At 29.4% G+C, this 115,343-nt stretch carries 95 protein-coding genes and 1 pseudogene (2 of these 96 cut by a window edge); 80 read left to right on the top strand and 16 right to left on the bottom strand.

The genetic code is table 11. From position 1 onward, the window contains the following. From F3K33_RS14235 to F3K33_RS14130, 22 genes are all read left to right on the top strand, one after another. Positions 1 to 513: the final stretch of a DEAD/DEAH box helicase gene (locus tag F3K33_RS14235; protein ID WP_039768656.1), read on the top strand. 2,652 nt of this gene lie to the left of the window's left edge; only the last 513 of its 3,165 coding nucleotides appear in the window; its start codon lies off the left edge, out of view; it ends in the stop codon at positions 511 to 513. A 252-nt stretch (positions 514 to 765) separates the two neighbouring features. Further along, entirely contained in the window at positions 766 to 1,254 is a 489-nt protein-coding gene (locus tag F3K33_RS14230; protein ID WP_039768654.1) for an ATP-binding protein, read from the top strand. Then, entirely contained in the window at positions 1,233 to 1,787 is a 555-nt protein-coding gene (locus F3K33_RS14225) for a hypothetical protein (protein ID WP_039768652.1), read from the top strand. Before F3K33_RS14230 ends, F3K33_RS14225 begins: the two co-directional genes overlap by 22 nt. Before the next feature lie 117 nt (positions 1,788 to 1,904). Continuing rightward, positions 1,905 to 2,222, top strand: a complete 318-nt coding sequence (locus tag F3K33_RS14220; protein ID WP_039768650.1) for a nucleotide pyrophosphohydrolase — start codon at positions 1,905 to 1,907, stop codon at positions 2,220 to 2,222. A 139-nt stretch (positions 2,223 to 2,361) separates the two neighbouring features. After that, positions 2,362 to 4,305 (top strand): DUF2075 domain-containing protein, encoded by a 1,944-nt coding sequence (locus F3K33_RS14215; protein ID WP_023976516.1) that lies wholly within the window; start codon positions 2,362 to 2,364, stop codon positions 4,303 to 4,305. A 203-nt stretch (positions 4,306 to 4,508) separates the two neighbouring features. Beyond that, positions 4,509 to 5,252 carry a hypothetical protein gene (locus tag F3K33_RS14210; protein WP_023976514.1) on the top strand — a complete coding sequence of 248 codons (744 nt, stop codon included), beginning with the start codon at positions 4,509 to 4,511 and terminating at the stop codon, positions 5,250 to 5,252. An 83-nt stretch (positions 5,253 to 5,335) separates the two neighbouring features. After that, positions 5,336 to 5,512: a DUF4351 domain-containing protein gene (locus F3K33_RS14205; protein WP_023976513.1), complete on the top strand. Its 177-nt coding sequence runs from the start codon at positions 5,336 to 5,338 to the stop codon at positions 5,510 to 5,512. Positions 5,513 to 5,684: 172 nt separating this feature from the next. Continuing rightward, a complete protein-coding gene (locus F3K33_RS14200) occupies positions 5,685 to 6,932 on the top strand; it encodes a PDDEXK-like family protein (RefSeq protein ID WP_039768647.1) in 1,248 nt (415 codons plus the stop codon). Between the two features lie 170 nt (positions 6,933 to 7,102). Next, positions 7,103 to 7,897, top strand: coding sequence for an Rpn family recombination-promoting nuclease/putative transposase (locus tag F3K33_RS14195; protein WP_039768645.1), 795 nt, complete (start codon positions 7,103 to 7,105; stop codon positions 7,895 to 7,897). A gap of 45 nt (positions 7,898 to 7,942) precedes the next feature. Next, a complete protein-coding gene (locus tag F3K33_RS26405) occupies positions 7,943 to 8,104 on the top strand; it encodes a hypothetical protein (protein WP_023976877.1) in 162 nt (53 codons plus the stop codon). 336 nt (positions 8,105 to 8,440) lie between these two features. After that, the gene (locus F3K33_RS14190) at positions 8,441 to 8,680 is read left to right on the top strand and encodes a hypothetical protein (protein WP_023976876.1); all 240 of its coding nucleotides are present in this window, start codon (positions 8,441 to 8,443) and stop codon (positions 8,678 to 8,680) included. A 440-nt stretch (positions 8,681 to 9,120) separates the two neighbouring features. Next, entirely contained in the window at positions 9,121 to 10,800 is a 1,680-nt protein-coding gene (locus F3K33_RS14185) for a hypothetical protein (RefSeq protein WP_051144762.1), read from the top strand. Positions 10,801 to 10,813: 13 nt separating this feature from the next. Beyond that, complete coding sequence (locus F3K33_RS26400; RefSeq protein WP_051144761.1) at positions 10,814 to 12,370, top strand: hypothetical protein; 1,557 nt, start codon at positions 10,814 to 10,816, stop codon at positions 12,368 to 12,370. 127 nt (positions 12,371 to 12,497) lie between these two features. Next, positions 12,498 to 13,349 carry an Rpn family recombination-promoting nuclease/putative transposase gene (locus F3K33_RS14175; RefSeq protein ID WP_236891959.1) on the top strand — a complete coding sequence of 284 codons (852 nt, stop codon included), beginning with the start codon at positions 12,498 to 12,500 and terminating at the stop codon, positions 13,347 to 13,349. A 197-nt stretch (positions 13,350 to 13,546) separates the two neighbouring features. Further along, complete coding sequence (locus tag F3K33_RS14170) at positions 13,547 to 14,938, top strand: Wadjet anti-phage system protein JetA family protein (RefSeq protein ID WP_039768642.1); 1,392 nt, start codon at positions 13,547 to 13,549, stop codon at positions 14,936 to 14,938. A 2-nt stretch (positions 14,939 to 14,940) separates the two neighbouring features. Next, entirely contained in the window at positions 14,941 to 15,546 is a 606-nt protein-coding gene (locus tag F3K33_RS14165) for a DUF4194 domain-containing protein (RefSeq protein ID WP_039768640.1), read from the top strand. Then, complete coding sequence (locus F3K33_RS14160) at positions 15,521 to 18,775, top strand: ATP-binding protein (protein ID WP_039768638.1); 3,255 nt, start codon at positions 15,521 to 15,523, stop codon at positions 18,773 to 18,775. The genes F3K33_RS14165 and F3K33_RS14160 overlap by 26 nt, the downstream gene beginning before the upstream one ends. Beyond that, positions 18,762 to 19,943, top strand: a complete 1,182-nt coding sequence (locus F3K33_RS14155; protein ID WP_039768636.1) for a Wadjet anti-phage system protein JetD domain-containing protein — start codon at positions 18,762 to 18,764, stop codon at positions 19,941 to 19,943. The genes F3K33_RS14160 and F3K33_RS14155 overlap by 14 nt, the downstream gene beginning before the upstream one ends. A 365-nt stretch (positions 19,944 to 20,308) precedes the next feature. Next, positions 20,309 to 20,938, top strand: a complete 630-nt coding sequence (locus tag F3K33_RS14150; protein WP_023977005.1) for a histidine phosphatase family protein — start codon at positions 20,309 to 20,311, stop codon at positions 20,936 to 20,938. A gap of 249 nt (positions 20,939 to 21,187) precedes the next feature. After that, positions 21,188 to 21,844 carry a leucine-rich repeat domain-containing protein gene (locus F3K33_RS14145; RefSeq protein WP_012059002.1) on the top strand — a complete coding sequence of 219 codons (657 nt, stop codon included), beginning with the start codon at positions 21,188 to 21,190 and terminating at the stop codon, positions 21,842 to 21,844. 532 nt (positions 21,845 to 22,376) lie between these two features. After that, on the top strand, positions 22,377 to 22,859 hold the full coding sequence (locus F3K33_RS14140; protein WP_039768634.1) for a DNA-deoxyinosine glycosylase: 483 nt from the start codon (positions 22,377 to 22,379) through the stop codon (positions 22,857 to 22,859). A 290-nt stretch (positions 22,860 to 23,149) separates the two neighbouring features. Further along, entirely contained in the window at positions 23,150 to 24,691 is a 1,542-nt protein-coding gene (locus tag F3K33_RS14130; protein ID WP_039768632.1) for a GxxExxY protein, read from the top strand. Positions 24,692 to 24,946: 255 nt separating this feature from the next. Here F3K33_RS14130 and F3K33_RS14125 read toward each other — a convergent pair whose 3' ends face one another. After that, positions 24,947 to 26,716, bottom strand: a complete 1,770-nt coding sequence (locus F3K33_RS14125) for an ABC transporter ATP-binding protein (RefSeq protein WP_039768630.1) — start codon at positions 26,714 to 26,716, stop codon at positions 24,947 to 24,949. A gap of 1 nt (position 26,717) precedes the next feature. After that, entirely contained in the window at positions 26,718 to 28,451 is a 1,734-nt protein-coding gene (locus tag F3K33_RS14120; RefSeq protein ID WP_039768628.1) for an ABC transporter ATP-binding protein, read from the bottom strand. A 641-nt stretch (positions 28,452 to 29,092) separates the two neighbouring features. Here F3K33_RS14120 and F3K33_RS14115 point away from each other — a divergent pair. Continuing rightward, the gene (locus tag F3K33_RS14115) at positions 29,093 to 29,410 is read left to right on the top strand and encodes a nucleotide pyrophosphohydrolase (protein ID WP_039768626.1); all 318 of its coding nucleotides are present in this window, start codon (positions 29,093 to 29,095) and stop codon (positions 29,408 to 29,410) included. 101 nt (positions 29,411 to 29,511) lie between these two features. Here F3K33_RS14115 and F3K33_RS14110 read toward each other — a convergent pair whose 3' ends face one another. Next, positions 29,512 to 29,658, bottom strand: a complete 147-nt coding sequence (locus F3K33_RS14110; RefSeq protein WP_077723666.1) for an AraC family transcriptional regulator — start codon at positions 29,656 to 29,658, stop codon at positions 29,512 to 29,514. Between the two features lie 69 nt (positions 29,659 to 29,727). Here F3K33_RS14110 and F3K33_RS14105 point away from each other — a divergent pair, with 69 nt between their 5' ends. From F3K33_RS14105 to F3K33_RS14085, 5 genes are all read left to right on the top strand, one after another. Then, positions 29,728 to 30,576 carry a polysaccharide deacetylase family protein gene (locus F3K33_RS14105; RefSeq protein ID WP_051144760.1) on the top strand — a complete coding sequence of 283 codons (849 nt, stop codon included), beginning with the start codon at positions 29,728 to 29,730 and terminating at the stop codon, positions 30,574 to 30,576. A 20-nt stretch (positions 30,577 to 30,596) separates the two neighbouring features. Next, positions 30,597 to 30,743 (top strand): hypothetical protein, encoded by a 147-nt coding sequence (locus tag F3K33_RS26610; RefSeq protein WP_023976499.1) that lies wholly within the window; start codon positions 30,597 to 30,599, stop codon positions 30,741 to 30,743. A gap of 225 nt (positions 30,744 to 30,968) precedes the next feature. Then, positions 30,969 to 31,670, top strand: a complete 702-nt coding sequence (locus tag F3K33_RS14095) for a lysoplasmalogenase family protein (RefSeq protein ID WP_039768625.1) — start codon at positions 30,969 to 30,971, stop codon at positions 31,668 to 31,670. Between the two features lie 176 nt (positions 31,671 to 31,846). Further along, positions 31,847 to 32,866, top strand: a complete 1,020-nt coding sequence (locus F3K33_RS14090; protein ID WP_023976496.1) for an ABC transporter substrate-binding protein — start codon at positions 31,847 to 31,849, stop codon at positions 32,864 to 32,866. A gap of 94 nt (positions 32,867 to 32,960) precedes the next feature. Continuing rightward, positions 32,961 to 33,914, top strand: a complete 954-nt coding sequence (locus F3K33_RS14085; protein ID WP_023976495.1) for an L-lactate dehydrogenase — start codon at positions 32,961 to 32,963, stop codon at positions 33,912 to 33,914. A gap of 161 nt (positions 33,915 to 34,075) precedes the next feature. Here F3K33_RS14085 and F3K33_RS14080 read toward each other — a convergent pair whose 3' ends face one another. After that, a complete protein-coding gene (locus F3K33_RS14080; RefSeq protein ID WP_023976494.1) occupies positions 34,076 to 34,285 on the bottom strand; it encodes a cold-shock protein in 210 nt (69 codons plus the stop codon). Positions 34,286 to 34,602: 317 nt separating this feature from the next. Here F3K33_RS14080 and F3K33_RS14075 point away from each other — a divergent pair, with 317 nt between their 5' ends. From F3K33_RS14075 to F3K33_RS14050, 6 genes and pseudogenes are all read left to right on the top strand, one after another. Then, complete coding sequence (locus F3K33_RS14075; RefSeq protein ID WP_084670492.1) at positions 34,603 to 36,324, top strand: methyl-accepting chemotaxis protein; 1,722 nt, start codon at positions 34,603 to 34,605, stop codon at positions 36,322 to 36,324. 342 nt (positions 36,325 to 36,666) lie between these two features. Further along, positions 36,667 to 38,238, top strand: a complete 1,572-nt coding sequence (locus tag F3K33_RS14070; RefSeq protein WP_023976492.1) for a PAS domain-containing sensor histidine kinase — start codon at positions 36,667 to 36,669, stop codon at positions 38,236 to 38,238. Between the two features lie 889 nt (positions 38,239 to 39,127). Then, positions 39,128 to 39,439, top strand: coding sequence for a pepsin/retropepsin-like aspartic protease family protein (locus tag F3K33_RS14065; protein ID WP_023976491.1), 312 nt, complete (start codon positions 39,128 to 39,130; stop codon positions 39,437 to 39,439). Between the two features lie 406 nt (positions 39,440 to 39,845). Further along, on the top strand, positions 39,846 to 41,192 hold the full coding sequence (locus tag F3K33_RS14060) for an MATE family efflux transporter (protein ID WP_238949045.1): 1,347 nt from the start codon (positions 39,846 to 39,848) through the stop codon (positions 41,190 to 41,192). Between the two features lie 54 nt (positions 41,193 to 41,246). Further along, a pseudogene (locus F3K33_RS14055) lies at positions 41,247 to 41,929 on the top strand (HAD family hydrolase). Positions 41,930 to 42,155: 226 nt separating this feature from the next. Continuing rightward, positions 42,156 to 43,601 carry a DEAD/DEAH box helicase gene (locus F3K33_RS14050; RefSeq protein ID WP_039768619.1) on the top strand — a complete coding sequence of 482 codons (1,446 nt, stop codon included), beginning with the start codon at positions 42,156 to 42,158 and terminating at the stop codon, positions 43,599 to 43,601. A gap of 220 nt (positions 43,602 to 43,821) precedes the next feature. On the opposite strand, the gene F3K33_RS14045 is transcribed toward F3K33_RS14050, so the two are convergent. The 3 genes from F3K33_RS14045 to F3K33_RS14035 form a co-directional block, all read right to left on the bottom strand. Continuing rightward, the gene (locus tag F3K33_RS14045) at positions 43,822 to 44,001 is read right to left on the bottom strand and encodes a hypothetical protein (RefSeq protein ID WP_017210666.1); all 180 of its coding nucleotides are present in this window, start codon (positions 43,999 to 44,001) and stop codon (positions 43,822 to 43,824) included. A gap of 429 nt (positions 44,002 to 44,430) precedes the next feature. Then, the gene (locus F3K33_RS14040; protein ID WP_039768615.1) at positions 44,431 to 45,174 is read right to left on the bottom strand and encodes an NADPH-dependent oxidoreductase; all 744 of its coding nucleotides are present in this window, start codon (positions 45,172 to 45,174) and stop codon (positions 44,431 to 44,433) included. A 30-nt stretch (positions 45,175 to 45,204) separates the two neighbouring features. Beyond that, positions 45,205 to 45,954, bottom strand: coding sequence for an MBL fold metallo-hydrolase (locus tag F3K33_RS14035; RefSeq protein WP_039768613.1), 750 nt, complete (start codon positions 45,952 to 45,954; stop codon positions 45,205 to 45,207). 349 nt (positions 45,955 to 46,303) lie between these two features. On the opposite strand from F3K33_RS14035, the gene F3K33_RS14030 reads away from it, so the two are divergent. Then, the gene (locus F3K33_RS14030; protein WP_039768611.1) at positions 46,304 to 47,239 is read left to right on the top strand and encodes an Rpn family recombination-promoting nuclease/putative transposase; all 936 of its coding nucleotides are present in this window, start codon (positions 46,304 to 46,306) and stop codon (positions 47,237 to 47,239) included. Positions 47,240 to 47,542: 303 nt separating this feature from the next. After that, a complete protein-coding gene (locus F3K33_RS14025) occupies positions 47,543 to 48,217 on the top strand; it encodes a ferredoxin-like domain-containing protein (RefSeq protein ID WP_012058982.1) in 675 nt (224 codons plus the stop codon). A gap of 104 nt (positions 48,218 to 48,321) precedes the next feature. Here the strand turns inward: F3K33_RS14025 and F3K33_RS14020 are convergent, their stop codons facing one another. Then, positions 48,322 to 48,726 carry a (deoxy)nucleoside triphosphate pyrophosphohydrolase gene (locus F3K33_RS14020; RefSeq protein WP_039768609.1) on the bottom strand — a complete coding sequence of 135 codons (405 nt, stop codon included), beginning with the start codon at positions 48,724 to 48,726 and terminating at the stop codon, positions 48,322 to 48,324. A gap of 182 nt (positions 48,727 to 48,908) precedes the next feature. Here F3K33_RS14020 and F3K33_RS14015 point away from each other — a divergent pair, with 182 nt between their 5' ends. Next, a complete protein-coding gene (locus F3K33_RS14015) occupies positions 48,909 to 49,997 on the top strand; it encodes a leucine-rich repeat domain-containing protein (RefSeq protein ID WP_039768607.1) in 1,089 nt (362 codons plus the stop codon). A 206-nt stretch (positions 49,998 to 50,203) separates the two neighbouring features. Here F3K33_RS14015 and F3K33_RS14010 read toward each other — a convergent pair whose 3' ends face one another. Then, positions 50,204 to 51,133, bottom strand: coding sequence for a metallophosphoesterase (locus F3K33_RS14010; RefSeq protein WP_039768605.1), 930 nt, complete (start codon positions 51,131 to 51,133; stop codon positions 50,204 to 50,206). A gap of 103 nt (positions 51,134 to 51,236) precedes the next feature. Then, complete coding sequence (locus F3K33_RS14005) at positions 51,237 to 52,976, bottom strand: ABC-F family ATP-binding cassette domain-containing protein (protein ID WP_039768603.1); 1,740 nt, start codon at positions 52,974 to 52,976, stop codon at positions 51,237 to 51,239. Between the two features lie 442 nt (positions 52,977 to 53,418). On the opposite strand from F3K33_RS14005, the gene F3K33_RS14000 reads away from it, so the two are divergent. Further along, complete coding sequence (locus F3K33_RS14000; protein WP_039768601.1) at positions 53,419 to 54,576, top strand: AAA family ATPase; 1,158 nt, start codon at positions 53,419 to 53,421, stop codon at positions 54,574 to 54,576. Next, positions 54,563 to 54,946, top strand: coding sequence for a retron system putative HNH endonuclease (locus F3K33_RS13995; protein ID WP_167514415.1), 384 nt, complete (start codon positions 54,563 to 54,565; stop codon positions 54,944 to 54,946). The genes F3K33_RS14000 and F3K33_RS13995 overlap by 14 nt, the downstream gene beginning before the upstream one ends. Before the next feature lie 364 nt (positions 54,947 to 55,310). Here the strand turns inward: F3K33_RS13995 and F3K33_RS13990 are convergent, their stop codons facing one another. Continuing rightward, the gene (locus F3K33_RS13990) at positions 55,311 to 56,294 is read right to left on the bottom strand and encodes a methyl-accepting chemotaxis protein (RefSeq protein ID WP_039768599.1); all 984 of its coding nucleotides are present in this window, start codon (positions 56,292 to 56,294) and stop codon (positions 55,311 to 55,313) included. 16 nt (positions 56,295 to 56,310) lie between these two features. Further along, positions 56,311 to 57,411 (bottom strand): FIST signal transduction protein, encoded by a 1,101-nt coding sequence (locus F3K33_RS13985; RefSeq protein ID WP_039768597.1) that lies wholly within the window; start codon positions 57,409 to 57,411, stop codon positions 56,311 to 56,313. Positions 57,412 to 58,066: 655 nt separating this feature from the next. On the opposite strand from F3K33_RS13985, the gene F3K33_RS13980 reads away from it, so the two are divergent. The 16 genes from F3K33_RS13980 to accC all read left to right on the top strand — a co-directional run bounded on the left by F3K33_RS13980 (position 58,067) and on the right by accC (position 72,569). Next, a complete protein-coding gene (locus F3K33_RS13980; RefSeq protein ID WP_039768595.1) occupies positions 58,067 to 59,248 on the top strand; it encodes an ABC transporter substrate-binding protein in 1,182 nt (393 codons plus the stop codon). A gap of 103 nt (positions 59,249 to 59,351) precedes the next feature. Next, positions 59,352 to 60,236, top strand: a complete 885-nt coding sequence (locus F3K33_RS13975) for a branched-chain amino acid ABC transporter permease (protein WP_012058974.1) — start codon at positions 59,352 to 59,354, stop codon at positions 60,234 to 60,236. Positions 60,237 to 60,245: 9 nt separating this feature from the next. Beyond that, entirely contained in the window at positions 60,246 to 61,292 is a 1,047-nt protein-coding gene (locus tag F3K33_RS13970; RefSeq protein WP_038458402.1) for a branched-chain amino acid ABC transporter permease, read from the top strand. Position 61,293: 1 nt separating this feature from the next. Continuing rightward, positions 61,294 to 62,064: an ABC transporter ATP-binding protein gene (locus tag F3K33_RS13965; protein ID WP_012058972.1), complete on the top strand. Its 771-nt coding sequence runs from the start codon at positions 61,294 to 61,296 to the stop codon at positions 62,062 to 62,064. A gap of 1 nt (position 62,065) precedes the next feature. Then, positions 62,066 to 62,770, top strand: coding sequence for an ABC transporter ATP-binding protein (locus F3K33_RS13960; protein ID WP_012058971.1), 705 nt, complete (start codon positions 62,066 to 62,068; stop codon positions 62,768 to 62,770). An 87-nt stretch (positions 62,771 to 62,857) separates the two neighbouring features. Next, positions 62,858 to 63,481, top strand: coding sequence for a cytidylate kinase-like family protein (locus F3K33_RS13955; RefSeq protein WP_039768592.1), 624 nt, complete (start codon positions 62,858 to 62,860; stop codon positions 63,479 to 63,481). Positions 63,482 to 63,495: 14 nt separating this feature from the next. Continuing rightward, positions 63,496 to 63,951, top strand: coding sequence for an Lrp/AsnC family transcriptional regulator (locus F3K33_RS13950; RefSeq protein WP_023975451.1), 456 nt, complete (start codon positions 63,496 to 63,498; stop codon positions 63,949 to 63,951). Between the two features lie 253 nt (positions 63,952 to 64,204). Continuing rightward, positions 64,205 to 65,053 carry a D-amino acid aminotransferase gene (locus F3K33_RS13945; protein WP_012058968.1) on the top strand — a complete coding sequence of 283 codons (849 nt, stop codon included), beginning with the start codon at positions 64,205 to 64,207 and terminating at the stop codon, positions 65,051 to 65,053. Between the two features lie 10 nt (positions 65,054 to 65,063). Next, on the top strand, positions 65,064 to 66,137 hold the full coding sequence (locus tag F3K33_RS13940) for a DUF4392 domain-containing protein (RefSeq protein WP_039768590.1): 1,074 nt from the start codon (positions 65,064 to 65,066) through the stop codon (positions 66,135 to 66,137). 65 nt (positions 66,138 to 66,202) lie between these two features. Further along, complete coding sequence (locus F3K33_RS13935; protein ID WP_039768588.1) at positions 66,203 to 66,991, top strand: putative hydro-lyase; 789 nt, start codon at positions 66,203 to 66,205, stop codon at positions 66,989 to 66,991. Between the two features lie 36 nt (positions 66,992 to 67,027). Continuing rightward, positions 67,028 to 67,795 (top strand): LamB/YcsF family protein, encoded by a 768-nt coding sequence (locus F3K33_RS13930; RefSeq protein WP_012058965.1) that lies wholly within the window; start codon positions 67,028 to 67,030, stop codon positions 67,793 to 67,795. 22 nt (positions 67,796 to 67,817) lie between these two features. Further along, a complete protein-coding gene (gene alr / locus F3K33_RS13925; RefSeq protein ID WP_039768586.1) occupies positions 67,818 to 68,948 on the top strand; it encodes an alanine racemase in 1,131 nt (376 codons plus the stop codon). 67 nt (positions 68,949 to 69,015) lie between these two features. Further along, positions 69,016 to 69,726: a 5-oxoprolinase subunit PxpB gene (gene pxpB / locus F3K33_RS13920; protein ID WP_031275989.1), complete on the top strand. Its 711-nt coding sequence runs from the start codon at positions 69,016 to 69,018 to the stop codon at positions 69,724 to 69,726. Continuing rightward, the gene (locus tag F3K33_RS13915) at positions 69,726 to 70,727 is read left to right on the top strand and encodes a 5-oxoprolinase subunit C family protein (protein ID WP_023975447.1); all 1,002 of its coding nucleotides are present in this window, start codon (positions 69,726 to 69,728) and stop codon (positions 70,725 to 70,727) included. Before pxpB ends, F3K33_RS13915 begins: the two co-directional genes overlap by 1 nt. A 14-nt stretch (positions 70,728 to 70,741) precedes the next feature. After that, the gene (locus F3K33_RS13910) at positions 70,742 to 71,203 is read left to right on the top strand and encodes an acetyl-CoA carboxylase biotin carboxyl carrier protein (RefSeq protein WP_012058961.1); all 462 of its coding nucleotides are present in this window, start codon (positions 70,742 to 70,744) and stop codon (positions 71,201 to 71,203) included. A gap of 22 nt (positions 71,204 to 71,225) precedes the next feature. Then, positions 71,226 to 72,569, top strand: a complete 1,344-nt coding sequence (accC, locus tag F3K33_RS13905) for an acetyl-CoA carboxylase biotin carboxylase subunit (RefSeq protein ID WP_023975445.1) — start codon at positions 71,226 to 71,228, stop codon at positions 72,567 to 72,569. A 401-nt stretch (positions 72,570 to 72,970) separates the two neighbouring features. Here accC and F3K33_RS13900 read toward each other — a convergent pair whose 3' ends face one another. Then, a complete protein-coding gene (locus F3K33_RS13900; protein ID WP_023975444.1) occupies positions 72,971 to 74,062 on the bottom strand; it encodes a glycerol dehydrogenase in 1,092 nt (363 codons plus the stop codon). A gap of 456 nt (positions 74,063 to 74,518) precedes the next feature. Here F3K33_RS13900 and F3K33_RS13895 point away from each other — a divergent pair, with 456 nt between their 5' ends. The 9 genes from F3K33_RS13895 to F3K33_RS13855 all read left to right on the top strand — a co-directional run bounded on the left by F3K33_RS13895 (position 74,519) and on the right by F3K33_RS13855 (position 89,814). Beyond that, on the top strand, positions 74,519 to 77,914 hold the full coding sequence (locus F3K33_RS13895; RefSeq protein ID WP_039768583.1) for a DUF4132 domain-containing protein: 3,396 nt from the start codon (positions 74,519 to 74,521) through the stop codon (positions 77,912 to 77,914). A 34-nt stretch (positions 77,915 to 77,948) separates the two neighbouring features. Further along, the gene (locus F3K33_RS13890; RefSeq protein ID WP_241395450.1) at positions 77,949 to 78,191 is read left to right on the top strand and encodes a hypothetical protein; all 243 of its coding nucleotides are present in this window, start codon (positions 77,949 to 77,951) and stop codon (positions 78,189 to 78,191) included. A 318-nt stretch (positions 78,192 to 78,509) separates the two neighbouring features. Next, positions 78,510 to 82,016, top strand: a complete 3,507-nt coding sequence (locus F3K33_RS13885; RefSeq protein ID WP_039768581.1) for a DUF4132 domain-containing protein — start codon at positions 78,510 to 78,512, stop codon at positions 82,014 to 82,016. Positions 82,017 to 82,026: 10 nt separating this feature from the next. Continuing rightward, positions 82,027 to 82,830 (top strand): DUF2262 domain-containing protein, encoded by an 804-nt coding sequence (locus F3K33_RS13880; RefSeq protein ID WP_039768804.1) that lies wholly within the window; start codon positions 82,027 to 82,029, stop codon positions 82,828 to 82,830. Between the two features lie 24 nt (positions 82,831 to 82,854). Beyond that, entirely contained in the window at positions 82,855 to 83,970 is a 1,116-nt protein-coding gene (locus F3K33_RS13875; RefSeq protein ID WP_039768579.1) for an ATP-binding protein, read from the top strand. Beyond that, entirely contained in the window at positions 83,945 to 86,392 is a 2,448-nt protein-coding gene (locus tag F3K33_RS13870; RefSeq protein WP_051144758.1) for a DUF5682 family protein, read from the top strand. The genes F3K33_RS13875 and F3K33_RS13870 overlap by 26 nt, the downstream gene beginning before the upstream one ends. A gap of 137 nt (positions 86,393 to 86,529) precedes the next feature. Next, positions 86,530 to 87,660, top strand: a complete 1,131-nt coding sequence (locus F3K33_RS13865) for a VWA domain-containing protein (protein ID WP_039768577.1) — start codon at positions 86,530 to 86,532, stop codon at positions 87,658 to 87,660. Beyond that, positions 87,636 to 89,402 carry an SWIM zinc finger family protein gene (locus tag F3K33_RS13860; RefSeq protein ID WP_039768576.1) on the top strand — a complete coding sequence of 589 codons (1,767 nt, stop codon included), beginning with the start codon at positions 87,636 to 87,638 and terminating at the stop codon, positions 89,400 to 89,402. Before F3K33_RS13865 ends, F3K33_RS13860 begins: the two co-directional genes overlap by 25 nt. 115 nt (positions 89,403 to 89,517) lie before the next feature. Then, positions 89,518 to 89,814, top strand: coding sequence for a hypothetical protein (locus F3K33_RS13855; RefSeq protein WP_023975435.1), 297 nt, complete (start codon positions 89,518 to 89,520; stop codon positions 89,812 to 89,814). A 404-nt stretch (positions 89,815 to 90,218) separates the two neighbouring features. On the opposite strand, the gene F3K33_RS13850 is transcribed toward F3K33_RS13855, so the two are convergent. After that, a complete protein-coding gene (locus F3K33_RS13850) occupies positions 90,219 to 90,548 on the bottom strand; it encodes a DUF3784 domain-containing protein (RefSeq protein ID WP_023975434.1) in 330 nt (109 codons plus the stop codon). A 141-nt stretch (positions 90,549 to 90,689) separates the two neighbouring features. After that, positions 90,690 to 91,178, bottom strand: coding sequence for a GNAT family N-acetyltransferase (locus tag F3K33_RS13845; protein ID WP_023975433.1), 489 nt, complete (start codon positions 91,176 to 91,178; stop codon positions 90,690 to 90,692). 254 nt (positions 91,179 to 91,432) lie between these two features. On the opposite strand from F3K33_RS13845, the gene F3K33_RS13840 reads away from it, so the two are divergent. From F3K33_RS13840 to F3K33_RS13810, 7 genes are all read left to right on the top strand, one after another. After that, complete coding sequence (locus tag F3K33_RS13840; protein WP_039768573.1) at positions 91,433 to 92,149, top strand: transaldolase; 717 nt, start codon at positions 91,433 to 91,435, stop codon at positions 92,147 to 92,149. 22 nt (positions 92,150 to 92,171) lie between these two features. After that, on the top strand, positions 92,172 to 92,621 hold the full coding sequence (locus F3K33_RS13835) for a PTS sugar transporter subunit IIA (RefSeq protein WP_039768570.1): 450 nt from the start codon (positions 92,172 to 92,174) through the stop codon (positions 92,619 to 92,621). A gap of 45 nt (positions 92,622 to 92,666) precedes the next feature. Beyond that, the gene (locus F3K33_RS13830; protein WP_039768568.1) at positions 92,667 to 92,951 is read left to right on the top strand and encodes a PTS sugar transporter subunit IIB; all 285 of its coding nucleotides are present in this window, start codon (positions 92,667 to 92,669) and stop codon (positions 92,949 to 92,951) included. A gap of 11 nt (positions 92,952 to 92,962) precedes the next feature. After that, the gene (locus F3K33_RS13825; RefSeq protein WP_039768566.1) at positions 92,963 to 94,321 is read left to right on the top strand and encodes a PTS ascorbate transporter subunit IIC; all 1,359 of its coding nucleotides are present in this window, start codon (positions 92,963 to 92,965) and stop codon (positions 94,319 to 94,321) included. Between the two features lie 228 nt (positions 94,322 to 94,549). Next, complete coding sequence (locus tag F3K33_RS13820) at positions 94,550 to 96,694, top strand: BglG family transcription antiterminator (RefSeq protein WP_039768564.1); 2,145 nt, start codon at positions 94,550 to 94,552, stop codon at positions 96,692 to 96,694. Positions 96,695 to 97,333: 639 nt separating this feature from the next. Further along, positions 97,334 to 98,803, top strand: a complete 1,470-nt coding sequence (locus F3K33_RS13815; protein WP_023975427.1) for a leucyl aminopeptidase — start codon at positions 97,334 to 97,336, stop codon at positions 98,801 to 98,803. 509 nt (positions 98,804 to 99,312) lie between these two features. After that, positions 99,313 to 101,346: a Na+/H+ antiporter gene (locus F3K33_RS13810; RefSeq protein WP_023975426.1), complete on the top strand. Its 2,034-nt coding sequence runs from the start codon at positions 99,313 to 99,315 to the stop codon at positions 101,344 to 101,346. A gap of 121 nt (positions 101,347 to 101,467) precedes the next feature. On the opposite strand, the gene F3K33_RS13805 is transcribed toward F3K33_RS13810, so the two are convergent. Then, positions 101,468 to 102,718, bottom strand: coding sequence for a hypothetical protein (locus F3K33_RS13805; RefSeq protein ID WP_039768562.1), 1,251 nt, complete (start codon positions 102,716 to 102,718; stop codon positions 101,468 to 101,470). A 1,107-nt stretch (positions 102,719 to 103,825) separates the two neighbouring features. On the opposite strand from F3K33_RS13805, the gene F3K33_RS13800 reads away from it, so the two are divergent. The 9 genes from F3K33_RS13800 to F3K33_RS13760 all read left to right on the top strand — a co-directional run. Beyond that, complete coding sequence (locus F3K33_RS13800; RefSeq protein WP_039768559.1) at positions 103,826 to 105,265, top strand: ATP-binding protein; 1,440 nt, start codon at positions 103,826 to 103,828, stop codon at positions 105,263 to 105,265. A gap of 125 nt (positions 105,266 to 105,390) precedes the next feature. Then, positions 105,391 to 107,334, top strand: coding sequence for an NAD(P)/FAD-dependent oxidoreductase (locus F3K33_RS13795; RefSeq protein ID WP_023975422.1), 1,944 nt, complete (start codon positions 105,391 to 105,393; stop codon positions 107,332 to 107,334). A gap of 119 nt (positions 107,335 to 107,453) precedes the next feature. Continuing rightward, a complete protein-coding gene (locus F3K33_RS13790) occupies positions 107,454 to 109,085 on the top strand; it encodes a thiamine pyrophosphate-binding protein (protein ID WP_023975421.1) in 1,632 nt (543 codons plus the stop codon). 4 nt (positions 109,086 to 109,089) lie between these two features. Beyond that, positions 109,090 to 109,458 carry a carboxymuconolactone decarboxylase family protein gene (locus F3K33_RS13785; RefSeq protein ID WP_012058935.1) on the top strand — a complete coding sequence of 123 codons (369 nt, stop codon included), beginning with the start codon at positions 109,090 to 109,092 and terminating at the stop codon, positions 109,456 to 109,458. Between the two features lie 555 nt (positions 109,459 to 110,013). Continuing rightward, entirely contained in the window at positions 110,014 to 111,315 is a 1,302-nt protein-coding gene (locus tag F3K33_RS13780; protein WP_023975420.1) for a PAS domain-containing sensor histidine kinase, read from the top strand. Beyond that, complete coding sequence (locus tag F3K33_RS13775) at positions 111,308 to 112,483, top strand: HDOD domain-containing protein (RefSeq protein ID WP_039768554.1); 1,176 nt, start codon at positions 111,308 to 111,310, stop codon at positions 112,481 to 112,483. The genes F3K33_RS13780 and F3K33_RS13775 overlap by 8 nt, the downstream gene beginning before the upstream one ends. A gap of 1 nt (position 112,484) precedes the next feature. After that, entirely contained in the window at positions 112,485 to 113,510 is a 1,026-nt protein-coding gene (locus F3K33_RS13770) for a response regulator (protein WP_039768551.1), read from the top strand. A 12-nt stretch (positions 113,511 to 113,522) separates the two neighbouring features. Continuing rightward, positions 113,523 to 114,794 (top strand): sensor histidine kinase, encoded by a 1,272-nt coding sequence (locus tag F3K33_RS13765; protein ID WP_023975417.1) that lies wholly within the window; start codon positions 113,523 to 113,525, stop codon positions 114,792 to 114,794. A gap of 35 nt (positions 114,795 to 114,829) precedes the next feature. Further along, positions 114,830 to 115,343, top strand: partial view of a PAS domain S-box protein gene (locus F3K33_RS13760; RefSeq protein WP_051144757.1) — the beginning only. Its footprint extends 2,126 nt past the window's final position; the window shows 514 of its 2,640 coding nt (coding positions 1-514); its start codon is at positions 114,830 to 114,832; the stop codon falls past the right edge of the window.

Below are 115,343 nucleotides of genomic sequence, written 5' to 3'. Positions count from 1 at the left end.
ATCGATTTTATTGATGAGACGGTAGATCTTGGTTTTCCTTGTCCTTTAGATTTACATTGTGAATATTCAAGAGATCAAGTTATGGCAGCACTTGGATATTTTAATGAAAATAAGAAGCCAGCTTTTAGAGAAGGTGTAAAATATTTTGAAGATAAAGCTTTAGATATATTCTTTATTACCTTAAATAAAAGCGATAAAGATTTTTCTCCATCAACACTCTATGAAGATTATGCTATTAACGAAAACTTATTTCATTGGCAAAGTCAAAGTACAACCTCTGTAGAAAGTGCTACTGGAAAGAGATATATAAATCATAAAACACTAAATAGTAAAGTGGCTTTGTTTGTTAGAGAAGGTAAAGAAAGAGATGGAATAACTGCGACCTTTACTTATTTGGGTTTATGTGAGTATATTAGCCACACTGGAAATAAACCAATAAGTTTTGTATGGAAGCTTGATAAAGAAATACCAGCTAAAATTATAAATAAGGCTAATAAGAGTATTGTGATTTAGTGACTAGTAGTATATTTCTATCAAACAATTATAAGTCCATCATAATAGCGAATAGGTGAAGTTATTTAAAAGATAAAGGTATTATTTTATAAGAAGTACCATATCTTTTGTCCTATGCATTGGAGATTTTTATAACAGATGTTATTTACTTACCATTTTATGAACCTTTGAAGAAAAGATACTATAGTAGTATATGCATCACTGAAAGTACATATTATTTAGAGTATATAATTATTAAATTAGGTGAAGGCTTTGAAAATAGATGGAGGCTTTACAAAAGATTTTGCAATAATTGCGATGAGGAAAGATATAACAATAAGATTAGCAATTTTTGATTTGATTGATAATTCAATCGAAGCAGCGAGTACGTTAGGTAATATACGAGGACACAAAATAATAATTAATACAGAAGATAATAAATTTCTTGTTAAAGATTATTGTGGTGGATTTAATCCTAAATTAATAAATGAAATATTCAAGATAGGTGGACGTGGAGATAAGACCAATGGTTTTGGTGTAGGTATGAAAAGAGCAATTATAAAGTTAGGAAATAAAGCTGATATTTTTTCATATAACAATGCTGAATCGTATCATATACCATTTGATGTGGAGAAATGGGGAATTAATGCTGATTGGAGTTTAGAAATCAAAAAGCTGAATAAGACCCGAAAACGAACATTTGGTGTAGAAATATATATGGACAAACTCGAAGATATAGAATGTTTTTGGATGCAGGTATAGAAATCATACTTAATGGAAAAAAGATTGAACCATATAGAATAAAAGATCAACCAGATAAGATTTCGCCTAAATATGTTATTGAAAATAACATAAATGTTCAAGTAAGATTATATTCGACAATTGGCATAAATGAAGAAAATGGATGGGATATTTTTATTAATAAAAGGTGTATATGTGAAACGAATAAGAGTAAAGATGTCCAATGGAGCAAGACTAAGCAAGAAAGAGGTTATAGCTATAGAAATTTCAGAGGAGAAGTATTGATAGAAATATCAGACACAATAGACTTGCCATTAAATTCGACTAAAGAAAAATTAGATTTTAATTCTGAGCTTATGAATAAAATCATAAGGGTAATGTATAATTATCTATTTAATAATAAGGATATGTTTAAAAAGAAAGATGTAATAATAGAATTTGAAAGGGAGATATCAGAGGTCGATATATTAAAAGATTATTTTGAAGAGAAAACTGCAAAGGCAGTAGGAGAAAGAGCGTTTGATAGAATGCTTGGAATCGCTAAAAAGAGTTAGAGCATAAAAAATTAAGGCTGATATTTTATTTTGTTTAAAATATTAGCCTTAATTTTTTATCGAAATTTATGCTATAATTAATATAAAAAATGGCAAAACATAGAAAGAGTGAATCATATGAAAGAAACAATAAATAGAATAAGAAAATTTAATGATGATAGAGATTGGAATAAGTTCCATAGTCCAGCTAATTTATCAAAAGCTATATCTATTGAAGCTGGAGAGCTTTTAGAAGAGTTTTTATGGGATTCGGAAAATTATAATAAAGAGAATGTTTTAGAAGAACTTGCGGATGTTATGCTTTATTGCATTCAAATGGCCGATGTTTTAGATGTAGATATCGAAGAAATTATAAATAAAAAGATGGATAAAAATGAAAAGAAATATCCAGTTGAAAAAGCTAAAGGAAACAGTAAAAAGTATACACAATTATAAAAAGCAGCTATGCTTCAATTATGATCATTTTACTGTTATAAGAGAGCACAAGTACATATTTGAAAAGTATACAGAGCACAATTTTGGGCTTATAAAGTACATTAACATAATTCCATAACGAAAAAGGGGTACATAAAAGGTGATTGTATATCAAGCTAGTAAAAAAGATTTTATGAAACATGTTACTAATGATGAAATCAGTATTTTAATTGATAGAGAATATAAGAATAAGATAGGAAGATCTAGAGAAAGAGAGTTTGAAGCTTGGGATAATTCTATGCTTTATATGTTTAAGGCACTTAGTACAGATAAAATCCCAGATGAATGCGGAGTTGCCATTGAATATAGGATTCCTGCAACATCTAAGAGAGTTGATTTCATTTTAACTGGTCTTGATGATGAGGACAAGGAAAATGTAATAATTGTTGAGCTTAAGCAATGGAGTGAGTTAGAAGAAGTAGAGGATGAGGATGCAATTGTTAGGACGATTTTAAATAGAAGTAAAACAAAAACTGCTCATCCATCTTATCAAGCTTGGTCTTATGCAAGTCTCATTGAAGATTATAATGATTCTGTAGAGAAGAACAACATTAAATTACATCCTTGTGCCTATTTACATAACTACATTAAAAAGGAAGAAAATGAACCTCTTTTAAATGAGGTTTATAATGAGTGGCTACATAAAGCGCCTGCTTATACAAAAGGTGATGTAATAAAGCTTAGAGAATTTATTTGTAAATATGTTAAAAGGCCTGATCAAGGTAAAGGTATTTATTACATTGAAGGAGGGAAAATTAGACCATCAAAATCTCTTCAAGATACTCTTAAGGTCATGATCGATGGAAACGAAGAATTTATTATGATTGACGATCAAAAGGTTGCTTTCGAGAGTATAATGAGAACAGTTCGTAATTGTATTAAAAGTGAGACTAAGAAAACAATAATTGTTGAAGGTGGCCCTGGGACAGGCAAGTCTGTTCTTGCAATAAATCTTCTGGTAAAAATTTGTAACATGAATCTTAATTGTCAGTATGTAACTAAAAATGCTGCACCAAGAAATGTATATTGTGAAAAGCTTAAAGGTAATTATACACAAAAATATATTAATAATTTATTCAAAGGATCTGGCGTATATACTGATACAAGCAAAAATGAAATTGATGTTTTAATAGTTGATGAAGCTCATAGATTAAATGCTAAATCAGGTATGTTTAAAAATATTGGAGAAAATCAAATTAAGGAAATAATAAATACTGCTAAAGTATCTATATTCTTTGTTGATAATAATCAAAGAGTTACTATGGATGACATAGGTAGCATTGAAGAAATAGAACATCATGCAAAAATCTTAAAGGTTAAAACTAGAAAATTAAAACTTACATCTCAATTTCGATGCAACGGTTCAGATGGGTATGTATCATGGCTTGATGACGTGCTAGAGATAAGTGAAACAGGCAACTTTGATGGTTTTGAATTTGATTTTGATTTTAAGGTATTTGATGATCCAAATGAAATGAGAAAAGCCATAGAAGAAAAAAATGCAATAAACAATAAATCAAGATTAGTTGCAGGTTATTGCTATGAATGGATAACTAAAAAGAAAGAAAACTATAATAATTATGATATAGAATTTCCAGACTATGATTTTACAATGAAGTGGAATTTAAGTAATAGTTCTACTTGGGCAATTGATAAGGAATCAGTAAAGGAATGTGGCTGCATACACACCTGCCAAGGTCTAGAATTTGATTACGTCGGAGTAATAATTGGACAAGACTTGCGATTTGAAAATGGAAAGATAGTAACTGACTTCTTTGAAAGAGCAAAAACAGATAAGAGCCTAAACGGGGTTAAAAAATTATATAAAGAAGATAAAGAAAAAGCTTTAAAAATAAGTGATGAACTTATTAAAAATACATATAGAATCCTTATGACAAGAGGACTTAAAGGTTGTTATGTATGGTGTGAGGATAAGGCGCTTTCTAATTATTTTAAGGAGAGATTAAATTCCTTTAGCAGGCAGATTGGGATTAAAGAAATTGAGGGAAATGAAGTTGCAGTTTTGGAAAAAGAGTATGTGTAAAAGGGTATAAAATTAATGAGGGAATGTAGTTTGGAAAAATATAAGGAAATATCAATAGAACAACTTAATTTATTTAATGATTCAATTATACTTTCATATACTTTAACACAAAAGGAATTATGATGAATTTAAGTAATAGATAGAGTTTAGTGTTTTGGTAGCTATTATAAAAATATTAAAAATTAATATACAAGGAGCGAGAAATGAAAACTATAGATAGTTATTTTAAGGATGAGTTAATAAAACCGAGTATAAAGTATGGTGCAGATATATCAGAATTAGCTATAGATGAGATATTACCAAATGAATTATTGAAAAAAGTTCCGGTAGTTAAAACTATAATACAAATGGTGGAAATAGGAAATTATTTTCAAAAAAGAAAATTAATTAAAAATATAAGCTTGTTTTTATGTGAATATAATAGCGAAAAGATAAATCAAGAAAAGAAAAAAAACTTTATAAATAAATTACAAGAAAAGAAATATTCGGGAGAAGTCATTGATCTTTTACTTGATTATTTTCAAAAGACTAGAAAAGATATAAATACAATTATGATGAGCAAAGTATTTATTAGGTACATTGAGGAAGAAATAACATTTAATCAGATGGAGGTAATTTTCTATGCCATTGAGCATTTATCAGAAAAAGACATGTTAACTCTTATAAATTTTTATAAGAATAATTCTGCGGGAATGGGATATATTGATACAGATGATATTGATAGCTACTCTATTTGCTTTGGTTTTAATAATTTAAGAAATTATCATCTGATGGTCATAAGCCAAGATATAGATACTAATCGAAGTAAAATTGAAGCCAAATATGACGAGGGGTACTCAAGAGCACCATATGCATATGAGCCTAAAATAGTTGTGGATATAAGAGAAATAGGTAGTTTGATGGAGGAAGGAAAAATTCTTGCACAAATAGCGATTGATATACTATAAGTTATTTTGTTTAAATAGCATAATTGACAGCGAAGTTTAGTATTGAAAATTAAATTAAAGAAAGTTGTGGAGAATCAATTACTTTGAAAATTGAAGAAGTAAAAATGGAACTTTTAATCAGGCAATTAATAAAAAAGTTTAAAATAATACCTGATGAATATAAATATAAATTAAAATCTTTATCAGAGAAAAATATAGAGTTAATAGCTATAGAAATATTTGACATGAATTCTATCAAAGATTTAAAAAAATATTTCTAGTTGGAGCTTAATTCAATAAATCTAACTTAGAATAATTTCTAAGCTAGATTTATTTTTTTCTAAGTTTTTAAATGCAAAATTACAAAAGATGGAGGATGAGGGGGTAATTATGCTATAATTTTATATAGATTATTAAATAAAATCCTATGTTTTAAAAGGGAGTCAAAGAGTTATGCATAAAGATAATTTACTTAGAGAGGTTACCCTAATAAAAGAGGCAGATAAAGTAATAAAAGCAAATAAGATAGCCCAAAAACAATATGATGTTGGCTTTAATATTTTTACGGCATTAAATATTGAGAGAGATGAAGTGTTTACTCATTCTAATATGATTTATGCTTTATTAAATCCTAGAGAAAAGCATGGAAAGGGTGATACATATCTTAAACTGCTCTTAAAAGAAATTGGTGTTTCTAAAACCTTTTTAAATTATTCCTGGGCTGTTGAAAGAGAATGGGTATTTGAAAACGGTAGAATTGATTTTTTTCTTAAATGTGAAAAAATGTGTGTAGCAATTGAAATGAAAATTGATGCAGGTGATCAAGATAAACAGCTATTTAGATATGAGGAATATTCAAAAGGTGTGAATTCTAATTATTTAATATATTATTTAACTTTAGATGGGAAATATCCTTCTGAACAAAGTGCAGATGGCATGGATAAGAGATATTTAAAATGTATAAGCTTTAAAGAGCATATATTAAATTGGTTAAAAGCCTGTTTAGGAGCAACTAATGAAGATATGATTCCTCACAGTTTGATAAAACAATATTTGTATCTTATTGAAAAGTTGGTAGGTGAAGAAAAAATGGCAGAAGCTATGAAAAGCCTTATTAAAAATGCAGATGATTTAATGGCTGCTATCACTATAGCTAATAGTTTAAATGAAATAAAAACTGAAGTACTTGTTAATTTTATGGACGAGCTAAATGAGCAATTCATTAAGAAGAAAGTAAATCCTATTGAATATAATAGAGGAGAAGCTGAAGCATATTATCAAGGAAGTTATGAGCCTGGTTTAGTATTTAAAATTAAAGAATACATGTTAGCTGGCGGTAAAAAAGTAAATTTTTCAATATGTATTGCAGTTGAATATAATCTATATTATTATTTCGCTTTTATGGAAAAGCATGAAGATGGATTTTATTATTGTATAAATAGGGAAGCGTTTCGAAAGGAACATAGTAAAGTATTTAATGAATGTAATGATGCAATAGTAAATATTTTAGGAGAAATAAAACGTAAAGGATCAGGTAGTCTTTTATGGGAATACGTTCTAGATAATAATGGTCGTAATTATGATTTTAAGCATTTTTCAGATAACTGTGTGGAACTTAAAGATAACTATGTAGAAGAGGCAACAAGGATTGCAGATATTATAATTAATTTAAAGAAGGCTGTAGATAATCAATTACTTTAATATGATGGTTATTAAATTTTTATAGATAAATTCCATTATGTTAGCTAGTTTTATTGCCAAGATATCTATAATTTTTTAAAGCTAGGCACATATTGAAAACCTATGATTAATCAGCTATAATGTTGTTAATAATCAGAACAAAAGATAAAAGATAAGGTAAGGTTACTAAGATGAATAAAACTTTAAAAGAGTTAAACCTTGAAGATGATTTTCTATTTGCAAAAGTTATGAGTGATAAAGAAATCTGTAAGGAATTATTAGAGAAGATTTTAGAGATTGAAATAGAAAAAGTAGAAATGGTTGAGGAACAGAAAACTATAGATTTGTTACTTGAAAGCAAAGGTATTAGACTTGATGTCTATGTTAAAGATGAAAATAATACAATTTACAATGTTGAAATGCAACGCGGAAAGCATAAAAATTTACCTAAAAGACTACGATATTATCAAGGAAGCATCGACTTAGACCTAATAAGTAAAGGTGAAGATTATAGAAAACTAGCTAAAAGTTATATTATTTTTATTTGTACATTTGATTTGTTTGATAAAGGTCGCCATAAATATACATTTCAAAATGTATGCCTAGAAGATAATAGTATAATGTTAAACGATGAAGCTCAGAAAATAATATTAAATTCCAAAGGAATTATGAATGATTTAAGTGATGAGCTATTAGAATTCCTTGCTTATGTAGAAGATTCAACAGATGATAAGGTAAAGCATGTTAAAGGAAATCTTGTTAAGAATATACATAGAAGAGTGAAGGAAGTTAAAAGTGATATTTCAGTGGAGGTGGAATTTATGACTTTATTGGAAAGAGATAGAGAGAAAATTGAAGAGGGAAGAGAAGAAGGGATCCTTTTAACAAAAAAAGTTTTAAAGCTTTCAAATTCGGGATGTACAATAAGCCAAATAGCAAAAGAATGTAATATATCTGAAGAGGAAGTAAGAAGAATACTAGAATAATAGGATGAAGAAAGCTAAGAGTTATTAACTGCAAGGGTGGGGGATATGCAATTCCTAAAAGAGTACGAAGCACAATTTGGAATTTATAAACAATTGGAAAGAGATATAGAGAAAATTGAAGAAGGAAAAATAGAAGGATTAAAAGAAATTATTCGGGATAATTTGAGGGAACTTGGAAATGTGAATAAAAGTGGATCTGTTTTTTGAAGATAGTTTGCACCCAGAAAAAAACAATATCTTAAATCCTATAGGGATTTATTATAAAGATTCATGAAATGGAAACTAACATAAAGAACCAATTAAAGTATGATCAACGCACTTTATTTGGTTCTTTTATTATTACAATAAATAAAAAAATGAAGATTATAGTAATTGAGTGAACCTTTATTTCATCTCCCTATGATATTCTAAGTATCAAAGGGGGGATTTACAAATGAACTTTTGAAGAAATAGGTAATTGCATGAATTAGCAAATGTTTTAATCATCTAAATATGGAATACGTTTATTTTGATAAAGTTAATTACTAATGGGAAGATGGATTAGTGGATGAAGTTAGAAGAACATATCCTAATACTTTTGTGAAGATTCAAATATTAGATTCGCATTTAGAAGGAAATAATAAAATTATAGATGATATGGCAATTATTAAAGCTATAGATGATAATAAAAGTGCAACAAAAGAACTTATGAATTGCAGTGAAGGTACAGTAGTGTACCATACAGCTAATGAAAATATAATTATTGAAGTGAAGAATATTAGAGCTTATAGAGGTAGAATATAAAGATGGACTCTTATTTGCAAATATAGAAATTAATTATAATTTAAAGATATGGTTAAAAACTTAGAAGATAAACTTATACCATTGATTTATAATGTGGGATTTTTAAATTAATGCCTATATTAAATTTTTGATATATTAAAAATTATAGCATTAGAATTTAGCAAGTTGATAGATATATAAATAATAATAATTGGACATTGAATTAGATAAGCTGAGATTTTCTTGAATTTAGAGAATCTCAGCTTTTTTCGATAACTATAAATAATTAAACATTACATATGATAGAGAATTAGAGTGGATTATGCTATAATTTGTTTACAATAAATTCTAATATAGGAATTATTATTAAGGGAAATTACAGAGTTGCAGCTGTAGATCATAATTAAGCTTTTATTTTAGATATGCTAGAAAAAGAATTTGAAAAAGGGTAGGGTGGAATAATGTCAGTAGAGAAGTATATTAAAGAAAATGTTAAAATCCTTGGAGATAAGGTTTTTATAGCGCCAGATATACCGGAAAAGAAAATAAATGGTGCGATTTCTGGTATGGCACAAGGATTGAATCCAGATTATGTTTTAGCTATTGTAGACACAACAATATTTGGCAGCGCTAAAGAGGGATGTTTATTTACAGGAGAATATTTATATACAAATGCATTAGGAGCTGGCACTGATAAAATTCAGTTAAGTACAATTTCTAAAGCAGAATATATATGTACTGAAGTAAAAAAAGATAATGGAAAAATCGAAGAAAAGAAGGAAGTTATTTTTCATTTTAAAAATGGAGAAAGCAAGAACATTACTGATAATATTAGAGGTATTTCATATGAAAAGTTTACAGAATTAATTAATGGAATAGTTGAACAAGCACAAGATGAGAGTGACTTTGTTAGTACATCTCAAACTTGCCCTTTGTCAATGATGGATATAGGTATAAAGAAAGCTTACATAAAATTAGTTTGTAACTTTACTTTTTCAGATGATAATGAGATAGATGCTGAGGAATACGCAGAAATTATATCACTTATTGTAAGAATTGAAATGGATGCAGATGACCGATTAGAAATAAGAGGATATATGACTGATCATACTAATGTTGAAAGCAATGAAGAGTTATTATCTTATTTATCAGAAAATGTAGAAGAAGTAAGTTATGACGTAGTTAAAAAATCTTTATTAAAGGATATTATCTATATTTTTAGAAAAAAGAATAAGGAACTAAGTTGGAAGGAAAATCAATTTATTGTTAAGTTACATAATGATCTAGAAATTGACGAGGAACAAGTTGAGTATATAGTGGCAGCAATAAAAAATGATGAAGAGATATTGGCTCAAAGAAAAAATGATACAGAAATTACAAAATCTATGAAGGATTTAGCATCTAAAGCAACTGCTGTTGGCGTTCCATTAGCTGCTGTTTATTTGTCAGGGTCAGTAATGGGGGTTAGCGCTGCGGGAATCACTTCAGGACTGGCATCACTAGGTATGGGAGGCATACTTGGATTTTCAAGTATGTTTACTGGAATAGGTGTTGCTGTATTACTTGGTGTTGGAACATATAAAGGTGTAAAGAGAATTACTGGATTAAGTGATTTAGAAAATAATAAACAAAGAGAAATGATGCTTCAGGCTATTATAAGAAATTCACAAAGGTCATTAAATTATTTAATTGAAGATGTTAATGAAATTACTAGAAGATTACAAATAGAAATAGAAAAAGGATTAGAATCAGAAGTTAAAATTAAAAAGATTTCTGCAATGATAAGCATGTTAACTAAAGGTGCACAAGTTACTTCAGATAGAATCCAATATGCAGAAACTGAAAAGATCATTAGTAAATTACCTGAAAAATTGAATCTTACACGTGTAACTGAATTAACAGAAGGAGCAACTAAGGAAAAGATACGTGATTTAATTTTATCTTGTTATCTTGAGAAAGAAATAACAAATGAAGAGGGGATTACTTCAGATTATATGGTATTAGATGATACAATTCCATGTAATAAATTACAAGAATTACATGATGCTTTTGAAGGAATTGGCTACTTTAATGTTGGGGATGCAGCAATGGCATCAGTAAAGGGCGCAGCAAAAAGCTTTATGAAAAGTATAATGGGATAATGCTGGAGGATTTATGTCAGATAATATATATAATCAGATGGTGAATGAGGCAGGAAAATCACTATTAGCTCAAAGAAATCAAATGGAAAATGCAGAAAGGCAATTAGTTAAAGCTTCTCAGGAAATTTCAAACTTAGAAGTATTAAATGATGAAAATTTATCAGAGCTTGATAAATTGCTACTGCAGGCAGAAATGCTTTGCTCTACGCAAGGTATAGATACATCTCAAGTATCTGAAAAACATATTGAAGAGGGCGAAAAGTTAGTTGCACTAACTGAGGAAGAAAAGGTAGATATTAAAGTGCCAGCATTTGAAGAATTAGTTACAATTGCAATTGATGATACAATAAGTTGGGACGAGTATCTTTCTAATATTAATAAGTTTGCACTTGAAAATAATATAGACTTAAAAGTTGATCCTTTTGAAAATTTGTTATCACAGGCTCAAAAAGCAGAAATAGCTGAGAGAATACGTTCAGATTATACACTGAAAAAAGCTAATTGTGATAAGTATGATTATATGATTGCAGCCTTTTGCGGAGTTGTAGCTGGATTAATTGATAGCTTTTTTGTTGGAATGCCCGATCATAGTAAATTAGGTAAGTGGACAAATGATCAAACAGATGAGTTTGTTAAAAAAATTGCCAAGTTAAAGGGATGGAGCCCACCTGAAGGAGATAGAAATACTATTATTGCATCTGCTATAAAATTTTTAGAGGAAAACCATAAAGTAAACTATGATCAAGCAACTGGTAAAGCGGCAGGTGATTTACTAGGGATGAGCATGTCAAATCATCATATTAAATCATTAGGGCATGCTCCAGATTTAGTAGGATTAATTTTTGCAATTGTAGACCAATTTACTTCTACATCACATTTTGTGGATAATGGAAGGCTAATTGTATTTGATACAGAAACATCAAGATTACAAGGAAAAACATTTGTAGCAAAATTATTCTGCGGTTTTTCTAATTGGCTTGGACATTTGATTTCTGATGTTGCAGGAAGCTCGTCTGGAAGAAGAAGTAATCCTGATGGGTATGGTAGCGGAATACCTATGCCATTTTTTGAACTATTTCAGTTATGCAATAAAGGCAATTTTAAGATTTATCCGGGTAATGACAAAAGCAATAAACCAACAGAAGTATCACTGGCTGATTTGTCAGTAAAAATATTTGAAAATCATTATGACGCTAGATTTGGTATGGCACAAGCTATTCCAGTTGTTATTAACGAAATGTCAATTAGATTGCTATGGGCTATAAAAAGTAGATTTTATTCTAATAAGAGTTGGAAGGAATGTATTCCAATTGGAAGTCATCCAGAATTAAGAAGAATGCTGTTAACAGGCTATGGAGTATTATGTTTAGTAGATGCTTTAGATGCTATAGCTCGTTCCAAAGGACAGATTTTATTATTTGCACTGCATCTTAATTTTGTGGCGTGGAAGAGACTCGCATTTTCTGGATTGATGGAAATTAGAGCATTATATAAAGAAAATGCTATTGATATAGCAGCATTAGATGAAGATTTATGGAATGAATGGAATAGTTTATATCAACAAAATTAGAAGCCAAAAGCCAGTGCGTTCTCATGGATAAATATGATAACTACAGCAAATTTAAATTAGAAAACGTAATGGTAGGCAACGTAAAAGACAATATGCATTTAAAGATCTATAATGGTACTTCTTATTTTTGGATTATGAAGAAAATGAAGCAGATATTGTATATAAGGCAAATATTGATGATGAAGAAGTTATTTTATATACACTTTTAGAGTTTCAATCAACTATTGATTATAGAATGCCTTTAAGATTGTTCTTCTATATTAATGAAATACTTAGAGAATACACAAAAAACTTAACAGAAGAAACCAAGAAAAATAAAAAAGGATTTAAAGTTCCAGCAGTGGTTCCAATAGTATTATATAATGCTACAAGAAAGTGGAATGTACCGATTTATTTTAAAGATATAGTAAATAAAAATGAATTATTTGGTGAGAATATAGTAAACTTTAAATATTCCCTTATTGATGTAAATCATCAATATACTAAAGAGGAATTAATAGAAAATAATAATATTACTTCAGCCATATTTTTATTAGACCAAAAGGTAGATCCGTTAGAGTTTTTTGAGAGATTGAAGGCTGTAGCATCAAAATTTAATAAATTAACAAATAGAGAAAAAGAAATATTAAAGCATTGGCTTAGAAATACTGTTGATGAGATTATAAGAGAAAATGTAGTTGAAATATTAGAAGCTAATAGAGAAGGAGTGGAAAATATGGTGGCTAATAATGCATTTATGATTAAAGAGATGAAAGAAAAAGTGGAGAAAGAAGGAATAGAAAAGGGCATAGAAAAAGAAAGAGAAAGTTCTAGATTAAAGGATATAAGAAGAGTTAAAAATTTACTTATTAAAAAATTTGGAGATTTAAATAGTGATTATAATGAAAAAATAGAAAATTTAGATAGTGATAAATTGAATTTAATTATTGAAGATATTTTAGATATTGAAAGTATAAAAGATGTAGAAAAGTATTTTTAAAATAATAGAAATAGAGAGAATGTATTAAAATATTTTAATACATTCTTATTTTTACTAGTGTGCCCATGCTGGGCACACTAGCATAAGCTGAGATTTTCATATATTTAGAAAGTCTCAGCTTTAATTATATTACTGAATATAATTCTAATAAGAAATATGGTAATATATAAGTAAAATAGAGAATTTAAGGAGAAATAATGAAGGAAATTAATATATTTGAAATAGTTCCAGAGAATTTTTTTGTTCCACTTTCCAGCCAAGGAAAGACTCTATATATTAAAATTATTTCTTTAATATATAAATTGGTTCAAAACGGTTTGTCTTATGGTATTGATAAAGACATATTAGTTGATGAAATTGAAGAGTATTTAGTATTAATTAATTATGATATTGAAAATGAAGAAGATGAACAGTTGAACAATAATAGGGAAAAAGCAAATTATTTGATTAGAAAGCTAATTAATTATGGATGGATTTATCCAGAACAGACTAATGACTATAAACAAATTATAAATTTTCATGATTATGCAATTGTCATTTTAGAAGCTTTCTTAAAAATAGTAAATAAAGAATCTTTAGAGTATCAAGGAAATATAATAAGTATTTATTCTATGCTGTATTCAAATGAAAAGGCAGGAGTTGTTATTAAACAGGTTTTTGAAAATACTAAAGGAATTATAAGTGGATTGAAAAACTTGAATTCAAATATAAAAAAGTATATGGATAGATTAACTAAACAGAAAACACCTGAAGAGATAATGCAAGAGTTCTTTGGAAACTATACTAAAGAAGTAATTGATAAAGCATATCATAGATTAAAAACTTCAGAAAATGTCTCGAAATATAGGCCTAAAATTATTGAAAAGCTTAATGAAAGTTTAAATAGTAGTGAATTTTTAAGTGAAGCTGGAGAGTTTTACAGAGAAGATGAAGAATTGGGCTCTTTGGATGAGGGAATAGAAAAAGTTAAGGATATAGTTCATAACATAATAAATGCATTTAATGAATTAGACGATATTATGCATGATATTGATAGTAAGAATGCTAAATACATAAGAGCAGCTGTAACTAGGGCTAAGTTTTTACTTAACAATTCTAAAGATATGACAGGTACCGTAAAAGGAATTTTAGAGTACATAAGTAATGAATATAAAGAACTTGAATTAAGTTTATCATCAGACTATCTGGAGGAAGTTACAGATTTATTCACTTTATATTCTTATGGTTATATAGATGAAACATCTCTATATATTGCAAATGAAGGAAAAAAATCCTTTAAGCCAGGTAAGATTTTAAGCGATACACTATCAAAGGAAGAACGTCAAAGAAAGATTGATGAATTTAAGAAAAAGCAGGAAAAACAGTATTCTCCTAAGAAGGTAAATGAAATAGTTGATGAACTTTTAGGAGATAAAAAGATGGTTCTTGCAAGTGAAATTGAGATAAATAGTGTAGATGATTTTATTAAGATCATTTATATAAGGTTATATGGTAATCATGTTTTAGCTAAATATTCTATTAACAGAAAAGATATTATTGCTTCGAATAATGGATTTACTTTTAAAAACTTTGAGATATGGAGGAAGTAATTTTGATATATGATTCACTGTCCATTAAAGAGAAAGATGAATTTAAAAAGGTTTGTAATAAACTATTAAGCTATTGTTTAATTTGTAAGCAAAAGGAAGACACAAAAAAGGATTATTATTTTGCAGAAGGACATAAAGATGCAATTAATGAATATTTTGAACCACTAGGATTTGAACTTGAAATTAATAAATCTATAAAGGCGGCTCAGCTTATTAATAAGTTTGGTAATAATAAGATTTCATTAAAACTTATAGATAGTATTACTCTTTTAATACTAAGGATTTTATACCAGGAAAAAATGCAGGAATTATCCTTATCTCAAGTTGTGATTGTGGAAATAGAAGAAATACAAAGTAGGTTTATGGCTCTTGGATTTAAAGATAGATTAATGGATAAAACATTACTTAGGCAGGCGTTAAGAACTTTAAAGAAATTTAATATCATCGAAACATTGGATAGAGATATTACTTTGAGTGATGCGAGAATCATAGTTTATCCAACAATTCAAATGATAGTAAGAAGCGAAAATTTAACTAGTATTTATGAAAAATTAGAAACTTATAAAAGAAAGGGGGTAAAAGATGATGAAGAGGTTAACGGGGATTAGGCTAGTTAATTGGCATGCATTTAAGGATGAAACAATTGAAATTAAAAACTCAACTCTTTTATCAGGAGAAAATGGAGCAGGAAAGTCCACAATTTTAGATGCTATTCAATTTGTCTTAACTTGTTCTAAAAATAATTTTAATAAGGCAGCTAATGAAAATTCCAAAAGAAGCTTATCTGGATATGTAAGATTTAAAACAGGAAGAGAAGACAATGAATTTGAAAGAAGCGGAGATATTTCAGCTCACGTAGCCTTGGAATTTTATGAGGAAAGTAAGAAAAATCATTTTATAATTGGGGCAGTGATTGATTCAGCTTCTGAAACTTCAGAAAAGGTTCTTTGGTATAGAGCAGAAAAATGCAGATTTGAAGATGTAACTTTCATAGTTAATAATGAACCTACTGATATATCTAATTTTAGAACATATGGAAAAGAAGTAAATATGCCATTTTCATCAACAAGGATAGTAGATGCTAAAAAAGATTTTTCTCACAGACTTGGACGGTTAAATGAAAAATTTTTCGAATTGCTTCCAAAGGCTTTAGCATTCAAACCAATTTCTAATGTTAAAGAGTTTGTATATACTTACATACTAGAAGAGAAATCAGTTAATATTGATGAACTTAGAGAAAATATACGAACTTTTAAAGAATTTGAAGACGTCTTAAATGAAGTGAAAGTAAAAATTAAAAAGCTTGAAGAAATAAAGGCTAAGTATTCCTTATATGAAAGTATTTCAAGGACAATAAGTCTGCATGAATACATAGTATTAAAAGCAGAAGAAGAGCTTTTAAAAGAAGAAATTGAACAAAAAATAAAAGAAATTACTGCTTTGAATGTTAATATTGATACTTTAATTAACAAGAATAATGTTATTTATGATGAAATAAATGACAAAACAAAGATTGCTAATAACATCCGAGCTGATTTATATTCGAATTCTGAATACAAGGCATTAGAGACTATGAAGAATTCTTTAGAACAAGCTGAAAAAGATTATAGACATGAAAAAGAAAATAAAGATCGATTTTTAAAACAATTTAGTGAACAAAAATCTTATATTAAAGAATTAAGCAGACTTCTATTGGATACGGATACTATAGGTGACTTTTACAATAAAATGATTTCACTAGATGAAAATAATATAGAAGAATATAAAACAACATCAATAAATACTGAAAATGTAATTGATAAAACTAAACAGAATAAGGAAAAGTATAGAGCTGAAAAAGAATATGAATTAAAACAGAAAGAAGATAATAGAAAGGATATAGAGAAACAAATTTCTGAACTTGAAAAGAGAAATCTTCAATATCCCAGGGAAGTTATGCTTTTAAAAGAGGAGATCATAAAGGAAACAAGAAAATTAGGAAGAGAAATTGTTCCAAAAATATTGTGCGAATTATTAGAAGTTACAGATCCAGTTTGGAAAAATGCTGTTGAAGGGTATTTAAATACTCAGAGATTTTATCTTATTGTAGATGAAGAAGATTTTGACTCAGTACTTAAAATTTATGAGAGATTAAGTAAAGCACAAGGGTTACATTCAGTTGGAGTAATAAACACTAAGGGGCTTGAAAAATATGATAATCCTTTAGAGAATTCCTTAGCAGAGGTAGTAGTGTCTAAAAGCCTTGATGCTAAAAGATATATTAATATGATATTAGGAAATGTAATAAGATGCACTCATGTTTCAGAATTGAAAGAACATAAAACATCCATAACTCCTACATGTATGATGTATAAAAATAATGTTGCAAGAGCTATAAATCCAAAGACATACAAAACTCCTTACATAGGTGAAGATGCTTATAAATATCAACTAGAGCAGGCAAAAGATAATCTTAGCATATTATTATCTGAAATTAATGTTTTAAAAGAAGATATTAATATAGTTACAAATATAATTAAAACAATTAATAAGCTTAGGCTTGAAAACTTAAGGGAAAAGTGTGATGTTTTAAAAAGAATAGTAGATATAAGTAATAAGGTTTCAATACTTAAGGAAGAGATTCTTGAGTTGGAAAAGAATAACAGCTATATGGCCCTTCAAATAAAACTTAATGAAGTTCAAGAGGAAATTAAAAGTTTGAATTTAAGTAAGAAGAAGATAGAAAATGAGTTGATAAATAAAAAAGGAAACTTATCTTCGATTAATAATATTATTGATGACAAAAGAAGAATTCTTTCTATAAAAAAAGTGCAGGTAGAGGAAAATAAAAGTAAAATTGGCTCTTTAGCCAAAGAGGCAGAAGACAGATTTATTAAAGAAACTGAAAGTAAATCTTTTGAAGTCATTAAAAATAATTTTAATGTGAGTAAGGAAGGAAATAAAACTAAATTATCAAAAACTGAAGAAGATTTAAAGAATCTTCAAGGATCATATAATATTACTTATGATTTCGGAGCAGAAGTTGGGATAAATGGTATTAATACTTTTTTAGATGAACTTGATAATCTTGTGAAAAGTAAAGTTATCGAATACGAAGAGCAAGTTAAAACTTCAAGGAAAAATGCAGAAGAAGAGTTTAAGGAACACTTTTTATCTAAAATTCAAGAAAATATTAATACTGCGAAATCCGAATTTAAGGGATTAAATAAGGGCCTTAAAGATGTCAAATTTGGAAATGAAGAATACGAGTTTAAAATTGGAAAAAGTAAAGAAAACAAAGAATATTATGATATGATAATGGATAATGAAAATATAGGTGAAGGTTTCACTTTATTTAGTACATCTTATGAAAATAAGCATAAGGAACTCCTAAATGAATTATTTGATAAGTTAACTTTAGATAATGAAAGTAATGAAGCAGAACTTATTAAATTAACTGATTATAGAAATTATATGAGCTATGATATAGAGATTAAATATAATGATAATACTACATCATTATTTTCTAAAGTATGCAGGGAGAAGAGTGGAGGAGAAACTCAAACTCCATTTTATGTTGCAATGGCAGCATCATTTCTGCAGCTTTACAAAGGGGTATCTTCATCTTCAGAATCTATAGGAATTATATTATTTGATGAAGCCTTTGATAAAATGGATGATGCAAGAATTATGTCTATGATGGAATTTTATGATAAATTTAATTCTCAGCTGCAATTATTAATAGGAGCACCACCACAAAAAATTGAGCCTATAACTCCTTACGTAAATACAGTGCTTCTTGCAATAAAAGCAGATAAATTCAGTATTATAGAGGATATGATAAATGAAAAATTATAAAAAAATACTATTAAATAAGTTAATTGATTCTTATGAAAGCAGTGTCATTTATAAGGGGGATGCGTTAAGAGATACACAGATATATTTGAAATTTAATTTGAAAAGTATAAAGGAATATTTTGATGAACTAAATTACAAATATAAAGAAGAAATTGATGTAGCTTGTAATCAGCTAGAAATTGAAAAATTTATAAAAGTATATAAAGGAAAAGGATACAAAAGCCATATTATAGAAAAGATTCAATTAAACCTTGAGAATATAGAAGCAGCATATTTATATCTCAATAGGAAAGAAAAAAAGCAAAAAGAAGATGAACTTTCCATATTATTGGAAAGTTATAAAGAACGGGAAGATGCTCTTGGGAACTTTGCAACATATATTACAGATAAACTTAAGAGTAATGGATCTGTAAAAAAATATTTAGATATTGATAATGTATCGGAATGTAAGGATATATTAAAAGGTATAGATGAAGTGCTAAAGCAAGATGAAGAAATTTTTAGAAGAAATTTTTCCGTCAAAGTTTATGGGGATTCCAAAAGGTATGAAGCTATAGAGGGCAAAATAATTAAGATTATAAAAGACTTTTCTAGTGATGAAGTTCTTAATGATTATAACATTTTGAAGAATTATACCTATGTTTATTTTAAAGGAGATATAAGCTTGAGGCTTAAAGAAAGTAAAATAAATGCAAATGATTTTCTTGGAGGTATAGCTGTAAGTTCAAAGGATATAGAAAATATTAAAGAAATTAAAGTTTCAGGAAGTAAACTAGTAACAATTGAAAATTTAACATCATTTAATAATTATACTGGAGATGGAGGTGTAATTTATTTAGGTGGGTATCATAATAGTGTTAGACAAAATTTATTAATTAAAATTTATTCTGAAAATCCTAATATAAATTATTATCATTCCGGTGATATTGATGCAGGAGGCTTTAAAATTTTAGTTCATTTAATAAAAAAGACAAAAATACCATTTAAAACTTTAAATATGGATAGTGAAACTTTATGTGAAAATATTAATTATGCTAAGGATCTTACAGCTAATGATGTAAATGAGATTAATAGATTATCAGAAATTGAAGAATATAAGGATTATATAAATGTCCTATCTATGATGATTAGACTGAATAAAAAATTAGAGCAGGAAATAATTTTTTGACAATTGAATTATTAAAATGAATTAAGAAATTGGATCGAAAATAGGCATAAAATCCCTGAATATATTGAAGTGGATCTTATTAACCACATTCAAATGAAAAATTTAAAGTTAATTATAGTTTAAAAAGAAGCTCCAAAATAGTATCACAAAAGCCATATAATTTAAATTAAACGAGGTATAATATGGGCAAATTTAAAGAAATATCAATAGAGTAAGATAATCACTTAAATATGAGAGATTACAATTAAGAAAGCTAGATATAGATTTAGATAAAACTTATATAGAGAATGAAAATGAAAAAATATCTCTAAAAGAATTATTTAAATGATAACTATATAATTAATTATATGAGGAGAAAACAACTAATGAATACTGTAGTATATCTAACAAGGCATGGACAAACAGAATGGAATATTGAAAGAAGATTACAGGGGAGAGGAAACTCGCCTTTAACACAGGCTGGAATTGCTAGAGCTATGGAGCTTCGGGACAGGATTAAAGATATAGATATTGATGTTATATATTCAAGTCCAATAGAAAGAGCATTAGTTACTGCTAACATAATTAAAGGGGAAAAGAAAATAGAAGTTATAACAAATGATGGATTAATGGAAATGTGCTTTGGTGATTATGAAGGTAGAAGAACAGATGAAGTTATGAAAGAAAATCCAGAATGGAATATTGATTTAATTATGAATGGTGATGTTAATTTATGTGCTCCAAATGGTGAAACATTAGGATGTGTTAGAACTAGAATAAGTGAAACTATGGATAAGTTGATAGAGAAAAACAGAGGAAAAACTATTTTTGTAGTAGCTCATGGAATAACACTAAAGGCTTTAATGTACTATTTTAAAGATGAAGAAGTAAATATAGAAGTTATGGGCCAAGCAACTTTAACAAAGATAACTGTAGACAAGAATAATAATTTTAATATAGAATTTAAAAACGATGATAGTCATTTTACAGTAAAAGGGCAAAAATTAGGATGGTAAATAAAGAGGAATTTTTAAAAAGACCAGTTAAATGTATTAAGGCGCTTTTAAGAAGATAAGATTTAATGCCTAGAAGTACTATTGATAAGGAATTAGCAGAGGATTCAGTGAAAATATTAGAAGCCGGAAGGAAGATATAAAAAATAGATAAAGTGACTGTTTTGTGATACTGGTGAATATTATTGGTAATTATGTTAAAATATAATAAAACATTAATTTAAAATGAAGTGGTAAAAAGTGGGGGAGAATATGAAAAAGTTAAAATTGACAAAAGTAATAGCTAGTGTATTAATAGTAGCTTCAGTATTATTATTAAATCCAATAGGTGCAAGTGCAGAATGGCAACAAAATTCTAATGGCTGGTGGTATTCAGAAGGCGATTCATGGGCTAAAGGTTGGAGATATATTTCTGGAAACTGGTATTATTTCGGTACTTTTGGATATATGGAAAAGAATCAAGATGTAGATGGCTGGTATTTAGATGATAATGGAATTGGGATAGAATGTATTAAAGCTGGGGAGTTTGATATTCTTAAGTCAACTAGCGGAATTGTAAAATTTAATAGAAATGTCCCTTGGGGTCCGGGAAAAACTGGTATTCCACTAGTTATACCAGGAAAAATAGGAGATATTGAGATAAAAAGCATAGGAAATAGAGGATTTTATAATTGTGAGTTTTTAACAGATGTAACAATTCCAGATAGTGTAACTAGTATTGGAGATAGTGCATTTGAAAGGTGTGTTAGTTTAAAGAGGATAATAATTCCAGATAGTGTGGAAAGTATAGGACGTGATGCATTTGACGAGTGTGATGAGGCTGTATTTTATGTTAATAGTGAAAAAACAAAACAATATTTAATCAAGTATGGTATATCCCCAAGTAAAATTATATTAAATACTAAATGATGCTCATTAACTAAATTTATATTGGAAGGAATTGCTGATTTTAAGCAATTCCTTTTAAAATTTAAACAAAAGATAAAAAAGGTAAAGGTAATAAGATGAATAAAACTTTAAACTAAAAGGTTTCAATATTATCAAGGAAACATTGATTTAGACCTAATAAGTAAAGGTGACGATTATAAAATATTCAAAACTCAGTAAAGAAGAAATATTAAAAATTAAAATTTAAAGTATAATAATGTATACTATAATAGCATATGATTTTAGGCGGTAAATTAGTAAAAACTTGATTTACTGCTTTTTCATATGTACCAATATGATATAATTTTACATAAGTACAATATCAGATAATTACAGAATTCTGTTAAGAGGCAAAAACTTGTATGATCCTAAATGGAGTTAAAAAGTTATATAGAGAAAAAGCTTTTAAAATAAGGGAGAATTTAATAAAAAGACTTATAGGATACTTAAATTCGCAGATATAAAGGGAAAAAGATAAATAGTAACTCTTTTAAGTAGGAAAGGAAGGAATAGTATGTCACAAGTAAAGCAGATGCTTGAACCTATTTATGATGAAAAATCAAGGATATTAATACTTGGTACATTTCCATCAGTTCAATCAAGAGAAGCTCAATTTTATTATGCCAATGCCAGAAATAGATTTTGGAAAGTAATAGCAGGAATTTTTGATTGTAATGAAGCTAATACAACTTTTGGCAAGAAAGATATGCTTTTAAATAATGGAATTGCGCTTTGGGACGTAATAGAAAGCTGCGAAATCACAGGATCAAGTGACAGTAGTATTAAGAATGTAGTACCAGCAGATCTATCTATTGTATTGAATAATGCTAGCATTGAAAAGATATATGCAAATGGTGACAAGGCTTTCAAACTTTACATGAAATATACATATCCAATAATAAAAAGAGATATTATAAAGTTACCTTCAACTAGTCCCGCCAACGCTAAATTTACATTAGATACTCTTATAGATTATTGGAAATGCATAAAAGAGTAAAGGCAGTTAAAAATGATATTTCAGTGGAAGTACCCACAGTGCTTTTGTTAAAAACATAGATGAGATAAAAGTTGATAGTATAGGAATCAGTAATATAGATCAATTAAATATTCTTTTAAAGGAATATGGGTTTGAATAAAAACTTTTTACAATTTAACAATGAAAAAAGTTAAGAAGATTAGAATGAAAAAAATTTTAGTTTCTTAATATATGGTATAATAATTACTATATAAGTGGTTCGGGTATCAATGTAAAAGATAGAATACAACTACGGAAAAGAGGTGTTGATTTTGAACAGAAGATTTAATACAACAGGTGTTTGCATTCCTCATTTGCATTATATGGTTGATATAACAAATAAGCTAACTCAAATAAAAAATATGGTTTATAGAGGAGATTATTTTGTTATAAATAGACCAAGGCAATATGGAAAAACTACTACAATGTATATGCTAGAACAAGAATTGAAAGACGAATATTTAGTTTTAAGTATTAGTTTTGAAGGTTTAGGAGATTTAATATTTGAGGAAGAAAAAACTTTTTCTAAAACAATATTAAAAATCTTCGGAGATAGCATCCAGTTTAATTACCAAGAATATTCATCTAAACTTTATGAAATGTCTGAAGATATTAATGATTTAAATGCTGTGTCAAAAGCTATTACAAATTTCTGTAGAATTGTTGACAAAGAGATTGTACTGTTTATTGATGAAGTTGATAAGAGCTCTAATAATCAGTTATTTATGAGCTTTTTAGGAATGCTTAGAAATAAATTTTTATTAAGGCAACAGGGTAAAGATAAAACCTTTTATTCAGTAATTCTTGCTGGGGTGTATGATATTAAGAATTTGAAGCTTAAAATCAGACAAGATGACGAAAAAAAATATAATAGTCCTTGGAATATAGCAGTAAATTTCAATGTAGATATGAGTTTTAATTCAGATGAGATAAGCACCATGTTAAAAGAATATTCAGAAGATAAAAATGTGACAATTAGTATTAAAGAAATTTCAGAAATAATTTATTTTTATACAAGTGGTTACCCTTTCTTAGTAAGCAGACTTTGTCAGATAATTGATGAAAATCAATTATTATGGAATGAAGAAAATATTAATAGATCAGTAAAGGAATTGCTACAAGAAAATAATACACTTTTTGATGATTTAGTAAAAAATATTGAAAATAATAATGAATTTAAAGATTATATATTTGATTTAATAATTAATGGTACGGAAAAGACTTTTAATATTCATAATCCACTTATTAATTTAGGAGTTATATATGGATATTTAAAAAATATCGATGGAACAGTAAAAATGTCTAACAGAATATTTGAGCAAATGCTTTATAATTATTTCTCTTCCAAGCTTGAAAATAAAACAGATATGTCAACTTATAATTTTAAAGAAAATTTCATAATTGAAAATGGATTAGATTTTGAAAGGATACTTTTAAGATTTCAGCAGTTTATTAAAGAACAATACAGTTCCATTGACTCAAAATTTATAGAACGTGAGGGTAGATTACTATTTTTAGCATTTATAAAACCAATAATAAATGGTGTAGGGTTTGATTTCAAAGAAGTACAGATTTCTGAAGAAAAGAGACTTGATATAGTAGTTAGCTATCTTTCAAGTAAGTACGTAATTGAACTTAAAATATGGAGAGGTGCTGAATACCATAAAAAAGGATTAAATCAGCTTAAAGACTATCTTGATATTCAAGGGTTAGATAAGGGATATCTTGTTGTTTACAATTTTAATAAAGATAAAGAGTATAAAAAAGAAATAATACACTATGAAGGAAAGGAAATATTTGTAGTGTTTGTTTAGATAGTGAATAGTTATTAGTAATTTTTGCAGAGCAGCATAGCATACTATTTAAAGATGAAGAGTGAAGCTATGACAAAAAGGTTTAATACAACAGGCGTATGTGTACCTAAAAAGTATTATATGATAGATATATCAGGAGGAATTGAAAAAAGAGCTTAATTTAATATGTTTTTAACTTAGCTAACTCCTAAATGAGTTAGCTAAGTTATTTATTTTGTTATCTTTTTTAGTTACTCTTTAAATAGCTTGAACTTTTTAAGCATCCTGCTTTAGGAAGCTGTATTGAGCTGAATACAGTTTATAATAATAGCCATGATTTTTAAGGAGTTCATCATGAGTACCTGACTCAACTATTCTGCCTTTAGAAAGAACAAAAATTTTATCACAATCTCTTATTGTAGAAAGTCTATGAGCTATTACTATTGAGGTCCTTCCTTCCATAAGCTTTTTTATACCTTCTTGAACTAATAATTCAGTTTCAGTATCTATATTTGCAGTTGCTTCATCTAGTATTAGTATTCTTGGATCTGCAATTAAGGCTCTTGCAAAAGCTATTAATTGTCTCTGACCAAGGGATAGTCTTGAGCCTCTTTCATTTACATCAGTATCATATCCCTTTTCTAGTTTTTCGATAAACCCATGAGCATTAACAGCCTTTGCAGCTTGTATTACCTCTTCATCTGTAGCGTTTAATTTACCATAGCGTATATTTTCTTTAATTGAGGTTGAAAATAAAAATGAATCTTGAAGCATTATACCCATTTGGCTTCTTAAGCTTTCAACAGTGACGTCTTTTATATCTACACCATCAATTTTTACACAGCCAAATGTAGGGTCATAAAATCTGCTAATTAAATTAGTTATAGTTGTTTTTCCTGCACCAGTTTCACCAACTAAAGCTATTTTTTCACCAGCTTTTAATTTAAAAGAAGTATTCTTAAGGGCTGGAATATCAGCGTTAGTATAGGAAAAAGTAACATGATCAAATTCGATATCTCCTTTAATTTGAGGGAGAGACCTAATTGATGCTTCATCTACAATATCACTTTTGGTATCTAAAATATCAAAAATTCTTTCGCCAGCAGACATACTAGTGACAAAGGCATTATAAAATGATGAGAGATTTATTATAGGTCTCCAAAGCATTTCAATGTACATAAAAAATGCCATTAAGGTACCTAAGCTTAAATTTCCTTGTTTGCTTAACAAATATCCAGAGCCGAGTAGAATTACCATACTTAAACCACGGAAGGAAGTCAAAAATGGCCAAAAGAAATCTTGAGTAAATACAGCAGTCATAAAACCTTTTGCATGATTTCCAATATGGCTGTCAAATTTATCTTTAGCGTAATATTTTCTGCTAAAACCTTGAATTACCTTCATACCTGATAAAGATTCATGAGTGTATCCAATTAAAGAAGAACGATGTTCTCTAAAAATTTTCCATTTATTATCTGCCTTAATTTGAATGTAGAACATTGCAAATAATAATAAAGGCATTGTAATTAAGCAGATACCAGCTAGCATTGGATTCAATATAAGCATTAGGCAAATTACAAGGATAATAGTAAAAACATTAGGAATTAAATTTACAATACTATTATTTAATAAATTTTGAAGAGCATTTACATCTCCAACAACTCTTGAAATAATCTTTCCAACGGGTCTATTATCAAAAAAGTTAAAGCTTAAAGTTTGTATATGAGTATATAAGCTATGTCTAATATCCACTAAGATTTGATTGGTAATCTTAGACATGGCGATAGTTCTGATTCCAGATAAAATCATTGAAAATATATTCATAAGTATTAATCCACATCCAAGAAGAAATAAAGCCTTAACATTTTTATCTGCAACAAAAGTATCTATAGATATTTTCATTAAATAAGGGGTAACTGAATTACAAGCCATTACAATAAGTAAAAGTAAAATTACAAGAGTAACTTTCAGCTTATAAGGTTTAACATAGGTTAATAGTCTTTTTACTATTTGAATCTTTGATGATTCATGTAAAATATCATTCATATTAATTCGCCTCCAATGTAAGTGCTTCAAAATCCTGAAATTGGTGAGAATATACACTATGATAGTAACCTTTAGCCTTGACTAAACTTGAATGATCACCTTTTTCAACAATTCTACCATCTTTCATAAATAGAATGATATCAGCGTCTTTTACACCAGATATCCTATGGGCAATTATAAAAGTAGTTGCTTTTTTCTTATCATTTTTTAGATTTTGAAGAACTTTAAATTCAGTTTCCATATCAAGGGCAGAAGTTGAATCATCCAAAATTAAGATAGGTGATTTTCTTAATATTGCTCTTGATATAGCAAGTCTTTGTTTTTGTCCTCCTGATAGGCCAAGACCTCTTTCGCCAATAATGGTATCAAAACCTTCTGGCATTTCTTTAATAAAGGAGTAAGCAGCACTATCTTTAACAGCTTTAATTAAAGCACTTTCAGATTTATCACTTCCAAAGTCTATATTGTTTTTTATTGTATCAGAAAATAAGAAAGTATCTTGAAATACAACAGACATATTAGCTCTTAAAGTTTCTAAGTTCCAGTTCTTAACATTAACATTATCAACTAAAATTTCTCCTTTAGTTACATCGTAATACCTGCCTATTAGAGAAAGTAATGTACTTTTACCACATCCAGTGGTACCCATTATTGCAACAGCACTTCCGTGAGGAATATTTAAATTTATATCATGAAGTACTTCAACATTGTTATAGGAAAAGCTTACATTTTTAAATATAATATCTCCTTTAACTTCAGTAGGGTTATAACCATTTTCCTTGGAAGTAATTTCAGAATTTCTATCTAAAATATCAGTTATCTTACCCATAGAAGCTTTATTTTGTGAAAGTAAGTTAATAAAAAAGCCTAAATTCTTTACACACCAAGAAAGATTAAAAATATAACTAGTAAATGCTACTAAACTACCAAAACTTAAATTTCCTTGAATACATAAATAACCACCATAAACAATCATTAAAATTGGTGCAGCGTTTGTTAAAAGTTCAATTATAGGACCATAAGTCCCAACTATTTTTGCTTGCTCAACATTTAAATCAAAGAATTTTTTGTTTACTTTCAAAAATTTTGATATTTCATATTTTTCACGAGCAAAAGCTTTTACAAGTCTGATACCAGAAACATCTTGCTGAACTATAGAGTTTATTTCTGCTGTTTGGTCACTAATTTGTGAATATACAGTCCAGAACTTCTTGTCCATAATTGTTCCAATATAAGCAACGGGTAATAAAACAAGTAAGCAGATAATAGTTAAAGTTTTATTTATATTAAACATTATAAAGGCAGAAACTGAAAAAAGTATTATTGCTTCCAATAGCAATCTCAGTCCAAAGGATAGAGTGTCCCATACTACATCTACATCTTCAATAATTCTCGAAAGTAATTCACCAGTGTTATTATTATCGAAAAAAGAGAATTCAAAAGATTGAAATTTAGAGTATAAATCTTGTCTCAATTTTTTACACACTATAAGAGCGAATTTATCAAACAAATACTCATTTAAGTAAGAAAATAAACCATGAGTTAGCGCAACTGAAGCAACAACTATTAAAAATATAATTAAATAATTATCCATATGACCAAGAATTATATTATCAATAAATATCTTTTGAAAGTAAGGATAAGAGCTATCTGCACAGATGGAAACTATCATAGCAAACATAGGCAAAAGTAGTAATTTCCATTGTTTTGCAATGTAATTTTTAAATAAGGTCATAAAATTTCCTCCTTTTTGGCATATGATTTAAATAATCTGATAGTTTGATATGCCTAGATATTGCATGATGTTTAAAATTTTAAATTTATAAAGTTTTTAATTAGGTGCATGAAGATAAATAATAAGTTTTGAATATGCCCTAAGTTAAACAAAGCAACTTTATAAACCTTTAAACGCAAAAAAGACACAGCTATTCAGAGCTGTGTTCAACGCAAAATAATATAAAAGTTAAATGCTAAAAGTTAGTGATAGATATCACATAGCAGTTCTTTCGCGAGGTTTCACAGATGAATAAGTACATGTATTTAATTTTATAAATGTAATAAATAATATAATTGTATTCATAGTTCAACCTCCTTAAAAAATTATTTTTTAAACATCATGTTGCAAATATACTACAAATTAACAAAAAAGGCAAGAGAATAATTTAATTAAAATTAAAATGTATAATACAAGTAAATGCGCATAATGATGCAAAATGGATGTTTATAGATGATATAGACAGCCTTAACTGGGTGCCAGCAGATATACTAGTAATTAAAAAGCTTAAAACACGTGAAGAAAATTATATTTAATCATTTTATCCAAATCTATGCTATAATAAACATAAAAATTGGAAAACCCTAGAAAGAGTGATTTTAATGAAAGATACAATAAATAGAATAAGAAAATTCAGAAATGACAGAGATTGGAATCAATTTCACACCCCAGCCAATCTATCTAAAGCTATATCCATAGAAGCAGGAGAGCTTCTAGAAGAATTTTTATGGGATGAAGAAAACTATAATAAAGAACATGTTTTAGAAGAGCTGGCTGATGTTATGGTTTATTGTATACATATGGCTGATTCATTAGGAGTAGATTTAGAGAAAATCATAAATAGCAAAATGGATAAAAACGAAGAGAAATATCCAGTAGAAAAAGCTAAAGGTAACAGCAAGAAGTACACAGAATTATAAAATCATAAGTACAATTAAATTCAGGAGATAATCCTACTGACCCTAAAGTTGTATATATGCTAAAATTAATAGGCAGTTTATCTTTTTAAGTGATAGACTGCCTATTTTGCAGACTTTCGATAAAGTTCTGGGGTAATACCATAGTGATTTTTAAAGGCCTTTTGAAAGTGGCTTTGGCTGGAATAGTAAAGAAAACTACTTATTTTGCCGATGATTATATTATGGAAAGGATATGCTATAATAAACATAAATAAACCGAAAAATATTCAAACTAAGTAAGGAAAAATATTAAATATGATGGTATAAAGGTGGAGATTATGTTTAGAAAATTATGCATTGGATTAATAATTATAGGAACAATTGCAATAACTGTCTCATGTAGTGGAAAGACAAATGATTTATCAAAGGAAGCTATGGCAAATAACAATGTTTCCTCTGAAAGTTCTAAAATAGAAAATAATAAGACAAATGGAGATGTAGCTCAAAAGGCCAATAAGTCATCGTACCAAAGTTCATATAAAATAATAAGCGAAACTTATGATGATAATCAAGGGACTAAGATAAGCTATCCTCAAATAACAGATTTTAATGATGCTGAAAAACAAAAAAAATTGAATGAGACTATCAAAAATGAAGCATTAAAGGGTAATAATTATTATAAAGATGTGGACGGTAAGGTAACCATTGATATAAAATATGAAATTGTTTGCCAGGAGCCAGAGCTTCTTAGCATAATTTACTCTGGGGTAGGGAACGTTTCAGGAGCTGCACATCCAAGCAATCTTTTTTATACCACTAATCTTGATATTATAAATAATAAGAAATTAAGATTAAATGATATTGTAGATGTTAATGATGATTTTGTTAATATGCTTATTACTGGAAAATTTAAGGCAGTAAATAGCGATTACGAAGCTCAATATAAATCTGATATTAATACATCTTCTCTTGATGATTGGAAAAAAAGACTTTTAGCTGCAGATCCATCAGATAATATGGGAAGTGAATTTAGTTATATGACTAAAGATTCCTTAGGTCTTAGCGTAGGTGTTATTCATGCACTTGGTGATCATGCAGAATTTGAAATCAAGTATAAGGATATATGGAAATATATTAAGCTTAAGGATGATGCACATTTTCAAGATTTTTTTAAAACTGCTGATTAAAGAAAGATGGGCTATTTTTTGTGAACTTTCTCACTATAAAAGACCATCGATTTGGCACAGGCATAGCTCTTGGTGAAAATCAATATGAGCAGATGGATGAAGAGGTTACAGTAAAGCTATCCACTATGGATGGCTTTTTTCAATATAAAAACAAAATTACTGCCTAGATTTAATGTACTATAAGTTGGGCATATTTGGAACGCAATGGTTAATTAGTTGTAATATTGTTAATAATAAAAACAACGGATAAAAAGTAACGAGTTCTTCTAATTTTAAAATATGAACCTAAAATTAGAGGAGAGAATTTTGTTATATAGATGATTGACGTTTTAAATTATGAATAAATTATAAGTACTAAAAACAATGAAATATAAATATAGGAAGGAATTTAAATGAATAATGCACAAAGAATTTTAATGGCAATTTATTTTCCAATAACTATTTTGATCTTAATTTTTGATAATATTTATCCTAAAGAAAATATGGTTTTATATCTTAAATATGTTATCATGGTTACTCTTTTTTTATCAGCAATAACAATAAAGAAGAAATTTTTAGAGCAAAAACTAATGGCTTTATCCTTCTTTTTCCTTGTTATTGCTGATTTCTTTTTAGTATTTGCATATACGATGCAAATAAATATAGACTTATCTCTATTTGGAGTTTTTGGATTTCTGTGTGCTTATCTTTGTTTAATTGTAGCTTATCAAAAAAATTTTAAATTAAGAAAGGCAGAAATATCAATTGCAATACTTTTTGTAATTATTTTTATTGCAGTGTTTTGCATTTTGATGCCATACATTAATAATTTAGTAATGAAAGCAGGGATCTTAATATTTGGTGCTGTTTTATCTTATATGACTTGGACATCCGTCTGTACTATTTTTAGAAATTATTTTACTAAAAAGGCTTCATGTATAATAGCTGTTTCTAGTTCTTTAATGTTTGTCTGTGATGTTGGCGTAGCATTTTCAGTATTTTATCCTCCTTTTGTGCAGCAGACTACATGGCTTACTAATATTATATGGATAGCATATATTCCAGGATGGACACTTTTAGCTGTATTAATTTGTGAGAAAGATTTACTCTATTAGCCAAACGCCTCCTTAACTTTACAACAATTATAAATTATGATATTATAACAAAAAGATTGGTAAAATGTTATCAAATCATTATGAAAATATGAAATAAATTATCATAATGATATTAAAATTAGTAGTACAGTAGGAATGTGTTAATTATGAAAGTGAAAAATTAGGAGGACAGTAATATGGTAGGAAAAAGAAAATTGGCAATGTTATTATGTACAGTTTTAGTAGGTGGAGTGCTTTCGGGATGTGGACAAGATACAACAGGTTCTAGTAAAGAGAAAACTACTTCATCAGAAGTAAAAAATATTGGAATTATACAATTAGTACAACATGACGCATTAGATTTAACTAATAAAGGTTTTATTGATGGACTGAAAGAAAAAGGATATGAAGAAGGAAAAAACATAAAAATTGAGCAGCAAAATGCTCAAGGTGATCAATCAAATGCACAAACCATATCTAAACAATTTACAGATAGTAAGAAGGATTTAATCTTTGCAATTGCAACACCAGCAGTTCAAGCGGCGTACAATTCTACTAAAGATATACCAATAGTATGTTCTGCAGTAGTAGATCCAGTAAAAGCAGGAGTTGCAAAGGATTGGAAGAGTTCAGGTACTAATGTTACAGGTACATCAAATAAGACTCCAGTAGATAAACAAATGGAATTATTAGTAAAGTTAATTCCAAATGCTAAAACTGTAGGGGTAATTTATAATTCATCAGAAACTAATGCTGTAATTCAAGTTAATGAATTTAAGGCTGAAGCAGAAAAACATGGAATTACAGTAAAGGAAATAGCAGTCACTAATACAAATGAAATAAATCAAAACTTATCAAGTGCTCTTGGTGAAATTGATGCACTATACACACCAACAGATAATACAGTAGCTTCAAGCTATACATTAGTAGGTAAGCTTTGTTTAGAAAAAAATATTCCTGTAATTGGTGCAGAAGACGCTGCGATTAGTAAGGGCGCTCTTGCAACATTAGGTATAGATTACTATGAATTAGGAAAAGAAGCAGGCTTTGAAGCTGCAGAAATATTTGAGGGAAAGAAGCCTTCAGAAATTGAAATAACAAAATTAAGTGAAATAAAAGTAGTTATAAATACAGATGTTGCAAAGAAATTGAATATTAAGATTCCATCAGATATAGAAGCTAATGCTGAAAAAGCAACAGGTGGTATTGTTGAATAGTAGTGACTAATTTACTAATGCACAATCAAAAAAATTGAACTTGTTATTTTATTTCATGTCCCTAATTATTAATGGAAGTAGATGGTGATTAAAAATGAGTATAAAAACTAGGAAAATAGTAATAGTTGGAAGTGGAAATGTAGGTTCACATTGTGCATTTTCTCTAGCAATACAGGGTATATGTGATGAAATTGTAATGATTGATAAAATAGAAAATAAAGCAAATGCAGAAGCAGTTGATTTAAGTGATACAATTTCATATTTACCTCATTATGTAAAGAGTAAAAAAGGAACTTTTAAAGATTGCGAAGATGCAGATATTGTAGTAGTAAGTCTTGGAGTTCCACCAGAGGATAATAAATCACGTTTAGATTACTTAGAAGATACAATAAACGAAGTAAATACTATAATAGATCCAATACTAGAATCAGGATTTAATGGTATATTTATAGTTATATCAAATCCAGTAGACGTAATAGCTCATTATATATGGAAAAAAACAGGTTTTCCGAAAAACAAAGTGTTTGGAACTGGAACAACGTTAGATTCATCAAGGCTTAGAAGAATATTATCAGATGAAGCAGGCATAGATCAAAAATCTATACAAGCATATTGCATGGGAGAACATGGGGATTCACAAATGGTACCATGGTCACATGTGTATTTTGGTGGAAAACCATTATTTGATTTGATGAAGGAAAAACCAGAAACTTATGGAAATCTTAATTTAGATGAGTTAGCTAGTAGAACAGCAAATGCAGCATATGAGATAATAGCTGGAAAAGGATGTACAGAGTTTGGAATAGGCGTAGGTTTAAGTGAAATAGTTAAAGCAATACTTCATGATGAAAAGAGAATACTTCCTGCATCTACATTATTAGAAGGACAATATGGTGAAGAAAATGTTTTTGCAAGTGTACCTGTTATATTAGGCAAAAATGGAGTAGAAGAAATTGTTGAAATAAACTTGACGGAAAAAGAAAAATCACAATTTAATCATACATGTGGAATTTTAAGAGAATATATAGAGAAAGCCAATACACTTTAAAGTTGAAAGAACCCTAAAACAAGGGTTCTTTTTTTGCAATTAAATTAGATATTTTATATTAATAAATTTAGCTATTTGGACTTAAGAATCACCTTTCTAAGAAAATTGGGTTTTCAAAAGTAGATGATACAATTCATTTAATCCATATATATAATCTTATATTATAATCTTTGAACATTTGTAGCCATAGGGCCCTTTTCGCCACTTTCAATGTCGAAGGTAACACTTTCATCTTCATGCAGATCTTTATCAGGCCCTTTATCTTTAATTTGTGAATGATGTACAAAAACATCATCTCCTTTGTCACAAGATATAAATCCATAGCCTCTTTCTGTATCAAACCATTTAACTACGCCAGTAACTTTAGCCATGAAAAATTCCTCCTTTTGCAATAATTATATTTTATAGTCTTTGTTAAAAGAATGGATTTTAAACATTAAAATAATATAATAAATCAAAAGTTTAAAGTAAAAAATAATCTACTTTAAGCTTTTTTTTGATTTATATTAAATTCTAATATAAAATTAGAAAAAATGTGTTATAATTATAAACAAAAGAATATTATGGGAAAATAGGTTTAAAGTGCGAGTTTATTTGTCGAATTTGGCAATAAAACAGTGCAACAATATTTTTGCAGAGAGTAATGGTATAAAAAAATAGCGAAAATGAATTTGGAGGTGATTTTATTTTGAAATTAAGTAATATCAAAATAAAAAGTAAATTACAATTATTAAGTTCAATACTATTGATTTTTACAGTATTTGTTGGTGTTTTCGGTTACATTGAGCTGAAAATAAGCAATGATAATATGGAATCAATGTATAATAATAAATTAAATTCAATTAATTGGTTAAATGATAATAGAAATCAGGCAAGGGCAATTGAAGCAGATATGTATTACATAATATTATATCCAGATGATAAAGACAAACAAAATGAAAAAATGAAGGACATTAAACAAAGAACGCAAATGTTTGATGATAACTTTCAAAACTATAAAAAGGTAGATTTAGATACGCATGAAAAAGATATGATTCCAATGATAGAAAATGATTTATCAACATATAGACAAGCAATGGATGAGATATTAAAACTTGCTTTAGAGGGAAAGCAAAAGGAAGCATTAGAAAAGAATGAAGATATTAAAGATGTGGCCAACAATTTTCAAGCAAATTTAAAAGAGTTAGCGGTGCATACTGTAAAAGAAGCCGATGAGATTAATGAGTTAAACAATGAGAATTACAAAAAGATAACATTAATCTTTCTTATATCTATAGCTGTTTCTATTATAGTAGGATATTTGATGTCTAAGATTATCACAAAAAATATAGTTAAACCTTTAGATATTTCAGTTAATTATTTGGACATACTATCAAGTGGAGATTTTACGAGTGAAGTACCTGTAGAATTTAAAAAGAGAAAAGATGAAATAGGAACAATGGCGAAAGCTTTAGATAATATAAATGTAAGCTTAAAATCATTAATTAAAAATATTGTAGAAGAATCAGATAAAATAGAAGAGGTTGTTAACATAGTAAATAATGAAGTGAAAATTCTTAATGGGAATATAGAGGATGTTTCAGCAACTACGCAGGAACTTTCAGCAACTATTGAGGAAACCTCAGCTTCAGCAGAAGAAACTTCAGCAACTTCTCAAGAAATAGGTAAGGCAGTACAATCAATAGCTGAAAAATCACAAGAGGGAACGATTCAAGCAGGAGAAATAAATAAAAGAGCACAACAAACTAAAGAAAATATTGAAAATTCTCAAAAGACAGCTCATAATGCATTTGTAAATACAAAAGATGGACTTGAAAAAGCTTTAGAAAAGTCAAAAGTAGTTGAAGAAATTAATGTACTATCTGATTCAATTATGCAGATAACAGAACAGACAAACCTATTGGCATTAAATGCAGCGATAGAAGCAGCAAGAGCTGGGGAAGCAGGGCGTGGATTTTCTGTAGTTGCAGACGAGGTAAGAAAACTTGCAGAACAGTCAAAAGATACTGTATCAGAAATACAGAAAGTAACAAATAAGGTTAGAGAAGCTGTTAACGATCTTTCATATAATTCAAATAATCTTTTAGAATTTGTGTCTAAAGATGTAAAGAGAGACTATAGTAATATGCTTGAAGTAGCAGGAAAATATAGTGAAGATGCAAAATTTGTAGATGACCTTGTTATGGACTTTAGTTCAACATCAGAGGAACTTTTAGCATCAATTAATGATATTTTAAAAACTATAGATGGGGTAGCAGAAGCAACAAGCGAAGGAGCAAGTGGAACGGTAGATATAGCAAATAAAGTTGCAGAAATTAGTCATAAATCTAATGAAGTATTAGAACAGGTTACACAAACAAAAGAAAGTGCAGAAAAGTTAAAGACTGAAATGTCTAAGTTTAAAGTTTAAGTTATATATATGAAGAAAACTCAAATAAGTAATACAATAAATATTAATATTGGGCCTGTAACAAGGCTCTTTTTTTATTCTTTATGAATTTATATTCTCTCGACTACAACCTCTGAGGGCCATAAATTATATACTTAGTAACTGCTAAATGTATTTGTGTAAAAATTTTCATCTGCAATCAAAGTAAAAACAAAAAATTAAGATGTCTTTGTGATTATATGTTATAATTATTTTTTAGTGAGAAATTATGTAAATATATGAAGGGGATCGAATTAAGTCTCTTCAATGTTTAATACTAGCTTTTGAATTTAGTATACATATATTGTTAGGAGAATAGAAAAAATGAACTTAGATATTGATTTAGACAATTTTGAAATAAAGAGAGAGTTACTTATTAAAGTGGATACAAATGGAGTAATTAAATCTATTTCTAAAAACTGTTATAGGATTTTAGGATTTATGCAAAATGAAATTCTAAATACTAATATTGATAAATTTTTAGGTTATAAATTTAATGATTTATTATCACGTGAAAGTTTTGAGACTTTAGTTTTAAAAAAAGATGGTAATCAGTTACTTTTTGAGGTTGTCTCTAAACCTGTTCTTGATGATGGTTCTAAAATAGTTGGAGCATACCTATCTCTTATAGATATAAGCAAATATCTTCACATTGAAGAGAGGTATAATCAGCTAATCAAAACGTGTGAAAAAACTCAGGACATTTTTTTTGCATTTCAAATTTTACCTGAGTTCAAATTTATATATCTTACTTCTTCAATTGAAGAGATTTTAGGATATGATCTAGAAATACATTATACTAATGCCAATTTGCCATTTGAAATTATTCATCCTGATGATCTTCATATACAAAAATCTAAAATAGATAAAAACTCGGATTTTTCCAAAGCTTTTTGTGCAAGATTTAAACATAAAGATGGACATTATGTCTGGATAGAGGATTTTTTAGTTCCTACATATAATGAAAATGGGGATTTGGTATCTGTATCAGGATTTAGCAGGGATATTACAGAAAGAAAAAAATTAGAAAAAATGCTAGAAGAACAAAATAAATTATTGGAAATGGATGTTACTGCTGAAATAAAGGCGAATAAAATCATGGAAAATACATTAAAAAAGCAGGAAGAGTTATTAGTTAATATATCTCACGAACTTAAAACTCCATTAAATGTAATTTCGGCAACAGCTCAGTTATTAGAAATGTATTATATGGATGATTCAATAATAAATAAAAAGGATATATTTATTAAATATTTTAAATCAATAAAGCTAAATACCTATAGGTTATCAAAGCTTATTAACAATATAGTGGACTCATCAAAAATAGAAGCAGGATTTTTTCAACTTAACCTAGTAAATGTGAATATAGTTAATGTCGTAGAAGAAATAGTTATGTCAGTAACAAGTTTTGTTAAAATTAAAGGCTTAAATATTATTTTTGACACGGATACGGAAGAGAAAATTATTGCGTGTGATCCAGAAAAAATCGAGAGAATAATGCTAAACCTTATTTCTAATGCTACAAAATTTTCAAATGATAATGGTGAAATATTTGTAAAGGTTAAGGATATGAATGAATGGGTTGAAATATCAGTAAAGGATAATGGGATTGGTATTGAAGAGAAAAAATTGGATATTATATTTGATAGATTTGAACAAGCGGATAAATCTTTGTCTAGAAATGCGGAAGGTACTGGTATTGGATTGAGTCTAGTGAAATCTATTGCTCTATTGCATGGTGGCAGTATAAATGTTGAAAGTGAATATAGAAAAGGGAGTAAGTTTACTGTGACCCTTCCAGCTGGAGCAGTAGCTAAGGAAAATATGATATATGATAGAAATATTAAAAATAAGGATGAACGTATAAGAATAGAATTTTCAGATGTTTATTTTTAACTTTTAAAATTATGAATTATTAAGAATTCAAAAATATATTTTAGTACATAAAAGAAAATAACAGATCCAAATATGCTGATGAATTAACTTGGTATTTTCTTAATAGTGCCTTAATTGGTACAAACAAGATTAAAAAACCGCACTTAGCATAGATATATACTAAATACGGTTTTTTAAAGAGCATAACAATCTTCACTAGCACAATAATAGATAGCTTATCATCATATTATAATCTTTCGACTATAATACAACAAATCACAACCAATTACCATGTTTCGCTCCACCACACAACATATTTATTCAACTTAATATAACCTCACGGCTGTATTAAATCAATTCAACACATTGAATAATGTTAACTCGACCTTATATAATAAGTTGGAGTACTATTATAATAGATATAATCAACTATAATAAAACTTTTCCCCACCAGATAAAATCTTATCGCCGACTATCATAACAACTATATGTTATAACCATTATAAAATCTTTGTTCGACTTATATACACCCTTATATCAAGAGCATATATAAATCTTTGCTCGACTGTTATGTTCCTTATGATATTAGCATGTGTAGTTTTGTTTTGAATATACATGATACGAAAAATAAATTTAAAAATATTTAATGGAAATTGTATTGCAAAATTGTTTCAAGGATATTAAAAGAGGATTTCTTATAGTTTTTGAGAAAAATAAAGAAGTTGAGAAATGAGGAAAGATAATTGAAATAATTAAAGTCTGCTAGATTAAGGAGTGTCTTAAAGGAGGCTGGTAATTTTTTTATCTACCAAGAACATACGTGCGTATATTTCGCTTGATGATGGAAATAATTGTAATATAGACATATGAGTGATCAAACCTAAATTTATGATATAATGGAGGTAGAAATATGGATAGAAAAAATGACTCATTTATAAACTTATTATATACTATTATTAATCCAGATAGTGTATATGAATTAGGGATTAAAGCGGAAGCAGACGATGAATTTATCACAATGTATGGTGTTGGTGGCGAGCATTATTCTTATAGGAAAAATATTAATTCAGTTAATATAGGAAGAAATTGTCTAGAAGATGTAAATATAGATTTTGGATTAATTGATGAAGAAGGACATATAAATGGTTTACTTGGACTTGATGTATTATTAAAATTAGGTGTAACTATCAACTTAAAAGAATTGAAATTATATAGCAGTTAAGGTACTAGAATCTAGTAAAGAAATATTTGTAAGCTAAGATTTTCTTATATTTGGAAAATCTTGGCTTTCATAATTTTATAAAGTTTATGCTATGTTCTTTAGAACAAGTTATATATTCTTTAGCAACTTCAGCCCTTCCGACTTCAGAAGAACCCCTGGGGGAAACAAGGTTTTCCATATGCAAGCATTGCACTAATTTATATATTTCGTGCAGTGCTTTTTTGCTAAGGACGATATAGAAAAAACAATATGTTTCTAAAAAAAATAAATACCTAAAAAGTATTTTTTGTTCCTAAATTCTCGGATAATATAAGTTTTTATTATATTGTGATATAGTAAAATTAAAAAAGATTTTGATGGAATGTTTAAATTACATAGAAAGCAAGATGGAGAGGAAAAAACTACAATGGAAAAAAATAAAATCACGGATTTAACAACAGGAAATCCTGGTAAACAAATTTTTTATTTTGCATTACCTATATTTCTTGGGAGTGTGTTTCAACAAATGTACAATTTGGCGGACACAGTGATTGTTGGACATACACTAGGAGAAAATGCCTTAGCAGCTATAGGGGCTACAACCCCACTGTTTGGACTTATTGTTGGCATGGCGGTTGGTATAAATAATGGATTTGCTATTGTGATTGCAAGATATTTTGGAGCAAAAGAGATGCATAACATGAGACAGGCTGTGGCGATGACAGTAATTCTTGACCTTATAATATCAATAGTATTTACGGCTGTTGGAGTAGGTACAATAATGTATCTTCTTAAATTTTTAAATACTCCAGAAGAAATAATAAACGATGCATATGGATATATTGTAATTATTTTAATGTTTATGATTGTTACTATAATGTACAATATGATAGCAGGGGTTCTAAGAGCATTGGGCGATAGCCGTAGTCCACTTATATATTTAATTTATGCTTCAATTCTAAATGTAGTGTTGGTTTTTACATTTATTTTAGTATTTAAATGGGGTGTTAGAGGTTCTGCTTATGCAACTGTCATATCACAGATTGTAGCTGTAATCTTAGGATTTAATCATATTATAAAAAAATGTCCGGAGCTAAAATTATCCAAAGGAGATTTTAAATATGATGGTACTATGGTAATGGAATTAATTACTTCAGGATTGTCTATGGGATTTATGCTATCACTTGTTTCAATTGGTTCAGTTGCACTTCAAGGTGCAATAAACAGCTTTGGTAAGGAAATAATAACTGCACATATGGCGGCAAGAAAAGTTAGTGAAATTTACATGATGCCACTTGGAACATTGGCAACAGCATCAGCCACGTTTGTAAGTCAAAATTATGGGGCAAAGAAATATGAACGGATAAATATTGGACTTAAAAAAACAGTTATCATGGGTGCAATATGGTCAACAATAGTTGTTATAACTGCCTTTGCCTTTGGAACATATATAATAAAATTTTTAACTGGATCAAATGATACTTTAATTATAGATACAGCAGTAAAATATTTAAGAATTAATACTCCTTTTTATTATGTATTAGCCACACTTCTTATATATAGAAGTACGCTTCAGGGAATCGGAAAGAAATTTACGCCACTTGTTTCTAGTTCAATTGAACTTTTTGGGAAATTTGCAGTTGTAGGATTTTTAGCTCCATCAATGGGTTATTTAGGAGTATGTATATCAGAACCACTTATTTGGATTACATGTGCAATTTTTGTACTTATAGTTTTTTACTCAGATAAAAATTTTAGAGTTGAAATAAAGTAATATAAAAACTAAAAGCCATGGGATAAAAATTATAGAAAAGGAAGAAGAAGATAAATGATTAAGTTAATAGCAGCAGATATGGATGGAACATTGATTGGGAAAAATCACGATATACCAAAAGAAAATATAGAAGCAATTAAGGCTGCACAAAAAAATGGAATTAAGTTTGCAATTGCTACAGGAAGAGCATATTCTGATGTAGAGCCGTTTATACATAAATATGACTTACAATGTGATTGTGTTGTACTAAATGGAGCAGAATATAGAGATATTAATGGAGATATAGTTGAACATACTTATATCGAAAAAAAACGAGCAATAGAAATTTTAGAGGTAATGAAATGTACAGATCTGGCTATAGAAATATACACAGATGATGGATTTTATACAACAAATACAAAAGAAGAAACTTTAGCTGGAATGGTAAAAAGATGGAAGCATTAGAAGGACTAGCTGTATCAGCAAGTTTTGGAACTAACATTGAAGTAAATCATATGGATGCTGAGAAGGGAAAAATTCTTGCAAAAGTAGCACAAAAATTGGATATAAAAAAAGATGAGGTAGTAGTGCTTGGAGATGGCTTAAATGATTATTCTATGTTTACAGAATTTGAAAATTCATTTGCCATGGGTAATGCAGTTGATGAAATAAAAGAAGTAGCTAAATATATTACAGATATAAATGTAAATTTTGGAGTAGCTAAAGCAATATATCGAATATTAAACGGGGAATTATAAAAATATTAAATTCGACAATTAGAAGGATTAAGTATTGAAGAAGTTGCTAAAATAAGAGTAAAGAAAAGGAAGTTCTTCATTGATTGCAAATGAAATACATGGGTATGATATAATAAAAAGGTTAGTATGGATATTGTTATATGGATTGTAATGATAAAGAGGAAATATTGTATAAAAAGGTATGTTTGTAGCAATAATAGTGAAAATATAGAAAAGAGATGATCAAATGATAAAAGCAAATTTTAATGATTATAAGTTATGCAATGAGTTATTAAAAGCAATTAGTATGCTGAATTTCAAGGAGTTAACAAAAGTTCAAGAACAGGTTATACCGATTGCGTTAGAAGAAAAGGATATAGTAGTAAAGTCTAAAACTGGAAGTGGTAAGACTGCATCATATGCTATTCCTATTTGCCAATTAGTGGATTGGGAAGAAAATAAACCTCAAGCATTAGTGATTACACCAACAAGAGAACTTGCTATCCAAGTCAAAGAAGATTTTTTTAATATAGGTAGATTTAAAAGAATTAAAGCAGCTGCAATTTATGGGAAGTCACCTTTCTATGATCAAGAAAAGGAACTTAAACAAAAAACACATATAGTAGTTGGGACACCTGGTCGTATTATAGATCATATAGAAAAAGGTACATTTGATACATCAAAAATAAAGTATCTTATAATAGATGAAGCCGATGAAATGCTTAATATGGGATTTGTAGAGCAGATAGAAACAATAATAAAAAGCTTATCAAAAGAACGTGTGACTATGTTATTGTCAGCCACAATGCCAAAAGACATAGAGACTTTATGCAATAAATATATGAAAGAGCCTATACATATTGAAATAGAGGAGCAAAATAAATCTGTAGATAATATATGTCAAGAAAGATATAACGTAAATGAATCACATAAAATAGATCTCTTAAGAGATATAACTATATTAGAAAATCCAGATAGTTGTATGATATTCTGCAATACAAAACAAAAGGTAGATGAAGTTTATAAAGAATTGGCAAAGCTCCAGTATGATTGCAGAAAAATACACGGTGGAATGGAACAAAGTGATAGATTAAGAGTAATGAATAATTTTAAGCTGGGTTATTTTAGATATTTAATAGCCACAGATGTTGCAGCTAGAGGGATAGATATAGATAATATCACCCATGTAATTAATTATGATATACCAGAAGACAAGGAAAGTTATGTTCATAGGATAGGAAGAACTGGACGTGCAGGCAAGATGGGTAAGGCAATTACTTTTGTAACACAAAATGAAAGTAAGTTTTTAAATGATATACATGAATATATCGGTAAAGAAATTCTTTTGAAGGAAAGACCTAAAGTGGAAACTGTAAATAGTCTCAAAGAAGAATTTGCTTTAAAGATGAATACAAGACCTGAAATTAAAGAAACAAAGGGTGCGAAGCTAAGTAAAGAGATTATGAAATTACATATTAATGCAGGTAAGAAAACAAAGATGAGAGCGGTAGATATTGTAGGCACGCTTTGTAATATTGAAGGTATGACAAAAGACGATATAGGAATAATCAATATAGTTGATATATCTACCTTTGTAGAAATATTAAATAATAAAGGAGAGTGGGTGTTCCAGCAGTTACAAAAAACACCTATCAAAGGCAGGCTTCGTACCGTAAGTAAAGTTGATATATAAGAATAAACAAGGTGTTCTTATGAATTTGAGAATAATATTTTACCTGATGACGTTTTAATGTTGTGAGAGCGAGTAGTTCTTATGAAGAGGTAATAAAGAAGTCCATTTTTCTATTTCTAAGATAAAAACCCCCGACATCTGTCGGGGGTTTTATGTAGTTTCTATACCTAATATTTTAAATGCAATGGTTTTCATTAATTTGAATTTACTTATACTACAGTTAGATTATATTTTTGGATTTTAACTTATTAATGCTTTGCTTAACTAAATCAATTGCTTCAGACTTACTCTGCCCCTTATGCTTTATCTCATTATCACCTATTTTTGCAATTGCCTTATATGGGTATTGATTTTCATTATTCTGTATTACGATTATTTCATGATCTCCATATTTCTCCATAAAGCATACCACCTCTATATATTTTTATCTTATTATATCATATTCTAAATATTTTGAATATTCCTTCTTTTAAAATTTTTCTGAAAAAATACTCAAAACTAAACATGGAAGAAATATTAAGAATTAAGACTTGAATAACTGGATGATATGGGGGATTAGTTTGAATAATGTAAAAAGTAGACTTAATAAAAATTATTATAGTAAATTATTTTTTAGTGTTAATATAAAGTGAGTCGTATAATTAAGTTATCTTCTAAAAGTTTAAATTTAATTGATGGTAATAATGGGGCTAAATATGATGAATGAGTTAATACTTATGAAAATAGGGGGAAGACTTATTAAGCATTAAGCTACAACAACTTTGAAAATTCAAAGAAAGTACCAATCATAAGGGGAATATGATTGGTACTCTTTATTTATTAGGAAAATTTATTTTGCAGGGGTAAATCCTTGTTTCTTCATTGCATCCTTAACTTTTGGATAATATATATTTTGATAAACACTTGAAGTTAAAGTACTCCAATTTTTTTCTTTGTCATATCTGCCGATGTCTTTTAAGTAAGCTTCCATTTCTTCATCGTAGCTATCAATAGAATTTTCTATAGCTTCTTTGTTATAAGTATCATTGTGTCTAAAGCTTTCAAATGGAATTCTTGGCTTTTGGTGTGATTCATCTGAAGGATATCCAATTGCAAGGCCTACAAGTGGGAATGTATATTTAGGCAAATCTAAGAGTTCTATAACTTCTTCTGGATTTTTTCTTATTCCACCAATTGGAACAGTTCCAAGTCCTAGAGATTCAGCTGCAATTATTGCTGCACCTAAAGTAATTCCACTATCTACAGCACCAACTAGAGCACTTTCAATGTCTTCATGTATTATTTGCTTATAACCAGTTTTTTCGCCAGCTAAATAAGTTCTATAAAAATCCATTACGAAAACTAAGAAAACAGGAGCTTTAGCTACATATTCTTGATTTCCAACAAGTTCTGCAAGTTTTTCTTTTTTTGCCTTATCTCTTATAGCTATGACAGTTGTTTGCTGACCATTTATTGAATTAGGCATAGCTTGAGATGCTTTTATTATTTCATCTATGATTTCATCTGAAATATCCTTATCTAAATATTGTCTAATTGATCTATGATTTTTTATATTTTCTATTGTATTATTCATTTTATTCAATCCTTTCAATTTTACGATTTATTACAATTTCATTATAGTCTTATTTTTAAGGGAAGTTACACCTTCTGGAGTATGAGTTGATAAATAAACTGTATCATTTTCTTTTATAAAAGTTCTGACTTTATTTAATGTTTCAATTGCTTGTACTTTATCTTCAAAGACAACAGATAATTGGTTTTGCCTTAAAGCTTCGTCTGTGTAAGTAACATCACCATGAATCATGTAGTGAATACCGTTATCATAAACAACAATTAATGAATTTCCAGTAGTATGTCCATAAGCTGGCAGCATATAAATATTTTCACTTATAATTTGGCTTTTATCAAAGTTTTTATACTGTCCATCAGTAAAATTAACTTCAACTAAATTGTCGGCTGCAATATTCATAGCCTCAAGCTCTATTTTTGATATATAAATCTTTGCATGATCAAACATTCTAAGTTCACCAGCATGATCTGGATGTTTATGAGTTAAAACTACTTTGCTAACATCTTCTGGAGCATAACCAACATTTTTTAGTGCTTCTTTAAAATTAGAAATTTTTTCACCCATATATAAAGCTTGATCAGGTTTATCTTCAAAATCAGGAGTCTCAACTGGTAAACCTGTGTCTACCAAGATAACCTCTTTTCCAGTATCTATTAAATAATTTTGCAGGCTTGCAGGGTAATCTTTGTTTATATTAATTTTTTCTTTTTCAAGTGATCCTCCAAATGCAAAAGATTCTTTCATTCTTCCATTTTTATAAAATTCCAATGCTAAAATTCTCATAATCCATTCCTCCAAAATAATTAATCTTTATCTAATGTTCAGTATGACTAAATTATATTGAATAAAATTAAATTTGTCAATCGATATTTTGGCTTAAATAAATAGAATTTATTAATTACTTGAAAGATTAGGAGAATCATGAGTGATATTGAAGCTACAAAAGAAAGAAATATAGCTGTATGTAATGTAGTAGGGTATAGCATCTCAGTTAGTTATTACATTTATATACTTCTTATTTTATTTTTTTAGTAGAACATATGTACGTATAATTTGTTAGCGGTTGGAAATAATTATAGTATAGATAAATGAGCGCTTAAATCTAAATTTATGCTATAATTGAGGTAAGTGAATGGATTATAAGAGGGCTACAAATAATGTACATGATAAATCATATAAAGATCTTTATTCAAATAAATTAGTGTTTGTTAATTTAATTAAAGAAATGCTTAATGCATCTTGGGCAAAAGAATTAAATGAAGAAAATTTAATTTTAGTAGATAAGCAGTATATATTAGCAGACTATGAAGAAAATGAAGCGGATATTGTATATAGGGCAAATGTTGGTGGAGAAGAAATCATATTCTATACACTTTTAGAATTTCAATCAACTGTGGATTATAGAATGCCCTTAAGATTATTCTTTTATATTAATGAAATACTTAGAGAATATACTAAAAATTTAACAGAGGAAGATAAGAAAAATAGAAAAGGATTTAGAGTTCCAGCAGTAATTCCAATTGTATTATATAATGCTATAAGAAAGTGGAATGTACCTCTTTATTTTAAAGATATAGTAAATAAAAATAAGTTGTTTGGTGAGAATATAGTAAACTTTAAATATTCACTTATTGATGTAAATCATCAATATACAAAAGAAGAATTAATAAAAAACAATAATATTACATCAGATATATTTTTATTAGATCAAAAGGTAGAACCATTAGAATTTTTTGAGAGGTTAAAGGCTGTAGCACTAAAATTTAATAAATTAACAAGTAGAGAAAAAGAAATATTGAAACACTGGCTTAGGAATACTGTTGATGAAACCGTAAGAGAAAGTGTTGTTAAAATACTAGAAGCTGATAAAGAAGGAGTGGAAAATATGGTAGCAAATAATGCTTTTATGATTAAAGAAATGAAAGAAAAAGTTGAAAAAGAAACTAGAAAGCAAGATAGAATCGAGATTGCTAAAAATGCAATAAAATTGGGTATGAATGATGAAGATATAAGCAAATTAACAGGCTTAAATGTAGATGAGATATCTAAAATAAGATTCAAGAATTAATTTAAGAGATAAGCTGAGATTTTCTAATATTTAGAAGGCCTCAGCTTTAATTATTCTAAACAAAATTATATTATAGTCGATATAAAAGTGCAAAAGCATAGTAAGAACCAATAAGATAAAAGCTACAATAAATAGAGTTCATCAAAAGATATATTATATATTAAAAGCTTTTAAATATTTAGAATATTTCGAATATCATGTTTTCGCTAGAGGTTGGATTATAAATATGATACAATAACTAATAGAAATTATTATATAACATTAATACTTTATTTTGAGAATTAGAATTAGGAGAGATACGCGATGAAAACTGATTTATTAGAAAAAGGGGCAATATTACAAAGGGATAAGGAAACATATGCAATTGCTCCACATTTAACTGCTGGACTTGTAACTCCAGAGATTTTAAGAAATATTGCAGATGTAGCTGAAAAATATAATGCAGCGGCTATTAAAGTTACAGGAGCTCAAAGAATTGCATTAGTTGGATTAAAAGAAGAAGATTTAGATAATGCTTGGGATGATCTAGGGATGGATCCAGGTGCAGCAGTAGGTCTATGTGTAAGAAGTATAAAAGTATGTCCAGGAACTACTTTTTGTAAAAGAGGTCTTCAAAATTCAGTGGCAGTTGGTTCAAAATTGGACAGCTTATATCATGGAAAAGAATTACCTAATAAATTAAAAATGGGAGTAAGTGGTTGCCCTCATAGCTGTGCAGATAGTGCATTTAAAGATATAGGATTAATAGGAAGCGGAAAAGGATGGATGTTCTATGTTGGCGGAAAAGGTGGAGCAAGACCAAGAATAGCAGATAGAATAGCACTTTCTGTATCAGAAGAAAAAGTATATGATTTAATAGAAAAAGTTATTGAAGTATATAGAGAAAATGCAACTAACAGAGAAAGATTAGGAGATTACATAGATAGAGTAGGATTAGATGAGTTCAAAGAACAAATAAATCTTAATAGTTATCTATAAAGTGAAAATTTTAATACAGGGTTTTATCTGAATAGAAAATTTTCAAATTAATGAACAAATCAATTAGTTTCAATTTAATATATCTAATAGTGTAAAAGATCATGCTAAATAATAGCATGATTTTTTATTATTTCAAGCACAGCAGGAATATCTGCAGGAGCCCATTTCAAAGAAAGCAGACTTTCTGGCTTCAGCCATAATAAAGCTGCATGTTCATTAGCTTTAGGATAGCTATTTACTAATTCGCAGTTAGTAGTTATCAAATTTACAATAAAATCATCATATTCATGTCTATTTTCATTATGTATATTAATATATCGCACTTTACAATTTAATTCTTCAAAAATTTCTCTTTCAATAGCTTCTTTTGGAGTTTCGTTAGCTTCTATTTTACCACCTGGAAACTCCCAAAGATTTGGTGATTTCATAATAGGAGAGCGTAAAGCACATAATATTTTTTCGTTCTCATTTTTTATAATTGCAGCTACAACATTAATAGTTTTTTTCATCATAACACCTCAAAAAATATTTTATAGTATATGTATTGTATTTTCAAATAAACTTATAAAATTTAAACCTTCTTTTAAATAAACCTTTTTAACAACAAACAACATTATGGAATATTATTTATAATTATGTTAAAATACAATAAAATGATATTTTGTAATTTTAGGAAAAATAGGGGGATAATATGAAAAAATTGAAATTAACAAAAGTAATTGCTAGTGCTTTGGTAGTAGCTTCTGTATTAATGTTAAATCCAATAGGTGCAAATGCAGAATGGAAGCAAGATAAAAAAGGCTGGTGGTATTCAGAAGGAAATTCATGGGCTACAGGCTGGAGAGTAATTGATGGAAGTTTATATTATTTTGATACAAAAGGCTATATGTTAGGTAGTACGCCAAATGAGTTTGGGGATAATGTCATTAATAGTAGTGGTCAATTTCAAAATGTCACAATAGAAGGAGCATGGGCTTTTTATAAACAAACTGGTGTAATAATGGCTTATTTAGGTAATGACAGCAATGTTGTAATTCCAGATAAAATTGATAATGTTGCAATAAAAAGTATAGGAAATAAAGCATTTTATCTAAATAAGAATATAACAAATATAACTATTCCAAATGGTATAACAGCCTTAAGAAGATCAGCGTTTTTTGGGTGTACGGGTTTAACAAGCATAAACATTCCTGCTAGTGTACAAAGTATAGATGGATATGCATTATCAGGATGCACAAACTTAAAAAATATATCTGTAGATAGCAACAATATAACTTTTAAGAGCGTTGATGGAGTATTGTATAGCAAAAATGGAACTAAATTGTTAAATTATCCTGTTGGGAAAGTTGACGAAAAATACGCAATTCCAGATGGTGTGACAGATATAGGATGGAATGCATTTTCTGGAGGAGTAAATTTAAAAAGCATAGAAATACCTAGCACTGTAACAAGCATAGGAAGTAGTGCCTTTGATGGATGTAAGAATTTAAGCAGTATAACTATTCCTGATGGAGTTATAGATATAGGAATTGGTACTTTTTATGGATGTACAAACTTAAGCAGTATAAAAATTCCTAATACTGTTATAACAATAGAGCATAGTGCATTTCAAAACTGCATAAACTTAACAAACATAGTTCTTCCTGACAGTATAACTAAAATAGAACAAGGAGCATTTAATGGATGTAAAAATACTTTGTTTAATGTAAAAAGTGAGTCAGTGAAACAACTTTTAATTAAAGCTGGTGTAGATTATAATAAAATTGTAGGGAATTCCTAAGATTAAACAGTAAGTAGTAAATTAGTAATTTTATAAGCTGAGATTTTCTTATATATTGCAAAAAAATTCTTAATCATAATTTTAAAAATATTGCAAGAATTTTAGCCGCAATTGTGAAATGTGCATTGTGAATCGCAATATATATATTTAGAAAGTCTCAGCTTTAATAAATAATATTTCTTAGAAGAATTTGCTGATATTATAGCTTATTTCATACTAGTTTTATTATTTCTTAGGTCAAATTTTTCAATTTGCTCTGGACCTCTTAATATTTTTCTTTTTATATGAAGAATACCCTCTGAATCAGTTCTGATTCTCCATTCAATAAGCATAATTTTTCCATCTACTATTTCAATTCCTTGGATTCCACTTGCCCTAACACATGATCCATCATTGAAGTAAGGTAATTCCTTGACTTTTGGAAAGTGGGGCCTATGAGTATGTCCGCAGATGATCATGATTTTATTCATTTTAATCCAATGACTATAAATACGCTCGATTTTATGAATCCTTTCAGAACTCTTTACAGGGCTTGCAGGATTTATGAATCCTATTGAGTGAAGGAATTTCCAAAAATATCTTACTGTAAGCATATTAAAACGCCACAAATTGTCGTTCATCCTGTCTCCTTGATGACCATGAACAGTTAGTATTTCCTGACCTGTGTTTTTATGTTTAAATACCACTGCCTCATATGGTGTGATTCCAGGAAATAACTCTATTTCTTCTTCGTTATATTCATCATAGAATTTATAATAATTCTTTTCTACATAATTGCTATATTTTAAGTGTACATTGTGATTACCATATAACATAATCAATCTATCAGAATCAAAGAACTTTTTTAATAGAGCATATACTTCATCATGTGCAAGTCTTATATGTTTAAAGTTAGAGTGTTCCCAAAGTTCATCTCCATCGCCAACTTCAACATAAGTATACCCATTATTAAGATAGAATTCTAATGCAAATAAAAAAATATTTTGATTTTTTGCAAATTCATCAGAGGGTGTACCATCACCTCTATGGCAATCACTGAAAAATATGTATTTAGAGTTGTTATCAAAATATTCAATTTTAGCATTCTTATAAGCTTCTGTTAATCGCTTTTCTGCGAGCTTTTTTTCCGCTATCATAGTACACCTCTTTTATGATATTTAAAATTAATTTAATTATATGTAGTTAATCTGCCCCTTTAAAGAAGAATATATGTTAGTCAGATACCATTTTTTATCGTGCTTAAAGCAATTTAATCAATGATTCTAACTCTTCAGATAAGGCTTTTGCACGTTCAAAATCAGTATTTCTTAGGGAGATGGCTATTTTAATTTCTAAATCTCTTTTCTTTTGTTCAATTTCTAAATAGTCTTTATCAAAGTATTTCGCATAAATCATCTTTCTAAATTTTCTCATATTCATTTTTCTGATTGTTTTATCTTCAATAAGTAAAACATAATCTACGCAATTAATTATGGAATAGTAATCATGAGATATCATTAAAATAGCACCATTGTATTTTTCTATAGCTTCTTCAAGGGCCATTTGTGAATATATATCTAAATGGCTTGTTGGTTCATCTAAAAGCAGCATATTTGCTTTGCTTGCAGAAATTTTGGCTAATTGAAGTATATTCTTTTCACCACCAGATAAATCTTTTACTTTTTGGTTGATTCTTTCTTCTTCAAAATCATAGTTTGAAATGTAAGTTTCAACATCATCATAAGTTTTAAATCCTGCGTCTAAGAATTCTTCAAGTATTGTATTAGACTCATTTAATATTTCGCCTTGAAGCTGTGATAAATATGCAACTTCAATTTCAGAATCTATTTCAATAGCAGGGTTGTCATTCTTAAAGATATCTCTAAGTAAAGTAGTTTTTCCTGTACCATTTAAACCAACAATAGCTACTTTATCGTTAGATTTAATCTCAAAATTAACATTTTCTAAAAGTATCTCATCAAAGCCAGTACTATAATTATTAACTTTTAGAGCAACTTTTTCTTCAACTTGGTTGTTAGTAGTTAAACGTATATAAGGCTGCTTGATTTCAACAAAAGGTCTTTTTATTCTACGAGCTTCTAATCTTTCTAGGAATTTCATTTTACCTTTTAGATACCTTCCAGCAGCAGTTTCCCCTGTAACTTCAGCTCTATCTCTCAGTCTCTTGATTATGCGTTCGTTTCTCTCAATTTCTTCATCATCAGCAACAGATAGTTCTTGAAGTTCGATTTTAGTTTGAAGTAATGTAAAGTTATAGTCTATATAGCTTCCATCAAACTCTTGGAGCTCATGATTTTCAAGGTGAATAATTTTATTGAAACAATTATTCAATAGATATCTATTGTGAGTAATAACTAACATCATTCCCTTATGAGAATTTATTAGGTTTTTAAGAGAATTAAGATTTTCAAAGTCTAAAAATACATCAGGTTCATCCATAATCATTAAGTCTGGACTATTAAGCATTTCCCTAATTACTTGGATAAGCTTAAACTCTCCACCGCTTAAATCAGATATCTTTGAATCCTTAAGTTTACTTAGGTTTGCAAGATTTAATTTCTTACTAAGAGTGCTTTCAAAATCATCTCCACCAATTACATCAAGAGCATCTAAAGCTTCTTGATATTTTTCTAGTAGGGCATCAATATCAGAAGATGTTTCCATTAAGCTACAAATAGAAGTTATCTCATTTTGCAGTTTAATATAATCTTCACATAGATATTCGAAAACTGTTGTTTCTTTTGTGTTATCTACCTCACAGAACTGACTCACATATCCAATCCTACAATTTGGATCAATCTCTAGAGTACCATCAAACATATAGTTCTCAGGATCCATGAGTATATCTATTAGTGTACTTTTCCCACTACCACTAGAACCTATAAAAGCACAATGCTGATCATTTTCTAAAGTAAATGAAATATTATGATATAGATCCTTATTTGGAAATGAGTACGACAAGTTATCAATTTTTATCATTTTATTACCTCGTTTTTCATATGATTAAATTCTATAATTATTTATATTATGTTATATCGTGTGGAATTTTACACTTGATTGTATCATAGATTGGGAAGTTTATAAACATTTGTGAGAGATATATTGTATGACTTAAGAAGTGGCTTATGTTTAATCTATGTAGCTTTACTCTAATGAAGTAAAACTTCAAAGTTGGGCGAGTATTGAAACACTGTCTTTATTTAGCTATAATATTGTTAGTATCAAAGCAAAATATAAACTAATTTGCATTAAAGAAAATATTTAGTGTTTTTTTAGAATGTTGAGTATGATGAATATAAAAAATAAAATTTGAGGAATTAAATGAAGTTAAATAATTCCAAATAAGTGGGAGACCTAAGGGGAAATGTTAGATAGTAACATCATATGAAAAACAACTTGAAGATAAGAGAGGTGATATAAGATGAAGTTAGAAAAAATAAAATTTAATAATCATGAAATATTTAATGATTTAGAGATAGATTTTAAAGATAATAATGAAAAAATATTAGATACAATTGTTATTATCGGTGAAAATGGTTCGGGAAAGACTACTTTATTAAAGTGCATTTATGATTCATTTGAAATAGATGAATGTGATTATGAAGAAGTGGGAGATAATAAAGTGGAGCTGACTCCTGCATTATATACAGCAACTGTGAAGTTAGAGAAGAATGAAATTGGGATGTTAAGTCCAGAGATTGCTTATGCATTAGGGGATAGGTCTACTGATCCTAAAGTTGTATATATGCCAACAGAAATAAATTTTGAAAAGATTAATAAGGTGGACAATACGCTGAATTTTACACCACATTTTCAAAATATAGTAGATCAAAATATGACTCAAAATGTGCCATCATTTATAGCTACAAGGATTAATAAAGAAATATTTAAAAACAGAAATAAAACTATAGGTCAAGTTATAGATAAAGTTTGTGATGATATAAATAGTATATTTTCTATTATGAATTTAGATATTAAGTTGGTAGGGTTATCTGAAACAAGTGAGACAAAACCTATATTTAGAAATAGCTTAGGCAAAGAATTTGATATTGCTGGTTTGTCATCAGGTGAAAAGCAATTGTTCTTAAGAGCATTGTCGCTTAAGTTTTTAGAAGTAAATAATTCAATAATATTAATTGATGAACCAGAAATATCACTTCATCCAGAATGGCAAAGAAAGATAATCGATGTATATAAGAGCATTGGACATAATAATCAATTAATTATAGCAACTCACTCACCTCATGTAATTGGGAATATAACATCTAATGAGTTAAGAGTAATGGCAAAAGATGAAAAGGGAATTAAGTTAGTTGATAATGATGAATTAAGTGAAACTTATGGAAAAAGCATAGGGGATATCTTAAGTACAACTATGAAATTAGATAGCTTAAGAAATGACGATATCACTGATAAATTAAACAAAATATATGATTTATTAAATAGAAATTTATATGATACAGAAGAATTTAAAAATTTATTTAATTATCTAAGAACGTATTTAGGAGATCTAGATAAAGATATTATGAGAATAAGATTGGATGTATCAGTTAGGAATAAAAAAAATGCTAAAGGTTAATAAAGAACAAGAACCTGACTTTTTATTAGATTATAAGAAAAAACATACTCATAAATCGTGGAAAGATTATAATAAGGACGATATTAGAAATAAAATTAAGGAAAATATATTACTTGTTGAGCAGGAAGAATATTGTCCTTATTGTGAAAAAAGAATATATACAAATGATGACGGTCACATAGAACATATAAAACCAAGAGATTTCTACCCTAAAGAATTTCAGGATTATAATAATATTTTGGTTTCTTGTAATGAAAAGAATAGCTGTGGAATTTATAAAAAGAATAATTATGATGATAAATTTATAAATCCAGTTATAGATAATCCTAATGATTATTTTTATTATAGTATTGCAAGTGGTGAGAGATAATACCTAAAAGTAATGATAAAAATAGTAATGAATATTTAAGAGCTAATTATACAATAGATATTCTAAACTTAAATAGCTATGAACTAAAAGAAGCTAGAAAGGCTTTAATTGATAATTTATAGGAAACATAAGGGGGAGACATATTAAAGTGCTTTGAAGATACAAATAGTATGAAGCTTGATATTGTTAAATCATTTTTATAAAAGCTGAGATTTGTACCATTAGGAAAATCTCAGCTTTTATATATAATATAAGAAATCACTATTTCTTAGGATTAATATATTTATGTTATGTTGAAATATAACATATGGGATAATAGAATTGTTGATGATATAAATTATATTTTAAGTTAAAGCATATTTAATTACTTTCCATTATCATTAATAGAGTCAGCTAGTAAATTTTCAATCTGCTGCATAAAGTTTATAATATCGCAGATAATAGTTGACCTTGTGCTCATTCTTAAATTTAATGTATCTAATTTATTACCCAAAGAATTCACAATCTCAGTGACAGAGTCAACACCAGTTACTGCACCGCTAATCTCAGAGCTTGTACGTTCAATTCCTTTAATTATATGCTGGCTAAACTCTTTGGCTTCAATAGTGCAATCAGTTACTTGTTTGAAATCTTTTTGAACATTTTGAGCATATTCATAGTTATCAGTAATTGTTGTTTTAGAATTTCTGATTTCCTCTCTAAGAGAGTCTATGCTTTCATATAATTCTTTAACACTTTTATCAATTCCACTAACTAATTCTGTTGTTGATAAGGATAATTTTCTAATTTCATCTGCTACAACAGAAAAACCTCTACCTGCTTCACCAGCTCTTGCTGCTTCAATAGATGCATTTAAAGCTAGGAGATTTGTATTGCTAGCTATGCCTGTTATACTATTTGACATATTTTGAATGTTTCTAGAGTTATTTTCTAATTCATGAAAAGCCTCTGTAATTGAATCTAGCTGAGTACATGTTCCATTAATTTTATCTGCCAACGTACCCATTTTATTATCTGCTTGCTTTACTGCACTGTCAGAGCGATTCATAACATCATTAATTTTATTAGCATATTGGCTAAAATCATTAAAATTAGAGTCTATATTGTTAATTACATTTTGTATGGCATTGATTTTTGAATATGTATTGTCGATTTCCTTAATGGATTGAGTCACTCTAACTTCTTCATCCATGAATTCGCCAAATTTTTTTTCCATATGTAAAATACCATAGTTAACATACTTATCGTAATTAGACATTTTTTCTGTGTTTAATTTGTTATTCTGTTCATTTTGAATATTTTCTTCTTCGTTTTGATTTTTATTTTTTTTAAATTTAAACCACTTCATATCGCATTACCTCATTCTATTCAAATACAGCAAGAACCATTGTTTGATTAAAGTGTTGATCTCTAAGCTGTTCTCCATAACCTGCAAAACCTATATAGTTACCTAAAGCATTGCCCATATTTTTAGCAAACTCATTTAAATACCCATCTGCTTCGAAAAGCATTGATCTTGCCAGACAGTTAACCATAATAGCTAATGATGGATTTGGAACTTCTTTTTTCACAGTAGCAATTGTTTCATTAATTACATTTTTATAATCATCAGGCTCTAAGAGAACCATTTTTGAATTATTATATACTTTCGCGTGATACGACATTCCATTATTTTTAGTAACCATTTGGTTCGCTGTAATATACAGGTCACTTCCAATAATTCTACCTAAAGGATAACTATCTAAATATTTAGGAAGATTTTCAACAGTGGTGTTTAATGCTTGTGCCATAACAAGTGCTGCTGGTTTATTATCATATTCATATACTATACGATTTCTTGTATCTACTTTAGTGGCAGTAAAATAATGAGCAGTTTTTTTATAAATATTTTCTCTGTATAATGTGATTTTACCGCTTAAATTTTTGATGATTACAAAAGCACATGTATTTTGGTATACTATGCCGTTAAAAGAAACCATTGTTTTTTCAGCCTTACCTTTGTCACCAGCAGATCCACCAAATAGGGGAATCTTATGTTCATCAAGGACTGAATTTAATGTAGATAAAACTAGTTCTTCACAGCTTATTAAAGCAGTAGAAATTTCAAAGCATATGGTATTAGATTTATCACGAAAATTATTAACACATTTAGTAACTCTGTCTATGTATTTAAGAGGATATTTATCTACCTCTTCTAATATATCGGCATAACATTCAATTCCATCCTCAATGCCCATAACCATCAGTGAATTTTTATAAGCCCCATCCATACAAAAGCCTGCAAATGTGGTGGAGCCAATAATAATACTGCTTTGAAATTTTTCTTTAATTTTCTTAGAATATTCTTCAAAAGGTTCAACATTGGAAAAAAATAAAATTAATTTAGGTGCTTTAAGCCCAAGCGTAGCTTCTGATACTGCTTCATTTAAATCACCTTTTGAACTTTTTCCTACTTTATAATTCATACGTACCACCTTCTATAATAAAGTGCATAACATTACATTCAATAAATTTTTTATTATGCAAAATTACTCAATATATCAATAAATTTGTCTATTTATTGATAATTGTACGTACTGCATAAATAAAAGTCAATGAAAATATTGGATTATTTACATTATTTTAACCCGTAGCGTTGTAAGTACAGCTTCCTATTGTAATGAATCATAAGGAAAAAATTATCTGAACAGTATGGTAAACAAGTATGGTACTAAGGAAGAAGCAGTTGATGATTATACAAAGCGAAAAAAATATTGAATATTAAGAAAAAACTGAAAATATTTTTGAAATTACAATTATTCTCATAATAGTTATTGACAATTGTGTAACATACCGTATAATAGATTTATACACAATGGCTGGTGTTAATAACACCAGCTATTTTTTTTTACAATAATTTTAACGTTAAAAAATTATCTTACAATAATTCTTTGGAATATATTCAAAATAGAAAAGTAAATATTATTATGCATAATATGGTGAAAACAATAAAATAGGATTAAAAATATTAACTATATGACAAAGGCGTCTATAAAATCAAGGAAGATTTTATAGACGCTTTTTTTGTATAAAACAGGACTAGTATTAAATAAAAAAATTGAAAATTTGGAGGAGATATTTATGATTAAAAAGACATTTTTCAAAAGAATATTGGGGGTAGTAACTGTATTAGCAATGACAGCAACAATGTTTATGGGGTGTAGTGAGACAGCTAAAGTAAGTTCAAATGGGGGAAGTGCAGCTAGTGGAGATACAATTAAGATCGGAGGAGTATTTCCATTAACTGGTGATGTTCCAGCTTTGGGTGCAGCAATGGAAAACGGATCTAAACTTGCAATAAAAGAAATAAATGATGCTGGTGGAGTTCTTGGTAAAAAGTTAGAGCTTGTTTCAGAAGACGATCAAAATCAAGCAGCAACAGCGCCAAATGCCATTACAAAGTTAATTACGCAAGATAAAGTTTCGGCAGTAGTCGGAACATATGCAAGTAAATGTTCAATTCCAATGGCAGCAGTTGCAAAAGATTCAAAAGTAGTTATGATTACTCCGGGGTCAACAAATGAGAAAGTTACTACTGAAGGTGGAGATTATGTATTTAGAGCATGTTTTATAGATCCATTACAAGGTCAAGTTGGTGCAAAATTCGCGTCAGAAAATTTAAAAGCTAAAAAAGTAGCAATGCTTTATGATATTGGTAATGATTATTGTGTAGGTATTTCAAAAGAATTTAAGAAAAACTTTGAAGCGGCAGGGGGGACTGTAGCATATGAAAAAACTTACAATGCAGGAGAAAGTGATTTCAAAGCATTTTTAACTGAAATAAAAGAATTAAATGTGGATGTAATTTATCTTCCAGATAACTACTCAACTGTTGGATTAATTGCAAAACAAGCAAGAGAAATTGGTATAAAGGCACCATTCGTAGGTAGTGATTCATGGAGTGATCCAGGTCTTGTAAAAGTTGGAGGAGATGCAATTGAAGGATCTTACTTTACAGATCACTTATCGTTAAAATCAGATAATGCATCAATTAAAAAGTTCGTTGAAAATTACAAAAAAGAATATAATGGTGATCCTAGTGCATTCTCAGTACTTAGTTATGATTCAGTATACATTTTAGCAGAAGCAATTAAAAAAGCAGGCAGCACAGATGAAAATGCTATTAAAGATGCAATGGCTAAGTTAGATGCAGATTGTGGAACCACACATTATAAATTCGATGATAAACATAACCCAATTAAGAGTGTAGTTATTAATAAAGTTGTAAAAGGACAATTTGAATTTGAAACTGAGGTTAAATAATTCTAAAGAAAATTAAATTTTATTGTTTAGCGGCTATATTAATGGGGTAAGCTGTAATTTAAGTAGACCTAGAGATATAGCCTTTTATAAAGGAGAGGTGTACATGAGTACTTTATTACAACAAATTGTAAATGGTATATGCCTAGGTAGTGTATATGCATTAATAGCTATTGGCTACACTATGGTATATGGAATTATTAAATTAATTAATTTTGCTCACTGTGATATTTATATGGTTGGTGCTTTCTTAGGTTACTTTGCAGCAACTGTATTAGGTCTTGGATTTATTCCAAGTTTGATTTTTTCTATGGTTTCATGTGCTGTCTTAGGTATGTTAATTGAAAGAATTGCTTATAAACCACTTAGAAATTCACCTAATGTAACATTGTTAATAACCACAATGGGAATGGAACTTATATTACAAAACTTTGTAAAAGCTGATTTTGTTGCAGGTCCAAATACTAGAAATTTTCCAGAAGTAATTCCTTTAATTTCTTATAAAATTGGAGCAATAACAATAAGTAATCTTCAAATAATAGCACTTGCTATTACTATTATATTATGTGTTGCATTACAATACCTTGTAAATAAAACTAGAACAGGTAGAGCAATGAGAGCAACTTCTTATGATAGAGATGCAGCAGCATTAATGGGAATAAATATTAATAGAGTAATTTCTTTAACTTTTGCTTTAGGTTCAGCGCTAGCTGCCACAGCTGGTGTACTTGTTGGTATGCTATATCCTAGACTTGAGCCTGCTATGGGTGTTATGCCAGGACTTAAATCTTTCGTAGCTGCTGTTCTTGGGGGCATTGGAATTATACCAGGGGCCATGTTTGGTGGACTTGCAATGGGACTTATTGAGACTTTATCAAAGGTATATATTAGTTCAGGATTATCAGATGCAATTGCTTTTTCAATTTTAATTATAATTCTTATTGTAAAACCAACAGGTTTATTTGGTAAGAAAAACAATGTGAAGGTGTAGGTGATGAAAATGATAAATAAGATAAGCAAAAATGAAAATAGTACAAGCTTAAGTCTGGTTAAAACCACATACACTAGATATATGATTACAACAGTTGTCCTTGCATTAATTTATGTGTTTCTAATGTTTCTTGTAAACCAAGGAATAATTGGTGATTATATACTTAGAATTATGAAACAAATTGGTATTTTTTTAATTGCAGCCTTAGGTCTTAATCTTATATTAGGGTTTACTGGTCAATTTACTATGGGACATGCTGCTTTTATGTCAATAGGAGCATATGGATCTGCAATAATGACTAAAAATTTTAATATGCCCTTTCCAATTGCCTTACTTGTAGGAATCATATTAGCTGGAATTTTAGCAGCGCTAATTGGATATCCAATATTAAGACTTAAAGGGGATTATTTAGCTATTTGTACCTTAGGGTTTGGAGAAATAGTAAAGGTAGTAATTCAAAATGTAGATTATGTTGGTGGTGCTAGAGGGATTTCAGGAATACCAGGAAGCACTTCTTTCTTAATAGTATTAATAGGTGTAGCACTTTGTTATGCAATACTAAAAAATTTAATTCATTCTTCAAAAGGTAGAGCAATTATGTCAATTAGAGAAGATGAAATAGCAGCAGAAGCTATGGGAATAAATTCTACTAAATACAAGATGATTGCATTTATTATAGGTAGCAGTATGGCTGGTCTTGCTGGGGGCTTATATGCACACTTTAATTCCTTTATTGATCCAGCAAGCTTTGCATTTTCAAAGTCAATTGAGTTAATAACTTATGTAGTACTTGGTGGAATGGGAAGTTTATCAGGAACTGTAATTGGAACTTCAATTCTTATTTATTTACCTGAATGTCTAAGAGGACTTAGTGAGGTATTTAAGACATATCGTATTTTAATATATGCTGTTATGCTTGTGCTCATGATGATTTTCCGTCCACAAGGTATTCTTGGAACAAGGGAAATTACAGTAGATAATATAATAAAATTTTTTAAGAAATTTGGAAAAAACTCTACAAAAAATATAGTTCAAGACGAAAAGGCTGGTGAGTAGTATGTCTTTACTTTCAGTAGAAAAATTAACAATAAAATTTGGTGGTCTTACTGCCGTTTCTGATGTAAATATGGAAATTGGGGAACATCAATTAATTGGTCTTATAGGTCCAAATGGTGCAGGTAAAACAACTCTTTTTAATATGCTTACTGGTGTATATAAACCAACAGAAGGAAAAATACAATTAAATGGTGAACGTATTGATGGAACTAAACCTTATGATATTACATCAAAGCATATTGCTAGAACATTTCAGAATATTAGACTTTTCACTGAATTAACTGTACTTGAAAATGTTATGATTAGTTTTAACTTTCAAGCAAAATCTAGTTTGTTTACATCTATTATTAAGACTCCAGCTCACATTTATGAGGAACAAAAAATGAAGCAAGAGGCTTTAGAAATATTAAAAATTTTTAAATTAGACGATAGTGCAGATGAGCTTGCGAGTAATCTCCCTTATGGTAAACAAAGAAGATTAGAAATAGCTAGAGCATTAGCAGCTAAGCCTAAGCTTTTACTTCTTGATGAGCCAGCCGCTGGTATGAATCCTCAAGAAACAGTGGAACTTACTGAACTTATTCGCTGGATAAAAAATGAGTTTAAAATATCTATTTTACTTATCGAACATGATATGAAACTTGTAATGAATGTATGTGAATACATTTATGTACTTTCTTTTGGCGAAATTATTGCTAAAGGAATTCCAAAAGAAATTCAAAAAAATCCACAAGTAATTGAAGCGTATTTAGGAAAGGGGGCGGCACAATAATATGTTAAAAGTAGAAAATATTAATATATCTTATGGTGCAATTCATGCGATTCACGATTTGAGTTTAGAAGTAAATAATGGAGAAATTGTAACTTTAATTGGAGCTAATGGTGCTGGGAAAACTAGTACACTCAGAGCAATTAGCGGTTTAAATCCAATTAAATCTGGTGAAATCACTTATGATGGGAAAATGATTAGCAATATTGGAGCACACAAGATAGTATCTTATGGTCTTAGCCAAGTTCCAGAAGGAAGAAGAGTATTTGGTGATCAGACAATAGAAGAAAATCTTTTATTAGGAGCTTATTTAAGAAAGAGTAAATCTGAAATCAAAGTATCAATGGAAGAGGTATTTACATTGTTTCCAAGAGTAAAGGAAAGAAGAAAGCAGCTTGCAGGAACTATGTCAGGTGGTGAGCAGCAAATGCTTGCAATAGGGAGAGCGTTAATGGCAAAACCTAAATTATTATTGCTTGATGAACCATCAATGGGTCTTGCTCCTATTGTAGTTGAAGAAATATTTGAAATAATAAAAAACATCCGTAAAGCTGGAACAACAATTCTTTTAGTAGAGCAAAATGCAAATGCTGCACTTCAAATAGCTGATAGAGGTTATGTTTTAGAAACAGGTAGTGTTGTATTAGAAGGATTAGCACAAGATTTATTACATGACGATTCTGTTAGAAAAGCATACTTAGGAGAATAAAAGGATGGTCATATGAAATGATAGTGTAAAGTAAGTTATGAAAAAATAAAAAAGTAATTTACACTATTAAATAAAGGGGGAGGCAATATGGATAGGTTTGTAATTGCAATCACAAGAACTTGTGGAAGTGGTGGAACAACAATTGGTAAAATGCTTTCAAAGGATCTAGAGATTAATATGTATGATAGAGAATTATTACGTTTAGCATCAGATGATAGTGGGATTAATGAATCACTATTTGCAAATGCAGATGAGCATGTTAAAAGTAGTTTACTATATATGGTGTCAAAGAAGGTATATGAAGGTGAATTGATTCCGCCAGAAAGTAATGATTTTACTTCAAATGATAATTTATTTAATTATCAAGCTAAGATACTGCGGGAATTAGCAGAAAGAGAATCTTATGTTGTAATAGGGCGTTGTGCAGATTATATTTTAAAGGATAATCTAAATGTATTTAAGATTTTTATTCATGCATCTAATGAGTATTGTATTAAACATCAAATGGAAAGTTTGTGTATTTTAGAAAAAGAGGCTGCTAAGCAAATTAGGAAATTGAATAAGTATAGAAGAGGATACTATTATTACCACACGGGAAACAAGTGGGAAAACGTAAAAAATTATGATTTATCTCTTGATACTAGTAAATTAGGAATTGAAAATTGTGTTAGATATATTAAAGAATATATTAAGTTAAGAATGAATTCTTAACTAAGGAGATATTTATGGATAAAATGGATTACAAAATATTAAAATGTTTGAAATCAAATGCCAGAATTAGAGCAGCCTCTATAAGTAATGAAATTCATTTATCAGTTTCAGCAGTTCTTGAACGCATACATAAAATGGAGAAAAATAAGGTGATTCAAAATTATACCATTATAGTAGATCAAAAAAAATTAGATAATGATGTGTGTGCTTTGATGGAAGTTAGTCTTGAACATCCAAAGTTCTATGATAAATTTACTTCAGCTATTAAAGGGAATGATAATATTGTTTCATGTTATTATTTAACTGGAGATTATGATTTTATGCTTAAAATAATTTGTCAATCATCTGATCATCTTGAGAAAATTCATCGTGCAATAAAAAGTATAGAAGGAGTATCAGCAACTAAAACGCATTTTGTTTTAAAAAATATAAAAAATACATTTAGTGTAATACCAGAGGTAGAAGAGTAAATAGGCATATTAAAAATTTGAGGTTTATAATTGAATTTTTTAAAATATAAGAAAAAATTTTGGTAATACAGCAAATAACAATAAAATTAACTGGAATTTTAAAAAATATTGAAAAATATTTCTGTGAGATATACTATATGAATATAGTATTAGTTTCAAAGAAAAACCAGATATACTTTAGACGAAGAAGTCAAATTCAAAGGTCTAAAATATGTCTGGTTTTTTATTTTAAGAATTTTAGGAGGAAAATACAATGGAGAATTTAGGTTATTATAATGGAAAGTTTGGATTATTAGAGGAAATGACAGTACCAATGCTTGATCGTGTTTGCTATTTTGGAGATGGAGTTTATGATGCTACTTATAGCAGAAATCACAAGATTTTTGCATTGGAGGAGCATATTGAAAGATTTTACAACAGCGCTGGTTTATTAGGAATTAAAATTCCTTATTCAAAGGAGCAAGTAAAAGAAATCCTTAAGGAGATGGTATTAAAGGTTGATTCAGGAGAACAATTTGTATATTGGCAAATTACTAGAGGAACTGGAATGAGAAATCATGCTTTTCCTGGAGATGAGGTCCCTGCAAATCTATGGATTATGTTAAAGCCTTTAAATATTAAGGATATGTCACAAAAATTAAAGTTAATCACTTTAGAAGACACTAGATTTTTACACTGTAATATCAAAACCTTAAATTTATTACCAAGTGTAATTGCATCTCAAAAAACTGAAGAGGCAGGATGTCAGGAAGCTGTATTTCATAGAGGGGATAGAGTAACTGAATGTGCACATAGCAATGTATCAATTATTAAGGATGGTATATTAAAAACTGCTCCAACAGACAATTTAATTTTACCAGGTATAGCAAGAGCTCACCTTATTAAAATGTGTAAATCCTTTAATATTCCTGTAGATGAAACAGCATTTACCTTGAAGGAATTAATGGAGGCAGATGAAGTTATAGTTACTAGTTCAGGTCAATTTTGTATGGCAACCAGTGAAATAGATGGAATACCTGTAGGGGGAAAAGCACCAGAGCTTGTAAAGAAATTACAAGATGCATTGTTAAATGAGTTCTTAGAAGAAACAAAAACAGAATAGGAGGTAGAATATGAATCAACAAGAATTAACAATATTTAATTTGGGAGAGAATTTAGATAATTTAATGAATTTAGACCCTAGGGGATATGGTGTATGCCGCATTTTATATTCTGCAGCAAGAGAGTATACAAAAGAGCCTTTAACTACAAATGCAGCAAAAAAATTGGTGAACACCTTAAAAGATGGCGACTTAGTCTATATAATGACTGGTTTTGTACTTCTTCCTTTTAAAAAGGCTGAGATGGATGGAATTGTTAGCTCTATGATATTAGCTAGAGCTTTAGTTAAAGCTTTTAATGTCAAACCTGTAATAATATGTCCTGAAGATAATATGGAGGCTGTAAAAAATTTAGCGCAAGTAATAGGAGTCCACTTATATGATAGCATAGAGGAATTAAAAGAATATCCTATATCTATTGCAGCTATACCATTTACAAAGGATGAAAATGTAGCTGCCAAGCAGGCTGATGAAATCATAGCTAAGGGATTACCAAGCGCTGTTATTAGCATTGAGTGTCCAGGGGCAAATTCAATTGGTGTTTATCATAATGCAGTAGGACTAAATGTAACTGAATTAGAGGCAAAACAAGATATTTTATTTACTAAATTACAGGGCAAGGGTGTTCTTAATATAGCAATAGGAGATCTTGGAAATGAAATTGGTATGGGAACTATTAGTGAACATTTAGAAGAGTATATTCCATATGCAGCTAAAGGAAAATGTAATTGTGGATGTAATGGTGGAATTGCAGTAGCTACAAAGGCAGATAATATTATTACTGCAACAGTTTCTGACTGGGGATGTTATGGATTAATTGCAGCAATAGCTTATTTAAAGAAAGATTTAGAAATACTACATACAAAAGAGTTACAAGAAGAAGCAATGGTTGTAGCTTCAAGAAGTGGAATGATAGATATGTATGGATGGCTTGTACCTGCTATAGATGGATTTGGATTATCAATGAATCTTTCAATAGTTAATTTGATGAGAGAATGTGTATCTTATTCTATTAAATTAGAAGATACCTGTGCTACTTGGTTTGATAAAGTTATTGAATTAGGTTTTTATGAAAATGTTGTGTAGGGGCTGCCCACATTGAATGATTTGCAAGTAGTGATATAGGAATAAGTATTAGGAAGGGGATAATTATGGATTATTCTAAGATGAAACCGAGTGAAGTTCGAAATTTAATACGTGAAGGCAAAATTACAGGACCAACTTCAGGAATGTGTGCTGGATATGCACAAGCTAATTTGGTTATCTTGCCAAAGGAGTTAGCCTATGATTTCTTATTATTTAGTCAAAGAAATCCAAAAGCTTGTCCTATATTAGAAGTTAGTGATGTGGGAAGCAGGAGTTTAAGATATATTGCAGAAGATGCAGATATAGCTAATGATATACCTAAATATAGAGTTTATGAAGATGGAATATTAACTGGTGAATATACGAGTGTTGAGCATTTATGGAGAGACGATTTTGTGAGCTTTTTAATAGGTTGTAGCTTTTCATTTGAATCAGAGCTTTTAGAGGCTGAAGTACCTGTAAGGCATATAGAAGAAAACTGTAACGTGCCAATGTTTATAACCAATATAGAGTGTGAACCAGCGGGGATCTTTAATGGAAAAATGGTTGTAAGCATGAGACCTATTCCCTATGATCAAATTGTTAAATCAGTAATGGTCACTGGAGCAATGCCAAAGGTTCATGGAACACCAATTCATATAGGAGAACCTTCTGTTATTGGAATTTCAGACATTAGCAAGCCCGATTTTGGAGATAGTGTTAATATAAAAGAAGGAGAAGTTCCAGTATTTTGGCCTTGTGGTGTGACACCACAATCTGTGGTTATGAATGTTAAACCTAAAATAGTGATTACACATTCTCCTGGCCATATGCTTATAACGGATACTAAAAATATAGACATTAAATTCAGTTAAGAGGCTTAACTCATAACTGATCAAACGGGGGTAATTATGTATAAAGTAGATTTAAATTGTGATTTAGGAGAAAGCTTTGGAAGCTATAAACTTGGTTTGGATGAAGAAGTGATTTCATATATATCTTCTGCTAACATAGCCTGTGGATTTCATGCAGCAGATCCGCTTGTAATGGACTATACAGTAAAACTAGCTAAGGCAGCTGGCGTTAGCGTTGGTGCTCATCCTGGCTTTCCTGATTTAGTGGGCTTTGGAAGAAGAAATATGAATGTATCTCCAAAAGAAGCTAAAGCTATGGTGCAATATCAAATTGGTGCTTTAGATTCTTTTTGTAGAGCCCAAGGAATTAAAATGCAGCATGTAAAACCACATGGAGCTTTATATAATATGGCGGGAAAGGATTTAAAACTTGCTGAAGCTATTTGTGAAGGTATATATGAAGTGAATCCTGAACTGATTTTACTTGCCTTATCTGGAAGTGAAATGATAAATGCCGCACAAAATATTGGATTAAAAGTAGCAAGAGAGGCCTTTGCTGATCGTGCTTATGAAGAAGATGGATCTTTGGTTGCGAGGACTAAAGAAGGAGCGATGATTACAGATGAAGAAGTTGCTATTAAAAGAGTTATTAAGATGATAAAAGAAAACAAGGTTACATCTATTACAGGTAAAGATATACCAATTAAAGTGGATTCTATATGTGTCCATGGAGATGGAGCTAAGGCATTGGAATTTGTAAAAAAAATTAAGCTTAGCCTTGAAGAAGAAAATATAGAAATCATTCCACTACACAAAATATATTAATATATAATAAAGAAGGCTTTTTATGGGAGAATATTTTAGAACTTATGCAAAAATAGATTTAGAGGCTATTTTGCATAATATAAATGAAGCAAAAAAACGAATAGAAAGAAATGTGAAGATTATGGCAATAATTAAGGCTGATGGATATGGACATGGCGCTGCTGAATTAGGTAATTTTCTTAAAAGTGAAGTGGATTATTATGGTGTAGCTACTTTAGAGGAAGCTCTAGAGTTACGTAAATCTGGAATAGAATTACCTATATTAATTCTCGGATATACCTCACCTAGTCAATATATAGAAGTAGTCAAAAATAATATTACCCAAACTGTGTATAATACTGAAATGGCTAAGGAAATGTCAAAGGCAGGAGCAATATGCAAAAAAGAAGCAAAAGTTCATATTGCTTTAGATACTGGTATGACTAGAATAGGTTTTGATGCAAATGAAGATGGAATAGCAGAAGTTCAGGAGATTTTAACTTTTTCAAATTTAGTAGTTGAAGGTTTGTTTACTCATTTTGCTACAGCAGATGAAGCTGATAAAAGTTATAGTAAATTGCAAATAAGCAAATATGATAAATTTGTAGCTTTACTAGAAGAAAGAGATATAAATATTCCTATTAAGCATATGTGTAATAGTGCTGGAATTATGGAATTTGATCATCATCGCTTTGATATGGTGAGGTGTGGAATAATTACTTATGGATTATATCCATCTGAAGAAGTTAATAAAAATGCTATTACATTAAAACCAGCGCTTCAATGGAAAACTCATGTGATAAATGTAAATATAGTTGATGCAGGTCATGGAGTAAGTTATGGGAAAACTTATATTACAAAAAATGAAACAAAGATAGCAACTCTTTCTGTAGGATATGCTGATGGATATCCTAGAGCTCTTTCTTCAAAGGGAAGAGTATTGATACATGGTAAATATGCACCAATTATAGGAAGGATTTGCATGGATCAAATGATGGTGGATGTTACACATATAGATAATGTGAAGATTGAAGATGAAGTAACTTTAGTTGGGAAAGATGGAGAAAATATTATTTATGTTGAGGAATTAGCTAATATGGCTGGAAGCTTTAATTATGAGTTTGTCTGCGGTATAGGGAAAAGAGTTCAAAGACTTTACAGAGAATTATCTTAAATATTATATAGGGATAATGAAAAATAAATAAAATTAGGAAAAAGGTCTAAAGGGGTGAAACATGGATATGGAAAAAAGCAATTTTAAAGCTAAAATTTCTCAAATAAGTGAAACAGCAGCTTTGGTTGAGTTCGGAAGAAAAATTAGTGAGGATATAAATAAAAAAGTAAGAACCTTTTGTACTTATCTTGATGAGAAACCTTTTTATGGAATGGTGGAGTATGTACCAGCTTTTACAAGTGTTTCTGTCATTTATAATCCATTGGATATGAAGAGTGAATCCCCTTATGAAGTGGTAAAAGTTATTTTGGATAATATAATATCTAAACTTGATTTTTCTTTAGAAGATGAAGAACATATAGTTGAAATTCCAGTGTGCTATGGCGGTGAATTTGGACAAGATATTGAGCAAGTTGCAAAAATAAATAATATTACTGTAGATGAGGTTATAAAAATTCATTCTGAAGGAAAATATCTAGTTTATATGATTGGTTTTGCTCCAGGATTTCCATACTTAGGTGGAATGTCTGAAAAAATTGCGGCTCCAAGGCGTGAATCTCCAAGAATAGCAATACCAGCAGGTTCAGTTGGTATTGCTGGAATGCAGACAGGGGTATATCCTATAGAAACTCCTGGGGGCTGGCAGCTTATAGGAAAGACACCATTAAAATTATTTGATTTAAAGAGAAATTCTAAAAGCCTTTTAAAGGCAGGAGATATAGTTAAGTTTTATCCTATTTCTTATGAAGAATATGTACAGTTAAAGGAGGAAGAATAGTGAGTATATCTGTTTTAAATCCAGGACTGCAGTCAACTATTCAAGATTTGGGAAGACATGGATATCAAAAATATGGGGTTATAGTTAGCGGTGCTATGGATGTTTATGCTATGAAAATTGCAAACATTGCAGTTGGAAATGATGAAAATGAAGGTGTTTTGGAAATTACAATGATTGGTCCCTCATTAGAGTTAGAAAAGGGAGCCTTAATTTCTATAACAGGTGGAAATATTTCACCTACTATTAATGGAAAGAAAATTCCAATGGGAAGACCAGTTTATTTAAAGGAAGACTGTGTATTAAATTTTGGAGCGTGTATAGCTGGATGTCGTTCTTATTTAGCTATAGCAGGCGGCTTTGCCGTTCCAGAAGTTATGGAAAGTAAAAGTACATATTTAAGAGCACAATTTGGAGGCTTTAATGGAAGACCTTTGAAAAAGGGAGATATATTAAATATTGGTACTAAAAGTGTAGCAGCTATTAAAATAATAGAAAAGTTACAAGAGATAACTCAAAAAGGTGAGTTTGTAGCTCCCAGTTGGTATATTGGGGATTCAACAGTAGAAAATATCAATAGCACAATTATTAGAGTTTTTAAAGACAGGCAATTTGATAATATTTCTGATGAAAGTATAAATGAATTTTTTAATTCAGAGTTTAATGTAGATAATAAATCAGATAGAATGGGATATCGTTTATGTGGAGAAAAAATAGAACTTAAAGAAAGATTGGAAATGATATCTGAAGAAGTTTCTGTTGGGACTATTCAAATTCCGCCTGACGGTAACCCTATTATTTTATTAGCAGATAAGCAAACTACAGGAGGATATCCTAAAATAGCTCACGTAGTTTCTGTAGATATTCAAAAAATAGTTCAACTAAAACCTAATAGTAAAATTAAATTTAAACAGATTACATTAAAGGAAGCCGAAAGGCTGTACTTTGAAAGAGAAAAATATATTGATGAACTAAAAAAAGCAATAAGACTTACAATATTATAATAGGAAGTGAAATTATGATTAATATAGAGGATATAGAAAAAATCATGCAAGTTGTTGATAAATTCGAGGTTTCTCACTTTGAATTTCAACATGAAGATAGCAAGATAATAATAGATAAGAATAAGATATGTGAAGGTTTAGCTGGTACTAATACGTTTACTAAAGGCGAAATTAAAGATGCTCAGTCTAAAATTGAGAAAAGTATCAATGAGGACGTTGAGCCAGAAATTACAGAGAAGGAATATATTAAAGCCGCTTTTGCAGGGAGTTTCTATTCTTCCAAAGAAAAAAATGAACAAGCCTTCGTTAAAGTTAATGATGAGGTAGAATGTGACACTGTTGTTGGGTTGATTGAAGTAATGAAATTATTTAATGAAGTTGAAGCGGGCGTTCAAGGAACTATAGTTGATATATTAGTTAAGGATGGAGAGTTTGTAGAATACGGCCAACCACTATTTGAGATAAAAAGTAAGTAAGTGATTTGAAAAGGAGAAAGATATGTTTAAGAAAATTCTCATAGCTAATAGAGGAGAAATTGCTGTTAGAATTATACGCGCTTGCAGAGAGCTTGGAATTTCAACAGTTGCTATTTATTCAGAAACTGATAAAGATGCATTGCATGTAAAAATTTCTGATGAAGCTTATTGTATTGGTAAAACACTTGTAAAGGATAGTTATCTTAATGTGCAAAATATATTGAGTGTCGCTATACATGCTAAAGTAGATGCTATTCATCCAGGTTATGGTTTCCTTTCAGAAAATACAAATTTTGCTCAAATGTGTGAGGAATTTGGAATTAAATTTATAGGTCCATGTCCTGAAATTATAAGTTTAATGGGTGATAAATCTAATGCAAGAGATACAATGAAGCGAGCTGGAGTGCCTACTGTTCCTGGGACAGATGGAGAAATACAAAATATTAATGAAGCAATAGCAATTGCAAAAGAAATAGGATATCCAGTTATAGTTAAAGCATCAGCAGGAGGCGGAGGTAAAGGAATGAGAGTGGTTAATTCTGAAGACGAATTAATAAGCTCCATTGAAACTGCCCAAAAAGAAGCACAAAACTATTTCGGAAATCCTATGGTTTATTTGGAGAAATATTTAGAGTATACTAGACATGTAGAAATTCAAATAATTGGAGATAATTATGGGAATGTAGTTCATTTAGGTGAAAGAGATTGTTCAATACAAAGACGTCATCAAAAGCTTGTAGAAGAATCACCATCACCAGCATTAAATGAGGATTTAAGAAATACTATGGGTGAAGCGGCTGTAAAAGTAGCTAAAGCTGTAAAGTATAATAGTGTAGGAACTGTTGAATTTCTTTTAAATGAGGATAATAATTTTTATTTTATGGAAATGAATACAAGAATACAAGTTGAGCATGGTGTTACTGAAATGATAACTGGCATTGATCTTATGAAAGAACAAATATTAGTAGCAAGTGGTGAAAAATTATCTTTTACTCAAGAAGATGTTAAGATAAATGGATGCGCTTTAGAATGTAGAATAAATGCGGAAGATCCATCTAGAAACTTTATTCCTTGTCCAGGAAAAGTTGAAAATTATTTATCACCTGGGGGAATTGGTTTAAGAATAGATAGTGCAGTTTATCCAGGATACGTTATTTCACCATTTTATGATTCAATGGTATCAAAAGTGATTGCTTGGGGAAGAGATAGAGATGAAGCAATTCTAAGAATGAAAAGAGCATTAAATGAATTTGTTATTGAAGGAGTTAAAACAACAATTCCTTTTCACAAAAAATTAATGGATAATGAAACTTTTAGAAAAGGAAACTTTAATACAAAATTTTTGGAAATACATAAAATCTGTTAATAAATTCTTATGATTTAATTAGACTGCATATTGGGCATGGAGGTTTTAGATACCATTGGTGAAGATATTAATATTAAAGATTACACATTAATATTTTCAATATAGAGGGTTACAGAACTAAAAAAATTCATCTTTACTATAAAGCCATATGAAATTAAGACTTTTAGAATAATTTAATATATAGTTATCATTAAATATATAAAATTTCCGGAAAATATGTTTAGGTTAATATAAAGAAGACTTAAAGTGAGTAAATGTGTACTTACTTTAAGTCTTCTTTATTTTTTATGAATTTTTATTCCAGTAAAATCTGCAGACAACTTTAAAAAATTAATTGAATAGTTTTTATATTCTAAAAAGAACAAAAAAGAAATCTTATCCGCCTGCAAATTTTTTACTTATTACATATATTCTTGTCCTAATCTGTTAGCTGTTAAAATAGCAGCGTAGACATCTTCAGGGGTAACTTCAAATGGCATATTATGTGCAGTATCTTCTTTTGAAGTAGCAGCCTTTGCAACTTCAATAATTTCTTCTGGCTTTATTTCATCGATACCTAATTGTTTTAAAGTAACAGGAAGACCGACTCTAGTACAGAAATCTAATACTTCTTCAATTTCATCCATTGGAGCATTTTCAAGAACTAATTGAGCTAATGTACCAAATGCAACTTTTTCTCCATGGTACATATGATGACAAGCTGGCAATACAGTTAAACCATTATGGATAGCATGAGCCGCTGCAATACCACCGCTTTCAAATCCAAGACCACTAAGAAGAGTATTAGCTTCAACTATTTTTTCTACTGATTTTGTACAAACTCCTTCTTCTACAGCAAGTTTTGCCTTATATCCTTCAGTAATTAATGTATCATAGCATAGTCTAGCTAATGCTTGAGCTGTAATAGTAGTAGTACCAAAAGCACATGTTCCAGCATTGGATTTTTCACAAGCTCTTGCTTCAAAATATGTCGCTAAGGCATCACCCATACCAGATACTAAAAGACGAACTGGAGCTTTTGCAATAATACCAGTATCAACCAAAACTATATTAGGATTTTGCTTTAAGAATAAGTATTTATCAAAGACGCCATCATCAGTGTATAAAACTGACAAAGCACTGCATGGAGCATCTGTAGCAGCTATGGTAGGTACAATCACAACAGGAAGATTTGCATAGTATCCAACAGCCTTAATAGTATCAATAATTTTTCCACCGCCAATACCAATGAGAACAGTTAATTGATTTTCATCACAAATTTTGATAATACGATTTACTTCAGTTATAGAGCATTCTCCGTTAAATAAATCATATTTTACGCCTATATTTTTAGTCTCAAAACTTTTGTCTATAGTATCTTTTACCCTTTTTAAGCCACTTTCACTAATCAAGCATAATGCTTTTTCACCAAGTACAGATACGTATTCCGCAATATTTTTTAATTCTCCATTACCTTGAATGTATTTACTTGGTGCAATCATAATTTTTGCCATAAAAAACTCCCCCTTAACTCTTTAACAAAGTATATTAATTATTATGTCTTAAATTATACCATTTTTATCAGTTATGGTAAAGTTTACATGCATCAAAAAGAAGTAATTAAAGTAATGTTACATAATACAACCATTGATGATCAAATATTAGGTGATGATGAAGCTTTGATTGAGTAACACAATGCACATTTATATTATAAAATTTACGGAACACACTTTAGATATATAATTTTTCAACAAGACAAACTATATAGGAATTTATAGAAAAACCATTGAGAATTTAAGAAAGAACAATTTAACATATTTTAGTTTAAACTACAATTATTATGATAAATAGAAAGGTATGGTATAATTTTATTCATATAAATATCTCAGATTAAACTTGAACTTATGAATATAGCTCGCTGAAATAAGATTTATTTTAAATTTTAGAATATATAAATGGGGGAAAAATAAATGGATGAATTATTAAATTTACTAAAGGTTAAACTTTGTAACTGTACTATAAAAGATGAAGAAATTATAAAGATTAAAGCTTACATTGAAAGTGGAGAAAATTCTTTAAACGTAGAAGAATTTAATAAATATAATATGGAAAAGGCTCTTAGAAGTCACTATAACATAAGAGCAGATTTTTGGAAGCTAATGGACAGCTTTATAGAGAAAGAAGAAATTTTTAAAAGAATAATAAATGTATTCTTTGCTATAGGAGGAGAGAGCTTCTTTCAAATAATAAATGGAAGATTTTATTCTGTATCTAAAACTGTAAATTATTTAAAACTTATGGAACATAAAGAAAAGCTTCTATTATGGCTTATAAAAAATTGTCTTTATCGCAGAAATGTAATAGAAGTAATTACAATCGTTGAAGAAATGGTATCAGAAGACAAGGAAATATTATCAAAAACTTTTTTAGAAGCAGAAGACGAGTTTACTAAATTGTCATTAGCAGCCTTAGCAATTAAAAATGGCTGTAGTTTACCAGAGAATGAAGAAGAATTTATAAAACATAATTTTGAAGATGCAGATAATATAAATAAATATTTAAAGGATAAGCAAACAGCTTTAGTTGATTTTTTCTCTTATGCTTGCGATAAAAGTGATGAGTTAAAGGAAGTTGTCAGCAATATCATTAGTAAAAGCACTAATAGAAAAATGTTATTTTACGAATTAGTAGAATTTATTTGTTTTTATGATAAAACAGCACAAAGTTATGATATTGCAAATAGATTTAATATTGATAAAAAGCTATATATACATAGATTAATAAGTATATATGTTAGAGAAGAAAATAAGAAGATACGTGAAGAGATAGAAGAAAGGATAAAAGAAATACCTTTAGTTTTTAGAGAAACTTTTGAAGCTCTAAAGAAAAAGAAGCTTGGTCAAGATAATTTTCATGATTTAGAAGTATTCTTACTTGCTTATTTTATTTATAGCTACTCTAAGGAAGAAGTAGATCTTGAAAACTTAAAAAATGCTATAGGAATAATTTTGGATCTTTTCATATGTTCTGATAGAACATTAGAAGTTTTAGAGAGAAAAGAAAAAGCTAAAATACTAGAGTATGTATTAGAAGGCAAAAATGAAGATTTATTAGAGGACTTTTTTCATAGGACTGAGAAATTTGATGGACATAGTGGTTATATATGGCGATATCATGGTCTTTGTTTTCAATTAATGTATTCTATAGAGGAAATTAGAGATATTATACATAGATTTATATATATATCAGTTAATATTGGAGAATATGCCTTAGTAGCTTCAGTTATATCATATGTGACTGGATATAATGATATAAGTTACATAAGTTTTGCAAAAAAACTTTTAAGTGAAGGTATAAATGAAAAGCACTTGATTCTAGTTGCTGATGCAGTTTTAAATCCAAAAGCCAAGGAATATTTAAAAATGTTATGTAATGAAGAAAATACTGAGATTATAAATATTGCAGAGGATTTAAAAGGTGAGTCAAAAGAAGTTGTACTTGAGGCTTTATTTAAAACTAATAAGGAAAAATATTCTGAACTTTTAGTTAGAAGTTTATCAGATAATTCAAAGTTTATTAGAGATAAAATTGCAGGACTTCTAAGTTCTTATGAAGGATGCAAAAAGCAAGTTTTAGGGATTTTAGCAAGCAAAAAGACTGCAACTAGAGAAATTGCTGCTAAAATCTTAATGAATTTTGATATGAGAGAATTTAAAGCAGAAATCGAAAAATTTGCGGAGAAAGAAAAAAATGAAAAAGTTAAGATTTTACTTTTAAACATTGTAAATGCAGATTATTTAGACACCGAAATACTTGAAAGTGCTAATAGTATAAGTAGTTACTGCAGTGAGAGGCTCAAGAAAACTTCGTATACTGCACCAGAATGGACGGTTGTAGAAGGATTCACAGACGTAAAGTATGAAGATGGAAATGTTTTGTCAAAGGATGTAATAACTTATATTATAAGTAAATACTCTCTTGAAAATGTGGTAGAAAGAAATCTTACAGCAGAAAAGGTAATAGAAAGGTGCAATAAGGCTGATTTAGACGCCCTTGGAAGTGAAATTCTAAATCTTTGGATTAATAATGGTGCAGATACAAAACAAAAATGGGTACTAGCTCTAGTTTCAGCAATTGGAGGCTTCAATGTAGTAAATACATTAAAAACTCAAATAGATGTTTGGTCAAAAACTTCAAGAGGAGCTATCGCTTGTGAGGCGGTAAAAGCTTTAGCTTTAAATGGCAGTGATGATGCCTTGATAATAATAGATAGTATAGCTAGAAAATTTAAGCATAAACAGATTAAAAAAGCAGCAGGAGAAGCTTTTGTGTCAGCAGCAAAGATGTTTAATTTAACTGAAGATGATTTAGCCGATAAAATAATACCAGATTTAGGTTTTAACAAAAGAGGAGAAAGAGTATTTGATTTTGGAAGCAGAAGTTTTACTGTAAGTTTCGGATTAGATTTCTCTTTAAAGATTACTGATAATACTGGAAAAGTAATTAAGACTATGCCAAAACCAAATAAATCTGATGATGAGCTAAAAGCTAAAGAGGCAGCAAATGAATTCAAAGCTTTAAAGAAACAGATGAAAACTATTGTTTCGGCCCAAAGCTTAAGACTAGAAATGGCTCTTGCAGTAAACAGACTATGGAAGAAAAAAGATTGGGAAAAACTTTTTGTAGAAAATCCCATTATGCATAATTTTTCTCTTGGCTTGGTATGGGGTATTTATGAAGATGGAGAACTAAAGGATACCTTTAGATATATGGAAGATGGTAGTTTTAATACAGTTGATGAGGAAGAATATAATCTTATAGACAATTCTTTTATAGGACTTGTGCATCCTTTAGAACTTGAAACAGAAATGTTAGAAGGTTGGAAGCAGCAATTCGAAGATTATGAAATAGTACAGCCTTTCCCGCAACTACAAAGGAAGGTTTATACTGTGACTGAAGAAGAGAAAGAAATGAAGAATATAGAACGTTTTGCCGGAACTAAGATTAATGGGCTTTCACTTGTAGGTAAGCTTACTAAAATGGGATGGTATAGAGGTTCAATACAAGACGCAGGATGCTATTATCAGTTTTATAAGGAAGATGAAAAAATAGGAATAGGTGCAGAACTTCAATTTGAGTATCTTGGAGTTGGTTATGAAGATGAAGAAACTACTATTTATGAACTTGTTTTCTACAAAGCAAGTACGGTCGAAAGAGGAAGCTATGTTTATGATGAAGTAACTGATGAGAATACAATTGTACCAATGAAGGTTCCAAAAAGATTCTTTAGCGAGATACTTTATGATGTGGACAGAACTTTAGAAGCTAAGACTGGTTTTACAGCTAATTGGAAAATGGATAGGTAAAAATTATGAGACGGTTGAGGTAACAGAAGATTGGTTGCGTGCTAAAGAATACTTCACTAAAGGAAAAGAAGTAGAAGGAATATTGAAAGTGTTTTACCCTCAAGGAGTGATTATAGAATTAGAGAACAAAACAATTGCTATTGCTGATTACGAAGAATGTGCCAGAAACTCAGAAGCAAAGAACTTATACCCTAATCACTTAGTATCTGCAAAGGTAAAAGATTATGATGAAAAAAATATGTGGATAATCCTTGAGGATGCAAAAGTGCAATTATAGACGGTAATGAAAATAATATGCAGTTTTGGAATGGAGTATTATTCAGCTTTAAAGAATGGTGTTTTGACTAATGTTTATGAAGGTGTAGCATGGAAGTTATCAATCGTGACAATTTATAGTGATGTAACAAATAATGATATTTAAAAGATATTTCCTAAAATACTGAACTGATTTTAATCATAATTATCAATATTTCAGAAGAATCTCAAAAAAATAAGATATAGACAATACATAATTGTTAAGTAGGGAAAGTAAGATGAAGATAGAAGGTATAAAAATTATTAATGAAGTATAGGTAGATGAGGAGTGTTAAGTAAAATGGGATTGGAACAGCATTTAACGGAAAAAATAAGTAATGTGTTTTTAGATTTAGGCTTAACTTATGAAGTTATTGATGATTTTAAAGAATATGTGGAAGGCAACATCAAAGAAGAGGATTTCTTTAATAAGCTTCCTAGTTTAGATATGAAACAGTTAAAGAGTGATGCACTAGAGGCTGTGGTTAGTGTATATCATTCTTTAGTCAAGCATAAAGCTAATGACTATTTATCAAAATATTTAAGAATACTATTTCAAATGGGCAAGTCTTCCTTATTCTTTGTTTTAGATAAAACAAGTTATTATAAACCAACTTCTTATTATAAAGAGTTTTTAAAATACGGTTTAAGCCCAGTCTTCGTTATAGCTTATTACGCAACATCTATTACTGAGCAGGAAAGAACTTTAGATCGTGGATTTATATTGTTTTATGATAGTCTTTATGAAAAGCATAGAGATTCATTTTTAGAAGCTATTAAGATAAGCGAAATAAATGAAAAAGCTATAATAATGACTTATTTAGCTTACAAGGAAAAAGATAAAGAATATTTCCAGTGGTTAGAAAATGACATGATTGAATCCATAGGAAATTTATTTAATAATAGTATATCTGAAATGCAGAAAGACGCATTAATTGAATATTTAAAGGAAGGAACTTCCAATCTGCAAGGCATAGTGGAAAATTTAAAGAATGATAGCAGATTAGTAGTAAACCTTAATAAGTATATTTTTAGGTTTTTGATAGGAACTAGTTGTACTATATGCGTTGAATCTGAAATATCAAGAAGATTTACTAAATTTGCTGCAGAATTTGATTATAAAGAGTTCTTTTACGATTTACATAACTATCTAAAATATAACAGATATAATGTAATATCAAACCTTGTGGATGCGCTTCAAATTAAAAGAGAATCTTACATCGCATGGCTTGGAGCGTCTAACAATTTAAATTATAACTATACCTATGGAAAAGAATTAAAGGAAGAAGCAGATAAACACATAGAAGAATTTAAAAAAGCTACAGAGATGTGTTTTGGCATGAATAAAGCTTATATGGCCTTCATTCTTTGGCAAAAAGGAGAAGGCAAGGAATTCCTAAATGATGTAGAAGATGCTTTTATACATGAATTTTCTACGTTTATGGACAAGAATGGTATTGAAAGAGAGGTTTACGAAGATTTTATACAATACTTAGAAGGAAATATCTCTTTTAGTGACATAGATAAGTCTTTAGAAGGCTTATTTGGAAAAAGAGATATGTACATGCCTTCATTTAATTTTTCTAAAATTCTGTTTTGGTTAAAGGATCAATCTTCGATGTTTTCAAGGGCTATGGATATATTTATTACCACAGGAAATCCAGACATATTAAGAAATATGTATAATGATTATCTAAAGTACGAGGGGAAAAAGGCATCAGAAGATGATTTGAATTCTTACATTGAACTACTTGTAAATTGTGGAGCATCTATTAAAAACTATATATGTTATTTAGGACATTGTGCTTTCGGTAATTACGTCAGAAATAGCTTAAGCAGCCAAGCAGTTAAAATTATAGAAAAGTTAATTGAAACAAAGGAAGATGAGGTAATAGAAAATATCCCTAATTGTGATGCTGAAAGTAGAAAAGGTATTTTAGAAACATTGAATAAAACTCTTGAGGAAACTAAAAGTGCAAAAATTCTTATAGAGTATTTAGGTGATTCCTCTAAAGTTGTAAAGGAAACAGTGATAAAGCTTTTAAGCTCAAGCAAGATAAAGCAGCAGATGGTGATAACTAGCTTAAGTTCAAAAAAACAGGCAGTTAGGGAATCGGCAGTAAAGGTGCTTTTAAAGAGCAGTGATGAGAAAGCTCTGAGAGCCTTAAACAAAGCCTTGGAAGTAGAAAAAAGTGAAAAGATAAAGGCCATTATAAGAGATGCTTTAAATCTAGAAAGTGATTTGGAAGAAAACAATGAAGAATTAGATATTTTAAAATACTGTAAGCATGGTTTAAAAGGGAATAAAGCAGCAACTCTAAGATGGCTGAATTGTGATACTTTGACAAAGGTAAAGTTTAAGGATAGTGAAGCTTATGCAGAAAGTGAAATTATAAAATATATGCTTGTATGTTATGCTTCTTGTATTGAAATTGGATTAAGTAGTGAAGCTTTAAAGGTAGGAGAACTTTTAGATAAAAAGGACTTATCTAAACTTGCCTTAGAAATTCTACAAAGGTGGCTAGATGCAGGTGCAGAAAGTAAGAAAAAATGGGTACTACCATTTGCTTCAGTTTATGGAGACTATGAAGTAATAAGTTTAATTAAAAAGAATATAGAAGAGTGGCCTAAGAATTCAAGAGGTGCAATAGCTAGTGAAGCAGTTAAGGCTCTTGCTCTAAATGGAAGTAATGAGGCTTTGATAATAGTAGACAATATATCAAGAAAGTTTAAATTTAAGCAAGTTAAAAATGCAGCAGCTTCAGCTCTTAAATTTGCAGCAGAGCAAATGGGAATAGACATAGAAGAGCTTTCTGATAGAATAGTTCCAAACTTAGGCTTTGATGTAAGAGGAGAAAGAATTTTTGATTATGGAGATAGAAAATTTATTGTATCGCTTACTCCAGAGCTTACTTTAGAAATAACTGATGAAAGTGGCAAAAAGCTTAAAAGCTTGCCAGCTCCAGCTAATAAGGATGATGAAGTTAAGGCAAAGGAGGCTTCTGCAGAATTTAAAAACTTAAAGAAACAGTTAAAAACAGTTGCCAATATACAAGCTATTCGTCTAGAAATGGCCTTATCTAGCAATAGAAAATGGACAAAAGAATCTTGGATAAAACTTTTTGTTGAAAATCCTATTATGCATAAGTTTGCTATAGGTCTTGTCTGGGGGATTTATAAAGATGATGTTTTAACTGATAGCTTTAGATATATGGAAGATGGCAGCTTTAATACTAAGGATGAAGAAGAGTATGAATTAGAAGATGGAATGATAATAGGAATTGTTCACCCTATTGAATTAAATAATGAGGACATGGCTTTGTGGACAGAACAATTTGAAAACTATGAAATCAAACAGCCATTTGAACAGTTAAATAGAGAAATATTTACTGTTACAGAAGAAGAAAGAAATAGAAATACTGTAGAGCGCTTTGGTGGAGTTATGTTAAATGGTTTATCCTTACTTGGTAAATTAACGGACTTTGGATGGATTAGAGGAGCCATTGGCGATGGTGGTGGTTATTATGCTTTTTATAAAGAAGACAATAATCATAAAGTGGAAGTAGGACTAAATTTCAGCGGTGTATCTGTAGGCTATGAAAGTGAAGAAGTAACAGTATATGATTTGTGTTTTTATAAATTAGGAACCATGTCTAAGTATGCGTATATAAATGAGAAAATACAGAAACAAAATACTATATCCATAGGTACACTGCCTGAGAGATTCTTTAGTGAAATTCTTTATCAAGTGAGTAGAGCTTTGGTTTCTAAAACAGGAAACAATGATAAATGGAGAGAAGAAAAATAAGGAGGAAAGTATGAGTAAAAATAAAGAGATAAAAGCCTTTGATAGAAGATTCAAAGATGAGATATTTGAGGTAGCTGCTGTAACATCCTCTCTAGGAGTTGGTGCAGGCAAAGGAGGAAAAGAAGAATTATGGAGGGCTTCTATAAATCTTATTGCTTGGAAGGATTTAAACAGCAATGAGCCAGGAGTAAAAGAGGAGATTAATTTATCGTGGCTTACTGATAATGAAGGCTTAAAGGAATGGCAAAAGACTATTAAAGAAAATTCTATAATTAAACTTAAACTTAGAAAAGGTGAAAAATCCTTCATGCTTGTGGAGCTCATGGATGCAAACTATAAGGATAAGGAGCTTCAGGATATATTAGCAGAAGAACTTAAACCAGTATTTTATGAAGATGAAATCCTTGGAAAATTTCAATTAGATAAAGGCATTAAGACTTTTCAGAATGATATCATTTGGGCAGGAGAAGAAGGACGATTATATTTTGATCTAGATGAGGAAAAAAGAATGAAAGATTCTCTTAAAACTGCTCATGAGCTTTTCAAAAATCAAAAAGATTGGAGCGATAGAATTAGAGCTTATGCTGCAAGTGAACTTTTAGAACTTGCCAATGATTGGATTGATGAAGAGGATGAAATTGACGAAGTTACAGAAGAAATGTTTATTAAATCTATAGAGTTGGATACCATAAGTGTTTATCCTGAAGGTGAGTTTGAGATTTTCTTTTTTGATGGAGACTTGTTTGCAGGACACTGCATTATAGTCAGCGGAAATATAAATGGTAGTTTTGAGTCAGCAGACATCGCGGGCTAAAAGGAAGAATAAAGGAGAGTATATATGAGTGAAATAAAAGCATTAAAACCTACCGTTGAAATATTATATGCAGAGGAATTAGCCGCATTAGAAGCTAACGATGACGGGCCTAAACCAAAAAATTGGAGATTATCTCCTAAGGCTGTAAGGACTTTTATTTTAGGAAGCAGTAAGCCTTTAAAGTTAAAAAGAAAGAATGTTAATGTTACAAAGAAATTTTATGGAGATGATACTCTTATTGAAAGATGTATTATAACTTTAGCTGGAAACAGAGGGCTTATGCTGGTTGGAGAGCCTGGAACAGCTAAAACCATGTTAAGTGAACTTTTATCTGCTGCTATTTGTGGATGCAGCACAAATACTATACAGGGAACAGCAGGAACTACAGAGGACATGATTAAGTATACTTGGAATTATGCTTTGCTTTTAGCTAAAGGACCAGTTAAAGAAGCGCTAGTACCTTCTCCTTTGTATATAGGCATGCAAAAGGGAATTATAACTAGATTTGAGGAAATCACTAGATGCCCAGCAGAGGTGCAAGATAGTTTAATCAGTGTACTTAGTGATAAAGTTTTAAATATACCAGAGTTTGGAGAAGAAGGGCTGCTTTGTGCATCTTCTGGTTTCAATGTTATAGCTACTGCTAATACTAGAGATCGTGGAGTTAACGAAATGAGTAGTGCTTTAAAGAGAAGATTTAATTTTGAAACTGTATTCCCAATAAGTGATGTTGCTTTAGAAGCTAAGATTATAGAAGGAGAAGTTGAGAAGCTTATTAAGAATTCAAATATTGATATGGAAGTGGATAGAGATGCAGCGGAAATTCTTGCTACAACCTTTCATGAGTTAAGAGAAGGGATATCTTCTGAAGGTAGTAGAATTGACAAGCCTTCTGCAGTAATGAGTACAGCTGAGGCAGTGTCAGTTTATTATCAAACTCTTATGAGTAGTTTTTACTATGGAGATTCTAAAATTGATATGAGTACTATGGTACAAAACATACTAGGTTCTGTCCTTAAGGAAAGCCGTGAAGATGTGGATAAACTAAGGAGTTATTTTAATATTGTAGTTAAAGGTAAAAGTACAAAAATGGGTGGTAACTGGAAGGATTTCTATGAAGCTAAAAAGTGGATTAAATAAAGGTGGAGCTAGCATGGGTAAAAATATAGGTAATCAGGATATAGATAATAAAATAAAAAACTATGTTAAAAAAGCTTATAATTTAGAAAGCAAAGTAATGTTTTTCCCAGTAAGACACCACAGTCCTGCCTGTAGCTTTCATCTGAAAAAGGTAATAGAGAGTTATAATCCTGAGATTATATTAATTGAAGGACCTGTAGAGGCCAATAAAGTAATAAAATATATAGCTCATGAGGAAACTAAAGCTCCTGTATGCATTTACTATAGTTATTTTGATAGAAATTCATTTATAGAAGAAAATAAAGAAAAGTATAGGTGCTATTATCCCTTTTTAGATTTTTCGCCAGAGCTTTTAGCATTAAGAGAAGGAAAAAAGAAAAATATTGCCTGCGAGTTCATAGATTTATCATATGCTGAAATACTTATAAACAGCAAAAAACTAGAGGTTATGGGAAAAGCTCAGGAGAAAAATACCTATAATGATGATTATTTAATGAAGGAAAGTATTTTTATTAAAACCCTTTGTGAAAAGGAAGGCTGCAGAAATTATAATGAGCTTTGGGAAAAATTATTCGAAATAGATGGACTTAAGATAAGTACTGAGAAGTTTATAGAAAATATGATATTTTCCTGCTATCTTTCTAGGGAAAGCTATAATGAAGAAATGCTTAAAGAAGATGGATGCCTTTCTAGAGAAAAATTTATGAGTATGAAAATAATAGAAGCTATTAAAAAATACAATAAAGTTCTTGTAGTAAGCGGAGGATTTCATACTTCTGCTCTTATTGATGGACTTGAATCTAATGAGGAAATAACTCTTCATAATATAGCACAAGAGGATACAGGAGTATATGCCATGTCCTATTCTTTTGAGGAAAGTGATCAATTAAATGGTTATGCCAGTGGAATGCCTCATCCGGCTTTTTATCAACGAGTTTTTGAAAATATTCAGAAAAAGATGGATAAGCCTTACGAAGAAGCAGTTCTTAATTATATTGTACATTGCGGGAAACTTATAAGAAAAAATCATGGAAATCTTTCTACAGCAGATGAAATTGAAGCCTTTAATATGGCAAAGGGACTTAAATCTTTAAGAAACAAGTATGAATGTGGAGTTTATGAGCTTAAGGATGGCATAACATCTTCTTTTGTAAAAGGTGAAATGGATGCAGAGGCACAAGTTTCTTTAAAATATTTGAGAGACCTGCTTACAGGAAATAAAATAGGTAAGCTATGTGCATTAGCAGAAGTGCCACCTATAGTACAAGATTTTAATGAATTGTGCAGAAAATTTAACATAAAAACCACTACTTTAGAAAATGAAGTGCCATTAAGTATTTATAAGAGTAAAAAACATAGGGAGCAAAGTAAGTTTTTTCATATAATGAAGTTCTTAAATACTAACTTTTGCTTCATGGAAAAGGGACCTGATTTTATTAAAAGGAAAAATACCAATTTAGTAAGAGAAGTATGGAAGTATAAATGGACTGCTAAACTTCAAAGTACACTTATAGAACTTTCAGTTCATGGCGGGAGCTTAAAGGAGGCAGCGAGTTCTATACTTACAAAGAGGTTTGTCTCTTGTGAAAATGTATCAGGAGAAGCTTCGCTGCTTTTAATAGAAGCTGCACTTATGGGCGTTGAAAGCAGTTTTCAGGGACTTCTTCCTTTATTTGGTGAGATCTTAAATGGAGATGAAGATTTTGTATCAGTTACAAATTCTTGTTACAATCTAAATTTTTTATGTAATTCAGAGGATTTGCTTAACATTACTATGAATGAAAAGCTTAAAGAATTCTTTACTGCTGCTTATAATAAAGCTGTGTCTCAAATAACAAGTTTAAGCACTGTAGATTATGACAATGAAAATGAAGTTATATCTAAGCTAAAAGATATTTATCATATTTCTAATAAAGCTGATTTTGATAGTGAAACCTTAATCGACAGCTTAAAACTGCTTATTAATAAGAAGAATCTAAACAGCGCAGTTGAAGGAGCATCATTAGGTATATTATACGGATTAAATTCTATTAATTCTAAAGAAGTGACAGATAAGGCAATGCAGTACCTTTATGGAACTGGGGAAAAACTTATGAAGTCAGGAAGCTTTTTAAAGGGATTATTTTCTACAGCTAAAGATTTATTACTTATTGAAGAGGATTTACTTAATGGAATAGACAGCTTTATGAGAAACATAGAAGAGGAACACTTCATGGCACTTCTTCCAGATTTGAGATTTAGTTTTACATTCTTTAATCCTTTTGAAATTGACAGCATTGCTAAAGAGGTAGCAAAAGTGTACAGCACTGATGATGATAGCATTCTATATGAAAAGGCATTAAAAGAGGAGGATATAAACCTAGCAGTATCATTAGATAAATATGCAATGGAGATTTTGAAGAAGTGGAATATACATCCATAAAGCACCAGATGTAAGATTCTAGATAAAGTGCAGATTAAATAACTTATATTGTGGGAATTGGTTTGAGTTAACAGTTATATGATGTGAAATAATATTTGCTAAGTGTAAGTTTTACTTTAAAAGAGAAAGGGTAAGGTATGAATGAAGATTTAATTGGTTTAAATAGATGGCGATTAGTACTTGGAACGTTTGCAGAGGATAGAATAGGCTTTTCGGAAGATAGCAGCAATTACTCAGAGCTTAGTGATTTGCTAGAGTTCTTATATGATAGGGATTATGATGAAGAAAGAGGAATAAGAGTAGATGACCCAAGAGGAGGAAGAGGAAGCTCTAAGTTTACAGTGCCTTCTTGGATAACAAAGGTTAGAAGCTTATTTCCTAAAGAAACAGTGGAAATATTAGAAAAGCATGCTCTAGAAAAATATAACATGAAGGAGCTTTTAACAGATAAAAAAGTGCTAGAGGCCATGGAGCCTAATGCAGAACTTTTAAAAAATATATTGCAGATGAAACATTTAATGAAGGGCGAAGTTTTAGATACTGCAAGAAAAATAGTTAAAAAGGTAGTCGATGAAATAACTAAAAGTCTAGAAAATGAAGTAAAGCTTACTATTATGGGAAAAGTGGACAGGAACAAAAGAAGTGCTGTGAAGTCTGCTAGAAACATAGATTTTAAAAGAACTATAAGAGCTAATTTAAAAAATTATGATAAAGAAGAAGAGAGAATAATTGTAGATAAAGTTTATTTTTATGGCAGAGTAAGAAAATATAATCCTTGGAACATAGTTGTTGCTGTAGATGAAAGTGGCAGTATGCTCTCTTCTGTCATTCACAGTGCTATAATGGCAGGCATATTTTCAAAGCTCCCTATGTTAAAAACCAGCCTTTTTATTTTTGATACAGAAATAGTGGACTTAACTTCTTATGTGGATGATGCAGTTCAAACATTTATGAGTGTTCAGCTGGGAGGAGGGACTAATATAGGAAAGGCTTTAAGTTATGCAGAAAAATTAGTAGAAAGTCCTTTAAGAACTATGGTGGTAATGGTGACCGATCTTTATGACGGTTATAATTACAACATAATGTATGCAAGGGCTAAGGCAATAATTGAAACTGGAGCTAAGCTTATAATTCTTACAGCTTTGGATGATAAGGCGAATGGCTTCTATGATAAGAAGGCTGCAGCTAAAATGACTGCACTTGGAGCAGATGTTGCAGCAATGACGCCAGGAGGGTTAGCGAAATGGATAGCAAAGATAATTTCTTAAGTAAGTTAAAATCGTATATTCTTTCTATTAATGATGAGTATCTTATTGGAGTTACTAATAAAGGTATATTTAATAGAGCTTCAAAGGATTTAAGCTCTGGTGCTGGTGTTAAAATTACAGTGGAAGAAGCATCTATAAAATGTGAACTGCCAGATGGAAATTCATGCAGCGTAAATGAAGATATCCAAGCCTTTAAGTGCAGCTGTCCATCAAGGAGTATTTGTAAGCATGCTGTAATGAGTTATTTATATATAAAAAATCATATAGAAGAAATCTTTGGAGAGTCCTCTTCTTTAAATGGGGATTCTAGTGAAGAAATGGAAATATCAAAACAACATGAAGAATTTAGTCCAGATTATTCAGAACTTTTAAATATAAACTTAAAGAGTATAAAAACTGCTTTGGGTGACAGAGAATTTGGAAATATTGTTAAGAGAATGGAGTTTGGATTAAGAGCAGATATAAAAGAAGATGCCCTTCTTCAGGTGGAATTTGCAGGAGAAGAAACTATAAAGTTTATTTCTGTGAATGGCGAAAAAAAGAAAGATATATCCATAAAGGATAGCAGTATAGTTAATAATGCTTTGTGCAGCTGCAAGAGTAAAGCGCTTTGTAGACATAAGGCAGAGGCAGTAATTCACTATGGTCTTTACAAAGGTACGTTAAAGAAAGAAGAAGTTATTTATTTAATTGCTAAGGATAAAATTGTAAGTAAGGAAACTTTAGAAAGCTGTATAAAAGAAGTTAGAAAAACTCTAGAGGAAATATATTTTACAGGTCTTGCAAGAATTCCTGAAAGCTTTTTAGATAAGTTGGAACAAGTATCAATTATTTGTCATAATAGCGATATTCCAAGTATTGAGAAGAAGATAAAAGCACTTCAAGGAAAACTTAGATTATATATTAATAAAAATGCTTCTTTTTCTGTAGAAAGTTTTAGGTATTTGTTACAAAGTATTTATATATTAACTATGGCTATGGAAAATTACAGCGACGAAAAAACTTTAGGAGAATTAATGGGAGAGCATAAAAGTTCTTATTATGAAATTCCTCCTATAGAACTTGCAGCAGTAGGAGCTAGCAAGTGGATAACAGAGTCAGGCTATGAAGGAACTACATTTTATTTTACAGTAGAAGGCTTTAACAAATGGTTTACTTACACTATATCTAGAAATTCATCCTACAACAATAAAAACAGCTATAGCAGAGAAATCTGTCCTTGGGGGGTTGCTTCTGATATAGAAAGCTTCTCTAAAGCTAGAGTAAAGCTTATTAATGGAAAAATAAATGGAGATTTTAGGTTATCTTCTAGTGAAAATAGCAAAGGGGAAATTATAGGTACCACAGATATTCAAAGTATTTATCTTAAGGACAAGACCTTTAATTCTTGGAAGGATTTATTTTCAGCAGTTTCTAATAACTCAGGATTATATTTTAATGAAAGAGAAGAAAATTATGATTTATTTTTTATAAAGCCATTGAAGTTTGGAGAAAGCAGCTTTGATAAAATACAGCAGCTCTTCAAAATGCCATTATATGACGAAAAAGAAGAATGTGTAACCATTAAGGTTAAGTATTCTAGTAATAATAAAAGTCTTATAGAAAAGCTGGAGAGAATGGAAAGAATGAAAAACTATCCGTTTATGCTCTTGACTAAAGTATACCTTAACGAAACTGGATTTACTGCAGTCCCTATAACAGCTTATTATAAAAATGGTACATTAGTGAATTTGACTATGTAGATAGTAATTGAGTTAGCTTGCCTTGTCTTCTTATCTTACAGAAAAGATAGGTAATATAGCTATCAATATGTATACGGTAGTTTATTTAATTCAATTACATAAAGGATGTGATTTTATGGAAAATAATCAAGACTTGAAAATTATGGTTGATGACATAGAAATGCTTTTGGATGGAATTTTATTAAGTGGAGTAAGTGTAACTTTAGACGGCACTTTAAGAGAAGTTAATAGACTCGCAGTAAGTTGTGATAAGTTTGGATTAAAGGAAGGAGCATCAATGCTTTTTAAGCTGGAGGAAGCTCTAAAAATGAAAAGACACTCTTTGAATTTTGATCTGGATGAAGTGGTGAAAATTCTTGCGGTGTTTGGAAGTTATGTTAGCTTGATTAAGGATAAGATGAAAAAGCTTTAAGTTTATAAACCACCGAAATCATAAATATTTTGATTCCGAAAAACTATGAAAATATCGCTGAAGGTTCTAAGCAGCAGGTTGTATCCACTTTAGCATGCTCCAACTTTCAGTTTGACAAGCTAAAATGGAACAACCTACAGCTAAAAACCTTTAACAGCTTCATTTTCAAATGTTTTCTCCACAAATATATTTATGGTTTCTAGTGAAAATATGAACTTAAAGTCTTAGAAAACTTGTAAATTTGTTTATCTATATAGTTAATACTCTGAAATATATCTAAACTAGAAATAAGAATTATGCTTTTGTGAAATGTTTCATTAGAAACCGGAACAACATCATAATCATTGTTTCGGTGATCTATATGCATAGATTCAGGTCTAAATTAAGTATCCATATAGAATATTTTATATCTTAAATTTTTCATCAAATTTCTTATAGCGTATATAAATGTGATATACTAAGGCAATTATTAAAAGTAAGAATGCAAGTTTCATTTCAGTTCCATGATAGAAGTAATCCACAAGAGCTCTTATGATAAAGAAAATTGACCATATGAAAATTGTTTTTCCAAAGTAGTTACAGATCTTTACTTCGTCATAGTTTTTTCTTTCTTCTGGAGATGCAAGGTTATATCCTGAAATAAAATAACAACATTTCCCATTGGATTTTATAAATAATACACTCATAATTACAAATGCAGCTGCAATTAATAAATCAATTGAAATATATGTCATTGCGTCACCTCCCTATAGTACAATAGTTATACACAACATAATTATAAATATTCAAGTATTTTCATAGATAAATATATAATGTTTATCTAAATTTAGAGTCATTTAATTATAGATAAGGATATTTAAGCATATTCTTATTTTTTATAGATTTAGAAATTTTTCATATCTAATTTGATCTCTATTATCAATAAATACTCTGTCTACCATCTTAAAACCATTGCTTTCGTAAAAGTTTCTCAGCCTATCTCTAAATGTACCACAATTCAACCTTAACCATTTTACATTATGCTCTTTGCAAATTAATTCAGCAGATTGTATCAGTTTGTGTCCATATCCCTTTTTCACACTTTCTCTACAAACAGCTAACTTGTGCATTATTCCAGATTCATTCTTCTGTAAGTTTGCCCAAAATAGAGGATCATACCATTGCAAAATATATACTCCGATTAAGTTTCCTTTCTCGTAGCATAATTTCATATCCTCAATACTATATTTCTTTAGCAATTCCTCACTTGTTATATCTTCATACTTCCACATTGGCTGATTAATAGAATTAAGCCATGTGGCAGAGTCATTTAAAACCTTTGAAAAAATATCGATACTTTTGTGGGTTGCATTTACTACTTCCAAATATATTCCTCTTTTCTATATAGTTTTTAATTTACTTCATTATATAAATTTTGAAAAATCATATTATCCATTAGATTATAGCTTGATATAATAATTATTATATCATTACCAAATGAGACAAGCTTATAAAAATAGATTATTAAAAACTACAAAATTGCCACAATCGAAATGAAATATATTGAGCTTTACTGGTGGTTACTTGGAATATATAATTAGGTTATAAAGTAAAACAAGTAATTTGATGGAGGAGATAAATGGATTTTAGGAATTTAAATATTAAAATATTTGCAGATGGGGCAAATTTAAATGAAATGTTGGAGGTTTATAAGGGAGGTATTGTTAAAGGCTTTACTACAAATCCCTCGCTTATGAAAAAGGCAGGAATTGATGATTATAAGAAATTTGCCAAAAATGTTTTAGAAGAAATTAAAGATTTACCAGTATCTTTCGAAGTTTTCTCAGATGATTTCGAGACTATGGAAAGGGAATCAGACGTTTTATCTGAACTAGGTGAAAACGTTTATGTAAAGATACCTATCATGAACACTAAGGGAGAATCTTCAATTCCGCTAATTAAAAAGTTATCGGAAAAAGGATACCATCTTAATGTTACTGCAATTTTCACTTTGGATCAGGTAAAAGATGTGGTAACTTCATTAAATCCAGAAGTTAAGAGTATTGTGTCTGTATTTGCAGGAAGAATAGCAGATGCTGGAACTAATCCAATGAAGCTTATGATGACTAGCAGCAAGCTATGTAAAGCCAATAAAGGTGTAGAGCTTTTATGGGCGAGCTGTAGGGAATTATACAATATTGTTGAAGCAGATGAATGTGGTTGTGAAATAATTACTGTAACTAATGATATATTAAAGAAACTCCCTACTATGGGAAAAGATTTATACGAATATTCTTTGGAAACTGTACGAAGTTTTTATAAGGATGCATCAAGTTTAGGATTTTCTATTTTGTAGCATTAAGGAAGGTGGCAAGGCTATGATTGAAAAGTTATTTAATAAAGAAACAATTGAATTAAATGTTGAAGTAAATGATTGGATAGATGCTATAAGATTTTGTGGAAGTCTATTTGTTAAGAATGGAAATACTGAAGCAAAATATACTGATGCAATGATAAATACAGTAAAAAATATGGGACAATACATTGTTATTGAAAAGGGAATAGCTATGCCGCATGCAAGACCAGAAGATGGAGTCAAGAAAATTGGCATGGGGCTTATAAAACTTAAGAAGCCTATAGAATTCGGTAATGAAGAATATGATCCTGTTGATATATTGATTTTTATATGTGCAATAGATAAGACTTCGCATTTAAAAGCCTTGGCCGAACTTATGACACTTATTGAGGATAATGAATTTTTAAGCATTGTAAGAAATTCATCTTCAAAAGAAGATGTTCTTAGTTATATTAATTCAAAAAGCTTTTAAATTAGCCTAAAGAACTTTTAGTAATATTATAAAGGAGATAGAAAAATGGAAATATTAACGGTTTGTGGCAATGGGATTGGAAGCAGTTTAATGTTAGCTATGAAGATTGAGGAAATATGCAGGGAAAACAATATAAAGGCTAATGTTGAATCAACTGATTTTAATTCAGCACAAGGGAAGAAGGCAGATTTGATAATTACTGTCAAGGAACTTGCACAGCAGTTTGATAATAGAGATGTTGCGGTAGTGAGAAGTTATATAAATAAAAAGAAGATAACAGAAGATGTTTTGGAAGTTATTAAAAAGAAGTATATGGAATTAAATAAATAGGGGGTAAGTATATGTCAGTTCTTGAGTTTTTTAGAGACGTATTGAAACAGCCGGCTTTATTAATGGGAATTATGTCATTCGTTGGACTTATTGCACTTAAGAAACCTGGTCATAAAATTATGACGGGAACTTTAAAACCTATACTTGGTTACTTGATGCTTGGCGCTGGAGCAGATTTTATTACCTCTAACCTAGATCCTCTTGGAAAAATGATACAAGAGGGATTTCATATAAATGGAGTTGTTCCAAATAATGAAGCTATTGTTTCTGTTGCACAAAAAGTATTAGGTGTAGAGACAATGACAATTTTAATTGTAGGACTTTTAATTAATTTATTGATAGCAAGATTTACAAAATTTAAATACGTCTTTTTAACAGGTCATCATAGTTTTTTCATGGCTTGCCTTTTATCAGCTGTTCTTGGGACAACAGGTATGAGCGGAACAGAATTAATATTATTTGGTGGATTCTTACTTGGAACATGGAGTTCAATATCTCCTGCGATAGGACAAAGATTTACTAGAAAAGTAACTGATGGTGATGATATCGCACTAGGTCACTTTGGTAGTTTAGCGTACTATATTTCAGCATGGGTAGGATCTAAGGTAGGAAAACCAGAAGAAAGTACTGAGAAAATTGAAATACCAGAGAAATGGGGATTTTTAAGAGATACAACCATTTCTACTGCATTAACAATGATGATATTTTATTTAATTGCAGCAATAGCGGCAGGTCCAACTTTTGTAGCAACTATTTCAGATGGTACTTCACCTATATTATTTGCTCTTATGGCAGGATTAAAATTTGCAGTTGGAGTAACAATTGTTTACAGTGGTGTTAGAATGATTCTTGGTGATCTTATTCCAGCATTCCAAGGTATTGCAACTAGAATTATCCCTGATGCTGTTCCAGCTGTTGACTGTGCAGTGTTCTTTACTTATGCACCTACAGCTGTTGTTATAGGATTTGTATCTTCTTTCATTGGTGGTGTTATTGGCATGATTCTTTTAGGATTTGCCGGAGGAGTATTGATAATTCCAGGACTAGTACCTCACTTTTTCTGTGGAGCAACTGCTGGAATATTTGGTAATGCAACTGGTGGTCGTAAAGGCGCTATAGTAGGTTCATTTGTAAACGGGCTTTTGATTACTTTTGCACCAGCATTACTTTTACCTGTACTTGGTTCATTAGGATTCCAAAACACAACTTTTGGTGATTTTGATTTTGGAGTTTTAGGTATTATACTTGGTAAAGCATCAGAATTAGTAGGAAAATTTGGTATTATAGCTATTGTTGTTATATTACTAGTAGTTTTAATTGTTCCTAATTTCATAAAAACTAAATCAAAAGCAATTAATAATCTAGATTGATACTTCTAATAAATTAAAGGAATTTATCTTGATGACATAATATCCCTTCTCTTCAATATAAATAATATAGTGAGTTGAAAGTAAATTAAGCTTTCAACTCATTTGCTTAAGTTAATGAATATTTATGGCATTATCAAAAGAATAGCAAGTCAATGTTATATCTAAGGTTGTTATTTTCTTTCATATGCCTTAAAAAGTGAGTGATATTATTAAAAGCAGGTGTATAATATGCTAAATAGCAGGTGTTCAGATATACTAAAAATCATAGCAAACAGCAGTGTACCTATAACTATAAAGGATATTGCTCTTAAGTTTAAAATAAGTTCTAGAAGTATAAGATATGATTTAGATAGAATAGATGAATATTTAAAAGAAATAAATTTAAACCCATTAGTTAGGAAACCTAATGAGGGAATATCAATAGATTTAAGGCAAGATGAGAATAAGAGACTTTTAAACTTAATGGAATCCATAAACAGCTATGATTATGTTATGTCTCAAAAGGAAAGAATAATTTATATAATCTATAAGTTATTAGAAAAAAATAGCTATCTAACAATAAACAGCCTGGCTGAAAATATGTTCGTCAGCAGGGGAACTATTAATAATGACCTTAAAGAAGTAAGAAAATTACTTGAAGGTAATAATATAAAGCTTCAAAGTGAAAAATCCAAAGGAATAAAAGCTATTGGAGATGAGAAAGATCTTAGAAAAGTTGTTTCGAATCTTATGCTTGAAAATGTAGCTGACTCAGATTTGATTGGTGTTAATTTTAAAAAGTTATTTAAGGATATGGATATAGAATTTATTGGTAATGTAATAAAGACTGCAGAAGATCAATTAGAAAGTACATTATCTGATTATTCATTTAACAATTTATTAATTCATATTGCAATTGCCATAAAGAGGATTGAACTTGCTAAAGATATTGTAATGGATGATAATGAGCTTAAAAATTTAAGTAAAACTTGTGAATTTTCTATAGCTTCTGCAATGGCAAGAATGCTGGAGAATAGATATGATATAAAAATACCTAAAAGTGAAATTGGGTATATGACAATACATCTTCTTGGAAGTAACGTAATGTTAAAAGAAGAAAAAAATGATGATCTAGTATATATACAGCTTATTTCCGCTACATTGATAAGTGAAGTTGGAAAAAGGACAAAGTATAATTTTGAAGCGGATGAGCATCTTTTAGAAGGATTAATTCAGCATATAAGGCCAATGGTTTATAGATTAAAACATGGAGTCAGTATAAATAATCCTCTTCTTGATGAAATTATATATAAATATAAGGAAGTTTTTACTTTAGTAGAAGAAAGCCTGATATTTTTGAAAAAGGATTTAAATGCAGAAATAAGCAAAGAAGAAATTGGCTATATAACTTTGCACTTTATGGCATCTTTAGAGAGGATAAAGAATTTAAACAAGATAAAGCCTAGAGTTTTAGTTGTATGTGCTACTGGAGCCGGGACATCAAAATTTGTATCAATAAAGCTTAAATCCATATTTGACATAAACATAATAGATACAGTTTCAAGCCACGATATTGAAAGGATAGCAAAAAGAGAACCTATAGATTTAATTATAACAACAATCCCAATTAGTATAATAGGTACAAGATGTATTTTAGTAAGTCCATTTTTGACAGAAAAAAATATAAGTGAGTTAAGCCTATTCTTTTCAAAATATCCGCAAGCACTTGATGATATTGAAAATAAGAAAGAGTTTGAAAGTGAAAAAAGTTTTTCTAAATGTTTTAATGAAGATGATGAATATTATAATATGAATTTGGAATCCAAAAGAAGTGTCATAAAAAATATACTAAATATAGTTGATAAGAACTGCATAATAAATAACTACTCAAATTTAGAAAAAGAAATAGTGACATGCTTAAGTTCATACAAAGAAATAATCCAGCCTTCATTAAATGAAATAATAAATGATAAATGTATTAAACTAAATGAAGAAGCAGAAAACTGGAAAGATGCAATAGTAAAAGGTGGACAAATCCTTAAAAGAAACAGTTGCATAAATGACTCTTATATTGATGCTATGATAAATAATGTTGAAAAATTGGGCTCGTATATAGTTATTTTACCAGGAATAGCAATGCCTCATGCAAGGCCAGAAGATGGAGTATATAAAATTGGCTTTAGTATTATGACATTAAAATATCCAATTAAATTTGGAAACCTTGAAAATGATCCGGTAAAGGTAATAATAACTATGTCAGTAATAGATAATAAAAGTCACATGAAGGCTTTGAAGGAATTAATGAAAATAATAGAACAAGATGATTTTATAGATGAAATGAATAGAACTAATTCTGTAGAAGAGGTTCTGAGAATATTTAATTTATCTAGATAAAAAGATAAATGACGATGAAAAGTTCTATATTGATGACAAAAGCAAGTAAGCGTGATTCTTTAAAGCTCAACAGTATAATTGAATAAAACTATTTTTAATATGTAAGCATTGTGCTAAATTCATATATTTAGTGCAGTGCTTTTTCTTCTTTAGGAACTACCTATTAAGGCAAAGATTTCAGAAAGTATAATAAAAATAGCTTTATCTTGTAGTAAATTATAATTTTGTTAAGTCCGTCGCTGACATACACTATTTGAAGTTATAACTTATATAATATGATTTTCAATTGGTTTGAAAAGAATCAAAAGTATAAAGATGGAAAAAAGTATTCATATTCGTATTATATGGTATAATAACTACAATAAAAGCGTAACATTAATGATAGATGTTAAGGCTTAAACAAATTATATCTATACTGTTTACAATTTTAATACGCATGTTGGAATCAAGTTTCTACATTCCAGGCTTAAGTAAGCATTTAGTTCAGATTTATTATTTCAATATAGATAACATATAAAGAGTTTATGATTGAAATAATAAACTATAAAGGAATGAAATATTTCTAGTGTTTGTACACGCAGTGAACAGTAGATATAAAATTATGAATATAAACTAATTTTTATAAATGGAGGGAATAGTATGGAATTTAAAATTAATACAATTAAAGCTAATGAAGCTGACTTGGTTATGCTTCCGGTTTATAGTGAAAATAAAGATTTGCAAGATGAAAAGCTTACAGTGATATATAAGCATTTTAAAGAAAGCAATAAATTTAAAGGTAATGCTGGAGAAATATGTGTGGCTACCAATGTAGTTGAAAGTGGAGTTCAAGACATAATATTTATTGGACTTGGAAGCAAGGATGAGTTGACAACAGAAATTATAAGAGGTTCTTTTGGAAAGGCAATAAAAAAGGCAATTGAATTAAAAGCTAAAAAAATAGCATTAAATATGACATCTAATAAGAAGTTATCAGTTGAAGATATTACGAAGTCTATGGTTGAAGGAATTGGTTTTGGAGAATATAGATTTGACAAATACAAGACTGAAGCTAATGAAAATTCGGAAATTGAAGTAAGTATCTGTACTGATGAAAATGGAAAGCCAAACTCAATAGATGAATATATAGATGAAGCTTTGATACTTGTTGAAACAACTAAATTTGCAAGGGATTTAGTTAATGAACCAGCTAATGTACTATATCCAGAAACTCTTGCAGAAAAGGTTATTGGCTCTGGAAACAAATATGGATTTGAAGTTGAAGTATTCGATGAAAAGAAAATTAATGAACTTGGAATGGAATCTTTCCTATCAGTAGCTAAAGGATCAGAACTTCCTCCTAGACTTATTGTAATGAGATATTTTGGAGATGAAAGCAAAAAGGACGACATATTAGGTCTAGTTGGAAAGGGAGTCACTTATGATTCAGGTGGATATTCTATCAAGCCAACTAGCAGCATGGATTCAATGAAATCAGACATGGGTGGAGCTGCATCAGTTATTGGAGCAATAAGTGCTATAGCAAAGAAAAAGCTAAAGATAAATGTTGTAGGAGTAATTGCTGCATGTGAAAATTTAATATCTGGCAAAGCATATAAACCAGGAGATATAATTGGTTCTATGGCTGGTAAATACATTGAAGTTTTAAATACAGATGCAGAAGGAAGACTTACTCTTATAGATGCGGTACATTATATAATTGAAAAGGAAAAAGTTAATAAGGTTATAGATTTAGCTACATTAACAGGAGCTGCCTTAGTTGCACTTGGAGTTACTACAACAGCTGTAGTATCTAATAACGATGAGTTTTATAAAGAGTTAGAAAGCGCATCACTTAAAGCTGATGAAAAAGTTTGGAGATTACCTGACTTTGATGATTATAAAAAACTTATTAAGTCCGATATAGCAGATTTAAAAAATACTGGAGGCAGGCATGCAGGTACTATTACTGCTGGATTATTTATAGGCGAATTTGTACAAAATAAGCCTTGGTTACATTTAGATATTGCAGGTACAGCATGGACTGAAAAGGAAAGTAGCTATTGTTCTAAAGGTGGTACAGGAGTTGGTGTAAGGACTCTTTACTATTTAGCAAAGAATAGGTATTAAGATCAGTAAAAGCGCTCTAACAGTTTTTATTGAATTTCTTCTAGAAAATAGAACTTATTAGCTTCTAAAAAGCTAGTAAGTTTTTTATTCTTTAGGTATTTATATTCCAGTAAGATCTGTGGGCAACTTAAAAAAGGTTACTTGGATAGTTTTGGCATTTTAAAAAGAAATCTTATTCGCCTGTATAAAATGTTCTTATATGCAGCGGAGCTGCTATTTCTGATGTGAGTATTTTTCTCACATGCATTCAAAAAGGCAGATGCGTGAAAAAAATCTACACATATGAAAAGAGTGCGAAGCACAATACGGAACTTAAATGAAAAGAGTGCGAAGCACAATACGGAACTTAACCACAGTCGCCTGTGATTTTTTTATATTTATAGGGCAAACTAGAAATGTGATACATACCTAAAATACTAATTTATAAAAAAATGTTATTGTTGAGCAATTTTATCATGTATAATAGTAATAACATATAAGTTAAAATAGACCAGAGGAGGGGATATGAAGTGGATTTACTAATGACGATATTATTGTTGATGGGATGTTTATTGATTTCAAATATTATTAGTCACTATGTTCCATCTATACCTACAGCTTTGACACAAATTGTTTTGGGTGTAATTATTGCATTTGCATTTAAACATACTTCTTTTGAATTAGAAGAAGAATGGTTTTTTCTCTTATTCGTAGCGCCGATTTTATATAATGATGGGAAATACTTTCCAAGAGAAGAGTTATGGAAAATGAGGCGTTCAATATTCGGAAATTCTTTAATATTAGTTTTATTAACAACTATAGGTGGAGGATATTTCATTCATTGGATGATACCAGGAATTCCTCTTGCAGCTGCCTTTGCATTAGCAGCTATTTTATCACCAACTGATCCAGTGGCTGTAAATGGTATAGCAAAGAGAATTCATATACCTGAAAAAGTACTAAATCTTGTTAAAGGAGAGTCTTTGATAAATGATGCATCAGGTATAGTAGCCTTTAATTATGCTATAGCTGCTGTAGTAACAGGCTATTTCTCATTAAAAGATGCAATTTTAAATTTTTCATATTTATTTTTAGCAGGGGCAGTCTTAGGTGTGATTTTTGCCTTGATCTTGACATTAATAAGATTTAATTTGCGTAAAGAGGGAATAAATGATGTTGTCTTTCACTCCCTTCTGCAGATATTAGCTCCATTTGTAATATTTATAATCACTGAGGAATTTTTACACGCATCAGGAGTAATTGCTGTGGTGGTTGCAGGTATTGTTCATTCACTTATCAGCAGAAGATTTGAAACTAGCATAGCGGAAGAGCAGGTACTTACAGAAAATATATGGTCCATTATTTTATTTGTATTAAATGGAATTGTATTCTTATTATTAGGATTAAATATTCCCTTATCAATGAGTGAAACAATAGCTGATCCCAATATAGGAAATTTAAAGGCCATTGGATATGTTATTGCAATTGGATTTGTTATTTTGGCAATTCGTTTTATTTGGTCTTATATTTCAGCTTTCTATGAATATCGCCTAAGCAAAAGTAAAAATATAGAAGTGCCTAATGTAAAAATAGCGCTATTAACTAGTTTAACAGGTGTTAGAGGTACGGTTACAATGGCTGGAGTTCTATCAATGCCTTTTTTCTTGGATAACGGAGATACATTTCCAGAACGCTCACTGATACTTTTTTTAACTGCTGGCGTAATATTATTCACATTAATATGCGCAACAATATTTCTACCGTTTTTATGTAAAGGTGAATTAGAAGAAGACAAACAGATTGGGGATAAAAACCTAATTGAAGCCAAAAATAAACTTTTACTTGCTGGTATTAAAGCTGTTGAGTCAGAAATAAATGATGAAAATGAATCAGTAGCTTATGAATTAATTCATGAATATAAACGTATATCTCAAAATCTTAGATTTGAGCAAACCTCAAGCGCAGTCGAGAAAAATTTTAATCATCAAGAAATGGTTGAAATACAATTAATAGCATTAAAGGCAGAACGAAAATATATTAATGAATTAATGGGTAAAAGTGAGATTGATGAACAAGTATTTAAAGCACTTGATAAATCTTTAGATTATAGAGAAGAAGTCTTTCTAAGAAATCCTAGTCAAGATACTATGTTTCTTGTAAGAAAATTAACGAGAGCAACGAAGATTTTTTACAAAAAGTTCAAAAAGAGGAAAGAAATCAAGCTAAATAATTTGAAATTAGTAAAAGATATTCAATTAAAATCCTTTCAAGCTGCAATTGAAGCCTTAGAGGAATATCTAAGAAGTCATGAAGGATCAAACGCTGCACAAGACGTAATTCTATATTACAGAACCATGATTAATAGATTTAAAGGAAACGTAGTTAAATATAATGAGGAAAGCATAAAACAAAAGGAAGAACTAAGAATTAAAGCCATGGATATAGAGCGTTCAGCAGTTCGTAATATGTATGAATCGGGAGAAATTACTAGAGAAGAATCAAATGAATTAAGAAGGTATATAAATTATATTGAAAGTGTGATTTTGTATAAGCATGCAGAATAATTCATATAGATAAAGCAGTTTTTTATGATATGCAATTGCATTATACGTTTTAATGTTAAAGAGAACAGTGAAACGGAGAATAGAGCAGTAGCTTGATTAGCTACTGCTTTATTTCAGTATTTTATTTAGAAATTTGTATTTCACTTCCTAGATTATATCTATCTATTTGTTCTATATTATCTCTAGAAATTATATCTAATGCCTTATCTTTTTCTACATTATTAAACTCTACGATATATCCAAGAGCAACATTTGGATCTTTATAGAAACTCATATTTTTATCGCTATCATAATTAGAGTAATAAACTTGACCTTCTGTAAAATGATAATACATGCTCATGCTACTTGCCATTAATAAACTTGCCTTTTCTGAACTTCCCTTACAATATACTTTTACAGTATTATCATTTCTTTCAATATTATATATTTCCCCTTTACTTCCATCAGAGAAATCGAAAGATTTTGAATAGGTTACATTATTAGTTGTTTCTTTATTTGTATCTTCTTCTTTATTACCATTTTCATGTGTTTTTCTAAATTCGTCCCAAGTTATATTACAAGTTAAAGGTATTAGGCTTATATCTTTTTGGTCTTTAAGAATATCATAAGTAGCTGTCTTTGATTCATATCTTCCTTTTATTACTTTATCATCTGAAGAGCTTCCAGAGGATCTTAACTTATACATTTTATCTCCAACCTTTAAGATCATTGAAGAATCCATATACCTATCATCATGGTCTTTTTGAGGTTCACTATAAGTAACTGTTGTTCCTAAAACATCAGATTCTAATTTATCTAAAGTCCTGTCAGACCCAGAAATTTTTGTTGATAAATCTTTTTCGATTATATTATTAAATAATCCTGAAAAATCTGCGTTTGCATCCATTCCTATGTTAACTTTATAATTTGGAAATACTACATCTAGCCTTAAATCACCGCTTTTAGGAAATTCTTCATCATGAGTATCTTGATCTATAGTAATTAATAGAGTTTTATCATCTATAAAATCAGTTGACATGCTTTCGCCGCCTCGTTGAGTTTCACCATAAAGTAATTGAATTATCGAATTATCATTTTTAGTTTTATCAAAAGGTTGTATGCTTTCTACTTTAATTACTGCATTTAATTTATGCTTTGTTACCGTTGCCTTTACTAATGTTACTTTTAATCCATTTTGAATAACGCTCTTATTTATATCAACTGAATAATCTTTATAAGTAGCAGCAGCCGAAGTTGTACTACTTGTGTAAGAAGAAATTGCTTGTACATTATCAGCTGCTAAAGCTGGCATTTCTAATGCACTCATGGTTAACATAAATCCCATAATTCCAAAAACTGGTCCTAATAATTTACTAACTTTTTTGTTTATCATTGATAATTTTCCCCCTAACTAAATACTTAATAAGTAATAAGTGATAAGTGATAAGTGAGAGTCCAAATTTTACATTTGGTTTCTCGAACTTAGCTGACAACCGCAGGATGTCAGCCTCCTTTGAAGTTGATATTTGGTTTTTAGAACTTAGTTAAGTTGCTTAGCGACTTAACCTCCTTTACTATATTCGGTTACTCGTATTTAGCTAACAACCGTAGTGCGTTAGCCTCCTTTGAAGTTGACATTTAGGTTTTCAAACTTAGCTAACAACCTCAGAGATTCAGTCTCCTTTGAAATTGATTTTGCTTGCTACAACTTAGTTAAGTCGAGTAAGTGACTTAATTTCATTTATCACATTTGGTTCTTTGAACTTAGCCAAGAATAGTATGGTATTAGCTTTATTTGTAGTTCCTTTGGTATATGAAACTTAGATAATAATATTTAAATTCGACTAAGTTTGTCTTTTTTATCATACAATTAATTATATCCCTATAATGGAAAACAATCAATTAATTTACATAATATTCATTTTACTATTATACAAAATTAATATATTCAACCATTAATTAAGAAATTGATTAGCATTTACACTTATTTTATTTGTGATTGATGGATTAAGTTAAATAATAGTAATATTTTTATATGATAAATCAAAGCGTTTAAAAGCAAGTCACAAATAAATGTTTTTTTGAACGAACATTTTTTAAAATAAAACTTTTTTACAATTTAAAAAGAAAAAAAGTTAAGAAGTTAGAAACAAAAGAAGTTAACAATGTAACAATTTTTATTAGATATAGGGTTAAGATGCATTAAAAGATTTTCTAAAAGACAATTATTATGAATTATGAAAATAGTAAAGATAGCTGAAAAATTATTTCTGCTAATTTGAATAATTTTTATGTAATATTGGTTACAATTTTACATTTTTTTGCGATTTTAAAAACGTGAAATATAAAATATATATGAATTAATTGTAAATTATGAAATTAATTAGAATAAATATTCCGATAATAGAAACTTAGTGATATAATGGTTGGGTAAATTATGTAAAAAAGTGAATCGATATACATAAATTACTAAAGTTTTCTTTTGAGGAGGCAATATACGTTGCAAGATATAGATGAACAAGAAGCCGATTATATTATAGAATCAAAAAAGAAGTGTAGAAAATTAGGATTAGATCCCAACAAACCTAGAGTGTCTCCTAATGCTATATCAGAATTAGAATTAGCTAAAAAGAAAGATATATATAAAGAAGTTTTAGATGTTGTTAAATTTTTTGGCAATAAAATGATTAAATCTTTAGAAGGTACTCCTATATTAGTTACTATTACTGATGAGAACGGGTATTTATTAGAAATTCTTGGGGACGAAGCTATAGGAGAAACAATGTTTGAATTTGGAGTTAAGCCAGGTATTCAATTTCGCGAGGAGGATATGGGAACAAATGTTGTTAGTTTGACTCTTAAACAAAATCATCCAATACAGATAATAGGAAAGGATCATTATCATAATTCTTTACAGAAGAGCGCATGTTATGGAGTACCATTTCACTATTCAGATGATGATAATTTACTTGGAACTATATGTATAATGACGGCTGTTATACTTCATAATCCATTTTTTCTAATGACATTAACTACTGTAGTTGATGCCATAGAACGAGAACTATTGCTTAGAAAACAAAATCGTAAGCTTAATAAGCAAAAAGAACTATTATATGAATCGGAAAAAAAGCAAAGGGAGCTTTTAGAAAAAGACCTTGTGATGAAAGATGAATTTATAACCCTTATTACTCATGAATTTAAAACACCAATAAATGTAATTTATTCAGCTATTCAATTGATTGAACAGGTATATATTAATCAGATTCCTCAATCAGTCAAAAACTTAATAGGAAGCATAAAGCGAAATGCTTTCAGGCAGTTGAGGCTTGTAAATAACTTGTTAGATATTACCAAGTTAAAAGCAGATCAATTTAAATTAAACCAAAAGAACATAGATATTGTATTTATAACACAATTGATTGCAGAATCTATAAAAATATATGCAGATCAAAAAAAGATTATGTTTGGATTTAAAACTAATACATATAGCATAAATACTTCAATAGATGATGAAAAATATGAACGCATAATTTTGAATCTTTTATCAAATGCAATAAAATTCACACCAGAAGGTGGAAGGATAACTGTTGAGATTACAGAAAATATGAAGAATAAAACAGTATCAATTGCTGTGATTGATACTGGGGTAGGGATTCCAGAAGATAAACGTGAAGTGATTTTTGAACGATTTGGACAAGTTGATAATAATCTTTCAAGACAGGCAGAAGGTAGTGGGATTGGTTTAGCATTAGTAAAGATGTTGGTAGAAATATTAGAAGGAAGCATTGAGGTAGAAAGTGAATTAGGAATTGGCAGTAAATTCACAATAACGCTACCTATTAAAGAAGTTACATTTGAGGAGAAAAATAGAGCATTTATATCTTCAGATAATGGATTAGTAAATGCCATTAATGTTGAATTTTCTGATATTTATTTTTAAAGGGATATTTATAAAAGTAATATATGAAAAAATTTTATAGACTGAGCTATTTAAGTATTGAGTTATTTATTTAATGTATCTATATAGATTTTGATAGGTATCGAGAAGGGAATGACAGAGTTATTATGGACTATAAGAAGTTATTTACACCATTTAAAATTGGAAACATGGAGGTTAAAAATAGAATAGTTTTTTCGCCTATAGGAATTAATGCATCCAATAGTGATGGTACTATTTCAAATGATGAAATTGATTATTATGAGGAACGTGCAAGAGGCGGAGCTGGACTTATAATTATGGGCGCTCAGTTTATCTCACATGATATAGCACAAGGGCCTCTTTCAGGTATATTAGAGCATACGTATGTAATACCAAAACTTACTACTCTTTGTGAAACTGTGCAAAGATACGGGGCAAGAATAGCTGCCCAATTATGTTGTGGTACAGGACGTAATGCACTTCCAAACGAATATGGAGAGCCACCGATGTCAGCATCACCTATACCAGCAGCATATAATAGAAAAGTTAATTGTAGGCCTATGAGTCATTACGATATAAAAGAAATTATTAAAAAATTTGCATATTCTGCCAAAAATGTTAAAAATGCAGGTTTTGATGCGATTGAGATACATGGACATGCTGGAGATTTAATAGATCAATTTATGTCTCCAATATGGAATAAACGTGAGGATGAGTATGGTGGAACAGATGAAAAACGCGCTCGATTTCCTATGGAAATTGTTCGTTCAATAAGAAATGCTGTTGGACCAGATATGCCAATATTATTTCGTATGTCACTTGATCATCGTTTTGAAGGTGGGCGTACTATAGAAGACAGCATGCATCTTATTAAACTACTAGAAGAGGTAGGAGTTGATGCCATAGATATAGATGCAGGATCGTCTGAAGCAATTGAATATGTTTTTCCACCTTCATATTTGGGAGATGCATGTATGGAATATTTATGTGAGCCTACACGCAAAGCTGTTAATCTTCCAATACTTAATTCGGGAAATCATACGCCCGAAACAGCAGTTAGGTTAATAGAATCTGGAAATGCTGATCTTGTCATGTTTGGACGTCCTCTAATAGCAGATCCAGAACTACCAAATAAGCTTATGTGTGGTAATCGTGAAGATATAAGACCATGCATTCGCTGTAATGAGGGATGTATAGGACGTATTGCAGCTAGATTTACTAAGTTAAGTTGTTCTGTAAATCCGCAAGCTTGTAATGAAAAGCGTTTTAATATTAAGCATACTAAAATTCCACAAAATGTCGTAGTTATAGGAGCGGGGCCAGCAGGGTTAGAGGCAGCACGTGTTGCTGCAATTGAGGGACATAAGGTTACTCTATTTGAAAAAGAAAAAGTAATTGGGGGCCAGATTGCAGCAGTTTCGACACCTGCTTTTAAGAATAAGTTATGCAGATTAATAGATTGGTATGGTGTTCAGCTTAAGAAATTGAATGTTAAAATTCAACTAGACACAGAAGTTACTGCTGCTGATGAGATATTAGCAAAGTGCGATAAAATCATCGTAGGAACAGGCGCAGTTCCAGCTAATCCTCAAATTCCTGGTATCGACGGTTTAAATATTATTAATTTAATTGAGGTACATAAAAATAAAGAATTATTAAAAGGTGAAAATATTGTTATATGTGGGGGCGGCTTATCAGGCTGTGATAGTGCTTTGGAACTAGCTACTGAATATGGTAAGAAAGTTACGATTATTGAAATGTCAGATTCAGTTGCAAAGGATGCTTTGTTTGCTAATGCAGCATCATTAATACCTATGCTTTATAAATCTGGAGTGAAAATTCATACAAATAGCAAAGTTACATCAATTGATAGTAACGGTGTTTATATAGAAACACATGATGGTTCATCTGAATTTATAAAAGCTGATAGTATGATTAATGCCTTGGGCATGGTAATGAACAATAAACTGGCAGAGGCAATAAAAGCAAAATATTATACAAAAACTAGGTTTATAGGCGATTGTGAAAAAGTTGGGAACGTTGGTACAGCTGTGCGTATGGGATTCTATGCAGCAATTAGTTTGGAATAAGGTAAAACTTGATTCAGGAAGCATATAAGTGTTAGTGTAGCTGGGCATCAGATAAGATGATTAATATTCTAAAATTACTTTTTAGAATATTAATATTAATTATAAAAGGAGAGATACATATGAGAAACATAGCATCTATTTTAGTATCCAATTTTAGGAAATGGGGGATTAATAATGTTTTTGGAGTACCAGGAAGACCTCTTGCTTCTTTGATTATGGAATTGGATAGACAAGATATTAATTTTATTTTAAGTAAACATGAAAGTGGCGCTGGTTATGCAGCAGCAGGTTACTCATTAATTAACAAGAAATTGGGTGTTGCTCTTGTAACTTCTGGACCTGGAGGCACAAACGCATTAACTGCTGCAGGACAGGCTAAAGCTTACCATGTACCAGTACTATTTATTACTGGGCAGCAATCTATGCATAATATTGGGAAAGCTATAGGACAAGATTCAACAATTTTTGGTACAGATTTAGTTAGGATGTTTGAATCAGTTACTAAATTTAGTGCTAGAGTCGAAAGAGCTGATCAGTTTCAAATATTATTAAAACATGCATTAGAAAAAGCTTATTCAGGTGTCAAAGGGCCAGTTCATTTATCAATACCTCTTGACATACTTGATGAAGAAATAGATGAATTTGAACTTGATTTACCTAACAATATGGATAAACTAATATCCTCGAGATTAGATGAATTTGTTAGTAAACTAAATAATGCTAGAAAACCTGTTATATTGGCAGGCAAAGGAGTACATTCAAGTCTAGCTTACGAAGAAATTAAAAACATAGCTGAAATTTGGGACATACCAGTTATGACGACTCCAGGAGGAAAAGGAACATTTTCTGAGAACCATCCTTTATCACTTGGCGCATTAGGCTTAGGCGGTACAGATAAATCAAGTGAATATATTAAGAAAGATACAGACTTAATGATAGTCATAGGAAGTAAACTATCTGATATGTCTTTAGTAGGAATATCACCAGACAATTATCCTAAAGAAGTAGTTCATTTAGATTATGATAATACATTCATAGAAAAAGCATTACCAGTTAAAACTCTACCTATTATTGGCGATATCAAAGCTAATCTACAGCTAGTATTAGATAAAGCTAAAGATAAGAGAAGAAAAGAATATACTTTATTAGAAAAGATTTATGAATTTAAAAATAATATTAAAGAAAACAATAAGTATCTTTCATCTGCTCATGCTATGGAAATAATAAGAAAAGTATTACCAGATGATGCTGTCGTTTTTGGCGATGATGGTAGTCATTCTTTTTATGCAATAAGATATTTTAATATCAGAAAACCAGGTACATTCTTTTTTGATGACGTATTTGGAGCTATGGGACATGCCATAGGTTACTCAATTGGAGCACAACTAGCAAACTATAATTCTAGAATTGTTTGCATAACTGGTGATGGATGTACCTTTATGCAGGGAGCTGAAATTTCAACAGCAGCAAATTATAATATTCCAGTTACCTTTATAGTAATAAATAATGGAAGATTAGATATGCCAGAAAAAGCTATGATAAAGTTTTTTGGAAAGACAGTAGGGACCAATTATAATGTACCATTAGATGGTAAAAAATTTGGTGAATCACTTGGTGTAAAATCATATAGATGCTGCAATGAACTTGAATTAAAAGAAGCATTAGAAATTTCAAATTTACATAAGGAAGCAATTCTAATAGAAGTTATGGTTGATCCAAATGAAATACCACCAACTATGAAAAGGGGATAGTAAAATGAATAAAGATTATGAAAACGGAATTAATATGTTAAAACAAATGACAGATGAAAATGGTGAACAGATGATAAATTCTGTAGGAGAGATATTTCCAGACTTTTTGGATAAAATGATTTCTTTTGGATTTGGTCAAATATATGCAAGACCAAATTTGGATTTAAAAACAAGAGAAATTGTAACAATAACTGCCCTTATAACACAAGGCGCATTTGAACAATTAGATTTTCATATAAAAGGTGCTCTTAAAGCTGGATTAAAACAAGAAGAGATCTTAGAAATTATTTTGCAATGTGCAGCATATGTAGGATTCCCTAAAGCTTGTAGCGCATTAGGAATTGCAGGAAAAATTTTCGCTGGAAAGCTCTAAATTGAGGATTGCCTTCCATAGCTTCATGTTTCTACTTTTAGTGTGACAAGTACTAAATTAAATAAGCTCTAGCAGAAAATTTACTCGCGTTTGTTCGCTGATTAAGTTATTATCACACAATCAAAAATTGGAGTTATATACTTGGGAGCGTTTAAATACAACATATTTTTGCGTACTTCTAAGCCATTAATATAAGTACCAAGTTAAACAACTGCTTACTAATAAATTTAAGTGGTCAAATTTCAAATGATTATTTCTTGAAATTAAAAAATGCATATGATATCTGATTAGGATAAACAAAAAGTGTAATAGAAAATTAGTTGAGCTGAGGATTTCTAGTATTTAGAAAGTCTCAGCTTTATTTATTTTATATAAGTTTTTAGGTTTAAGTTGCTTTTATTTTACAAGAAATAGAAAAAGTAAATGAATTTTTAAAGATAGAATATAATTTATTGTGTAATAAGTTATAAATAAATGTAAAGTTGAAGGATTTTGGTATTTGATGTAGAAATTATAGTAATATAAAAGAATATTTAAAAATGGGGTTGAGTTTTTATGGAAATGAAATATTTATTTGAGACTATAATCAAAAATATCAAGCAGTCCTTACTAATTACCGATTCTAATGGAAAGTTAGAATTCTTTAATGCTTCAACTGAAAAAATGTGGAATTATTCTGAGGAAGAGCTTAAAAATATGAATATTAATAATTTATTTTATTTTGAAAGTAGTTATGCAGAAGATAATAAGATACGTCAAATAAGCGATCTATTTCTATTTGAAAATTGGAATGGTGAAATTTATGCTAAAAATAAAGAAAATTCTGTATTTTGTCTAAAGGTATCTATATGCCAAATTTTTGAGGAAAATTCAAATGTTAAGAAATATCTTATTATTTCTGAAAATATTGAAGAAAAGGTAAACCTCCTAAGTCAATTGAAACTTAAAGATGAAGAATTGCAAAGGAGCATTAAAAATTTAGAAAATGCTCAATTTATGATGATTGAAGAAGATAAATTGGCAAACTTAGGTCATCTATCTGCTGGAATAGCTCATGAAATTAATAATCCTTTAGGCTTTATCATAAGTAATTTTGGAACTTTAAAAAAATATGTTGAAAAGCTTAATGAGATAATATTGCTATATAAAAGTTTACTGGCTAATTCAAAAGAAGGAATGTGCTTGGTTAAAGATGAAGTGGCAAATGTTGAGAATCTAGAAAGAAAATATAATTTAGATTTTATAATGGATGACATTGATGAGTTATTAAAGGATACAGAAGGTGGAATTGAAAGAGTTCAGAAGATAATAGCCGCAATGAGAAATTTTGCTCATTCATCTGTAGAAAAGAATTTTGAACAATATGATTTAAACTATGGAATAACAAATACTCTGGTTATAGCTAAAAATGAAATTAAATATAACTCTAATATTGAAATTGAACTAGATGAAATACCACAAGTGGAAGCAATTCCTAGTGAAATAAACCAAGTTATATTAAATCTTATTATTAATTCTTCTCACGCTATAAAGGAAAAACAAGAGAAGGCAGATTTAGACTATTTTGGATTATTAAAAATTCATACTTTTAGTGATGATTTATTTGTAAGTTGTGTTATAGAAGATAATGGGACAGGTATACCTAAAGAAAACTTAGATAAAATATTTGAACCTTTTTTTACAACAAAACCTATAGGTAAAGGTACTGGACTTGGTTTAAGTATTGCATATGATATTATAAAAAATACTCATAAGGGAGATTTGATTGTTGACAGTGTTTTAGGAGAAGGTACAAAGATTACTATAAAACTTCCTACTAGACATGAAGAACAGGAAGAGGTGACCCAAAATGAGTAAGTCTATTTTATTTGTAGATGATGAAAAAGCTATTTTAAATTCAATCAGAAGAGAATTTTTTGACAGTCCTTATGACGTATATATTGCAAACGGTGGAAGAGAAGCTTTAGATATTCTTGAAAAAAACCATATTGATCTAATAGTAAGTGATATGAGAATGCCCGAAATGGATGGGTATGAATTATTAAAAAGGGTTAAATTAGTATACCCTGAGGTAACAAGATTAATATTAAGTGGCTTTACAGATGAAAAAACGGTTTTTAAATCTATCTATAATAATTTGGCAAAGCTATTTATAACTAAGCCTTGGAAAAAGGATGATTTTAGAAGGGCTATTGATGAGGTTTTTAAAACTGAGGAATTATTACATAATAATATATCCTTAAATCATATAAAAGAAATGGGCAAGCTTCCGACAATTCCGTCTGTACTACAAGAAATAAACGATGTTGTTGAACATGATGATCACAATATAGATAGGATAGTAAGATTAATTGAGGCTGATATAACTTTAAGTTCTGAAGTCCTAAGAATTATAAATTCAGCCTTTTATGGGATAAAGACAGCTTCAATAAAGACAGCAGTATTAAGCCTTGGGCTGGTAAATTTAAAGGCAATCATGGCTACAGCAGAAGTCTTTAAATCAGAAAATGATTTTTATAATAAAAATGAAATATGGGAGCATTCAAACTTAACTAATAAAATACTAATAGAGCTATATAACAAAGCTTTAGGTAAAAAGATCCCTGATTATTACGGTACAGCAGGTCTTCTTCATGATATAGGAAAAGTAGCTTTCTTTAAGATATATGATAAGGAGTATGATGAGCTTTACAAATTAGCATCTTATAAATCATTAAGTGAAATAAATAGTTTAGAGAAGGAAAAATTTAAAATTGATCATGAAGAATTAGGAGGATATCTATTACAATGGTGGGATATACCTTATGCAGTAGTAGAAAGTGCATTATATCATCATGATCCTATGTCAAGTAGTGAGGTAAATAGAGAGCTGGTATCAATGATTCACATAGCAGATTATTATTCTTGGAAAATAATAAAACCAAGTTATGCACCAAAGCTTTATCTAGAGATTTTGCAAAATTACGGAATAAATGAACAAAGATGCGAACAGATAGTAAAAAACTTATTGGAAAGGAAGAGTTAATATGGACAGATTTAATGTACTTTTTGTAGATGATGAAACTAATATATTAAATTCAATAAAGAGAATAACTATTCAAGAAGATTTTAAATCACTTTTTGCAGCTAGTGGCGAAAAGGCATTAGAACAATTTCAAGAAAATGAAATAGCTGTAATAGTTACAGATATGAGAATGCCGAAGATGAATGGTTTAGAGCTTTTAGAAAAAGTTAAAGAAATATCTCCTAACACTGTTAGAATGGTACTCTCTGGATATGCTCAAATATCTCAGGTAATAGTTACAGTAAATAAAGTAGGCGTTTTTAAGTATATTACAAAGCCATGGAATAATGAAGAGGAATTTCTTCCAGCTATTCATGAAGCTTTAGAGTATTATAAATTAGTAAAGGAAAATGAAATATTTAAAGTTCAAATAGAAGAAAAAAATAAGTTATACAAAAAGATTCTTGATAGTAATAACAATTTAGTAAAGAATAGTCAAAAGGATATTAATTATATTAAAGTGGTTTCAAAAATAATCTTTGATTTAAAAAATAATATGTATGACAATTCAAAGGATGAGTGCTCTAGGCAGAAATATATAAATCAGCTGATAGATAAAGTATATTTTCAATATTTAGAGACTATTCCAAGTATTTCTGAAACCTTCACTTTAAATTCTTTACAGTCCAAGTTTGATGAATTAAAAAGCAGAAATTTACCCATAATTTATGATAATAATAATACTGCTCAAATTAATTATTTAGGTAACAAGAGAGTATTTGAGTTAATATTTAATAATGTTTTAGAAGTTATTACTTGGGATTCGAAAGAAGACGAAATATTATTAAACTTCACACATAAAACTACTTTAAATATCAATTTCTTCATTAGAAATAAGAATAATTTCTTAAAGACTATTAGTAAGACAGAAGCTAAATTAATATTAAATTTCTTAGATAATTTGGGTAAAATGTTTGGAGGTAAGATTACTATAGTTCCTGATAAGTTCTTAATAAACATTAATACAGGTCTAAAAATTGCAGATTAGGAGTTGGGAATTATGAATATTTTAATCGTTGATGATACAAAGTTTAATATAATTACTGCGAAAGAAGTAATTAAAATCAGTGAAATTAAATGCAATATTATAACAGCAGCATCAGGAGAAGAAGCTATTGAAATTATGAATACTCAGAATATAGATATTATACTATTAGATATAGTTATGCCTAAGTTATCTGGAATAGAAACCTTGGAGATTATAAGAAGAAACAATAAGAATGTGATTATTTTGATGTTTACGTCGCTAACAGATAAAAAATACTTAGAAAAGAGTTTTGAATTTGGAGCTAATGACTACATTAATAAGCCAATCGAGCCTATTGAATTCACATCAAGATTAAAATCAGCAATAAAGATGAGGGAATATCAAAATGCTTTGATGGAATCTTATAATAATCTAAAAAATACTAATGCTCAACTTAAGGAGTCAAATGCAAAGCTCAAAACAACACAAATTGAATTAGTAAATAGGGAAAAATTATCTACTATAGGAAGGTTTTCAGCAGGAATTGCTCATGAGATTAATACACCTTTAGGGTATGTTACTTCTAATATATATACAATTCAAAGTTATGCTAAAACTCTAAAAGAATATTTAGATAAATATTTAACTTTTATTAAGGAAAATGAAGAGTGTTTTTTTGATAATAAAGAACTTAAAGAATTAGCTGATTCCAGTAGCAAATTAGAATTTATATTGTCAGACTTTGAACCAGTTATAACTGAGACTAATGAAGGTCTTGAAAAGATAAGCAGCATAATTAAAAATATTATTAGATTTTCTAATGAAGATGCTTATGATAACTTAGAAATGAATAAGATCAGTGAATTAATAGAAGAATCTATGAAAATTTTAAAAATGGAACTTAAAGAATACAAGCTTGATGATTTATTTGACTTAAAACTAGACTTAATTGAGGATGACTATATTAAGTGTAACAGGTTTCAAATTGAACAAGTTATTTTTAATATTATAAAAAACTCTATTTATTATATAGGAATTAAAGATAGAAAAGGCAATATAAATATCAAGACTTATAAGGAAGATGAGTATTTTTGTTTAGAGATAAGTGATGATGGAATCGGTATTGAAGAGGAAAATATAAATAAAATATTTGATCCTTTCTTTACTACAAGGGAACCAGGGGAAGGAACTGGTTTAGGTTTAAGCATTTGTTATGATATTGTTGTAGTCAAACACAAGGGTCATTTGTTAGCCAAAAGTGTATATGGTGAAGGATCAACCATCATCATGAAATTGCCCATTTAATAAAGAGAATTATAGTATTTTGGAGGGCACTGAGGATGAGTATATTTAAAGAAAATAAAGACTTAAAAAAAATACATTTTAATGAAGAATTTGATGATAAGATATTTAATTTAATTCCAAATCCAATGTTTTATAAAGATGTATATGGAATATATTTGTGGTGTAATACAGCATTTGAAAAAGCAATAGGAGTAAAAAGAAAATTTATAGTGGGGAATACGGATTATGAAATTACAACCAAACAGGTAGCAGATCTATTTGCAAGCTTGGATAATCAAGTGATTAATACTAAGAAAGCTAACAATTATGAGACAACCATTTCTCATGCAGATGGGTTAATGTATGATACTATTGTAAGTCGAACGCCTAATTTGGATGAGAGTAATAAAGTATTAGGGATAATAGGGATAGTTACTGATATTACAGAGCAAAAAAGAATACACAATAAATTAAAAGAAAGTCAGTTAAAAATGAGCAGCCTAATTAAAAATAGACAAGCAGCAGAAAAAAAGTTCTATGAAAAATTATATTTTGAAGAAAGATTACTAG

It is taken from the genome of Clostridium beijerinckii (assembly GCF_008705175.1).
GTDB classification, from domain to species: Bacteria; Bacillota; Clostridia; order Clostridiales; family Clostridiaceae; genus Clostridium; species Clostridium beijerinckii.
Note: the sequence above shows the minus strand (reverse complement) of the source record. Positions and strands in the feature narration are given on the sequence as shown.

Coding starts and splice junctions, on each gene's coding strand:
- F3K33_RS14225 (WP_039768652.1), top strand. CDS start 1,233: ATGTTTTTGGATGCAGGTATAGAAATCATACTTAATGGAAAAAAGATT.
- F3K33_RS14220 (WP_039768650.1), top strand. CDS start 1,905: ATGAAAGAAACAATAAATAGAATAAGAAAATTTAATGATGATAGAGAT.
- F3K33_RS14210 (WP_023976514.1), top strand. CDS start 4,509: ATGAAAACTATAGATAGTTATTTTAAGGATGAGTTAATAAAACCGAGT.
- F3K33_RS14200 (WP_039768647.1), top strand. CDS start 5,685: ATGCATAAAGATAATTTACTTAGAGAGGTTACCCTAATAAAAGAGGCA.
- F3K33_RS14195 (WP_039768645.1), top strand. CDS start 7,103: ATGAATAAAACTTTAAAAGAGTTAAACCTTGAAGATGATTTTCTATTT.
- F3K33_RS26405 (WP_023976877.1), top strand. CDS start 7,943: ATGCAATTCCTAAAAGAGTACGAAGCACAATTTGGAATTTATAAACAA.
- F3K33_RS14185 (WP_051144762.1), top strand. CDS start 9,121: ATGTCAGTAGAGAAGTATATTAAAGAAAATGTTAAAATCCTTGGAGAT.
- F3K33_RS26400 (WP_051144761.1), top strand. CDS start 10,814: ATGTCAGATAATATATATAATCAGATGGTGAATGAGGCAGGAAAATCA.
- F3K33_RS14170 (WP_039768642.1), top strand. CDS start 13,547: ATGAAGGAAATTAATATATTTGAAATAGTTCCAGAGAATTTTTTTGTT.
- F3K33_RS14160 (WP_039768638.1), top strand. CDS start 15,521: ATGATGAAGAGGTTAACGGGGATTAGGCTAGTTAATTGGCATGCATTT.
- F3K33_RS14155 (WP_039768636.1), top strand. CDS start 18,762: ATGAAAAATTATAAAAAAATACTATTAAATAAGTTAATTGATTCTTAT.
- F3K33_RS14150 (WP_023977005.1), top strand. CDS start 20,309: ATGAATACTGTAGTATATCTAACAAGGCATGGACAAACAGAATGGAAT.
- F3K33_RS14145 (WP_012059002.1), top strand. CDS start 21,188: ATGAAAAAGTTAAAATTGACAAAAGTAATAGCTAGTGTATTAATAGTA.
- F3K33_RS14140 (WP_039768634.1), top strand. CDS start 22,377: ATGTCACAAGTAAAGCAGATGCTTGAACCTATTTATGATGAAAAATCA.
- F3K33_RS14125 (WP_039768630.1), bottom strand. CDS start 26,716: ATGAATGATATTTTACATGAATCATCAAAGATTCAAATAGTAAAAAGA.
- F3K33_RS14120 (WP_039768628.1), bottom strand. CDS start 28,451: ATGACCTTATTTAAAAATTACATTGCAAAACAATGGAAATTACTACTT.
- F3K33_RS14115 (WP_039768626.1), top strand. CDS start 29,093: ATGAAAGATACAATAAATAGAATAAGAAAATTCAGAAATGACAGAGAT.
- F3K33_RS14110 (WP_077723666.1), bottom strand. CDS start 29,658: ATGTTTATTATAGCATATCCTTTCCATAATATAATCATCGGCAAAATA.
- F3K33_RS14105 (WP_051144760.1), top strand. CDS start 29,728: ATGTTTAGAAAATTATGCATTGGATTAATAATTATAGGAACAATTGCA.
- F3K33_RS14095 (WP_039768625.1), top strand. CDS start 30,969: ATGAATAATGCACAAAGAATTTTAATGGCAATTTATTTTCCAATAACT.
- F3K33_RS14090 (WP_023976496.1), top strand. CDS start 31,847: ATGGTAGGAAAAAGAAAATTGGCAATGTTATTATGTACAGTTTTAGTA.
- F3K33_RS14085 (WP_023976495.1), top strand. CDS start 32,961: ATGAGTATAAAAACTAGGAAAATAGTAATAGTTGGAAGTGGAAATGTA.
- F3K33_RS14080 (WP_023976494.1), bottom strand. CDS start 34,285: ATGGCTAAAGTTACTGGCGTAGTTAAATGGTTTGATACAGAAAGAGGC.
- F3K33_RS14070 (WP_023976492.1), top strand. CDS start 36,667: ATGAACTTAGATATTGATTTAGACAATTTTGAAATAAAGAGAGAGTTA.
- F3K33_RS14065 (WP_023976491.1), top strand. CDS start 39,128: ATGGATAGAAAAAATGACTCATTTATAAACTTATTATATACTATTATT.
- F3K33_RS14060 (WP_238949045.1), top strand. CDS start 39,846: ATGGAAAAAAATAAAATCACGGATTTAACAACAGGAAATCCTGGTAAA.
- F3K33_RS14050 (WP_039768619.1), top strand. CDS start 42,156: ATGATAAAAGCAAATTTTAATGATTATAAGTTATGCAATGAGTTATTA.
- F3K33_RS14045 (WP_017210666.1), bottom strand. CDS start 44,001: ATGGAGAAATATGGAGATCATGAAATAATCGTAATACAGAATAATGAA.
- F3K33_RS14040 (WP_039768615.1), bottom strand. CDS start 45,174: ATGAATAATACAATAGAAAATATAAAAAATCATAGATCAATTAGACAA.
- F3K33_RS14035 (WP_039768613.1), bottom strand. CDS start 45,954: ATGAGAATTTTAGCATTGGAATTTTATAAAAATGGAAGAATGAAAGAA.
- F3K33_RS14030 (WP_039768611.1), top strand. CDS start 46,304: ATGGATTATAAGAGGGCTACAAATAATGTACATGATAAATCATATAAA.
- F3K33_RS14025 (WP_012058982.1), top strand. CDS start 47,543: ATGAAAACTGATTTATTAGAAAAAGGGGCAATATTACAAAGGGATAAG.
- F3K33_RS14020 (WP_039768609.1), bottom strand. CDS start 48,726: ATGAAAAAAACTATTAATGTTGTAGCTGCAATTATAAAAAATGAGAAC.
- F3K33_RS14015 (WP_039768607.1), top strand. CDS start 48,909: ATGAAAAAATTGAAATTAACAAAAGTAATTGCTAGTGCTTTGGTAGTA.
- F3K33_RS14010 (WP_039768605.1), bottom strand. CDS start 51,133: ATGATAGCGGAAAAAAAGCTCGCAGAAAAGCGATTAACAGAAGCTTAT.
- F3K33_RS14005 (WP_039768603.1), bottom strand. CDS start 52,976: ATGATAAAAATTGATAACTTGTCGTACTCATTTCCAAATAAGGATCTA.
- F3K33_RS14000 (WP_039768601.1), top strand. CDS start 53,419: ATGAAGTTAGAAAAAATAAAATTTAATAATCATGAAATATTTAATGAT.
- F3K33_RS13995 (WP_167514415.1), top strand. CDS start 54,563: ATGCTAAAGGTTAATAAAGAACAAGAACCTGACTTTTTATTAGATTAT.
- F3K33_RS13990 (WP_039768599.1), bottom strand. CDS start 56,294: ATGAAGTGGTTTAAATTTAAAAAAAATAAAAATCAAAACGAAGAAGAA.
- F3K33_RS13985 (WP_039768597.1), bottom strand. CDS start 57,411: ATGAATTATAAAGTAGGAAAAAGTTCAAAAGGTGATTTAAATGAAGCA.
- F3K33_RS13980 (WP_039768595.1), top strand. CDS start 58,067: ATGATTAAAAAGACATTTTTCAAAAGAATATTGGGGGTAGTAACTGTA.
- F3K33_RS13975 (WP_012058974.1), top strand. CDS start 59,352: ATGAGTACTTTATTACAACAAATTGTAAATGGTATATGCCTAGGTAGT.
- F3K33_RS13970 (WP_038458402.1), top strand. CDS start 60,246: ATGATAAATAAGATAAGCAAAAATGAAAATAGTACAAGCTTAAGTCTG.
- F3K33_RS13965 (WP_012058972.1), top strand. CDS start 61,294: ATGTCTTTACTTTCAGTAGAAAAATTAACAATAAAATTTGGTGGTCTT.
- F3K33_RS13960 (WP_012058971.1), top strand. CDS start 62,066: ATGTTAAAAGTAGAAAATATTAATATATCTTATGGTGCAATTCATGCG.
- F3K33_RS13955 (WP_039768592.1), top strand. CDS start 62,858: ATGGATAGGTTTGTAATTGCAATCACAAGAACTTGTGGAAGTGGTGGA.
- F3K33_RS13950 (WP_023975451.1), top strand. CDS start 63,496: ATGGATAAAATGGATTACAAAATATTAAAATGTTTGAAATCAAATGCC.
- F3K33_RS13945 (WP_012058968.1), top strand. CDS start 64,205: ATGGAGAATTTAGGTTATTATAATGGAAAGTTTGGATTATTAGAGGAA.
- F3K33_RS13940 (WP_039768590.1), top strand. CDS start 65,064: ATGAATCAACAAGAATTAACAATATTTAATTTGGGAGAGAATTTAGAT.
- F3K33_RS13935 (WP_039768588.1), top strand. CDS start 66,203: ATGGATTATTCTAAGATGAAACCGAGTGAAGTTCGAAATTTAATACGT.
- F3K33_RS13930 (WP_012058965.1), top strand. CDS start 67,028: ATGTATAAAGTAGATTTAAATTGTGATTTAGGAGAAAGCTTTGGAAGC.
- alr (WP_039768586.1), top strand. CDS start 67,818: ATGGGAGAATATTTTAGAACTTATGCAAAAATAGATTTAGAGGCTATT.
- pxpB (WP_031275989.1), top strand. CDS start 69,016: ATGGAAAAAAGCAATTTTAAAGCTAAAATTTCTCAAATAAGTGAAACA.
- F3K33_RS13910 (WP_012058961.1), top strand. CDS start 70,742: ATGATTAATATAGAGGATATAGAAAAAATCATGCAAGTTGTTGATAAA.
- accC (WP_023975445.1), top strand. CDS start 71,226: ATGTTTAAGAAAATTCTCATAGCTAATAGAGGAGAAATTGCTGTTAGA.
- F3K33_RS13900 (WP_023975444.1), bottom strand. CDS start 74,062: ATGGCAAAAATTATGATTGCACCAAGTAAATACATTCAAGGTAATGGA.
- F3K33_RS13895 (WP_039768583.1), top strand. CDS start 74,519: ATGGATGAATTATTAAATTTACTAAAGGTTAAACTTTGTAACTGTACT.
- F3K33_RS13885 (WP_039768581.1), top strand. CDS start 78,510: ATGGGATTGGAACAGCATTTAACGGAAAAAATAAGTAATGTGTTTTTA.
- F3K33_RS13880 (WP_039768804.1), top strand. CDS start 82,027: ATGAGTAAAAATAAAGAGATAAAAGCCTTTGATAGAAGATTCAAAGAT.
- F3K33_RS13875 (WP_039768579.1), top strand. CDS start 82,855: ATGAGTGAAATAAAAGCATTAAAACCTACCGTTGAAATATTATATGCA.
- F3K33_RS13870 (WP_051144758.1), top strand. CDS start 83,945: ATGAAGCTAAAAAGTGGATTAAATAAAGGTGGAGCTAGCATGGGTAAA.
- F3K33_RS13865 (WP_039768577.1), top strand. CDS start 86,530: ATGAATGAAGATTTAATTGGTTTAAATAGATGGCGATTAGTACTTGGA.
- F3K33_RS13860 (WP_039768576.1), top strand. CDS start 87,636: ATGGATAGCAAAGATAATTTCTTAAGTAAGTTAAAATCGTATATTCTT.
- F3K33_RS13855 (WP_023975435.1), top strand. CDS start 89,518: ATGGAAAATAATCAAGACTTGAAAATTATGGTTGATGACATAGAAATG.
- F3K33_RS13850 (WP_023975434.1), bottom strand. CDS start 90,548: ATGACATATATTTCAATTGATTTATTAATTGCAGCTGCATTTGTAATT.
- F3K33_RS13840 (WP_039768573.1), top strand. CDS start 91,433: ATGGATTTTAGGAATTTAAATATTAAAATATTTGCAGATGGGGCAAAT.
- F3K33_RS13835 (WP_039768570.1), top strand. CDS start 92,172: ATGATTGAAAAGTTATTTAATAAAGAAACAATTGAATTAAATGTTGAA.
- F3K33_RS13830 (WP_039768568.1), top strand. CDS start 92,667: ATGGAAATATTAACGGTTTGTGGCAATGGGATTGGAAGCAGTTTAATG.
- F3K33_RS13825 (WP_039768566.1), top strand. CDS start 92,963: ATGTCAGTTCTTGAGTTTTTTAGAGACGTATTGAAACAGCCGGCTTTA.
- F3K33_RS13820 (WP_039768564.1), top strand. CDS start 94,550: ATGCTAAATAGCAGGTGTTCAGATATACTAAAAATCATAGCAAACAGC.
- F3K33_RS13815 (WP_023975427.1), top strand. CDS start 97,334: ATGGAATTTAAAATTAATACAATTAAAGCTAATGAAGCTGACTTGGTT.
- F3K33_RS13805 (WP_039768562.1), bottom strand. CDS start 102,718: ATGATAAACAAAAAAGTTAGTAAATTATTAGGACCAGTTTTTGGAATT.
- F3K33_RS13795 (WP_023975422.1), top strand. CDS start 105,391: ATGGACTATAAGAAGTTATTTACACCATTTAAAATTGGAAACATGGAG.
- F3K33_RS13790 (WP_023975421.1), top strand. CDS start 107,454: ATGAGAAACATAGCATCTATTTTAGTATCCAATTTTAGGAAATGGGGG.
- F3K33_RS13785 (WP_012058935.1), top strand. CDS start 109,090: ATGAATAAAGATTATGAAAACGGAATTAATATGTTAAAACAAATGACA.
- F3K33_RS13780 (WP_023975420.1), top strand. CDS start 110,014: ATGGAAATGAAATATTTATTTGAGACTATAATCAAAAATATCAAGCAG.
- F3K33_RS13775 (WP_039768554.1), top strand. CDS start 111,308: ATGAGTAAGTCTATTTTATTTGTAGATGATGAAAAAGCTATTTTAAAT.
- F3K33_RS13770 (WP_039768551.1), top strand. CDS start 112,485: ATGGACAGATTTAATGTACTTTTTGTAGATGATGAAACTAATATATTA.
- F3K33_RS13765 (WP_023975417.1), top strand. CDS start 113,523: ATGAATATTTTAATCGTTGATGATACAAAGTTTAATATAATTACTGCG.